The 111,635-nt window shown below is 74.3% G+C and carries 105 protein-coding genes and 3 pseudogenes (1 of these 108 only partly in view); 53 read left to right on the top strand and 55 right to left on the bottom strand.

All coding sequences use genetic code 11. The features are described from left to right. Both ACQFYA_RS01825 and ACQFYA_RS01820 read left to right on the top strand, forming a co-directional pair. Window positions 1-2,103, top strand: partial view of a hypothetical protein gene (locus ACQFYA_RS01825; protein ID WP_499120997.1) — the 3' portion only. 162 nt of this gene lie to the left of the window's left edge; the window shows 2,103 of its 2,265 coding nt (coding positions 163-2,265); the start codon falls outside the window, past its left edge; its stop codon occupies window positions 2,101-2,103. Continuing rightward, window positions 2,100-3,008, top strand: coding sequence for a hypothetical protein (locus ACQFYA_RS01820; protein ID WP_499120995.1), 909 nt, complete (start codon window positions 2,100-2,102; stop codon window positions 3,006-3,008). The genes ACQFYA_RS01825 and ACQFYA_RS01820 overlap by 4 nt, the downstream gene beginning before the upstream one ends. Here ACQFYA_RS01820 and ACQFYA_RS01815 read toward each other — a convergent pair. Continuing rightward, complete coding sequence (locus ACQFYA_RS01815; protein WP_499120993.1) at window positions 2,968-4,290, bottom strand: serine hydrolase domain-containing protein; 1,323 nt, start codon at window positions 4,288-4,290, stop codon at window positions 2,968-2,970. The two genes, ACQFYA_RS01820 and ACQFYA_RS01815, sit on opposite strands and share 41 nt — an antisense overlap. A 291-nt stretch (window positions 4,291-4,581) precedes the next feature. Beyond that, window positions 4,582-5,562: a hypothetical protein gene (locus tag ACQFYA_RS01810; RefSeq protein WP_499120990.1), complete on the bottom strand. Its 981-nt coding sequence runs from the start codon at window positions 5,560-5,562 to the stop codon at window positions 4,582-4,584. Between the two features lie 120 nt (window positions 5,563-5,682). On the opposite strand from ACQFYA_RS01810, the gene ACQFYA_RS01805 reads away from it, so the two are divergent. From ACQFYA_RS01805 to ACQFYA_RS01795, 3 genes are all read left to right on the top strand, one after another. Beyond that, window positions 5,683-6,954 carry an MFS transporter gene (locus tag ACQFYA_RS01805; RefSeq protein WP_499120988.1) on the top strand — a complete coding sequence of 424 codons (1,272 nt, stop codon included), beginning with the start codon at window positions 5,683-5,685 and terminating at the stop codon, window positions 6,952-6,954. 100 nt (window positions 6,955-7,054) lie between these two features. Continuing rightward, window positions 7,055-7,390 (top strand): hypothetical protein, encoded by a 336-nt coding sequence (locus tag ACQFYA_RS01800; protein ID WP_499120985.1) that lies wholly within the window; start codon window positions 7,055-7,057, stop codon window positions 7,388-7,390. 67 nt (window positions 7,391-7,457) lie between these two features. Further along, entirely contained in the window at window positions 7,458-7,853 is a 396-nt protein-coding gene (locus tag ACQFYA_RS01795; protein ID WP_499120982.1) for a YchJ family protein, read from the top strand. On the opposite strand, the gene ACQFYA_RS01790 is transcribed toward ACQFYA_RS01795, so the two are convergent. Then, on the bottom strand, window positions 7,838-8,371 hold the full coding sequence (locus ACQFYA_RS01790) for a hypothetical protein (RefSeq protein WP_499120981.1): 534 nt from the start codon (window positions 8,369-8,371) through the stop codon (window positions 7,838-7,840). The genes ACQFYA_RS01795 and ACQFYA_RS01790 overlap by 16 nt on opposite strands. Continuing rightward, the gene (locus tag ACQFYA_RS01785; protein WP_499120979.1) at window positions 8,362-8,895 is read right to left on the bottom strand and encodes an RNA polymerase sigma factor; all 534 of its coding nucleotides are present in this window, start codon (window positions 8,893-8,895) and stop codon (window positions 8,362-8,364) included. The genes ACQFYA_RS01790 and ACQFYA_RS01785 overlap by 10 nt, the downstream gene beginning before the upstream one ends. 136 nt (window positions 8,896-9,031) lie before the next feature. Here ACQFYA_RS01785 and ACQFYA_RS01780 point away from each other — a divergent pair, with 136 nt between their 5' ends. The 7 genes from ACQFYA_RS01780 (at window position 9,032) to ACQFYA_RS01750 (ending at window position 11,827) form a co-directional block, all read left to right on the top strand. Continuing rightward, window positions 9,032-9,484: an Asp23/Gls24 family envelope stress response protein gene (locus tag ACQFYA_RS01780; RefSeq protein WP_499120977.1), complete on the top strand. Its 453-nt coding sequence runs from the start codon at window positions 9,032-9,034 to the stop codon at window positions 9,482-9,484. Beyond that, window positions 9,481-9,882 (top strand): hypothetical protein, encoded by a 402-nt coding sequence (locus ACQFYA_RS01775; protein ID WP_499120975.1) that lies wholly within the window; start codon window positions 9,481-9,483, stop codon window positions 9,880-9,882. The genes ACQFYA_RS01780 and ACQFYA_RS01775 overlap by 4 nt, the downstream gene beginning before the upstream one ends. Beyond that, window positions 9,879-10,061 (top strand): DUF2273 domain-containing protein, encoded by a 183-nt coding sequence (locus ACQFYA_RS01770; RefSeq protein ID WP_499120973.1) that lies wholly within the window; start codon window positions 9,879-9,881, stop codon window positions 10,059-10,061. Before ACQFYA_RS01775 ends, ACQFYA_RS01770 begins: the two co-directional genes overlap by 4 nt. Continuing rightward, window positions 10,054-10,398, top strand: a complete 345-nt coding sequence (locus ACQFYA_RS01765) for an Asp23/Gls24 family envelope stress response protein (protein WP_499120971.1) — start codon at window positions 10,054-10,056, stop codon at window positions 10,396-10,398. Before ACQFYA_RS01770 ends, ACQFYA_RS01765 begins: the two co-directional genes overlap by 8 nt. Next, complete coding sequence (locus ACQFYA_RS01760; protein WP_499120970.1) at window positions 10,395-10,988, top strand: DUF6286 domain-containing protein; 594 nt, start codon at window positions 10,395-10,397, stop codon at window positions 10,986-10,988. Before ACQFYA_RS01765 ends, ACQFYA_RS01760 begins: the two co-directional genes overlap by 4 nt. Further along, window positions 10,985-11,575 carry a hypothetical protein gene (locus ACQFYA_RS01755; RefSeq protein WP_499120968.1) on the top strand — a complete coding sequence of 197 codons (591 nt, stop codon included), beginning with the start codon at window positions 10,985-10,987 and terminating at the stop codon, window positions 11,573-11,575. Before ACQFYA_RS01760 ends, ACQFYA_RS01755 begins: the two co-directional genes overlap by 4 nt. A gap of 78 nt (window positions 11,576-11,653) precedes the next feature. After that, window positions 11,654-11,827, top strand: coding sequence for a CsbD family protein (locus tag ACQFYA_RS01750; RefSeq protein ID WP_499120966.1), 174 nt, complete (start codon window positions 11,654-11,656; stop codon window positions 11,825-11,827). A gap of 63 nt (window positions 11,828-11,890) precedes the next feature. Here the strand turns inward: ACQFYA_RS01750 and ACQFYA_RS01745 are convergent, their stop codons facing one another. From ACQFYA_RS01745 to ACQFYA_RS01710, 8 genes are all read right to left on the bottom strand, one after another. Then, window positions 11,891-13,246 (bottom strand): nucleobase:cation symporter-2 family protein, encoded by a 1,356-nt coding sequence (locus ACQFYA_RS01745; protein ID WP_499120964.1) that lies wholly within the window; start codon window positions 13,244-13,246, stop codon window positions 11,891-11,893. Window positions 13,247-13,383: 137 nt separating this feature from the next. Next, complete coding sequence (locus ACQFYA_RS01740; protein ID WP_499120962.1) at window positions 13,384-15,381, bottom strand: beta-galactosidase; 1,998 nt, start codon at window positions 15,379-15,381, stop codon at window positions 13,384-13,386. 187 nt (window positions 15,382-15,568) lie between these two features. Continuing rightward, window positions 15,569-17,026, bottom strand: a complete 1,458-nt coding sequence (locus tag ACQFYA_RS01735; RefSeq protein ID WP_499120960.1) for an aldehyde dehydrogenase family protein — start codon at window positions 17,024-17,026, stop codon at window positions 15,569-15,571. Window positions 17,027-17,102: 76 nt separating this feature from the next. Then, window positions 17,103-17,885 (bottom strand): glycerophosphodiester phosphodiesterase, encoded by a 783-nt coding sequence (locus ACQFYA_RS01730; RefSeq protein WP_499120958.1) that lies wholly within the window; start codon window positions 17,883-17,885, stop codon window positions 17,103-17,105. Continuing rightward, a complete protein-coding gene (locus ACQFYA_RS01725; protein ID WP_499120955.1) occupies window positions 17,882-19,237 on the bottom strand; it encodes an ABC transporter substrate-binding protein in 1,356 nt (451 codons plus the stop codon). The genes ACQFYA_RS01730 and ACQFYA_RS01725 overlap by 4 nt, the downstream gene beginning before the upstream one ends. Before the next feature lie 56 nt (window positions 19,238-19,293). Continuing rightward, window positions 19,294-20,148, bottom strand: coding sequence for a carbohydrate ABC transporter permease (locus ACQFYA_RS01720; RefSeq protein WP_499120953.1), 855 nt, complete (start codon window positions 20,146-20,148; stop codon window positions 19,294-19,296). Beyond that, window positions 20,145-21,137, bottom strand: a complete 993-nt coding sequence (locus ACQFYA_RS01715) for a carbohydrate ABC transporter permease (protein ID WP_499120950.1) — start codon at window positions 21,135-21,137, stop codon at window positions 20,145-20,147. The genes ACQFYA_RS01720 and ACQFYA_RS01715 overlap by 4 nt, the downstream gene beginning before the upstream one ends. Before the next feature lie 144 nt (window positions 21,138-21,281). After that, complete coding sequence (locus ACQFYA_RS01710) at window positions 21,282-21,746, bottom strand: DUF2000 family protein (protein WP_499120947.1); 465 nt, start codon at window positions 21,744-21,746, stop codon at window positions 21,282-21,284. A gap of 48 nt (window positions 21,747-21,794) precedes the next feature. Between ACQFYA_RS01710 and ACQFYA_RS01705 the strand changes: the two genes are divergently transcribed. Further along, window positions 21,795-22,571, top strand: coding sequence for a helix-turn-helix transcriptional regulator (locus ACQFYA_RS01705; RefSeq protein ID WP_499120945.1), 777 nt, complete (start codon window positions 21,795-21,797; stop codon window positions 22,569-22,571). Here the strand turns inward: ACQFYA_RS01705 and ACQFYA_RS01700 are convergent. Beyond that, window positions 22,561-23,487 (bottom strand): oxygenase MpaB family protein, encoded by a 927-nt coding sequence (locus ACQFYA_RS01700; protein ID WP_499120943.1) that lies wholly within the window; start codon window positions 23,485-23,487, stop codon window positions 22,561-22,563. The two genes, ACQFYA_RS01705 and ACQFYA_RS01700, sit on opposite strands and share 11 nt — an antisense overlap. Window positions 23,488-23,750: 263 nt before the next feature. Between ACQFYA_RS01700 and ACQFYA_RS01695 the strand changes: the two genes are divergently transcribed. After that, entirely contained in the window at window positions 23,751-24,551 is an 801-nt protein-coding gene (locus tag ACQFYA_RS01695) for a hypothetical protein (RefSeq protein ID WP_499120941.1), read from the top strand. A gap of 85 nt (window positions 24,552-24,636) precedes the next feature. Here the strand turns inward: ACQFYA_RS01695 and ACQFYA_RS01690 are convergent, their stop codons facing one another. Beyond that, on the bottom strand, window positions 24,637-25,422 hold the full coding sequence (locus ACQFYA_RS01690) for a DUF4352 domain-containing protein (protein WP_499120938.1): 786 nt from the start codon (window positions 25,420-25,422) through the stop codon (window positions 24,637-24,639). Between the two features lie 190 nt (window positions 25,423-25,612). On the opposite strand from ACQFYA_RS01690, the gene ACQFYA_RS01685 reads away from it, so the two are divergent. From ACQFYA_RS01685 to ACQFYA_RS01670, 4 genes are all read left to right on the top strand, one after another. Continuing rightward, on the top strand, window positions 25,613-27,022 hold the full coding sequence (locus ACQFYA_RS01685; protein WP_499120936.1) for a sensor histidine kinase: 1,410 nt from the start codon (window positions 25,613-25,615) through the stop codon (window positions 27,020-27,022). Window positions 27,023-27,086: 64 nt separating this feature from the next. Then, complete coding sequence (locus ACQFYA_RS01680) at window positions 27,087-27,713, top strand: response regulator transcription factor (protein ID WP_499120933.1); 627 nt, start codon at window positions 27,087-27,089, stop codon at window positions 27,711-27,713. 171 nt (window positions 27,714-27,884) lie between these two features. Further along, window positions 27,885-28,721, top strand: coding sequence for an MBL fold metallo-hydrolase (locus tag ACQFYA_RS01675; protein WP_499120931.1), 837 nt, complete (start codon window positions 27,885-27,887; stop codon window positions 28,719-28,721). A 157-nt stretch (window positions 28,722-28,878) separates the two neighbouring features. After that, window positions 28,879-30,252: an APC family permease gene (locus tag ACQFYA_RS01670; protein WP_499120928.1), complete on the top strand. Its 1,374-nt coding sequence runs from the start codon at window positions 28,879-28,881 to the stop codon at window positions 30,250-30,252. A 62-nt stretch (window positions 30,253-30,314) separates the two neighbouring features. Here ACQFYA_RS01670 and ACQFYA_RS01665 read toward each other — a convergent pair. Further along, window positions 30,315-31,440, bottom strand: a pseudogene (locus tag ACQFYA_RS01665) (FAD-dependent oxidoreductase). 115 nt (window positions 31,441-31,555) lie between these two features. Between ACQFYA_RS01665 and ACQFYA_RS01660 the strand changes: the two are divergent. The 8 genes and pseudogenes from ACQFYA_RS01660 to kilB all read left to right on the top strand — a co-directional run bounded on the left by ACQFYA_RS01660 (window position 31,556) and on the right by kilB (window position 37,534). Next, on the top strand, window positions 31,556-31,858 hold the full coding sequence (locus ACQFYA_RS01660) for a putative quinol monooxygenase (protein ID WP_499120926.1): 303 nt from the start codon (window positions 31,556-31,558) through the stop codon (window positions 31,856-31,858). Window positions 31,859-31,862: 4 nt separating this feature from the next. Next, window positions 31,863-32,309 (top strand): annotated as a pseudogene (locus ACQFYA_RS01655) (FAD-dependent oxidoreductase); the annotation flags it as partial. A gap of 101 nt (window positions 32,310-32,410) precedes the next feature. Continuing rightward, the gene (locus ACQFYA_RS01650; RefSeq protein ID WP_499120924.1) at window positions 32,411-33,025 is read left to right on the top strand and encodes an FAD-dependent monooxygenase; all 615 of its coding nucleotides are present in this window, start codon (window positions 32,411-32,413) and stop codon (window positions 33,023-33,025) included. A 127-nt stretch (window positions 33,026-33,152) separates the two neighbouring features. Further along, the gene (locus tag ACQFYA_RS01645; RefSeq protein ID WP_499120922.1) at window positions 33,153-33,755 is read left to right on the top strand and encodes a DUF6318 family protein; all 603 of its coding nucleotides are present in this window, start codon (window positions 33,153-33,155) and stop codon (window positions 33,753-33,755) included. 61 nt (window positions 33,756-33,816) lie between these two features. Further along, window positions 33,817-34,728 carry a hypothetical protein gene (locus ACQFYA_RS01640; RefSeq protein ID WP_499120920.1) on the top strand — a complete coding sequence of 304 codons (912 nt, stop codon included), beginning with the start codon at window positions 33,817-33,819 and terminating at the stop codon, window positions 34,726-34,728. Between the two features lie 214 nt (window positions 34,729-34,942). Next, complete coding sequence (locus ACQFYA_RS01635) at window positions 34,943-36,391, top strand: pectate lyase family protein (RefSeq protein ID WP_499120918.1); 1,449 nt, start codon at window positions 34,943-34,945, stop codon at window positions 36,389-36,391. Window positions 36,392-36,492: 101 nt separating this feature from the next. Beyond that, window positions 36,493-36,906, top strand: a complete 414-nt coding sequence (locus ACQFYA_RS01630; protein WP_499120916.1) for an Hsp20/alpha crystallin family protein — start codon at window positions 36,493-36,495, stop codon at window positions 36,904-36,906. Window positions 36,907-37,021: 115 nt separating this feature from the next. Next, the gene (gene kilB / locus ACQFYA_RS01625) at window positions 37,022-37,534 is read left to right on the top strand and encodes a plasmid transfer protein KilB (RefSeq protein WP_499120914.1); all 513 of its coding nucleotides are present in this window, start codon (window positions 37,022-37,024) and stop codon (window positions 37,532-37,534) included. Here the strand turns inward: kilB and ACQFYA_RS01620 are convergent. Continuing rightward, window positions 37,510-37,839: a HepT-like ribonuclease domain-containing protein gene (locus ACQFYA_RS01620; protein ID WP_499120911.1), complete on the bottom strand. Its 330-nt coding sequence runs from the start codon at window positions 37,837-37,839 to the stop codon at window positions 37,510-37,512. The genes kilB and ACQFYA_RS01620 overlap by 25 nt on opposite strands. Then, window positions 37,836-38,384, bottom strand: coding sequence for a nucleotidyltransferase domain-containing protein (locus ACQFYA_RS01615; RefSeq protein WP_499120909.1), 549 nt, complete (start codon window positions 38,382-38,384; stop codon window positions 37,836-37,838). The genes ACQFYA_RS01620 and ACQFYA_RS01615 overlap by 4 nt, the downstream gene beginning before the upstream one ends. Before the next feature lie 107 nt (window positions 38,385-38,491). Between ACQFYA_RS01615 and ACQFYA_RS01610 the strand changes: the two genes are divergently transcribed. Next, on the top strand, window positions 38,492-39,727 hold the full coding sequence (locus tag ACQFYA_RS01610; protein WP_499120907.1) for an NAD(P)/FAD-dependent oxidoreductase: 1,236 nt from the start codon (window positions 38,492-38,494) through the stop codon (window positions 39,725-39,727). Between the two features lie 35 nt (window positions 39,728-39,762). Here ACQFYA_RS01610 and ACQFYA_RS01605 read toward each other — a convergent pair whose 3' ends face one another. The 5 genes from ACQFYA_RS01605 to ACQFYA_RS01585 all read right to left on the bottom strand — a co-directional run bounded on the left by ACQFYA_RS01605 (window position 39,763) and on the right by ACQFYA_RS01585 (window position 43,418). Beyond that, on the bottom strand, window positions 39,763-40,527 hold the full coding sequence (locus tag ACQFYA_RS01605) for an ABC transporter permease (protein WP_499120904.1): 765 nt from the start codon (window positions 40,525-40,527) through the stop codon (window positions 39,763-39,765). Next, window positions 40,527-41,327 carry an ABC transporter ATP-binding protein gene (locus tag ACQFYA_RS01600; protein ID WP_499120901.1) on the bottom strand — a complete coding sequence of 267 codons (801 nt, stop codon included), beginning with the start codon at window positions 41,325-41,327 and terminating at the stop codon, window positions 40,527-40,529. The genes ACQFYA_RS01605 and ACQFYA_RS01600 overlap by 1 nt, the downstream gene beginning before the upstream one ends. Before the next feature lie 29 nt (window positions 41,328-41,356). Continuing rightward, window positions 41,357-42,199: a DUF4097 family beta strand repeat-containing protein gene (locus ACQFYA_RS01595; RefSeq protein ID WP_499120899.1), complete on the bottom strand. Its 843-nt coding sequence runs from the start codon at window positions 42,197-42,199 to the stop codon at window positions 41,357-41,359. Between the two features lie 106 nt (window positions 42,200-42,305). Next, complete coding sequence (locus ACQFYA_RS01590) at window positions 42,306-42,827, bottom strand: histidine kinase (RefSeq protein WP_499120897.1); 522 nt, start codon at window positions 42,825-42,827, stop codon at window positions 42,306-42,308. Window positions 42,828-42,896: 69 nt separating this feature from the next. Further along, window positions 42,897-43,418 carry a hypothetical protein gene (locus tag ACQFYA_RS01585; RefSeq protein WP_499120894.1) on the bottom strand — a complete coding sequence of 174 codons (522 nt, stop codon included), beginning with the start codon at window positions 43,416-43,418 and terminating at the stop codon, window positions 42,897-42,899. A gap of 65 nt (window positions 43,419-43,483) precedes the next feature. Between ACQFYA_RS01585 and ACQFYA_RS01580 the strand changes: the two genes are divergently transcribed. After that, entirely contained in the window at window positions 43,484-44,254 is a 771-nt protein-coding gene (locus tag ACQFYA_RS01580; RefSeq protein ID WP_499120892.1) for a class I SAM-dependent methyltransferase, read from the top strand. 42 nt (window positions 44,255-44,296) lie between these two features. Here ACQFYA_RS01580 and ACQFYA_RS01575 read toward each other — a convergent pair whose 3' ends face one another. Then, entirely contained in the window at window positions 44,297-45,151 is an 855-nt protein-coding gene (locus ACQFYA_RS01575; RefSeq protein ID WP_499120890.1) for a VOC family protein, read from the bottom strand. Window positions 45,152-45,273: 122 nt separating this feature from the next. Between ACQFYA_RS01575 and ACQFYA_RS01570 the strand changes: the two genes are divergently transcribed. Next, complete coding sequence (locus ACQFYA_RS01570; RefSeq protein ID WP_499120887.1) at window positions 45,274-46,554, top strand: endonuclease/exonuclease/phosphatase family protein; 1,281 nt, start codon at window positions 45,274-45,276, stop codon at window positions 46,552-46,554. A gap of 317 nt (window positions 46,555-46,871) precedes the next feature. Further along, window positions 46,872-48,020 carry a ScyD/ScyE family protein gene (locus ACQFYA_RS01565; RefSeq protein ID WP_499120884.1) on the top strand — a complete coding sequence of 383 codons (1,149 nt, stop codon included), beginning with the start codon at window positions 46,872-46,874 and terminating at the stop codon, window positions 48,018-48,020. Between the two features lie 136 nt (window positions 48,021-48,156). Here ACQFYA_RS01565 and ACQFYA_RS01560 read toward each other — a convergent pair whose 3' ends face one another. Then, on the bottom strand, window positions 48,157-49,245 hold the full coding sequence (locus tag ACQFYA_RS01560; protein ID WP_499120882.1) for a Gfo/Idh/MocA family protein: 1,089 nt from the start codon (window positions 49,243-49,245) through the stop codon (window positions 48,157-48,159). Further along, window positions 49,242-50,396, bottom strand: a complete 1,155-nt coding sequence (locus tag ACQFYA_RS01555) for a Gfo/Idh/MocA family protein (RefSeq protein WP_499120880.1) — start codon at window positions 50,394-50,396, stop codon at window positions 49,242-49,244. Before ACQFYA_RS01555 ends, ACQFYA_RS01560 begins: the two co-directional genes overlap by 4 nt. A gap of 134 nt (window positions 50,397-50,530) precedes the next feature. On the opposite strand from ACQFYA_RS01555, the gene ACQFYA_RS01550 reads away from it, so the two are divergent. Beyond that, entirely contained in the window at window positions 50,531-51,595 is a 1,065-nt protein-coding gene (locus ACQFYA_RS01550) for a LacI family DNA-binding transcriptional regulator (RefSeq protein WP_499120878.1), read from the top strand. Beyond that, a complete protein-coding gene (locus tag ACQFYA_RS01545; RefSeq protein WP_499127401.1) occupies window positions 51,592-52,737 on the top strand; it encodes a threonine aldolase family protein in 1,146 nt (381 codons plus the stop codon). The genes ACQFYA_RS01550 and ACQFYA_RS01545 overlap by 4 nt, the downstream gene beginning before the upstream one ends. Before the next feature lie 25 nt (window positions 52,738-52,762). Here ACQFYA_RS01545 and ACQFYA_RS01540 read toward each other — a convergent pair whose 3' ends face one another. Then, a complete protein-coding gene (locus tag ACQFYA_RS01540) occupies window positions 52,763-54,082 on the bottom strand; it encodes an MFS transporter (protein WP_499120876.1) in 1,320 nt (439 codons plus the stop codon). A 134-nt stretch (window positions 54,083-54,216) separates the two neighbouring features. On the opposite strand from ACQFYA_RS01540, the gene ACQFYA_RS01535 reads away from it, so the two are divergent. From ACQFYA_RS01535 to ACQFYA_RS01520, 4 genes are all read left to right on the top strand, one after another. Further along, the gene (locus ACQFYA_RS01535) at window positions 54,217-55,113 is read left to right on the top strand and encodes a winged helix-turn-helix transcriptional regulator (protein ID WP_499120873.1); all 897 of its coding nucleotides are present in this window, start codon (window positions 54,217-54,219) and stop codon (window positions 55,111-55,113) included. 38 nt (window positions 55,114-55,151) lie between these two features. Further along, window positions 55,152-55,616, top strand: a complete 465-nt coding sequence (locus ACQFYA_RS01530; RefSeq protein ID WP_499120870.1) for an SRPBCC family protein — start codon at window positions 55,152-55,154, stop codon at window positions 55,614-55,616. Beyond that, window positions 55,613-56,893, top strand: a complete 1,281-nt coding sequence (locus ACQFYA_RS01525; RefSeq protein ID WP_499120867.1) for a glycoside hydrolase family 3 N-terminal domain-containing protein — start codon at window positions 55,613-55,615, stop codon at window positions 56,891-56,893. The genes ACQFYA_RS01530 and ACQFYA_RS01525 overlap by 4 nt, the downstream gene beginning before the upstream one ends. A 132-nt stretch (window positions 56,894-57,025) precedes the next feature. Beyond that, window positions 57,026-57,967: a CHAD domain-containing protein gene (locus tag ACQFYA_RS01520; protein WP_499120864.1), complete on the top strand. Its 942-nt coding sequence runs from the start codon at window positions 57,026-57,028 to the stop codon at window positions 57,965-57,967. A gap of 32 nt (window positions 57,968-57,999) precedes the next feature. Here ACQFYA_RS01520 and ACQFYA_RS01515 read toward each other — a convergent pair whose 3' ends face one another. From ACQFYA_RS01515 to ACQFYA_RS01505, 3 genes are all read right to left on the bottom strand, one after another. Beyond that, a complete protein-coding gene (locus tag ACQFYA_RS01515; protein WP_499120861.1) occupies window positions 58,000-58,296 on the bottom strand; it encodes a hypothetical protein in 297 nt (98 codons plus the stop codon). Further along, window positions 58,293-59,588: an inorganic phosphate transporter gene (locus ACQFYA_RS01510; protein ID WP_499120859.1), complete on the bottom strand. Its 1,296-nt coding sequence runs from the start codon at window positions 59,586-59,588 to the stop codon at window positions 58,293-58,295. Before ACQFYA_RS01510 ends, ACQFYA_RS01515 begins: the two co-directional genes overlap by 4 nt. A gap of 130 nt (window positions 59,589-59,718) precedes the next feature. Beyond that, on the bottom strand, window positions 59,719-60,495 hold the full coding sequence (locus ACQFYA_RS01505) for an NUDIX hydrolase (protein ID WP_499120856.1): 777 nt from the start codon (window positions 60,493-60,495) through the stop codon (window positions 59,719-59,721). A 106-nt stretch (window positions 60,496-60,601) separates the two neighbouring features. Between ACQFYA_RS01505 and ACQFYA_RS01500 the strand changes: the two genes are divergently transcribed. Together ACQFYA_RS01500 and ACQFYA_RS01495 are read left to right on the top strand one after the other, a co-directional pair. Next, on the top strand, window positions 60,602-61,633 hold the full coding sequence (locus ACQFYA_RS01500) for an SPFH domain-containing protein (protein WP_499120854.1): 1,032 nt from the start codon (window positions 60,602-60,604) through the stop codon (window positions 61,631-61,633). A 2-nt stretch (window positions 61,634-61,635) separates the two neighbouring features. Next, entirely contained in the window at window positions 61,636-62,559 is a 924-nt protein-coding gene (locus ACQFYA_RS01495; RefSeq protein ID WP_499120852.1) for a hypothetical protein, read from the top strand. Window positions 62,560-62,564: 5 nt separating this feature from the next. Here ACQFYA_RS01495 and ACQFYA_RS01490 read toward each other — a convergent pair whose 3' ends face one another. The 4 genes from ACQFYA_RS01490 to ACQFYA_RS01475 form a co-directional block, all read right to left on the bottom strand. Beyond that, complete coding sequence (locus ACQFYA_RS01490; protein ID WP_499120850.1) at window positions 62,565-63,560, bottom strand: NAD-dependent epimerase/dehydratase family protein; 996 nt, start codon at window positions 63,558-63,560, stop codon at window positions 62,565-62,567. After that, on the bottom strand, window positions 63,557-66,361 hold the full coding sequence (locus ACQFYA_RS01485) for an alpha/beta fold hydrolase (RefSeq protein WP_499120846.1): 2,805 nt from the start codon (window positions 66,359-66,361) through the stop codon (window positions 63,557-63,559). Before ACQFYA_RS01485 ends, ACQFYA_RS01490 begins: the two co-directional genes overlap by 4 nt. Then, entirely contained in the window at window positions 66,358-67,380 is a 1,023-nt protein-coding gene (locus tag ACQFYA_RS01480) for a 3-oxoacyl-ACP synthase III (protein WP_499120844.1), read from the bottom strand. Before ACQFYA_RS01480 ends, ACQFYA_RS01485 begins: the two co-directional genes overlap by 4 nt. Before the next feature lie 151 nt (window positions 67,381-67,531). Beyond that, window positions 67,532-69,730 (bottom strand): S9 family peptidase, encoded by a 2,199-nt coding sequence (locus ACQFYA_RS01475; RefSeq protein WP_499127399.1) that lies wholly within the window; start codon window positions 69,728-69,730, stop codon window positions 67,532-67,534. A gap of 371 nt (window positions 69,731-70,101) precedes the next feature. Here ACQFYA_RS01475 and ACQFYA_RS01470 point away from each other — a divergent pair, with 371 nt between their 5' ends. The 4 genes from ACQFYA_RS01470 to ACQFYA_RS01455 are packed head-to-tail and all read left to right on the top strand — an operon-like array spanning window position 70,102 to window position 74,374. Next, a complete protein-coding gene (locus tag ACQFYA_RS01470; protein WP_499120841.1) occupies window positions 70,102-71,586 on the top strand; it encodes a branched-chain amino acid ABC transporter permease in 1,485 nt (494 codons plus the stop codon). 13 nt (window positions 71,587-71,599) lie between these two features. Then, window positions 71,600-72,601 carry a branched-chain amino acid ABC transporter permease gene (locus ACQFYA_RS01465; protein ID WP_499120838.1) on the top strand — a complete coding sequence of 334 codons (1,002 nt, stop codon included), beginning with the start codon at window positions 71,600-71,602 and terminating at the stop codon, window positions 72,599-72,601. Beyond that, entirely contained in the window at window positions 72,591-73,598 is a 1,008-nt protein-coding gene (locus ACQFYA_RS01460; RefSeq protein ID WP_499120836.1) for an ABC transporter ATP-binding protein, read from the top strand. The genes ACQFYA_RS01465 and ACQFYA_RS01460 overlap by 11 nt, the downstream gene beginning before the upstream one ends. Continuing rightward, window positions 73,595-74,374 carry an ABC transporter ATP-binding protein gene (locus ACQFYA_RS01455; protein ID WP_499120833.1) on the top strand — a complete coding sequence of 260 codons (780 nt, stop codon included), beginning with the start codon at window positions 73,595-73,597 and terminating at the stop codon, window positions 74,372-74,374. Before ACQFYA_RS01460 ends, ACQFYA_RS01455 begins: the two co-directional genes overlap by 4 nt. 54 nt (window positions 74,375-74,428) lie before the next feature. Here ACQFYA_RS01455 and ACQFYA_RS01450 read toward each other — a convergent pair. The 5 genes and pseudogenes from ACQFYA_RS01450 to ACQFYA_RS01430 form a co-directional block, all read right to left on the bottom strand. Next, a pseudogene (locus tag ACQFYA_RS01450) lies at window positions 74,429-75,463 on the bottom strand (IS30 family transposase); the annotation flags it as partial. 33 nt (window positions 75,464-75,496) lie between these two features. Beyond that, window positions 75,497-76,668, bottom strand: a protein-coding gene (locus tag ACQFYA_RS01445; protein WP_499120832.1) for an IS3 family transposase whose coding sequence is annotated in 2 segments (ribosomal slippage) — window positions 75,497-76,387 and window positions 76,390-76,668 — 1,170 coding nt in all. Because the reading frame shifts where the segments join, the coding sequence is not laid out codon by codon here. Between the two features lie 514 nt (window positions 76,669-77,182). Next, window positions 77,183-78,145 (bottom strand): type IV toxin-antitoxin system AbiEi family antitoxin, encoded by a 963-nt coding sequence (locus tag ACQFYA_RS01440; protein ID WP_499120830.1) that lies wholly within the window; start codon window positions 78,143-78,145, stop codon window positions 77,183-77,185. A gap of 292 nt (window positions 78,146-78,437) precedes the next feature. Further along, window positions 78,438-79,724 carry an ABC transporter substrate-binding protein gene (locus ACQFYA_RS01435; RefSeq protein WP_499120828.1) on the bottom strand — a complete coding sequence of 429 codons (1,287 nt, stop codon included), beginning with the start codon at window positions 79,722-79,724 and terminating at the stop codon, window positions 78,438-78,440. A 240-nt stretch (window positions 79,725-79,964) separates the two neighbouring features. Further along, entirely contained in the window at window positions 79,965-80,819 is an 855-nt protein-coding gene (locus ACQFYA_RS01430) for an aldo/keto reductase (RefSeq protein WP_499120826.1), read from the bottom strand. Between the two features lie 315 nt (window positions 80,820-81,134). Between ACQFYA_RS01430 and cspE the strand changes: the two genes are divergently transcribed. Further along, on the top strand, window positions 81,135-81,338 hold the full coding sequence (cspE, locus tag ACQFYA_RS01425; protein WP_079576569.1) for a transcription antiterminator/RNA stability regulator CspE: 204 nt from the start codon (window positions 81,135-81,137) through the stop codon (window positions 81,336-81,338). Between the two features lie 131 nt (window positions 81,339-81,469). Beyond that, complete coding sequence (locus ACQFYA_RS01420; RefSeq protein WP_499120823.1) at window positions 81,470-82,255, top strand: hypothetical protein; 786 nt, start codon at window positions 81,470-81,472, stop codon at window positions 82,253-82,255. Here ACQFYA_RS01420 and ACQFYA_RS01415 read toward each other — a convergent pair. Next, complete coding sequence (locus ACQFYA_RS01415; RefSeq protein ID WP_499120820.1) at window positions 82,252-85,998, bottom strand: TM0106 family RecB-like putative nuclease; 3,747 nt, start codon at window positions 85,996-85,998, stop codon at window positions 82,252-82,254. The two genes, ACQFYA_RS01420 and ACQFYA_RS01415, sit on opposite strands and share 4 nt — an antisense overlap. Before the next feature lie 101 nt (window positions 85,999-86,099). On the opposite strand from ACQFYA_RS01415, the gene ACQFYA_RS01410 reads away from it, so the two are divergent. From ACQFYA_RS01410 to ACQFYA_RS01400, 3 genes are all read left to right on the top strand, one after another. Next, a complete protein-coding gene (locus ACQFYA_RS01410) occupies window positions 86,100-86,747 on the top strand; it encodes a GntR family transcriptional regulator (RefSeq protein WP_499120818.1) in 648 nt (215 codons plus the stop codon). Then, complete coding sequence (locus ACQFYA_RS01405; RefSeq protein ID WP_499120816.1) at window positions 86,747-87,955, top strand: MFS transporter; 1,209 nt, start codon at window positions 86,747-86,749, stop codon at window positions 87,953-87,955. Before ACQFYA_RS01410 ends, ACQFYA_RS01405 begins: the two co-directional genes overlap by 1 nt. Window positions 87,956-88,037: 82 nt before the next feature. Next, window positions 88,038-89,075 (top strand): excalibur calcium-binding domain-containing protein, encoded by a 1,038-nt coding sequence (locus ACQFYA_RS01400; RefSeq protein ID WP_499120813.1) that lies wholly within the window; start codon window positions 88,038-88,040, stop codon window positions 89,073-89,075. Between the two features lie 43 nt (window positions 89,076-89,118). Here ACQFYA_RS01400 and ACQFYA_RS01395 read toward each other — a convergent pair whose 3' ends face one another. Then, entirely contained in the window at window positions 89,119-89,901 is a 783-nt protein-coding gene (locus ACQFYA_RS01395; RefSeq protein WP_499120810.1) for a hypothetical protein, read from the bottom strand. After that, on the bottom strand, window positions 89,901-90,434 hold the full coding sequence (locus tag ACQFYA_RS01390; protein WP_499120808.1) for an RNA polymerase sigma factor: 534 nt from the start codon (window positions 90,432-90,434) through the stop codon (window positions 89,901-89,903). Before ACQFYA_RS01390 ends, ACQFYA_RS01395 begins: the two co-directional genes overlap by 1 nt. A 119-nt stretch (window positions 90,435-90,553) precedes the next feature. Here ACQFYA_RS01390 and ACQFYA_RS01385 point away from each other — a divergent pair, with 119 nt between their 5' ends. Next, a complete protein-coding gene (locus ACQFYA_RS01385) occupies window positions 90,554-91,306 on the top strand; it encodes a hypothetical protein (RefSeq protein WP_499120805.1) in 753 nt (250 codons plus the stop codon). A gap of 73 nt (window positions 91,307-91,379) precedes the next feature. Here the strand turns inward: ACQFYA_RS01385 and ACQFYA_RS01380 are convergent, their stop codons facing one another. Genes ACQFYA_RS01380 through ACQFYA_RS01370 form a run of 3 tightly spaced genes read right to left on the bottom strand, consistent with a single transcriptional unit; the run spans window position 91,380 to window position 94,118 of the window. After that, window positions 91,380-92,147, bottom strand: a complete 768-nt coding sequence (locus ACQFYA_RS01380) for an amino acid ABC transporter ATP-binding protein (RefSeq protein ID WP_499127397.1) — start codon at window positions 92,145-92,147, stop codon at window positions 91,380-91,382. Window positions 92,148-92,206: 59 nt separating this feature from the next. After that, a complete protein-coding gene (locus ACQFYA_RS01375) occupies window positions 92,207-93,181 on the bottom strand; it encodes an amino acid ABC transporter permease (RefSeq protein ID WP_499120803.1) in 975 nt (324 codons plus the stop codon). 4 nt (window positions 93,182-93,185) lie between these two features. Further along, window positions 93,186-94,118, bottom strand: coding sequence for an ABC transporter substrate-binding protein (locus tag ACQFYA_RS01370; RefSeq protein WP_499120800.1), 933 nt, complete (start codon window positions 94,116-94,118; stop codon window positions 93,186-93,188). Window positions 94,119-94,213: 95 nt separating this feature from the next. Here ACQFYA_RS01370 and ACQFYA_RS01365 point away from each other — a divergent pair, with 95 nt between their 5' ends. Together ACQFYA_RS01365 and ACQFYA_RS01360 are read left to right on the top strand one after the other, a co-directional pair. After that, the gene (locus ACQFYA_RS01365; RefSeq protein ID WP_499120799.1) at window positions 94,214-95,089 is read left to right on the top strand and encodes an EamA family transporter; all 876 of its coding nucleotides are present in this window, start codon (window positions 94,214-94,216) and stop codon (window positions 95,087-95,089) included. Between the two features lie 54 nt (window positions 95,090-95,143). Then, window positions 95,144-95,569: a hypothetical protein gene (locus ACQFYA_RS01360; protein WP_499120797.1), complete on the top strand. Its 426-nt coding sequence runs from the start codon at window positions 95,144-95,146 to the stop codon at window positions 95,567-95,569. A gap of 112 nt (window positions 95,570-95,681) precedes the next feature. On the opposite strand, the gene ACQFYA_RS01355 is transcribed toward ACQFYA_RS01360, so the two are convergent. The 7 genes from ACQFYA_RS01355 to ACQFYA_RS01325 all read right to left on the bottom strand — a co-directional run bounded on the left by ACQFYA_RS01355 (window position 95,682) and on the right by ACQFYA_RS01325 (window position 103,468). Beyond that, window positions 95,682-95,849, bottom strand: coding sequence for a methionine/alanine import family NSS transporter small subunit (locus ACQFYA_RS01355; RefSeq protein ID WP_499120794.1), 168 nt, complete (start codon window positions 95,847-95,849; stop codon window positions 95,682-95,684). Continuing rightward, complete coding sequence (locus tag ACQFYA_RS01350) at window positions 95,846-97,426, bottom strand: sodium-dependent transporter (protein ID WP_499120792.1); 1,581 nt, start codon at window positions 97,424-97,426, stop codon at window positions 95,846-95,848. Before ACQFYA_RS01350 ends, ACQFYA_RS01355 begins: the two co-directional genes overlap by 4 nt. Before the next feature lie 97 nt (window positions 97,427-97,523). Beyond that, window positions 97,524-98,804 carry an FAD-binding protein gene (locus ACQFYA_RS01345; protein WP_499120791.1) on the bottom strand — a complete coding sequence of 427 codons (1,281 nt, stop codon included), beginning with the start codon at window positions 98,802-98,804 and terminating at the stop codon, window positions 97,524-97,526. A gap of 205 nt (window positions 98,805-99,009) precedes the next feature. Then, the gene (locus ACQFYA_RS01340) at window positions 99,010-100,146 is read right to left on the bottom strand and encodes a winged helix DNA-binding domain-containing protein (RefSeq protein ID WP_499120788.1); all 1,137 of its coding nucleotides are present in this window, start codon (window positions 100,144-100,146) and stop codon (window positions 99,010-99,012) included. A gap of 4 nt (window positions 100,147-100,150) precedes the next feature. Further along, a complete protein-coding gene (locus ACQFYA_RS01335; RefSeq protein ID WP_499120786.1) occupies window positions 100,151-100,519 on the bottom strand; it encodes an STAS domain-containing protein in 369 nt (122 codons plus the stop codon). Window positions 100,520-100,616: 97 nt separating this feature from the next. Beyond that, window positions 100,617-101,201, bottom strand: a complete 585-nt coding sequence (locus ACQFYA_RS01330; RefSeq protein ID WP_499120784.1) for an aminoacyl-tRNA deacylase — start codon at window positions 101,199-101,201, stop codon at window positions 100,617-100,619. Next, the gene (locus ACQFYA_RS01325; protein ID WP_499120783.1) at window positions 101,198-103,468 is read right to left on the bottom strand and encodes a M15 family metallopeptidase; all 2,271 of its coding nucleotides are present in this window, start codon (window positions 103,466-103,468) and stop codon (window positions 101,198-101,200) included. The genes ACQFYA_RS01330 and ACQFYA_RS01325 overlap by 4 nt, the downstream gene beginning before the upstream one ends. 237 nt (window positions 103,469-103,705) lie before the next feature. On the opposite strand from ACQFYA_RS01325, the gene ACQFYA_RS01320 reads away from it, so the two are divergent. Beyond that, the gene (locus ACQFYA_RS01320) at window positions 103,706-104,488 is read left to right on the top strand and encodes a LamB/YcsF family protein (protein WP_499120781.1); all 783 of its coding nucleotides are present in this window, start codon (window positions 103,706-103,708) and stop codon (window positions 104,486-104,488) included. A 2-nt stretch (window positions 104,489-104,490) separates the two neighbouring features. After that, complete coding sequence (locus ACQFYA_RS01315) at window positions 104,491-106,146, top strand: 5-oxoprolinase subunit B/C family protein (RefSeq protein WP_499120779.1); 1,656 nt, start codon at window positions 104,491-104,493, stop codon at window positions 106,144-106,146. A gap of 19 nt (window positions 106,147-106,165) precedes the next feature. On the opposite strand, the gene ACQFYA_RS01310 is transcribed toward ACQFYA_RS01315, so the two are convergent. After that, window positions 106,166-106,897, bottom strand: coding sequence for a hypothetical protein (locus ACQFYA_RS01310; RefSeq protein WP_499120777.1), 732 nt, complete (start codon window positions 106,895-106,897; stop codon window positions 106,166-106,168). A 59-nt stretch (window positions 106,898-106,956) separates the two neighbouring features. Continuing rightward, the gene (locus ACQFYA_RS01305; protein ID WP_499120775.1) at window positions 106,957-107,673 is read right to left on the bottom strand and encodes a TetR/AcrR family transcriptional regulator C-terminal domain-containing protein; all 717 of its coding nucleotides are present in this window, start codon (window positions 107,671-107,673) and stop codon (window positions 106,957-106,959) included. A gap of 88 nt (window positions 107,674-107,761) precedes the next feature. Here ACQFYA_RS01305 and ACQFYA_RS01300 point away from each other — a divergent pair, with 88 nt between their 5' ends. After that, a complete protein-coding gene (locus ACQFYA_RS01300; protein WP_499120773.1) occupies window positions 107,762-108,943 on the top strand; it encodes an FAD-dependent monooxygenase in 1,182 nt (393 codons plus the stop codon). A gap of 25 nt (window positions 108,944-108,968) precedes the next feature. Here ACQFYA_RS01300 and ACQFYA_RS01295 read toward each other — a convergent pair whose 3' ends face one another. Both ACQFYA_RS01295 and ACQFYA_RS01290 read right to left on the bottom strand, forming a co-directional pair. Beyond that, entirely contained in the window at window positions 108,969-109,712 is a 744-nt protein-coding gene (locus ACQFYA_RS01295; RefSeq protein ID WP_499120771.1) for a class I SAM-dependent methyltransferase, read from the bottom strand. A gap of 129 nt (window positions 109,713-109,841) precedes the next feature. Next, window positions 109,842-111,314 (bottom strand): dicarboxylate/amino acid:cation symporter, encoded by a 1,473-nt coding sequence (locus tag ACQFYA_RS01290; protein WP_499120769.1) that lies wholly within the window; start codon window positions 111,312-111,314, stop codon window positions 109,842-109,844. Window positions 111,315-111,635: the final 321 nt, after the last annotated feature.

Raw genomic sequence — 111,635 nt, 5'->3', positions numbered from 1 at the left:
CAGGCCCGCGACCGGGTCACGACCCTGGCCGACGACGCCCGCGCGAGCGCCGGCATGCTCGACGCCGCGGCCGCCACGCTGCGTCGCCACGTCGGCGTCCTCGGGGACGCGCAGCTGGCGGCCGACCGGGCCCTCGCCGACCACGCCGAGGCGGTCGCCCGCGAGCGCCGCTGGCAGGTGGAGGCGGACGAGGCGCGTCGTTCCACGTGGAACGACGCGGCGCTGGGGACGGCGCTCGGCACGGCTGCGCTCGGCACAACCACTCACGGCGGCCTGACCGGCCGCCTGACCGGCGGACCGGGGCACGCGCACCTGCGGCTCGCGTCCGCCGAGCGCGAGGTCGCCGCAGCACGTGCGGACGCCCTCGCGGCGGAGGCCCGGTGGCGAGCGGCCCGCGACGCCAAGGCTGCGGGGTCGAGGCACGCGGCCGCGGCCCTGGCGTCGCTCGCCGACGTCCGGGCGGTCCGGGTCGCCACGGCGGCCGGGGTCGGCGCGGCGGGCCTGCAGGCGTCGGGCGCCGCCGCACGCCGTGCGGTCGCCCTGCTCCCGCGTGCGGCGTCCGCCGAGGACGCCGCGACGCGCCGGGCGGTGCGCGAGGACGTCCGTCGCACGCTGACCGAGCACGCCGACGACCCGGCGTTCTGGGCCGTCTTCTGGGACGCGACGACGCCCGCGCAGCTCGCTGCGGCCGTCGTCGCGCCCCCGGCGTCGCGGCTCGGCCCGGTCGCCGGGGTGTTCGAGGGTGCGACCGGAGGGACGATCGACGACGAGCTGGCGCGGGCCCTCGGGAACGGCGTACGCCTGTGGGCGGAGACCGCCACCCCGGCGGAGCAGCGGGAGCTCGGCCGGGGCGTCGTGGAGGACGTCGCGCGCACGGCGGGCTCGCCACTCAGCCCGGTGGGCGGGCCGGGGGCGGCGGCCGCCCTGCTGCCCGCGTCGCTCCCGGCACCCGTCCACGCCGGCGCCGCCGACGCGCTGGACGCGTGGTGGGGCGACCGCGCCTTCGGCGACGGCTCGCTCACCGCGATGGCTCCGGTGGTCGTCGCCGTCGCGGGCGGCCTCGCCGCGCACCGGACGCTGGCCTTCGACCGGCTGGCGCCCGCGGACGGGGGCCGGGTCGCGCGGTCGGCGGCGCACTGGCTCGGCACCGCGCCGCGCGACGGATGGCCGGACGGCGGTCGCGCCGTCGCGCGGGCGTTCGGCGCCGCCGTCGACACGGGGTCGACGTCCGCCGACCCCGCCGACCAGGCCCGCGCGGCGCTCCTCGTCTCGCACGCGACGCAGCAGCTGCCCGACGGGCTGCTCGCGTCGCCGGGGCTGGCGGAGGACGCCGCGCGGGACGTCGCGCTCGCCTACGAGCCGTACCTGCCGAGCATGGGCGACGCGGCCGTGGTGCAAGGTGTCGTCGGCACGCCGGCGCCTCCCCCGGGCGTCGACGAGGACCTGCCGTTCGTCCGGACGAGCGGCCTGCCGCAGCCCACGGTGCAGCCCGCGCTCGACGCGTTCGCGCTGCGCGACGTCATCGAGGCCACCTCGCGCACGCCGGCAGCCGCGGACGTCTGGCTCGGCGCCGCCGACCGGTACACCGAGTCGCTGGTCGTCCTCGCGACGTCCGACGCCCACGACGCCGGGACGTACCCGCGGGGGACGTTCATCAGCGAGGCGCTCCGCGACGTCGGAGCCGTCGCGGGGGCGATCCAGGCGCCCACGATCTCCGCGGCCCACGGCCAGGTGCAGACCCGGGAGGCGCTCCTCTCCCTGACGGGCCCCGGCCTCGGGGTCGCCTCGATCGGGCGGAGCATGGCGGAGTCCGCGGCGGTCACGGTCGGCAGCACGGCCCTCTCGTTCGTCTCGACGGACGCCCCTCTTGTCGAGGCGAACGCTCGGGTCCGCGCGACCGGCGACGAGCTGAACGCGCTGTACACCGCTCGCCTGCACGACTCGATCGTGGCGCACGACGTCGCGCACGGGGTGCCGGAGCACGAGGCCCTGCGCCGCATGGAGGACGGCGACCCGGACGACGGCGCGAACCTCACGGGCAACGACTTCCGGGAGACGTATGCCGTCATGTCCCAGACCCCCGACACGGAGGACCGACGATGAGCACCGCGACGAGGCGCGTCTTCGCCAACCCGAGCGTCACCCCGCCGCTGGTCTTCAGCCTCGTCGTGGCCGGGCTGTTCCTCTGGTACCACTGGGGGCGGGAGGCCTGGTCGGGCGTGTGGGGGCAGTGGCAGGTCGACCGCGCCCTGCACTGGGAGCCCGACCGGTGGGTGCCCGGCGTCGAGGACTTCCCCGGTCGGGATGCCACGGAGATCGCCGTCCAGCCCGCATGGCTGACCGAGACGAGCCAGGACCGCTGGACCCTGGCGCCGAGCGAGACGCCCGGCCTACGACCGCTGTTCGTCCAGGACGCCCGGTGGACGCGGAACGACCGCTGGTCGTCCTTCGAGGAGGGGGACGCCGCCCGGGGCCTGGTGCCGTTCCCGGTCGACGCGAGCTCCGGTCTCGAGGTGGACGGCGTCCAGGTCTACGCGTTCGTCGACACGCCCGCGGCCGGGTCGTACTCCGACGCCGAGGGCGCCCCCTGGGTCTGGAACCTCCTGGACGACGCCCTCGCGGCCCCGGCCGTCCTGGGCGAGGACTGGTCCCGGTACTACATCTGGGGCGAGGGCCGCGGGCGCGTCCTGTCCGCCGAGTACGTCGGCACGGAGCACTCCCGCGACGAGGTGTGGGAACGCCGGTCGACCACGCTGGGGGACGGCGAGCCCGGACGGTTCGGCGTCACGACCCACCAGCGCGGCGAGGACGGCGAGGAGTTCCGGACCACGACGCTGGCGACCGTCGCCGCCGGCGCCCTGGTGTCGGTGGGCGTCGTCGTGCCCGACGGCGTGCAGCCGCCGGCGGACCTGGAGCCGACGCTGCTGCTGGAGCGGCTGTCGGACGAGGTGCGGGCGGACCCGCCGGTCAGCAGGTCGCGAGCAGCGCGGGCACCAGGGCGGTCGTGAGGTCGGACGTGGTGCTCGTGAGGTCCCGGCCGGTCAGGGCCACCGTCACCTGGCGCCCCGCGTCCGGGGAGGTCAGCGTGATGCTGAGCGTGCCGTACGACGCGCCGTCGTGCCCGTACAGCCACGCGCCGTCCTGGCACGGGTCGGGCAGGCGGTAGACGCCGAGGCCGTAGTCGGGCAGCACGTCGCTGCCGACGGTGCGCGGCGTGAGCACCTTCGCCACGGTCTCGGGCTCCAGCAGGTCGCCCGTCACGAGCGCCTCGGTGAACCGCCCCAGGTCCGCCGTGGTGCTCGTGACGGCGCCCGCGGCGCCGAACCCGGTCGGGTCGAAACGCGTCAGCGAGTACCAGCCCGCGCCCTGGTCGCCGGTGTACGCGGCCTCCTGGAGGAACGGGCCGCGCTCGCCCGGCGCGTCGGGGTAGTCGGAGCGCCACATCCCGGCGGGCCGGAAGATGCGCTTCTCGAGCAGCCGCCCGACGCTGGACCCCGTGGCCTCCTCGAGCGCCAGGCCGAGGAGCACGTAGCCGGCGTTGGAGTAGGTGACGTCGGTGCCGGGCTCGAACAGCCAGGGCTGGTCGTCCATCGCGGCGAGGTGGTCGGCGACCGGGTACCTCTCGCCGAGCGCCTCGAAGAACTCGTCGAGGTCCGCGGGGTCGGCCATCCGGCTCGCGACCAGCGGCGACAGATGGTCCGGCAGCCCGGATCGGTGCGTGAGCAGGAGCTCGAGCGTGACGTCGTCCTCGTACTCGTCAGGGATCACCGCCGCGGCCTCGGGCACGGCGTCCACCACCGGGGTGTCGAGGGTCCACGTGCCCTTCTCGACCTCCTGCATGACGAGCGTCGAGACCATCATCTTGGTGTTGCTCGCCGCCCGGAAGCCGTCGTACGGGCGTGCCGGTGCGCGCTCGCCCCGCTCGCGCCTCCCGTCGGCCCCGCGCCAGTGCAGGCCGGGCGCGTCGACGCGGGCGACGACGCCGACGGGGACGCCCGCGACCGTGTCCTCGAGGGCCTGGTCGAGCCCCTTCCGGACCCCGCGCACGCCGTCGCCGGTCGTCTCGCTCGGCGCGGTGAACGTGTGTGCGCTCGCCCGCTGCTGCGCCTCGTCGACGGCGGCGGCGACGGCCCGGGACACGGCCTGCGAGTCCTCGTCCAGGGCGGGCGGGCTGGCGCCGGCGGGGGGCCGGGGTGCCACCGCCCCCGCAGGCGCGGCTCCGAGGGCGAGCGGCAGCGCGAGCGCTGCGGCGGTCGTGACGGTCAGGGTCGTGCGCATGCGGCGGCGCATGTGTCTCCTTGAGGTCGTCTGTGTCGGTCCCACCACCGTCGCAGGCCGGGAGCGCGGGCGGATCCGTCGGACGACGGAGATCTGGCTCCCCCTTCCCGCCGAGGTAGTCCAAGATCCCGCGAGGTAGTCCGAATCTCCGCGAGGTAGTTCAACGCACGGCGAGGTAGTCCCCGGACCCGACAGGCGGTGAACTACCTCGCGAGACCTCGAACTACCTCGCGGAGATTCGCACTACCTCGCGGGGATGCGAACTACCTCGCCGAGTTCAGGACTACCTCGCCGGGGTGTGAACTACCTCGCGGGTTCCTCGGCCACCTCGGCCAGGCGGGCGGCGGCCTCGTCGCGGCGGCGGGTGGCGTCGGCGAGGGTGCGCTCGGCGCGCTGCCGCGCGACGACGGCGCCGCGCAGCTCGGCGTCCACCGCCGCGGCCGCGTCGTCCAGCTCGGCGAGACGGCGTCGCGCGGCGTCGCGCTCGGCGTCGGTGCGGGCCGCCACTGCCTCGATGCGGCCCACCTCCGCGGCGGCCGAGCCGCCGGCGTCCCGTGCCGCGGCGACGTCGTCCTCCGCGTCGGCGAGCGCCTGCCGCGCCGCCTCGCGCGCCTCCTCCCGCGCGGCCTCGGCCTTCGCCCGGCCGGCGTCGTCCGCGCCCGACCTCGCCGACCGCCCGCGCCCCTTGCGCGCCGAGCCCGGCAGGTCGGGGACGGCGTGCAGATGCCGCGAGTGCTCGTCGTCGACGGGGGCGATGCCGAGCGCGTCGGGGACGGCGACGGCCGACGAGACGTCGGCGCGCCCGATGCCGGTGGCCTGCAGGGGCCCGACCAGCAGCCCGCTGCGCACGGCTCGTCCGGCGTCGGCGTCGATCATGGCGGCCGTGAGGGTCGCCTCGACCTGCGTGAGGACCGCGCCGGACACGGTCGCGCCGGCCCCGACGGCGAGCGCCCGCGCCCGCGTCGCGACCGCCGTGACGAGCTGCCGCCGCTGCCGGGTGAGCTCGCGCAGGCGCGGGCCGTCCAGGTCGTCCTGCGCGGCGCGGAACGCGGCGCCGAGCTCGACCACCTGCTCCACCTGGCCCGCCTCCGCCCGGGCCAGGAGGTTGACCACCCAGGCCGCCGTCGACGGCTTGCGCAGCCGCCTGACCCGGTCGGCGGCCTCCTCCTGGCCGTCGGCGCGGAGGGCGGCGGCCCGGGCGTCGCGCGCGGGGACGAACCCGGCCGGGTCGAGGGCGTAGAGATCGCCGGCGACCTCCGTCAGCACCTCGGGCAGCGTGGGCACCTTCCGAGAATCCGGAAGCCCGGGCGCGGGCGCAACCCCACCCGCCGAGTTGTCAGAGCCAGGTGCCGCCATACCGCGACGTGGCTCCGACAACTCGCACCTAGGATCGATTCGATCCCCATGACCGAGAACCTTCCCCCCACGCCTCCGCCCTCGACGGTGTCGCCGCCCACGCCGTCGACGCCGTCGAGGCCGCCCGTGGACGAGCGCCGCGCGACGATCATCCTGCTCGCGATGGCGCTGTCGACGTTCCTGTTCGTCACGGTCGAGTCGCTGCCGTCCGGGCTGCTCACACTCATGGCCCCCGACCTGGGTCGCTCGACGTCGCAGATCGGCCTGCTCGTCACCGGCTACGCGCTGGTGGTGCTGGTCACGACGGTGCCGCTGGCGCACCTGTCCCGGCGCGTGCCGCGACGCTGGATCCTGTCCGCGTGCGCCGGCGTGGCCTCGGTGGCCACGCTGTGGGCCGCCCTCGCCCCGAGCTACGAGCAGCTGTTCGTCGCGCGCCTGGTGACGGCGACGGCCCAGGCCCTGTTCTGGGCGGCGGTGGTCCCCGCGACGACCGGGCTGTTCCGGCCCGTGGTGCGCGGCAGGGCGATGGCGCGCCTCGCCCTCGGCAACTCGCTCGCCCCGGTGCTCGGCGTGCCGGCAGGCACGTGGCTCGGGGAGCACACGTCGTGGCGGTGGACGTTCGCCGCCGTCGCGGCGCTCTCGCTGGTCGTGACGTTCGTGGTGCTGGCCCTCTTCCCCACGATGGCGCCGTCCGAGGGCGGGGCGAGCCGCGCGCCGCACCCGAGCGCCCGCCGGTTCGGGTTCCAGATGGTCACGACCGGCCTCGTGCTGACCGGCGCGTTCGGCGTCATCACGTTCGTCACGCAGTACTTCATCGACGTCACCGGGTTCGCCCAGGCCGACATGGCCCGCCTGCTGCTCCTGCAGGGCGCGGCGGGGGTGGTGGGCACCATCGTCGTGGGCAGATTCATCGACGCCCGCCCCGTCGCGGTGCTGCTGGTGGCTCTCGGCGTGCTCACGCTCGCCCTCGTGTCCCTGTGGACGTTCGGCGGGAACCCCGTCGCGGCCGTGGCGTCGCTGGCGCTGTTCGGCTTCTCGTTCTCCTGCGTGCCGCCCGCCCTGTCGCACCGGGTCATGCTCGTGGCGCCCGGCTCGACCAACATGGGCGTGGCGATCTCGTCGTCGATGTTCAACGTCGGCATCGCCGCGGGGTCGGGGCTGGGCGCGGCGCTGGTCGCCGCCGTCGACGTCCGCGTGGTCCCGCTCGCGAGCGCCGTCGTCGTGCTGCTCGCTCTGCTCGTCGCCCTCGCCGAGGAGCGCTTCAGCCCGCCGCTCGCCGGCGCCTCCGAGGCCCGCCGCGGGCCGGACGTGACGCAATGATTCAATCATTGCGTCACGATCGGAGCCCGCGCCGATGCCCGCCATCTTCCGACCCCCCGCGACCGACCTCGAAGACCTCTCCGTCATCGAGGAGGTTCGCGTGCTTCGCGATTCCCTGGCAGGCGTCCTGCGAGTCCCCCGCCGGTGGCGCAGCGGACTGCGCCGGACGACCCAGGCCCGCGCGATCCAGGGCTCGAACACCATCGAGGGTTACACGGTCTCCGAGCAGGACGCGGTCGCAGCAGTCGACGACGAGCCGCCGCTGACGGCGGACCAGCGCACCTGGTCGGAGATCCTCGGCTACCGCCGGGGCCGCTACTACGTCGCCGCCGACATGCTCCGTGAGGTCGGGCGGGACATCCGCTCCGGACGAGAACCCCTTGCCGACCCGTACCCCTGGCTTCCCGGAGAGCTGCGCGCCCGCACCGGACGCTAGAGTCGCGCCGGCCCGCGCGCGGTTCGCCGACGCCAGTGCGCCGACACTATTCGCCGACAATAGGCTCGTGGACGACACCGACCGCTGCCCCTGCGGCTCTGGGGACACCTACGGCGCGTGCTGCGCCCCGCTGCACCGCGGCGAGCGGCCGGCGCCGACGGCCGAGGCGCTGATGCGCTCGCGCTACAGCGCGTTCGCCGTCGGCGACGCGGCCTACCTGCGGGCCACGTGGCACCCACGCACCCGGCCGACGTCGCTCGAGCTCGACGACGACCAGGTGTGGCGGCGGCTCGCCGTGCTGGCCACCCACGCGGGCGGACCGTTCGACGACGGCGGCGAGGTGGAGTTCGTCGCGCAGTACGTCCAGGCGGCCACGGGCGAGCGTGGCCGCCTGCACGAGGCGAGCCGGTTCGTGCGCGAGGGCGGGCGCTGGTTCTACGTCGACGGTCAGGTCTCGGGCTGACCAGCGCCGACCGGCCCGCCGGCGCCCGTGGACGGGTGCACGTCGGCGACGTGCAGGTCGACGGAGACCCGGTGCTGCTCGAAGTCCGTGCCGAGAGCGGCCGAGACGGCGTCCGCGGCCGCGGCACGCACGAGCTCGGCGGCATCGGCGATCCGGGTGCCGAACCGCACGCTCAGGATCACCGTGACCCCCTCCAGCTCGGGGGCGCCCCCTCCGTCGTCAGCGGGACCGATGAGGCACCGCACGTCCGTGACCCGCACCTCCCCGTCCGGGTCGTCGAGCGCCGCCCGCACCCGGTCGACGACCAGGCTGGTGGCCACCACGAACGGGCCGTCTCCGTGCCGGCCGACGACCTGCGCCGAGGGCCGCACGGTGCTCAGCACGCGAGCAAGGACCGACCGCCGCGCACGCACCCACCCGTCGTCGGTGAGCTCGCGCATGCCGGCCGCCGCGCGCGCGAGCAGGTCGTCCTGGGGGCCGCTGCTGCCCGGCTCCGCCGCCTCGCGGTTCATCGCCATGGCTCCAACCTCCTCCCGAGGTTCTGTCGGGCCCGGTGGACGGCGCCGCGCACGGCCCCGACCGTCGTCGCCTGAACGCGCGCGATCTCTGCGTACGACATTCTCTCCACCTCGGCCAGGATCCAGCAGGCCCGTTGCAGCGCAGGCAGGTCGGCCAGGGCCACCTCGAGGGCCTCGACGAGGTCACGTGCCTGGGCCGCCGAGACGGGGTCGCCCGCCCGGTCGGCGACCAGGTCCTCGGGCAGCTCGTCGGCGGGGTGCCGCGCGGCCTCGCGTACCCGTCGACGCACCGTGTTGGCGAGGATGCCGAAGAGCCAGGTCCGCACGGCGGACTCCTCCCGGAACCGACCGACGGACGTCCAGGCCGCGACGAGCGCGTCCTGCACGCAGTCCTCGGCGACGCCGTCGTCGCGCACCATCCGCCGGGCGTACCGGTACATCGCCGTGCCGTGCCGGAGGGCCAGCTCCCCGAACGCGTCCTTGTCACCCAGCCGGGCGCGGCGGACGAGCTCGCCGTCGTCCACCGGTGTGTGACGTAGGTCACTGCCGCCGGAGCGTGACGATGCGGGTTCGGCGGGCACTCACCCAGTGTCGGAAGAAAACGCGCCGGGCGCGCGGGGAACCTCCCGCCCGCCCGGGCGCCGAGCACGGAGGCAGGACATGGCCGAGACCGCGATCACGCAGGAGCACACGAGCAAGGGCGCGAAGAGCCCTCTGACCACGGAGAAGGGCACCACGACGATCGCCGACGGCGTCGTCAGCAAGATCGCCGGCATCGCTGCCCGCGACGTCACCGGCGTGCACGGGGTCGGCGGCGGCGCGGCCCGCGCGTTCGGCGCCATCCGGGAGCGCATCCCCGGCGGCACGACCAACTACGCGCAGGGCGTGAACGTCGAGGTGGGCGCGGCGGAGGCCGCCGTCGACGTCGAGATCGTCGCGGACTTCGGCGTCGCGATCGCCGACGTCGCCGAAGGCGTGCGCCGCAACGTGATCAGCTCCATCGAGCGCATGACGGGGCTCAAGGTCATCGAGGTCAACGTGAGCGTCAACGACGTCTGGCTCCCCGAGGACGACGACGCCGACGCCACCGAGCAGCCCTCGCGGGTGCAGTGAGCTCCCCGGGACCCGCCGACGACACGCGCCGCGTGCTCGCCGGGCGCGTGCGCGACGCCGTGCTCACCGTGCCCGGAGTGGCACGCCTCAGCGGCGGCGTCCTCGGGGAGGTCGCCACCTACCTGCCGGGCGACCGCATCGCGGGCGTGCGGTTCGACGACGACGACGTGCACGTGCACGTGGTCGTCACCGCGGCCGGTCTGCGCGACGTACCCGGTGTGGCCGGGGCGGTGCACGCCGCCACCCGGCAGGCTCTGGCGTCGTCGGCGCAGGAGGACGCTCCGACGGGCGGAGCGGAGCGAGCGCACGTCGTCGTGCACGTCGACGACGTCGAGGCCACCGGGGTCCCCGGTGGCGTGGAGGTCCCGACGACCGGGACGAGGAAGGACGGGTCATGAACAACCTCACCGCGATCGGGCTGGTGGCGGGCCTGCTGCTCGCGCTCGCCGTGACCACAGGCGGGTTCCTGGGCTTCCTCCTGGCGATCGTGCTGGGCGGGGTCGGCCTGGCTGTGGGCGCCCACCTGGACGGGAGGCTCGACCTGGGGGCCCTGCTCGGGGGACGGCGCCGTGGCTGACGAGGCCGACGTCCGTGTGGCGGGGCGCGTCACCGTCGCCGACCGGGTGGTGGTGAAGGTGGCGCAGCATGCCGCCGCCGGCGCCTCGACCCGCGTGCGCGGGGGCCTCTCCGGCCCCGACCTGCCGCAGGTCGAGGTCGAGCTCGCCGGACGCCGTGCTCGCGTCCGGGTGCGGGTCGCCTCGACATGGCCCGAACCCGCCGCTCAGGTGGCCGGTCGCGTGCGTGACGCCGTCCGGACGGAGCTCGGACGCCTGGCCGGCGTGGAGGTGGACGACCTCATGGTGACGGTGGCCGCGGTGCAGCCCCCCGCCGCGGAGGTCAGGAGGGTGAGATGACGACGCTGGAGAACGACACGGGCGCCACGACGGCTGACGCGGCGCGGGACCCCGTCCCCGCCGCACCGGCACACCGGTCCGGGGCGTCCGCACGGGCGGCCGCTGTCGTCCTCGCGACGCTGCTGGTCGCTGCGTCGGTGGTCGCAGGCCAGGAGGCCGCGGCGGCGCGTTCCGTCGGAGGGCTGTCGCCCGAGGACGGCTGGGTCCGGTCGGCCGCGGAGCGGCTGGACGGCACCGTCCTGGGCTCGACGGCGATCGGTGTCGGCGTGGCCGCTTGCCTGGTGGGCCTCCTGCTCCTGGTCGCGGCCTGGCGACGAGGCGTGCGCCCTGCCCGGCTGCGCGACGTTCCCGCCGTGGTCCTCCGTCCCGAGGACGTGGCGCGGCTGGCGTCGGCCGCCGCGGCCGATGTCGACGGCGTGCTCGGCGCGACGTCCACGGCGTCCCGGCGTTCCGTCGTCGTCCGTGTCCGCACGACCGGCGACGAGGGCGTGGCCCGCGAGGTCACCGAGGTGGTCGGGGCGTGCCTGGCGGTCCTGGACCCGGCGCCCCAGGTGCGCGTGCGCGCCACGACGAGCGAAGGTGCGGCATGAGGACGCGACGGCACGTGGTGGGCGTCGACCGGACGGTGCTGACCGTCGTCGGCACGGTACTGCTCCTGGGCGGCGCGGGTCTCGTCGCGCTCGCGGCCGGCTGGCTGAGCGACGTCGGCGGGCTGCCGGGCCCGGGCGCGGCAGCCGACCTGTCGCCCCTCGCGTCCGCGACGAGCGAGCCGTGGTGGGCCGGCGTGTGCGCCGGCGCGGCCGTGGTGCTCCTCGCGCTCGGCGTGTGGTGGCTCCTCGCGCACCGGCCGGGTGCCCGCACCGGGGAGCTCCCGCTCCCCGGGTCGCGGACCGGGAACCGGCTCCGGGTCGTTCCGGACGCGGTGACGCGCGGTGCCGCCGCAGCCCTCGAGGCCGACGCCCGGGTGCGCGCCGCAGCGCTGGTCCTGCGCGAGGAGCACGGCCGTCTCGTCCTCCACGGCCGTGTCCGCGTCGCGTCGCGCACCGACGTGGTGGAGGTGGGAGCCCTGGTCGACGACGTCGCCCGTCAGGTGGCCGACGTGCTGGGACGCGACCTGCAGGGCCGGGTGCACCTGGCCGTCGCCCGACGCGGCGGCGCGGCGCGGCGGGTCCTCTGACGCCCGCCGCTCGCGCGCTCGAAGACTCCCGGGGATCGTTCCTCGGGCAGACCGCAGAACGATCGGAAGGAGATCATCATGGGTGTCGGAGACAAGATGAAGCACGCCGCCGAGGACGCCGCCGGCAAGCTCAAGGAGGGTGCCGGGCGGGCGTCCGACGACGAGCAGCTCGAGGCGGAGGGGAAGGCCGACCAGTCCAGGGCCTCGCTGAAGAAGGCCGGGGAGCACGTCAAGGACGCCTTCAAGGACTGACGTGCCGCGACGGACGGGCCGCCGGCAGCTGCCGGCGGCCCGTCCGCGTTGCTCCCCGCCCGGTCAGGCGTCCGCGGTGGCCCGTGGGGCGACGGGGCGCACATCCTTCTCCCGCCCACCGCGGAGCTGGTCGCCGTTGAGGAGCAGGTTGAGCAGGATGGCGCTGATCGCGCCGGCGCTGATGCCGGAGTCGAAGATCAGCTGGAACCACGTGGGGAACTCGGCGTAGATCTCGGGCCGCACGGTCGGGAGCATCGCGACGCCGAGGGACACCGCGACCACCAGGATGTTCTTGCTGGTGAACGTCACCTTGGTGAGCGAGCGGATGCCGGAGGCCGCGACCATGCCGAACAGCGCGATCCCCGCGCCGCCCAGCACCGCGCTCGGCACGCCCTCGACCACGGCGCCCACCTTGGGCACGAGGCCGAGCACCACGAGGATGCCGCCCGCCATCGTCGCGACGAACCGCGACCCGACGCCCGTGAGGCTGACGAGCCCCACGTTCTGCGCGAACGCCGTGTACGGGAAGGTGTTGAACAGGCCGCCGAGCACGGTGGAGAGCCCGTCGGCGCGCAGCCCGTCGCCGAGGCGCTGCTTCGTCACCGGGCGGCCGGTGATCTCGCCGACGGCGATCATGTCGCCCGTCGTCTCGGTCATGATCACCAGGCCCACGACGAGCATGGACACCACGGCGGCGAGGGGGAACGTCGGGAGGCCGAAGTGGAACGGCGTCACGACGGCGAACCAGCCGGCCTCGCCCACGCCCGACCAGTCGACCTTGCCCATCGGCAGCGCGACGAGCGTGCCGAGGGCGAGCCCGAGCAGCACCGAGAGGCGTGCGAGCGCGGGCGGCGCGAACCGCTCGACCAGCACGATGAACAGCAGCGTCCCGGCGGCGAGCCCCAGGTCGGACGGGGTGGCCGACTCGCCGTTGTTCGTGATCCACCCCGCGGCGACGTCCATCAGGGAGACGCCGATGATGAGGATGACCGTGCCGGTGACGATCGGCGGGAAGAACCGGAGCAGCGCCGAGAAGAACGGCGCCACGACGATCATGAACAGCCCGCAGGCGATGGTCGCGCCGAAGACGGCGGTGATGTCGTACGTCGTGCCGATCGTGATCATCGGGCCGACGGCGGCGAACGTGACGCCCTGCATGAGCGGCAGGCGCACCCCGAACCGCCAGAACCCGAGGGACTGGATGATCGACGCGATGCCGGCCACGAACAGGTCGGCGCTGATGAGGAACGCCAGGTCCTGCGCGGAGTAGCCGAGGGCGCCGCCCACGATGAGCGGCACGGCCACCGCCCCCGCGTACATGGCGAGCACGTGCTGCAGCCCGAGCGGGAACAGCCGCGCGAACCGTGGCACCTGGTCGACCGGGTGCCTCTCGGTGGTGCTGGGTGATGCCTCGGACATCGGTCGTCCCCTTCCGTCACCGGGCGCCGTGGCGGCGCGTCGGGACGACGGTAGGGAGCGATGGTTTCCGTACGATCAAACAGAGTTTCCGGGAGGTGACATCTTCTCGGATGAACCCAGTTCACCCTGCCCCGGGATCAGGCGAGAGCCGCCGCGAGGACGACGACGTCGTGCGGCGCGAGCGGGAGCGTCCCGCCCGCCGCGACGGCCGAGACGTCCGCGGGGGTCGCGGCGAGGTCGTGCCGCGCCCCGGTCAGCAGGTCCGTGAGCGAAGTCGCGTCCCGCACGCGGTCCGGGCCCGTGGCGAGGGCGGCGGCGAGGTCGAGGGTCGCGGACCGGTCGCCGTGGTTGATCGCGACCAGGGCGTCGCCGCGCCACACGGCCTCGACGTCCACCTCCTGCCCGCCGTGCGGGACGCCCGCGCCGTCGAGCACCGCCCGCAGCACGGTGGCGAGGCCGGCGCCGGGGTCGCCGGTCAGGTCCGCCCCGACGTACCAGGCGCGGCCCGCGCGGTGGGCGTGCCGGGCGACGGCGACGGCGCCCGAAAGCGGGCCGTCGTCGTACGTGGCGAGCACCTCGGCGCCGTCGGAGCGGGTGCGCTCGCCCAGGGTCGACGCCGTGCCCGCACGCCCGCCGGACAGCGCCCCCGACCAGGCGATCGGGCTGCCGCCGTCGGGCAGCGGCACCCACTCCTCGGCGGACACGCCGAGCACGTGCCGCAGCAGCGCCGGCGAGCGCCCCTCGTGCAGGTGCGCGAGGCCGTCCGCGACGCCCCCGAACGGCCCCCACACGAGGTGGCCACCGCCCGCGACGTACGCGTCGAGGCGGTCCGCGGCGCCCTGCTCGAGGACGGCGAGGGCGGGGGCAAGCACGACGTCGTAGCCGTCGAGCGCGACGTCCTCCTGACCGGGGGCGACGACGTCCGCGACGACCCCCAGCCGCCACAGCGCGCGGTGCCAGGCCTGGAGGACCGCGAGCGGGTCGTGGCGCGCGGTGGGGAGCGCGACCTGGGTGGCGGCCCACCACGACGGCCAGTCCCACAGGAGCGCGACCCGGCTGTGCACGGGCCCGCCGACGACGCCGCGCAGCGCGCGCAGCTCGGCGCCGAGCCGGCGCACGCCCTCGTGCACCTCGGTGTCCGGGCCGGCGACCGGCAGCATCGCCGAGTGGAAGCGCTCGGGCCCGGAGCGCGCCTGCCGCCACTGGAAGAACAGGGCGCCGTCGCAGCCGTGCGCCGTCGCCTGCAGCACCTCGGCGCGCAGGCGCGCGGGCGACTTGGTGAGGTTGTGCTCGCGCCAGCTCACCGCGCTCGCCGCCTGCTCCATGCGCAGCCACGACGACCCGCCCGCGAGCCCGCGGGCCAGGTGGTTGACGAGCGCCGCGTCGGCGGGGGCGTCGGGGGACGCCGGGTCGGGGTACGCGTCGTCGGCGACGACGTCGAGGTCGGCGCGCCAGCCGTGCGGATCGATGCCGCCGAAGAAGCCCATGAGGTTGGTCGTGACGGGGCGGTCCGTGTCGTGCCGGCGGACGATCGCCTTCTGCGCGCGGTACAGGTCGAGGAGCAGGTCGGAGCCGAAGCGGCGGTAGTCGAGCTCCTGCGACGGGTTGCGGTGGTACGGCGCGACGCGGGGCGGCAGCACCTCGGCCCAGTGGCCGTACTCCTGCGACCAGACGGTCGTGGCCCAGGCCGCGTTGAGCGCGTCGAGCGTGCCGTACCGATTGCGCAGCCAGCCGCGGAACCGCTCGGCGCAGCGGGTGCACCAGCAGAACTGGCCGTACTCGTTGCCCGCGTGCCACATCCGGACGGCGGGGTGCCCGGCGTAGCGGGCGACGACCTGCTCGGCGATGCCCTCGGCCGCCGCCCGGTAGGCGTCGGACGACGGACAGAACTGGTTGCGGGACCCGTAGCCGAGGACGGTGCCGTCGGCGGTCCTGGGCAGCGTCCTCGGGTGGAGGTGGCCGAGCCACGGCGGCGGGGACGCGACGGGAGTGGCGAGGTCGACGGCGATCCCGGCCTCGTGCAGCAGGTCGAGCACCTCGTCCATCCAGGCGAAGCGGTACTCCCCCGGCCGCGGCTCGTAGTGCGACCAGCTGAAGACGCCCACGGTGACGAGGTTGACCCCCGCCCGCCGCATGAGGTCGACGTCCCCCGCCAGACCCCCGGGTCCCGCTGCTCAGGGTTGTAGTCCCCGCCGTACAGCATGCCCAGCTCGTCAGTGAGCCGGGCGAGGCCGGTCGTCATCCCGCGATCCCCCCGTTGGTCCGTCGAAGCGCTTCGGGCGCCGAGGCTAGCCGCTCCGCGGCGGCCTCCGGGCTCCCCGCTCAGAACGGGTAGCGCTGCACCCGCGACTGCACCGTCACCCACTGCGTCTCGGTGAACGCCTCGACGTTCGCCTCGTGCCCGCCGAACCGCGACCCCGTGCCCGACGCCTTCGTGCCGCCGAACGGCGCCGCCGCCTCGTCGTCCACCGTCTGGTCGTTGACGTGCACGACGCCCGCGTCGATGCGGTCCGCCAGCTCGTACCCGGCGAACGCGTCCGGCGTGAGCACCCCCACCGAGAGCCCGTACTCGGAGGAGTTCACGAGCTCGACCGCCTCGTCGACGGACGCGAACGGCAGCACGGGGGCGACGGGGCCGAAGATCTCCTCCGCCCACGCGCGGTGCCGCGGCGCGACGCCGGAGAGCACCGTGGGCTCGTAGCACAGCCCGTCGTACCGGCCGCCGGCCTCGAGCACCGCACCCTCGGCCACCGAGTCGGTGACGATGCCGTGCACCGTGTCGCGCTGGCGGGCGTCGATGAGGGGGCCGAGCGGCGTCCCCGTGGCCGGGTCGCCCACCGGGATCGCCCGCGCCTTGGCCGCGAGGGTCGCCACGTACTCGTCGTACAGGTCGGCGTGCACCAGGTGGCGGCCCGACGTCATGCAGATCTGCCCCTGGTGCAGGAACGACCCCCACGCGCCGGCGCTCGCCGCGGCCTCGACGTCGACGCCGGGCAGCACCACGAGGGCGTTGTTGCCGCCGAGCTCCAGGTGGGCCCGCTTGAGGAGCCGGCCGCACCGCTCCCCGATCGCCCGCCCGGCCGCCGTGGAGCCGGTGAACGAGATCATCGGGACGTCCGGGTGCTCGACGAGGGCGACGCCGGCCACCCTCCCGCCGGGCACCACCAACAGCACGCCCGGCGGCAGCCCCGCCTCCTCGAGCAGGGCGGCGAGGAACAGGCCGCCCGCGACGGCGGTGCGCGGGTCCGGCTTGAGCACGACGGCGTTGCCCAGCGCCAGGGCGGGCGCCACCGAGCGCATCGCGAGGATGCCGGGGAAGTTGAACGGCGCGATCACCCCGACCACGCCCACGGGGCGCCGGCGCGCCACCGACAGCCGCGGCTGCGCGGTGCGCAGGAGCTCGCCGTACGGCACCAGCGCGGTGCCGGCGGCGAGGTGCAGCTCCGCGGCGACGAGGCCGACCTCGAACGCCGCCTTCCCCTGCCCGGACCCGGCCTCCCGCACGAGCCAGCCGACGTACTCGTCGGAATGCTCGTCGAGCACGGCCGCGGCCCGGCGCAGCACGGCCGCGCGCTCCTCGGCGGGTCGCGCGGCCCAGTCCCGCTGCGCGGCCGTGGCGAGCTCCGTCGCGCGCAGCACGTCGGCCGCGCCCGCCGCCGCGACGCGGCCGATCGTCTCCCCGGTGGCCGGGTTGGTCACCTCCGCCGTGGCGCCGGTCGTGACCCAGCCCCCGAGGTACGCCCGCCCGTCCCAGCCGGAGGGGTCGAAGAACGCCGTCATCGCCATTCCTTTCGTCGCCGTCCTCGGACGCTAGCGCGTCCCCCGCCGCGCCGGGAGGGGTGGACGGCGACGGGGATCAGCTCCGGGGACCGCCCTCGAGACGTGCCGCCAGCCAGCCCGCGAGGCGGTCCGGCCGGTCGGTGATGATCTCGTCGACGCCGAGGGCGACGGCGGCGGCCCAGTGCTCGGGCTCGTCCAGCGTCCACACGGCGGTGGCGAGGCCAGCGTCGTGCAGGCGGGCGACAACGTCCGGGTCGTCCCGCAGCACCGTGCCCTGCGGGTTGCACATGACGACGCCGAGCTCGGCACAGCGCGCCACGAGGTCGTCGCGCGCCCCGGTGACGAGCAGGCCGCGGCGCAGCTCCGGGTCGGCGGCGCGCAGCGCCTCGACCGTCTCGGGCCAGAAGCTCTGCGCCACCGTCCGGTCGGCGAGGCCCGCCGCGCGCAGCGGCTCGGTGACCCGCCGCACCTCCTGCGGCGTCCACGCCCCCTTGACCTCCAGCAGCAGGTCGGTGCCCGGGCGGGCGCGCAGCAGGTCCACCACCTCGGCGAACGTCGGCACCCGCTGCCCCGCGTACGCGGGCGAGAACCACGACCCGGCGTCGAGCAGCCGCACCTCGCGCAGCTCCAGGTCGGCCAGCTTGCCGCTGCCGTTCGTCGTCGCGTCCACGGTGTCGTCGTGGATGACGACGACCTCGCCGTCCGCGGTGAGGCGCACGTCGATCTCCAGGGCGTCGGCCCCCGCGAGCGCCGCGCTCTCGAACGCGGCGAGCGTGTTCTGCGGCGCGACGACGCTGTTGCCGCGGTGCGCGACGACGCGTGGCCGGCGCGACCCGGCCGTCCCGCTCGCCCCCGTCACAGGTACGGCTCCACGTTCTCGGTGTACGCTGTCTCGATGCGCGGCGTGACGGCCTTGAACGCCGAGGCTGGATCGGCGTCCTCGATGACGATCTGCTCCAGCGCCTCGTTGAGCAGCGCGTCGGCGCCCGGCACGAAGACGCGCACGTCGTCCTGCACGCGCGCCTTGTCGGCGAGCTGGTCGACGGCCGTGCGGAACTGCGGCGTCTGCTCGTAGGTCTGCTTCATCGCGTCGCTCTCGACCGCGGACGTGCGCACCGGCATGTAGCCCGTGGCCTGCGAGAACGTGGCCGTGTTCTCGGTATTCGTGAGGAACTCGAGGAACATCGCGGCGGCGAGCTGCTCCTCCGGCGTCTTGGACGACGGGATGGCGAGCCCGGTGCCGCCGGTCGGCGTGCCGCCGCCCTTCGGCCCGTCCGGCAGGTAGGCCGTGCCGACCTCGAACGAGGCGGCGTCGAGCGCGCCCTTGAGCGAGCCCGTGGAGCCGATGGTCGAGGCGACGAGGCCGGACGAGAAGTCCGCCATCGCGTCGTCGGCCGAGAGCGTCGCCACGCCGGAGTCGTGGAACAGGTCGCGCACGAACTCGCCGCCCGCGATCGCCTCCGGGGTGTCGAGGGTGAGGTCGAAGCCGTCCGAGTAGGCGCCGTCCTGGCCCCAGATCATGTTCTCGAACCACCAGGCGCCCCACGACGGGCCGGTGGACAGGCCGAACGTCGAGCCGTCGTCCGGCACCTCCTGCTTCACCTTCGCGTCCCACTCGACCAGCTCGTCCCAGGTCTCGGGGCCGCGGTCGGGCAGGCCGGCCGCCTTCCACATGTCCTTGTTGTAGTAGAAGAGGGGCGTCGAGCGGGCGTACGGGACCGCCCAGTGCTGGTCGTCGTACTCGTAGTCCGCGTACAGTGCGGGCTGGAAGTCCTCCGCGTCGGCGTCGAGGTACTCCATGACGTCGTCGACCGGCATGATCTGGTCGTTGAGGTGGTAGCGGAACCACCACACGTCGGAGGCGATGACGAGGTCCGGCAGCTCGTCCGTCTGCGAGGCGGCCTGGAAGCGCTGCGCCACCTCGTCGTAGTCGGCGCCGGCGGTCACGAGGTCGACCTCGATGCCCGACTCGGCGGTGAACTCGTCGATGAGCTGCTGCTCGAGCTCCTGTGACTGGCCCGGGTGGTTGCTCCACCAGGTGATCTCCTTCGCAGGCTCCACCTGCGACCAGTCGACGGCCTCGGCCGACGCGTCGTCGGACGATCCGGTGGCGCCGACGCTCGGGCCGGCGCAGGCGGTGAGGGCGAGGGCCGAGACCGCGGCGAGCGCCGCGACGGCGGTCCGGGTGCGGCGGGCGGGACGGTGGGACACGCGTGCTCCTTGGTTCGGGTCGTTCGGTGGGGTGCGGGGAAGCGTGCGGGGCGTGCTCAACCCGTCACGGCGCCCGCGGTGAGGCCGGCGACGAGGCGTCGCTGGAGGATCAGGAAGACGAGCAGGATGGGCAGCGTCACGACGACCGTGGCGGCCAGCAGCACGCCCCAGTTCGACATGCCGTCCGTGTTCTGCAGCAGGGTGAGGCCCACGGGGAGGGTCATCGTGTCGACGTGGTCGACGACGAGGAACGGCCACAGGTAGTCGTTCCACTCCGTCACGACCGACACCAGCGCGACCGCCGCGAGCGTGGGCGTGCTCATCGGCACCACGAACCGCCACAGCCTGCGCCAGTGCCCCGCCCCGTCGAGCTCCGCGGCCTCGAGGATCGAGGCGGGCAGCGTGAGGAAGTGCTGCCGGAACAGGAAGGTGCCGAACGCGCTGGCCAGGCCCGGCACGAGGATCCCCTGGTAGGTGTTGAGCCAGCCGAGGCTCGCGACCAGCGTGTAGTTGGGGATGATCGTGATCTGCGGCGGGATCATCAGCGTCGCGATGACCAGCCCGAACACGAGCCGCTTGAACGGGAAGTCGAGGAACACCAGCGCGTACGCGCACGCCAGCCCGAGCGCGACCTTGAGGCCCGCGCCCACGACCGTCAGGCCGATGCTGTTGGCCAGCAGCCGCCCGAGCGGGACGGCGGAGGCCGCCTGCGCGTAGTTGTCGAGGCTCGGCGATCCCGGCAGCCACTGCAGCGGCACCTGGTACAGCTCCTCGGGCGTCTTGAGGCTCGCGAGGAGCAGCCACACGAGCGGCAGCCCGAGCACCACGGTCGCGAACGCCATCGTGAGGTAGCCGCCCAGCTGGGGCGACCGTCGTCGGGCGGGCGCCGGCATGGTCGCGGCGGCGCTCATGCGTAGTGCACCTTCCGCTGGACGTACCGCATCTGCACCGCGGTGACGGCCAGCAGAACGAGGAACAGGACGGTGGCGACGGCGGACGCATACCCCGCGCGGCCGTTGACGAAGCTCTCCTCGTAGACCGAGTACATGAGCGTCGTGGTGGAGCCCAGGGGCCCGCCCTGGGTCATCGCCTTGATGATGTCGAACGACTGCAGCGAGGCGAGCATCATCGTCACGAGCAGGAAGAACGTGGTCGGCGTGAGCAGCGGCAGCACGATCGAGCGCAGCGTGCGGGCCGACGACGCGCCGTCGAGCGCGGCGGCGTCGCGCAGGTCCTGGGGCACGGCCTGCAGGCCGGCCAGGTAGATGAGGGCGACGTACCCGAGGTTCTTCCACAGGTAGACGACGATCACCATGACCAGCGGCCACGGGCGGTCCGTGTACCAGGCGGGCGAGGCGAGGCCCACCCAGCCGAGCACCTCCTGGACCAGCCCGTAGCGCGGGTCGAACATGAACAGCCAGAGGATGCCCACCGCGAAGCCGCTCAGCACGTACGGCGCGAACGCGACGGTGCGGGCGACGCCGCGCGCCTTCAGCCGCCGGTCGAGCAGCAGCGCGAGGCCGAGGCCCAGCACCATCGCGCCGCCCACGGTCGCGACCGTGAAGACGAGCGTCGTGGTGACGATGCGGCCCGTGGTGGGGGCGGAGAACCACTCGACGTAGTTGCCGAGCCCCACGAAGCGGGCCGACGGGGAGCCGAGGTTCCACTGCAGGGTCGACAGGTACAGGCTCTGCAGCAGGGGTCGGTAGACGAAGACGAGGATCAGCAGCACGTTCGGCCCCGCCAGCAGCAGCGCCCACAGCAGGGCGGTCCGGCGGCGGCGCGCGCCGAGGCGGCTGCGCGTGCGGGTGGCGGGTGGTCGGCCGGCGGGCGGGCGGTCCGCCCGGGCCGACGGGGCGCCCGGGATCCCGGACGGCCGTGGGGTCACGACGGTGGTCACAGCCGCGACTCTAGGAACCGCTCCGTCCGATTTGCCCGGGTGCGCGGGGGCGCCGGCCAAGCGTTCCGGGAACGTTCATGCGGCGGCACCCGGGCGGCCATCCACTCCTCCCGGAGGCCACGCGGACGTCACCCGCCCGGGGCGTCAGGGATGCATGCGCGCACCCTTGACGATGCGGTCGACGGCGTTGCGCGGCCCGCGCACGCCGATGCCGACGAGGTCGAGCTGGTCGGCCGCGACGGCGGCGACGGCCGCCCGGTTGGCGGCGTCGTGACCGGTGGCGAACAGGTCCCGGGTGTACACGGCGACCGGGACGTCCCTGCTGCGCGCCCGCGACAGCGCGGTGGCGAGCGTCTCCGCGGGCGCCGTCAGCACGACGACGGGCTGACGCAGCATCGGCAGGTACTCGTTGCCGTCGCCGTCGCGGTACGGCTCCCCGGTGAGGTCGGGGGCGCTGGTCGCGACGCCGCTCATGAGGAACGCCGTGACGTTCAGCTCCTGCCACGGGAGCAGGTCGTCGCGCAGCACGACGGCGACCTTGGTGTCGAAGCGGACCGGGGCAGGACCTGTCTGGGCGGCGGGCTCGGTGGTGAGGGTGTTCTGAGGCACCGTCCCAGTGTTCGCGGGGCCCGCCGGGCGGTCTTGTACGTTTCTTGCATGACGGAGTCGGTGCGGGCGTGGCACCCCGACGTGCCGCTCGTGCGCGAGGTGCTGCACGCGACGTTCGAGCAGCACGCCTACCCCGCGCACACCCACGACGACTGGACCGTGCTGCTCGTCGACGACGGCGCGGTCGCGTACGAGCTCGACCGCGCCCCGCACGACGCCGTCCCGGCGTCCGTCACCCTGCTGCCGCCGCACGTGCCGCACGACGGCCGGTCCGCCGTCCGCGGACGGCCCTTCCGCAAGCGCGTGCTGTACCTCGACGAGTCCTGGCTGCCGCACGACGCCGCGGACGCCGCCGTCGCGCACCCCACGCTGACCGACCGGACGGCGCTGAGCACGCTGGCCTGCGTGCACGCCGCGCTGCGCTCGCCGTCCGACGCGATGGCGGCCGAGACCGGCGTCCTCGCGCTGCGCGAGGTCGTGCGCGCGCACCTGGGGGCCGCGCCCTCGGCCGCGCACGACACGCCGCTGGCCCGCCGCCTGCGCGAGCTGCTCGACGACCGCGTCACCGAGTCGTTCACCGTCGCCGAGGCGGCGCGGATCCTGGGCGCGCACCCGAGCCACCTGGTGCGCGCGTTCTCCCGGGCGTACGGCATCGCCCCGCACCGCTACGTCACGGGGCGTCGCGTGGACCGCGCCCGCCGGCTCCTGCTGCAGGGTCGCTCCCCCGCGGAGGCCGCCGCCGAGGCCGGGTTCCACGACCAGTCGCACCTGACCCGGCACTTCCGGCGCGTCCTCGGGACGACGCCGGGCGCGTTCACCGCGTAGGCGGCGCCTCAGCGGGGGCGCCCGCACGGGGGTAGTCGCGGGTGCGCTCGGAGGTGCCCATCCCCCACCGGACGGTGCGCGTCGCGAGCGCCCCGGCCGGGCCGCCGAGGGCGCGGCGGAGCCGGCCGCCGAGGCCGCGCTCGAGGTGCAGCGCGTCGCGGGCCCAGGGCGGGAGGGAGGAGACGGCGCCCGCCGCGAGCAGCCCGTACGGCGGGCGGGCCGGGAGCGGCAGCGGGGGTTCGCGCAGCAGGAAGCGCGCCGTGTCCAGTGCGGCCGTCGACGCCTCCAGCTCCGGGCGGTACGCATCGATCGTCTCGCGCAGGTCGGCCACGGTCTCCGGCACGACGACGGCGCCCAGCGCCCGCGCGACGCGCGCCACCTGCGCCACGTACTCGTCCGCCTCGCCGGCAGTGAGCGGCCGCTCCCCGAACCGCTGGTGAGCCGTGAGGAACGAGTCCGCCTCCGCCGCGTGCACCCAGGCGAGCAGGTGCGGGTCGCCCGCCCGGTAGGGGCGGCCGTCCGGCGCCTTGCCGCGCACCCGGTCGTGCACCGCCCGGACCCTGTCGATCATCGCCTGGGCGTCGTCGGCGGTGCCGAACGTCGTCGTCGCGAGGAACGTCGCCGTGCGCTCGAGCCGGCCCCACGGGTCGCCGCGGTAGCCCGAGTGCCCCGCCACCCCCGCCATCGCCAGCGGGTGCAACGACTGCAGCAGCAGCGCCCGCAGCCCGCCCACGAACATGGACGCGTCCGCGTGCACCCGCGCGATCGGGCTGTCCGGCGGGAACCAGCGCGGCCCCGGCGTCAGGTGGACCCGGTCTCGCGCCGCGTGCGCGTCCGGGCCCGCGACCTTCTCGAACAGCATCTCGCCCAGCCGGAGCCGGACCTGCTCCACCGGGTTCGTCGCCGTCGTCGTCATCTCGCCAGTATGGCGCGCTTCGTGGGCCGTGAACGGTCGGGCGGCACCCGGGCGTACTACCAGGCCTCGAGCCGGCCACAGGCCGGCAGGCCGAGAATTCACCCCCTGCTCTCGGGTGAATTCGTCCGCATATGTCGAACGTCGGGTGAAATGACGCCAGATTGTTGGAAAGCGGTTCCTTGCGTTGTTAATTTCTCGTCGCTCGCGTCACCCGTACGACGTCGAGCTCGTGTTCGACCTCGAGAAAAAGGACCTTGATCGCCATGCGGATCAACAAGATCGTCCCGATCGTCACCGCCACCGCCCTGGTCGGTGGCATCGCCGTCCTGGGCACCGCCAACGCGGCCTCCGCCGCCCGTCAGCTCGACGGCGGGGACGTGAAGAACAGCTCCCTCACCGGTGCCGACATCAGGAACGGCTCGCTCACCGGCTCCGACATCAAGAGCAGCTCGCTCACCGGCTCCGACATCAAGAACGGCTCCATCGGCTACGGCGAGCTCTCCGACTACGCGAAGTCGAAGCTCAAGGGCGCGACCGGCAAGACCGGTGCCACGGGCAAGACCGGTGCGACCGGCAAGACCGGGGCCACCGGCAAGACCGGTGCCACCGGCAAGAACGGCGTCGACGGCAAGGATGGCGCGAGCGCCTCCGTCGAGCAGCACGTGACGACCGACAAGCCCCAGACGATCGCGCACCTCGGCGGCAAGTTCGCCGAGCGCGCCACCGAGATCGACACCGTCGACCTGGCGGCCGGCACGTACCTCGTGAACACCTACGGCGCCTTCGACCGCCTGGACGACTCCCAGGCCTCCTCGCCGGTGCTGCAGCTCGCGGTGCGCGCCGAGGACGGCACGCAGTGGGGCCAGGACCTCGGCACCGCCTTCACGGGCGAGTTCCCGGAGTCCGGCGACCTGGAGCAGACCGCGTCGGCCACGCGGTACGTCACCGTCGCGGAGGACACCACGGTCACCGTCTACGCGTTCGGCTACAACGCGGACAAGTCCTCGACCGGTGAGGGCAACTACACCGTCGCCGCCGACGTGTCGTTCGTGAAGATCGGCTGACGCACCGAGCAGCGCAGGGCGTCCCTGCCCGTCGGCCGTCAGGGAGTACGGCGGACGGGCAGGGACGGTCAAGGCGTCGCGGGCGTCACTTCACCGCGACCTGCACACCGCCGGAGAACATCGAGTCGTGCAGCTCGAGGGTCGCCGGGGTGGCGTTCTTCGGGATGTCGAAGACGACGACCCCGTCCACCTTGTTGCCGGGGTTGATCTCGTTGAGGAACGAGTTGGACTCGTCGAGGTAGATGCCCGCCTCGGAGTCGGCCGAGTGCGTGCGCCCCTTCGTGTCGACGAGGTTCTGGCTGCTCCCGTCGAAGAGCTGGGCCTCGTCGCCGATGTTCTTCACCGTCATGTGGACGAGGACGAACTGGCCCTGCGCCTTCTCGTTGAGGAACTCGTCGCCGACCTGCTGCACGCCGTCCTCGAGCTCGGTCACCGTGAACTCGAACTTGCCGTCGCGAACCTTGTCGCCGACGGCGGGCAGCTTCTCGCTCTTCTCCTCCTTCTCGGTCGCCTCGGTCTTCTCCGCGTCGTCCGCCACCGCGTTCTCGGCGGCGTCCGAGCCGGCCTCGGCCTGCTGCGCCGTCGCCGCGTCGTCGTCCTGCGCGACGCCGGTGCCGCCGTCGTCGCCCCCGCCGCCCAGGTTGCTCGCGATGACGACGAGGACGACGGCCGCGCCCAGCCCGGTGAGCACCTTGTGGCGGGCGAACCAGCTCTTGCGCTTCTCCGGGGCCGGCGGCATCTGCGGCTGCGGCACCCAGCCCTGCGGCGCGCCGTAGGGCATCTGCTGACCGGGCTGGGGCGGGCCGTACGGAGGCTGCGCCGGCTGCTGGACGGGCTGCTGCGGGGTGGGGTCGGGCTGGGGCGTGGTCATGAGGACTCCTGGACGATGGCTGCCGCGGGGGCTGGGTGTCGATCGGAACGGCACGATCGTCGGCCGCGAGGCCACCCCGGCGGATCCCCTTCGCGGCTCGTCCGGGCGAGCCGAACGGTGGACCCGGATCACCCGACGTCGAGCCGATCGGGGGACGGCGGCCGCGCGACCGCCGCCGTACGCTGCCCGCATGTATCCGCCGCCGAACCCCGCCGACCCGTACGGCGCACCGCCGTCGGGCGCGCCCGGCGGCCCGACGCCCTACGACCCGACGCCGCACGGCCACGCCCCGTACAGCCCGGCCCCGTACGCGCCGCTGACCCCGCCGGCCTCGCCGACGCCCGCCGGGCCGACGCCCCGCCGCTCGCCCGCGCGCCGGTTCTGGAGCGTCGCGGGCACCATCGGCGCCATGGTCCTGGCGTGGTCCTGCGCGATGGTCGGGATCGCCTTCGCCACCCCGGTGGACGACCTCGGCGGCGGCGAGGTCGCCCTCGCGTTGCTGTGGTTCGTCGTCGCCCTGGGGGTGGGGGCCGCCATGTGGTGGCGGACGTCGCGCCCGGTCCTGGTGTGCCTCGCGACCGCCGCGGTCGGCGTCGTCGGGCCGCTGGGTGCCGTCGCGCCGCTCATCGCGCTCCCCTGGGTGATCGCCCGGACGGACCTGCGGCGCAGCCTGCTGTGCGGCGGCGCGACGGCGCTCGCCCTGCTCGTCACGTTCTGGCGCGACGCCACGAGCGAGCTCCAGGTGATCTTCTCCGTGGCGCTCGACAACGGCGCCACCTCGTACATGTCGCCCGTGGGGTACACGGTGCTCGGCGTGCTCGGGCTCGCCGTCTCCGTCGGCGCCGGGCTGCTGCGCCGGCTCCTGCGGGCCAACGCCGACGTCGACGTCGCCCGGCAGGAGGCCACGGTCGAGGCGCGGCGCGCCGACCACCTGCGGGCCGAGTCCGAGGCGCTGCGCACCGAGCTCACCCGTCAGGAGGAGCGCGACCTCATCGCGCGCGAGATGCACGACACCGTGGCGCACCAGCTGTCGCTCGTGTCCCTGGAGGCGGCGTCGCTGGAGGTGTCGTCCGACGACCCCGGCGTCGGGGAGGCCGCGCGGTCGATGCGGTCGTCCGCGCACCGCGCGCTCGAGGAGATGCGCACCCTCATCAGGTCCCTGCGCGACGGGGCCGAGGAGTACTCCGGCGCCGCGCCCTCCCTCGGCGACCTGGCCGAGCTGCTCGACGGCGCCCGCGGACGGGGCGTCGACGTCACCGCCACGGTGTTCGTCACCGACGCCGAGGCCGCCCCGCCCGTGCTGACCCGGGCCGTCTACCGCGTGGTGCAGGAGTCGCTGACCAACGCCGCCAAGCACGCGCCCGGCACTCGCGTGGACGTCTCCGTCCGCGCGCGCCCCGGTGCCGGGATGGACGTCGTCGTGCGCAACGGCGCCGCCGCCCCGGGCCTGCCCGCCGGCGTGCCCGGCGGGGGCTCCGGCATCCCCGGGATGCGCGAGCGGTGCGAGGCACTCGGCGGCTCGTTCGACGCCGGCCCGCTCGACGACGGCGGGTTCCAGGTGCGCGCGCACCTGCCGTGGGTCGTGACGCCGGACGCGTAGTCGGCCCGCGACCTGCGCCGCGGTTGTCCCCGTCCCTGGCTAGGGTCGCCGTGTGGTGAGGGTGATGATCGTCGACGACGACGCGATGGTGCGCGGGTTCCTGCGGACCATCCTGACCAAGAGCGGGCTCGAGGTGGTCGCGGAGGCGGCGGACGGCGACGAGGTCGTCCCCGCCGTGCAGGCGCATCACCCCGACGTCGTCCTCATGGACCTGCGGATGGAGCGGATGGACGGCGTCCGCGCCACCGCCGCCGTCGTCGCGCTGCCGTCCGCGCCCGCCGTCATCGCCATGACCTCGTTCGACACCGAGTCCGCCATCCTCGACGCCGTGCACGCCGGGGCCTCCGGGTTCCTGGCCAAGGACTCCGGGCCGGACGAGCTCGTCGCCGCCGTCCGATCCGTCGCGACCGGCGAGGGAGCCCTGTCGCCGCGGGCCGCGCGGGTCGTCATGGAGCAGGTCGGCGCCCGCCCTGCCGCGCGCGGGCAGCGCGACGCCCGCGAGGCGCTGGCGCAGCTCACCCCGCGGGAGCTGGAGATCGCGCGGCGCGTCGCCGAGGGGCTGTCCAACGCCGACATCGCGCAGCAGCTGTTCCTCGGCGAGGCCACCGTCAAGACGCACCTCACCCGCGCCACCTCACGCCTGGGCGTCAACCGCGTGCAGCTGGCCCTGCTGGTGGACCGAGCGCAGTGAGACGTCGGCCACTGCTCCCGTGGCGCCCGAGCAGCGATGAGTTCCGCCCTGCACGGCGGTCACGTCGTCACGCGGGACGTCCAGCAGGGTCGTCTCCGCGGCAACCAGACGGGAGACCCCGATGACGACCACGGTCGCGCCCACCCCGCACACGCGGCTCGAGGACACGCCGTGCTGACGCGGGTCGCTGACGGTGTGTGGGCGCACCAGAGCGAGCTGCTGCAGAACAACGCCGTCGTCGTGCAAGGCCGTCGCGGCGTGCTCCTCGTCGACCCCGGGCTCACGGGCGACGAGCTGACGTGCCTCGCGAACGACCTTCGCGACCTGGGCGAGCCGGTGGTGGCGGGCTTCGCGACGCACCCCGACTGGGACCACGTGCTCTGGCACGCCGCGCTCGGCGACGCGCCCCGGTACGGCACAGCCCGCTGCGCAGCCGATCTGCAGCACCTGCTGTCGGCCCCGGGCTGGAAGGCCCGCGTCGCCGAGGGGCTGCCGCCGGAGATCGCCGGGGACGTTCTGCTCGACGGGTTCGGCCTCGTCACCGGTCTCCCGGCCGGGACGAAGCGCATCCCGTGGGACGGTCCCCGCGTCCGGGTCGTCGAGCACCCGGCACACTCCCCCGGCCATGCGGCGCTGCTGATCGAGGAGCACCGCGTTCTCGCGGCCGGCGACATGCTCTCGGACGTCTTCGTCCCGATGCTCGACGACTTCGACGACACGAACGACCCGATCGGCGACTATCTGCGGGGGCTGGACCTGCTGGAGCAGGTGGCCGGCGACGTCGATGCCGTGGTTCCTGGCCACGGGGCGGTCGGCGGGGCTGACGAGCTGCGCGCACGGATCGCCCAGGACCGCGCGTACCTGGACGCCCTGCGGGACGGCAGAGTGCCGGACGACCCGAGGATCGGCCCGTCGGCCAGGCCCGGCTGGGAGTGGGTGAGCGACATCCACGAGGGGCAGGCCCAGAGCGTCGCCCGCCGGCGCGAGGCCGCCGGGACGCCGGAGTAGGCGCACCGCGGGGTGCAGCTCGCGCTGCTCGTCGAGCGGGCTGCGCAGTGCGGCGCGCCACGGTCGTCCTACGCTGGCAGCCAGTCCACGAGCTGCCGAGGAGCTGATTCCCGCGTCCACCGAGCCCCGCCCTGCGAAGAGTGTTCCCACAGCCGCTGTGCCGGAGGGACAGCTCCACCGGAGCCTGTCCCTGCGGCACCTCATCGTCTACGGCCTGCTGTTCATCGGCCCGACCGCGCCGATGGGCACCTTCGGCGTGCTGGACGCACGCAGCAACGGCGCGGTCGCACTCGTCTTCCTCGTCGCGACCGTGGCGATGTCGTTCACCGCCTGGTCGTACGCGCGCATGTCCGTCGCGGTCCCGAAGGCAGGGTCGGTCTCGGCCTACGCGACCGCGGGGCTGGGGCGGCAATCGGGTTTCATGGCCGGATGGATGATCGGTCTGGACTACCTGTTCATCCCGAGCCTGGCCGCGCTGTTCACCGGCATCGCCAGCCACGCCCTGTTCCCCTCCGTGCCGGTCTGGGTGTTCACGACGGCGGCGGTGCTGCTCATCACGGCCCTGAACCTCGGCGGGGTGAAGCTCGCGGCGACGGTGGGGTTCGTCGCCCTGGCCGTGGAGATCCTGGTGCTCGCCGTCTTCTGCGTCGGCGCCGTCGTCGTCCTGGTGCACGACGGCCCGGCCAGGCCGTGGCTGTCCCCGCTGACCGGGCTCGACGGGTTCACTCTCGTCGGCACGCTCGGCGCGGTCTCGGTGGCGGCCCTCGCGTTCCTGGGTTTCGACGCGATCGCCACGTTCGCCGAGGAGAGCACCGGGTCCCCGCGGCAGATCGGCCGGGCCCTGATCTTCTGCCTCGTCCTCGCCGGGGCCCTCTTCGTGCTCCAGACGTACCTGGGGGCGCTCCTGACGACGACGACCCCGACCGAGCTGGCCGCGAACCCCGACGAGCAGGGCACGATCTTCTACACCACGATCAGCGATCAGATGGGGTCGTGGCTCGGCACGACCGTCACGACGGCGCGGGCGATCGGCCCCGTGCTGTCCGCGCTCGTCGCGCAGGCCGCGGTGAGCCGCCTCATGTACGGGATGGCGCGCGACGGGCAGCTGCCGGCCCGGCTCGGGGCCGTGAGCCCCCGGACCGGCGTCCCCCGGCTCGCGATCCTGGTCTCGGCGGTCGCGACGCTCGTCATCGCCGTCGCGGCCGCGGTCAAGCCCGACGGCCTCGACCTGCTGTCCTCGATGGTCACGGTCGGCGCCCTGACCGCGTTCGTCTTCCTGCACGTCGCCGTGATCGGCTACTACGTGGTCGGACGGCGCACCGACCGCCGCGTCCTCCACACGGTCGTCCCCGTCGTCGGCCTGGCGATCGTCGTCACCGTGCTCGTCCTGGCCAGCCACCTCGCCCTGGAGGTCGCCGCCGGATGGCTCGTCCTCGGCCTGGTCATCATGCTCGTGCGCGGCAACCGCCGCCAGGACACGACGACGCACGCTCCGGGACCCGACCGGCAAGGGCCGGTCGGTCCCTCCTGAGGTGCTCGACGATCCCCGGACGCCCTCCGACGTCGCGGTCATGACGGACCTCTCGCGGGGTGCTACCCCCTGGACGACGACGGGCGCGGGTCGGAGGTCCGGAGGTACCGCGCGATCCGGTGGACGGCGTCGCGGCCGGCGCGGTTGGCGCCGACGGTGGAGGCGGACGGGCCGTAGCCGATGAGGTGCACGCGCGGCTCGCCGTCCACCTGCGTGCCGTCCATGCGGATGCCACCGCCCGCGGTGCGCAGGTGCAGCGGCCGCAGGTGGTCGAGGGCGGCGCGGAAGCCGGTGTTCCAGAGGATGACGTCGACGGGGACCAGCTCGCCGTCGGGCGTGACGACGCCGTCGGGCTCGATGCGGGTGAACATGGGCCGCCGGTCGAGCACGCCGCGCGCCTCCGCCGCGAGGAGCGACGGCGTCTTGATGAGGCCGGTGACGGACGACGCTCAGCGGCGGCAGCCCCTCGCGCACCCGGTCGGCGACCATCGCGACGGCCCGCGCCCCGTCCTGGGAGTCGAAGGAGTCGCGCCACACGGGCTCGCGTCGCGTGAACCAGAACGTCCGCGCCACGTGGGAGACCTCCTCGAGCAGCTGCACGGCGGAGATACCGCCCCCGACGACGGCGACGCGCTGCCCGGCGAAGTCCTCCGCGCGGACGTAGTCGGCGGTGTGCAGCTGGCGGCCACGGAACGTCTCCTGTCCCGGGTAGGCCGGCCAGAACGGCTTGGACCACGTGCCGGTCGCGTTGACGATCGCCCGGGCGGCCACGGTGCCGGTCCGGCCGGCGCCCTCCCACCGGACGAGCAGGTCGCCGCCGGGGCCGTCGTGCTCGTCGGCCCGCTCGACACGACGCACCCGGACCGGTCGAGCGACGGCCAGGCCCAGCTCGTGCTCGTAGTCGCCGAAGTAGGCGGGCAGCACGTCGACGCTCGCCGCCTCGGGCTCGACGGCCGGCTGCTCGATGCCGGGCAGGTCGTGGATGCCGTTCACGGTGCTCATCCGCAGCGAGCGCCACCGGTGCCGCCACGCTCCCCCGGGACCGCCCTCGGCGTCGAGCACGAGGGACGTGAGCTCGCCGGACGCCGGCCCGGTCGCGGGGACGAACCCCCGCCGCCGCAGGTGGTAGGCCGCGGACAGGCCGGCCTGACCGGCGCCGATCACGACGACGTCCGCCGCCCGCGGCATGGCCTCGATCGTCGTCACGTCTCGGGCAACGTGCTGCCCGCGAACGGGATTCCGGGACGGGGTGTGGCCCGGCCCACCGGGACGGTGTCCCCGCGCTGGGCTAGCGTCACGACCCATGACCTACGCCAACGTCGGCACCCTCGGCGCCACCCCCGGCAAGCGCGACGAGCTGGTCGCGCACCTCACGCAGCGCAGCACGGAGCTGGCGGACGCGGGGTGTCTGCTCTACGAGGTCGGCGTCAGCGACGACCACCCGGACACGGTGTTCGTCGCCGAGCTGTGGACGTCGGCCGAGGCGCACCGCGCGTCGTTGCAGCTCCCGAACGTGCAGGCATCCATCGCGGCGGCGCGGCCGCTGCTCTCGGGCGACTTCGGCGGCTTCGACTTCACCGTCGTCGGCTCGCCGCTGCGGGGCTGACGCGATGCCGGGGACCTCACGCACCGCCGTCGTGATCGGCGGCGGCATCGGCGGCCTGGCGTCGGGCGTGGCGCTGGCGCGCCGCGGGTGGGCGGTGACGGTCGTCGAGCGCGCGACGTCGCTGGACCCGGTGGGCGCGGGGATCGCCGTCGCGCCGAACGCGGTGCGGTCGCTCGACGCCCTGGGCGTCGGGGACGCGACGCGCGAGCTGGCGGCGCTGCAGGGCGAGATCGGGGTGCGTCGACCCGACGGGCGGTGGCTGCTGCGCGGCCGGGCGGAGGAGGCGACGTCGCTGTTCGGCGAGCGCACGCTGCTGCTGCACCGCGCCCAGCTGGTCGACCTCCTCGCGGGCGCGCTGCCGGACAGGTCGCTGCGGCTCGGCACGGCGGCGGTCGTCACCGACCCGGGCACGACGACGCGGCCGGCGCGCGTCGCGATGCCGGACGGCGACGTCGACGCGGACCTCGTGGTCGCGGCGGACGGCATAGGGTCGCCCACCCGCACGCGCTGGTGGGCGAGCGCACCGGGCCCGGTCGCGGGCGGGTCGACGGCGTGGCGGGTCGCCACCCCCCGCCGGTCCCGGGCGCCGTCGGCTCGGAGACGTGGGGGCGGGGGATCGTCGTGGGCGTCGCGCCGCTCGCCGACGGCCGGGTCTACGCGTACGTGTCGGTGGCCGACGCCGCGGGCGTCCCCGCCGACCTCGACGAGCTGCGCGCACGCCTCGCCGGCTGGCCCGACCCGATCCCCGCGCTGCTCGCGTCGGTCGACGACGGCACGGCGCTGCGGCACGAGCTGCGCCACCTGCCCGCTCCCCCGGCGTCCCTCGCGGCCGGGCGGGTCGCGCTCGTCGGCGACGCCGCCCACGCGATGTTGCCGAACCTCGGGCAGGGCGGGTGCCAGGCGCTCGAGGACGCCGTGGTGCTCGGTGCGCGCGTCCGCCCGCACGACGACGTGGCGGCGGCGCTGCAGCGCTGGTCGGCCGAGCGGCGTCCGCGGGTGGAGAAGGTGATGCGGATGTCGGCGCGGGTCGCCGGGCCGACCCTGTGGACGTCGGCGGCCGCCACTGCAGCCCGCGACGCCGGCATGCGCGCGCTCGGCCGGTGGACGGAGGCGCTCGGCGCCCGCGCACTGCGTCCGGTCATGAGCTGGCGTCCGCCGGAGTCCTGACCACCCGCTGAGCACGCGCTGCCGGGCCTCGACCTGCGGCGACACGGTTGTCCACAGACTCCCGGGCAACCATCTGACGGATTGCCCTACAGTGACCGCGACGTCACCGCCGACAGGGAGCCCCGTCATGACCCGCACCAGGGCCATCCTCGCCGCCACCTCCATCGCCGCTGCCGCCGCGCTCCTCGCCGCCGGCTGCGACGACGCCGCGCCCGCGACACCGTCGCCAGAGCCGACGGCCACCAGCGCGAGCACCGACGCCTCGGCGTCTCCATCCCCGAGCTCGACCGCCGTGGTCGTCGCACCCGAGCGGCCCAAGGAGATGGACGACGACGGCCCTGCCGGGGCCGAAGCCGCTGCGGTGTACTTCCTCGAGCTCGACGACTACATCATGAAGACCAACGACACCGCCGAATGGGAAGCGATGTCAGGAAAGGCCTGCGGCTTCTGTGACGACCGCCTTGACCAGGCGAGAACAATTGCCGATCGCGGCGACGTTTTTGAGGGTGGCAGCACTACAGTCAAAATTCTCCACACTTACGAGCAGGACGCCGCCACAGGTATCTGGCCGATCGACGTGGAGACGTCAGAGAAACCGTGGACGATCACCGACTCGAATGGCGAAGAGATAGCATCTCAGGCCGCGGTGGTTGCGAAGTCACGGGTTGAAGTAGCGCAGAAGTCGGGCGATTGGGTCATTGTCGGAGTCGTGAACGACAAGGAGCATTGACGTGACGCGGATCTCGACGGGCGTTTTCTTGGTGATCGCGCTCCTCGCAGGCTCTGCTGACGTGCCGGACTACGAGGGCAAGACGGACAATGATGCCGACAGTTTGACCGTCGAGAGTTCCAGTGACGCTTGGACCCAGACCGCCAATGGGCGCGAGCCCACGTCCGACGAGCCCCAGGACCGCTACGCCCGCACCGACGCGGTGACGTGCGCGACGCTGGGTGCCGAGCTGGATGCGCTCAGCGGGATCGTCACGGCGCAGGGCGCGTGCCCTGAGGGCAAGGACGTCGCTGAGATCACCAAGCCGTGCGACGACGGGGAGTTCGCCCTCGATGCCCTCTGGGTGCAGCGCGTGCAGGACGACGGCACGTACGGCGACCCGGAGCAGCTGTCGGACGACGAGTGCATCACGCCCGCGGACATCGCCGAGCAGGCGCGGCGCGAGTTCCGGTCGATGAAGATCTCTGCCCCGGTGGCGACGCTGCAGGGCAACCCGCCGATGGTGGTGAACGTGCACTACCCCGCCTACACCACCGCGACGCCGCAGGACCGCGGGGTGACGCTGCTGGGCGTGCCGGTCGTCATCCGCGCGGAGCCGGCCGAGTTCACGTGGAACTTCGACGACCCGTTCTCCCCGAGTGGCAGCACCCTCACCACCACGAGCCCCGGGGAGGCGTGGCAGGAGGGCGACCCGACGCCTGACGCCTCGTGGGTCGGGCACACGTACAGCCGGCTCGGCACGCCCGGCGCGGACGCGGGCACCGCCGTCGACGACCACGGCAACACGTACCGCGCCGGCGTCGCGGTCTCGCTCACCACCACCTGGCAGGGCCGCTTCCGCGTCCAGGGCACCAGCACCTGGACCGACATCCCCGGCACGATCTCGACGACGAGCACCACGGAGCCGACCACCGTCACCGAGGCCCGCACCCGCCTGGTCTGCGCCGACCTCGAGGGCGCCGGCACCTGCTGACCGCCGCCACAGGGCGGCAGCCCCGGCGACGGCACGTGCCGTTTCGGCGTGGGACGCGCGGCGCATGGCCGCGTCCGCAGGGTGGTTCCAGCGCACGACGCACGCTCGATGGTTAGGGTGCTGTCACCACCGTCTCGGTAACCGGTTTCTCGATGATGAGTTCCCGTCGCTGCGATGGATGGACCCCTTCCCGACGTCGCGAAAGGTCCACCCGATGCTCGTCCGCCGCAGGCTAGGCACCACTCTCGGTGCCCTCACCCTTGCCGCCGCTACCGCGGCCGGCGCCCTCACCGCCGCGCCCACCGCCACCGCGGGTCCCGACTCGCCCCCCGGCCGCACGTTCAGCACGACCGACGAGGCTCCGGGCTGGGCCTCGGAGAACGGCGGCACGGACGGCGGCGCCGGAGCCGACACCGAGTCGACGTACACGGTCAGCAACCGCCAGGAGCTGCTCGCCGCGCTCGACAACCGGGGCGACCGGGACGCGCCCAAGATCGTCTACGTCTCGGGCACCGTGCACGGCAACGAGGCCGACGACGGCACCCTGCTGGGCGAGCAGGACTTCGCGCCCGGCTACGACTTCACGAAGTTCCTCAGCTGCTTCGGCCTCGAAGGCTGGAGCGACGGGCTGCACGACTACTGCGGCGACCAGCGGCGACTGCGTGTCAACGGGAGCCGGGCGATGAAGTCGCAGACCGAACTGAAGATCCCGAGCAACACCACGATCGTGGGCCTCGGCGACGACGCCGGGTTCGACCAGGCCACCATCATGCTGCACCTGGCGCACAACGTGGTGATCCGCAACGTGACGGTCGAGGCTCCGGTCGACTACTTCACCTGGTGGGACCAGCCCGGCAGCACCTGGGACGCGCGGTTCGACGCCATGTCCGCTGTCACCTCGACCAACGTCTGGGTGGACCACGTCACCCTCACCGACGGCAAGCATCTCGACCGCGACGCCCCGCTCGGGCCCGACGGCGAGCCGGCGAACCGGCACGACGGCCTGTTCGACATCGAAGACGGCTCGGACTTCATCACCGTCAGCAACTCACTGATCACCAACCACGACAAGGCGATGATGCTGGCCTCCGGTGACGAGCACGGGGACAAGGAGCGCGGGCACCTGAACGTCAGTTACATGGGCAACTTCTTCGACGGCGTCGGGCAGCGCTCCCCGCGGGTCCGGTTCGGGCAGGTGCACGTGGTGAACAACTACTTTCTCGGCCGGGTCAACGACCCGGAGTCGCCGATGACCAGCGCGGCCGCCGTCGACGGTGGGTACGACTATTTCATCGGCCTCGGCTACGAGTCCCAGGTGTTCTCCGAGCGCAACTCGTTCGACTACACGGGACCGGGAGCGGACGCCACGGTCGCCGTGAGCGTGTGGAACGCGACCCGCTTCGCGGACGAGGGCTCGTGGTTCAAGCAGCGCCCCGTCGACCTGGAGTCGATCGCTGCGACGCAGTACGACGAGCGCGTCGCGGAGGCGGCCTCGACCGGCGAACCGCTGCCCGACTGGGCGACGGCCGGCTTCACGGCGACCGTGGACTGGGTGCCGCCGTACGCGTACGAGCCGCTCACCACGGCATCCGCGGTGGAACGACACGCGCGCACCGCGACCGGCGCTGGGACCCTCTCCGTCCCCACCCCGTCCACCCGCTGACCCGCGCGTCCGCGGGCGAGTCCGCCGTCGGCGAACCCGGAAATTGAGTCGGGGTGGCTCAAGTTGTACCCGTCAGCAGCACCCACCTGGAGGAGGACAGCATGACCACCACCCTGACCCGCACCCCGTTCGCCGACGCGTGGCTCCGCGACCTGTGGACCCCGCGCCTCGCGACCGAGGGCCCCGTGCCCGCCGCCGACGTGTACCGCGACGGCGAGGACCTCGTCGCCCGCCTCGACCTGCCGGGCATCGACCCGGCCGAGGACGTCACCGTCGAGGTCGAGGGCCGCAAGCTCGTCGTGCGCGGCGAGCGGAAGGACCAGCGCTCGGAGGAGTCCGAGGGCCGCCGCATCTCGGAGGTCCGCTTCGGCTCGTTCCGCCGCGTCGTCACGCTGCCGAAGGCCGTGGACGGCGACGCCGTCCGCGCTGCCTACGACGCGGGCGTCCTGACGGTCACCGTCGTCGGTGTCTTCACCGGCACGACGCCGCAGCGCATCGAGGTCACCACCGCCTGATCCACGGATCACGCACCGCTCGACGGCGCCCCGGTCGCACCCGCGACCGGGGCGCCGTCGTCGTGTCGACCATCAGGAGGCGCACAGAGGGCTTGACGTGCTATCTCCATGAACCATGGAAGCAGTCGCCGCCGCTGTAGCCGTCGTCGGAACCCTCCTCGGTGTCCTCTTTCAGCACCGGTTCCAAAGAAAGAGCGTCATCGAAGCGGGAGAGGTCGCCCGCCTGGAGAAGCTCCGACAGGAACGCCTGCTCGCCTGCGCCGAGTATGCGGGGGCGCTCGCCAGGTACAGGCGCGGACAGATCGACCGTTGGTACGCGCGATACCAGCACGACGATTCACCGGTTCCTGAGCACGACCACGAGGTACGCCGACAGCGAGACATCACTCAGCAGGCGTTGTTCCGCCTGCAGCTGCTCTCAGATTCCGATGAGATCGTCCAGCAGGCGGAGTCGCTCTTCGTCAGCATGAACGCCTTCAAGCCGGCCAGCTCGCGCCGCGAGGTCGAGGCGGTTCGCGATTCGACCCATGCACGAATCCGGGAGTTCGTCCGCGCGGCCGGACGCGACCTTGATCCGGCCGGGCCAGTCCGCGCGCACACCGATCAGTCCGGACGATCGATCAGGTGATCGAGCGCGGCCCAGAAGGCACCCAGATCGTTCTCTACCGTCGCCCTGACGATCTCACCGTCCACCGCCGTGTAGCCATGGACGATGCGGTTGCGGGTCGCCCAGACCGCTGGCCAGCCGTCCCCGAACGCCTCCGCACGGCCTCTCTCGCTCAGCCGCGACGCGCTGTCGATGGCGGCCGCTAGGCGAAGGCACACCGCGTCGACGGTCATCTGCGCGTCCCAGGATCCCTCTGCGACGTGACGCTGAAGCATCGCGAGGTGCTCCAACGATTCGCGCGCGAGCTGGGCGTCGGTGCGCTTCACAGAGGTATCGCGCGGACGGACTCCCGCACGGCGGGTCGCAGCGATCTCTCGGGAACGACGTCGACCGGGCGACCGAGGAGACCTTCCAGCTCGACCTCGAGCGCACCCAGCGCGAAGAGCCCGACACCGTCGTCGAGGTCGACAAGGAGGTCGACATCAGAGTTCGCGGCCGAGGTCCCCTCGGCGACCGACCCGAAGAGCCGCACCCGCCGGGCGCCGTGCCGCGCGGCAGCGGCGACGATGTCGTCCCGGTGGACCCGGAGCACCTCGTCGAGGGCAGACCTGCGCGCGGGCGCGCCGGCGGAACCGGCTGGCAGCTGGTCGGGTCCCGCTCGGTCGAGCAGCCTCTTGACCTCGGGCTGGCTCCGGCCGAGAGCGTCGGCGATCCGACGCTGGCTCCAGCCGAGGCCCTGCCCCTGCCGAGCGCCTCGTTCCAGGGTCGTCCGCGCCTCGAGGCGGAGTGCCGAGGCCCGGTCCGCCAAGGCGCCGAGATAGTCGGCGAAGGCCCTCTCGACGGCCGATCCGTCCGCGTCGTCCTGGGTCATCAGCACCTCCGATAGCAGATGCTATCGAAACGGTCGTCACACCGGTACCCCGCGTCTCGTCGTCACGGTGAGCAACCGAACGCGAGACGAACGACCGAGGAGACGAGATGTCGGACAGGACCGAGATCGTGGTGGTGGGCGGCGGGTACGCCGGTGTGATGGCGGCGAACCGGCTGACGAAGCGCGACGACGTGGCGGTGACGCTGGTCAACGCGCGACCGACGTTCGTGGAGCGGATCCGCCTGCACCAGCGGGTCGCCGGCTCGGACGACGCGGTCGTGGACTACCGGGAGGTGCTGGCCGCCGGCGTCCGGCTGGAGGTCGCCGAGGTGGACCGGATCGACGCCCCGGCCCGCCGGCTGGAGCTCGCCGACGGCCGCACGCTCGGCTACGACCACCTCGTGTACGCGGTCGGCAGCGCCAGCGCCGCGCCGACCGTGCCGGGGGCCGCGGAGCACGCCTTCCCGATCGCGAGCCTGGAGGAGGCGGACCGGCTCGCCCCGGCGCTGGCGGCCGCCGGGCCGGAGGCGCGGGTGGTCGTGGTGGGCGCCGGGCCGTCGGGCATCGAGACGGCGGCCGAGCTGGCGGAGCAGGGCCGTGAGGTGACACTGGTCGCCGGCGACGTCTTCGGCCCGTACCTGCACCCGAAGGGCCGGGCGGCGGTGGCCGACCGGCTGGTGCGGCTCGGCGTGACGATCCTCGAGGGGCCCGGCGCCACCGTGACGGCCGTGACGCCCGACGCCGTGCAGCTCGGCGGGTCGGACGGGCCCTCGGGCCGCCACGTCCCCAGCGACGTCACGATCTGGACCGTGGGGTTCCGCGCGGGCGGGCTGGCCACCCGCAGCGGCCTGAGCACCGACGCGGCGGGCCGGCTGCGCACCGACGAGACCCTGACCAGCGTGGACGACGACCGCATCGTGGCCGCCGGCGACGCGGCCGCGCCGTCGGACCTGCCGTTCCGGATGAGCTGCCAGGCGGCGGGCCAGCTCGGCGGGGTGGCGGCGGACACCGTCCTCGCGCGGCTCGCGGGCGCCGGTCCCGCGCCGCTCGCGGTCGGCTTCCTCGGCCAGTGCCTCAGCCTCGGCCGCGGCGCGGGGCTGTTCCAGTTCGCCGGGCGGGACGACGTCCCGGTGCGGGTGTTCCTCGGCGGCCGCCTGGGCGGCCGGCTCGGTGCGTGGCTCAAGGAGCTCGTGTGCTGGAGCACCGTGAAGCAGCTGACCTGGGAGGCGCGACGGCCCGGTTCGGTCACCTTCCCGTCCTTCGTCACCGACCCGCGTCGGCGCGAGGCCACCCGCCCGGAACGCGACGAGCGTGCTGACCTTCTCCTCGAAGAGACGGTGTGAGGAGAAAGTCAGCACGCTCGATTCGGCCGGGGTGATCAGCCGATCCTGCGCCGGTAGACGGCGATGGCGAAGCCGTAGGCGACCGCGAGGATGCCGACGAGCCAGGCCAGCGCGACCCAGATGTCGGTGCCGACGGGCTGCTCGGCGAACAGGGCCCGCACGGTGTCGACGATGGACGTCACCGGCTGGTGCTCGGCGAACCAGGCGACCGGCGCCGGCATCGTGTCCGTGGGCACGAACGCCGAGCTGATGAACGGCAGGAAGATCAGCGGGTAGCTGAACGCGCTCGCGCCGTCGACGGTCTTCGCCGACAGCCCGGCGATCACGGCGAGCCAGGTCATGGCGAGGGTGAACAGGACCAGGATCCCGCCCACCGCCAGCCAGGCGCCCACGGACGCCCCGGTGCGGAAACCCATGATCAGCGCGACGGCGATGACGATGGCGACGGAGACCATGTTCGCCACGACCGACGTGAGCACGTGCGCCCACAGGACGCTCGACCTCGCGATCGGCATGGACTGGAAGCGGTCCACGATGCCGCCCTGCATGTCGAGGAACAGCCGGTACGACGTGTACGCGACACCCGACGCGATGGTGATGAGCAGGATGCCGGGCAGCATGTAGTTGATGTACGACTCGCCGGAGCCGGTGTCGATGGCCCCGCCGAACACGTAGACGAACAGCAGCATCAGTGCGATCGGGGTCACCGCGGTGGAGATGATCGTGTCGGGGCTGCGGAGGATGTGGCGCAGCGACCGCCCGGTCAGGACGCGGGTGTCGCCGAGGACGGCGGTGGTCATCAGGATTCCTTTCCGGTGCTGCTCGGGCTTGCGGGGGTGGCGCCGACGAGGGTGAGGAAGACGTCCTCGAGGGACGGCTGCTTCTCGACGTACTCGACCTCGGCGGGCGGCAGGAGTGCCTTGAGCTCGGCGAGGGTGCCGTTCTGGATGATCGTGCCCTGGTGCAGGATCGCGATCCGGTCGGCGAGCTGCTCGGCCTCGTCGAGGTACTGCGTGGTGAGCAGCACGGTGGTGCCGCCCCGGGCGAGCTCCTTGACGGTCTGCCACACCTCGATCCGCGCCTGCGGGTCGAGGCCGGTGGTGGGCTCGTCGAGGAAGATGATCGGCGGGTTCCCGATGAGGCTCATCGCGATGTCGAGCCGACGCCGCATGCCGCCCGAGTACGTGCCCGCCCGGCGGCCGCCGGCCTCGGTGAGGGAGAACCGCGCGAGCAGGTCGTCGGCGATCTTCCCGGGCTCGGCCAGGTGCCGCAGCCGGGCGACGAGCACGAGGTTCTCGCGCCCGGTGAGCACCTCGTCGACGGCGGCGAACTGGCCGGTGAGGCTGATCGACTCGCGCACGTCGCCGGGCTTCGCGGCGACGTCGAACCCGTGCACGACGGCGGTGCCCGCGTCGGCCTTGAGCAGCGTCGACAGGATCCGCACGAGCGTGGTCTTGCCGGCGCCGTTCGAACCGAGCAGCGCGAAGATGCTCCCGCGGGCGACGTCGAGGTCGACGCCGCGCAGCACGTGCAGGTCGCCGAACGACTTCGTGATGCCCTGCACCCGGACGGCGGGCTCGGTGGACTGTTCCGTGGTCATTGCCGGTACTCCGTTTCCTTCAGGTGTGTTCACGGCCGGCGGACGACGACGTCGCCGAAGCCGGTGCTGGCGTGGATCTCTGCGGTGGCCTCGTCCGCGACCGGCCCCTCGGTGGGGGTCAGGTGGTTGCGGACCGAGCCGTGCTCCGACGCGACGTCGAGGTAGGCGGCGGTGCCCTCGGGCACGCCCACCTCGATCGAGCCGAAGGACGTGGTGAGGGTGGCGCTCCCGGACTCGAGCACGTCCACCCGGATGCCGGCGTGGGCCGACTTGGCGGTGACGGTGCCGCGGACGCGGCTCACCGCGATGTCGCCGTTCGCCCCGTGCACCTCGAGGGTGCCGGTGACGGAGCCGACGGTCGTGGTGCCGTTGGTGGCGCGGATCGTGCCGTCGCCGGCGAGCTCGCCGACGCGCACGGAGCCGGCGCTCACCTTGAGGTCCGCGGTGCCGTCGACGCGGCCGACGACGACGGACCCGGCGGAGACCTTGAGGTCCAGGCGCTCGACGTCGTCGAGCCGGGCCTCGCCGGCCGACAGCGTCATGTCGACGGCGCCGAGCGTGCCCTCGGCGTACACCGAGCCGGTCTTGCCGCGCAGCGCGGAGCCCGTGGGGAGCTCGACGGTGATGTCGGCCGTGCCGGACGCGAAGGGGAGCACGTACTGCTTCCACGACGAGGGGTAGCTGATCGTGATCGCGTCGCCGTCGCGGTCGACCCGCACGTCCTCGGCGGCGCGCACGCTGCCGGACTTCGACGGGTCGGAGGGGAGCACGGTGACGACGACGTCGTCACGGTCGCCGGCGACGACGTGCAGGGTGGCGAAGGGCACGTCCACGACGACCGGGACGGGCTGGGAGACGGGGAAAGTGGGCATGACAGGGCTCCATCGGTGGTGTCAGCGTGGTGTCAGGGGGGACGGCGGGTTCCGCCGGTCGAGCCTGTCGAGACCTGGTCTCGACGGGCTCGACCGGCGAGGCTGGTCAGCGCACCCAGCCGGTGACGCGGCCGGAGCCGCGCTGCTGCGGACGGGCCTGCGCGGCCGGGCGTCCGGTGGACTGCTCGAGCGCGGCGGCGACCGCGCGGACGAGCCACGTGTTGACGGAGAGGCCGTCGCGGGCGGCGGCGACCTCGACCTGGGACTTGAGGTGGTCGGGCAGGCGGAGCGTGGTGCGGGTGGTGGCGCCACCCTCGGCCTCCGGGGCGGGGGCGGGCGGAGCCTCGTCCGCGACCGGCACCGCGGCGGGCGTCTCCGCAGGCAGGCGGGGTGCGGTGACGACGAACTCGGGCGACCCGCCGCGGAGGCGGATGTCGACCGAGCCCGGGGCGAGCTCCGCGGAGATCTCCCCGGCCGCGTTCGACAGCGCCTCGAGCAGGACCAGGCGGGCCGCGGCGTCGAGCGGGGCGGTCAGGCGGCCGGCAAGCTCACGGGCCTCGTCCCCGCCGGCAGCGGCCGCGGTGGCGAGCTGGTGCTGGAGGTCGTCGACATATCTCGTGAGGTCCATGGCTTCACTATGACACCACCATGGTGTCAGTGCAAGGGGTTTGGTGTCACGAATGTCGTCGACGTGGTGTCACCGGGTGTGGAGCGTCTCCCGGAGGATGCGCACCGCCCTCGGCCCGACGCCGTGCATCGCGAGCAGCTCCGCGTCCGACCGGTCGCCGACGGCGGCGAGCGTCGTGAGGCCCGCACCGGCCAGGGCGCGCGTCGCGGGCCGCCCGATCGCGGCGGGCAGGTCCCCCACCTCCCCCGGCGCCGCGGCATCGGCCGATGCGACAGCCGCAGCGAGCCGCCTCGGCGCGCGGACGAACCACGCGCGTCGCACCCAGTGGTTCAGCTGCTGCCCGTCGAGGGCGGCCAGCGGTAGCCGCGCGCCGAGCACGAGGTCCCCCCGCGTCGACGGCTCCGCGCCCGGCACCTCGGCGAGCGCCGCGTCGACGTCCTCCGCGGCCAGGTGCAGGCGGACGACGCCGTCCTTCGTCACCGACGCGAAGCCCTTGCCTCGCACCGTGAACGCCACCGTGCCGACGCGCGTGCTCTCCGCCGTCTCCGGCCGTGCGAGGGCGGCCCGGCGGAGCTGCGCGACCGTCGTCATCCCGCCACCCTGCCACGCCACGCGACGGCACCTCGACGGGTCGCGCGGCGGATAGCGTGGGCGTCGTGAGCCAGCAACGCCCGGAGAACGCCCCGACGCTCGGCGTCCGACTCTTCGACGACGTGCGACCCGACGAGGCGGACCGCGCCTACCTGCCCGGCATGAGCAGCGCGTGGAAGATGCCCTGGTACGACGTGCAGAGCTGGTGGCGGCGCGCCGGCCGGCTGCACCGCCGCACCATCGAGCTGGCGGGCATCACCGCCGGGCAGCACGTGCTCGACGTCGGCTGCGGCACGGGCAACCTCGCCCTCACGGTGCTGCGGGCGGTGCCCGACGCCGCCGTGACCGGCCTCGACCCGGACGGCGGCGCCCTGCGCCGGGCCGCGCGCAAGGCGCGACGCCGGCGGGTCGGGCGGCGCGGGTCGCTCACGCTGGTGCGCGGGTTCGCCGACCGGCTGCCGGCGGCGGACGGGAGCGTCGACCACGTCCTGTCGTCGCTCGCCCTGCACCACGTGCCGATGGACGAGAAGCGACGGTTCGCGGCCGAGCTCGCGCGCGTGCTCCGCCCCGGCGGCCACGTCACGGTCGCGGACCTCGACGCGCCCGGCCACGGTGGCGGGCACGCTGGCGGACACGGCGGCGGGCACGGCGATCACCACGGTGCGCACGGCGGCCACGGGAACCACGAGATCGGCGCGAACCAGCACCGTGCGGACAACGCCGACGGAGGCATCCAGCGCCTGCTGACCGACGCGGGCCTGGAGGACGCGCGCGAGGTGGGGCGGGACACGTTCATGGACACGCCCGTGATGTGGGTGCGGGCACGCCGGCCCTGACCCGGTCGACCCGGTCGACCCGGTCGACCCGGTCGACCCGGCTCAGCCGCCCTGCCGGGGCGCGAACTGCGAGAGCACGATCCGCGCGCCGAACGGGTCGCGCACGGTGACGGCGCGCACCCAGTCGTTGTCGTCGGTGGTCTCCACCGTGCCGCCGGCGCGCGTCGCGGCCTCCGCCGACGCGTCGCGGTCCGCGACGGCGAACGCGATCGACCAGTGCGCGGGCCCGTCCGTCGGCTCGATCCCGGCGACGGCGTCGGCGAACCCGGGCGGGGTGAAGCCGGCCTGGCGCTCGTAGATGTCCGGGTCCGAGGTGGCGGCCAGGTGGTCGCCGTACCCGGGCACGCGGGCCATGCCGACGGCGAGCTCCGGGTCGACCTCCCAGCCGAGCAGCGGTCCGTAGAACGCGAGCGCGGCGTCGCGGTCGGGCGTCACCAGGTCGCTGAAGTTCCACGTCCCCGGCGCGTTGACCACCTGGGCGCCCAGCCGCGTGCCCGCCTGCCACAGCCGACCGGGGGCACCTTGCGGGTCGCGGAAGCGCACCATCGTGCCGGCCACCGCCCCCGGCGGGCCGACGGGCTCGGGCGGCGTCACGACCTGCCCGCCCAGCGCGGCGACCTGCGCGGCCGCTGCCGCGGCGTCGTCGACGGCGAGGTAGGTGTTCCACGACGTCCCGTCCGCGGCGGGCGCGGCGGGGTCCGGCGTGGCGAGGGCGGCGACCGCGGTGGCGTCCGTCCCGTCGACCGACGCCACGACGTAGCGGCCCGGCGCGGCGGGCGGCAGCTTCTCGGTGAACGACCAGCCGAACAGCGCGCCGTAGAAGGCGATCGCCGCGTCGACGTCGGGCACCTCCAGGTCGATCCAGCTCGGGACCCCGTGGGGGTAGGTGTGCGCCATGGGCCCACCCTGCGCCCCGCCACCGACAGGCGCCCGGCGGGCCGGACCTCGACACCGGCCGTTCATCCACAGGTCGCCCCGAACCCCTTCCCAGCGGGCTCCCCGCTCCCTACCGTGACGACATGAACCCTCGCCGTCGTGCCGTCCGCCGCCCGTCCGTCGCCGTCGCGACCGCCCTCGCCGTCGGGGCGAGCCTGGTCGTGACGCCGCTCGCCGCGAGCGCCCACGGCGGGGGCCACGGGCACGGCGGCGGGCACGGCGGTGGGCACGGCCACGAGCGGACGCTGCGCGTCGCGACGTACAACCTGTCGCTGAACCGCGCGACGGAGGGCGAGCTGACGCAGGACCTGTCCACCGGCGACGACGCCCAGGCGCGCACCGTCGCGGAGGTCATCCAGCGCGCGGACCCGGACGTCGTCCTGCTCAACGAGTTCGACTACGACGACGCCCATGCGAGCGTCGACCTCTTCCGCGACAACTACCTCGAGGTGCCCCAGGGCGGCGCCGACCCGGTGCGCTACCGCTACGCGTACACCGCGCCGTCGAACACCGGGGTGGCCAGCGGCTTCGACCTGAACAACGACGGCACGGTGGGCGGTGGCGACGACGCGTTCGGCTTCGGCGAGTTCGAGGGCCAGTACGGCATGGTCGTGCTCTCGAAGTACCCGATCGACACCCGGAACGTCCGCACGTTCCAGGACTTCCTGTGGAAGGACATGCCGGGCGCGCTGCTGCCGGACGACCCTGCCACCCCCGAGCCGGGCGACTGGTTCACGCCGGAGGAGCTCGACGTCGTGCGGCTGTCGAGCAAGTCGCACTGGGACGTGCCGGTGCGCGTGGGCCGCGAGACGGTGCACGTGCTGGCCGCGCACCCGACGCCGCCCACCTTCGACGGCCCGGAGGACCGCAACGGCCGCCGCAACCACGACGAGATCCGGTTCTGGGCCGACTACGTGACCCCGGGCCACGCCTCGCGGTACGTGTACGACGACGCCGGGCGTCGCGGCGGCCTGAAGCCGGGCGAGCGGTTCGTGATCCTCGGCGACCAGAACGCCGACCCGCTCGACGGCGACTCGGTGGACGCCGCGATCGACCAGCTCCTCGACCACCCGCGCATCACGGACCCGCGCCCGACGTCGGACGGCGGGGTCGAGGCGGCGACGCTGCAGGGCGGCGCCAACGCGGCGCACCTGGGCGACCCGGCCCTCGACACGGCGGACTTCGCGGACACCGCGCCGGGCAACCTGCGGGCCGACTACGTGCTGCCGTCGAAGGGGCAGCGGGTGCGCGACGCCGGCGTGTTCTGGCCGGCGCAGGCCGACCCGCTGTCGCGGCTCACGGGCGTGTACCCGTTCCCGTCGAGCGACCACCGCCTCGTCTGGGTGGACCTCGCGACCCGCTGACCGTCGCCCGCGACGACCGTCGCAGGCCGCTGACCTGGGCATCCATCCAGATTTCTCACCCGCTCCGACCCGGCCCGCGTGTGGCGACCGCCCCGCGACCGGGTGCAGTGTGGTGAGTGCTGTGCTCACCGCCGAGCGTGACGTGCTCACCGAGGGCAGCCGAACCGTCCGGCACGGAGCCGGTCGCCACGCACCGCCTCCCCCGGCGCGCGCCACCGTCGACGTCCTCGTCGGCCCGCACTTCCCTCGAGCCCGGCCCGTTCGCCACGCCCTTCCGGGCGCGCCGTCTCAGGAGCCGGGCGGCACCTGGAGCACCCATGAGACGCGTCACCACCGCGGTGGCCGCAGCAACGACGGCGTTGCTGCTCGCCGCGAGCCCCGCTTTCGCCCACGGCGACAAGCCCACCCCGAAGCCCCCGACCGTCACCGACGTGGCGACCGGCCTCGTCAGCCCCCTCAGCACCGCGGTCGGCGCCAGGGGCACCTCCTACGTCACGCAGAACTTCGCCGGCATGCTCACCGAGGTGGACCGGCGCGGCCGCACGTCCACGGTGTACCAGTCCGCGAACGGTGAGGAGGTCGGCGGCGTGTCCTACCGCGACCGGAAGCTCACCTTCACCGAGACCCTCATCGACCCGATGGCGGGCCCGGTGGCGTCCAGCATCAAGACCCTCCGCCTGGACAGGTGGGGCAACCCGACCGGGCAGGCACGCACCCTCGCCAACCTCCGGGCGTACGAGAACCGGACGAACCCGGACGGCAACGTCACCTACGGCCTGCGGTACGCCCCGAAGTCGTGCCTGGACCAGTTCCCGGCGGACATGCCGGCGAAGTACACGGGCATCCAGGACTCGCACCCGTACGCCACCACGACCAAGCACGGCACCACGTACGTGGCGGACGCCGGCATGAACGCGATCGTCTCGGTGAGCGAGCGCGGCAAGGTCCGCACGGTGGCGGTGCTGCCTGCGCAGCCCACCCGTGTCACCGCCGCGGCCGCCGCCGCGGCAGGGCTCCCCGACTGCGCGGTCGGCCGGACGTACTGGTTCGAGCCCGTGCCCACGGACGTCGAGGTGGGCCCGCGCGGCCAGCTCTACGTGACCACCCTGCCGGGCGGGCCGGAGGACCCGAGCCTCGGAGCGCGGGGGGCCGTCTACACGGTGAACCCGTGGTGGGGCTCGACGCGTCAGCTCGCCAAGGGCTTCGCGGGCGCCACCAACCTCGCCGTCTCGCCACAGGGCGACGTCTACGTCGCCGAGATGTTCGGCGGCGAGATCTCGAAGGTGCGGCACGGCAGCGGTCGCACCGTCCTCGAGATCGCCGCACCGGGCGCCGTCGAGTGGTCCGGCAAGGGCCTGCTCGCCACGGCGAACGCCTTCGACCCGACGGCCGGGCCGACGGACCCGCCGCAGGGCCGGCTCGTCAGCATCGACCTGCACGCGAAGCACCACCACGGGCATCGCTGACGCCCGCAGCAACGCTGGTTGAGCCTGTCGGCATCCCGCTGGTTGAGCCTGTCGATACCTGGTGTCGACAGGCTCAACCAGCGGTTCGGCCTGTCGAGACCCTTGCGGGGTCTCGACAGGCTCGACCGACGAGTCGTCAGGGCGTGAGCACCCGCGCCTGCCGTTGGGCGAGGACGCTGAGCTCGGCGGCCTTGAACGCGTGCTCCTGCGTCATCGCGTTCTCGGTGCGCTCCAGGCAGTCGAGGATGAGCTGCCCGAAGTACGGGAACCCGACCTGGCCGTTCGCGACCAGGTGGTGCTCGCCCTTGCCGTCCACGAGGAACACGTGGCCGCCGCCCTCGCCGGTGCCGACGTTCACGTACTTGCGCAGCTCGATGTACCCGTCCGTGCCGAGGATGACGGTGCGGCCGTCGCCCCACGTGCTCAGGCCGTCCGGCGTGAACCAGTCCACGCGCAGGTACCCGGTGGAACCGTTGTCCATGACGATGCCGGCCTCGCCGAAGTCGTCCAGCTCCGGGTGGTCCGGGTGGTGGTAGTTCGCGATCGCGGCGTGGCTGATCTCCGCGTCCTTGGCGCCCGCGTAGTGCAGCATCTGGTCGAAGTTGTGGCTCCCGATGTCGCACAGGATGCCGCCGTACTTCTCCTTCTCGAAGAACCAGTCGGGGCGGCGGGTGCCGAGCCGGTGCGGGCCCAGCCCGATCACCTGCAGCACGCGGCCGATCGCGCCGCGGTCGATGAGCTGCTCGGCCAGCACCGCGGCCTCGACGTGGATGCGCTCGGAGTAGTACACGGCGTACTTCTGGCCCGTGCGGTCCGTCGCCTCGCGGGCGGCGGCGAGCTGCTCGAGCGACGTCAGCGGCGCCTTGTCGGTGAAGTAGTCCTTGCCGGACTCCATGACCCGCAGGCCGAGCGGGGCACGCTCGGAGGTCACCGCGGCGCCCGCGACGAGGCGCACCTCGTCGTCGTCCAGGATCTCGGCCTCGCTGCGCGCGACCCGCACGTCGGGGAACTTCTTGCGCATCGTCTCGACCTTGGCCGGGTCCGGGTCGTACACCCACTTGAGCGTGCCGCCCGCGCCCGCCAGGCCCTCGCACATGCCGAACACGTGGCCGTGGTCGAGGCTGGTCGCGGCGAAGACGAACTCGCCCTGCTCCACCACGGGGGCGGGCACCGGCTCCGGCGCGTACGCGGCGCCGCTCGCGCCGCCGGTCGGGTTCGCGCTCATGCCTTCGCCCCCACCGTGATCTCGCCGGGCAGCTCGCCCACGGACGCCGTCTTGGAGAAGAAGTGCGGCGCCCGCTCCACGAGGGTGCCGGTGCGGTAGAAGGGGTCGTCAGGGCTCAGCGGCAGGTCCACGGTGCGGCGCTCGACGCCGGCCTCGTAGATCGCGGTCACCAGCTCGATGGCGCGGCGGCCGTCCTCGCCGTCCACGGCGGGACGACGGCGCTCGCGCACGGCGTCGAGCATGTCGCTGATCTGGCCCGCGTGGCCCGTGTGCTCCAGCGGGCGGTGCGCCGCGGCGACGGCCTCGATCGCGGCGACCCGCTCGGGGTCGCCCTCCTTGCTCGGGAAGCCGGCGGGGTTCGCCGTCTCGGCCACGACCTTCCACGGCTGCGAGACGCGCGCGTCGCGTCCCTGCACCACGATGGCCTGCTCCTCGCCGTGGCTCACGACCGAGGCGGTGACCTCGGCCAGCGCCCGGTCGTACTGCAGCACGCTCACGGACAGGTCCTCGACCTCGGCGTTCTCGTGCGCCGCGTTGGTGAGCACCGACGTGACCGCCTTCGGCGAGCCGAGCATCCACAGCGTCATGTCCAGGTGGTGGATGGCGTGGTTGAGCGTGCAGCCGCCGCCCTCGCTCTCCCAGGTGCCGCGCCACCACAGGTCGTAGTACTCGGTGCCGCGCCACCACGCCGAGCTGACCTGGGCGTGCGTGACGGGGCCGGCGAGGCCCGAGTCCAGCACCTCCTTGAGGGTGGCGATGTCGTCGCGGAAGCGGTTCTGCGCGACGACCGACAGCAGCCGCCCGTTCGCCTTCGCGGCCGCGATCATCGCGTCGCACTCCTCGAGGGAGGGCGCCATCGGCTTCTCGACGAGCACGTCGACGCCGGCCTCGAGGGCCGCGATCGTGAGGGAGGCGTGGGTGGACGGCGGCGTCGCGACGCTGACGAGGTCGAGGCGCTCGGCGGCGAGCATGGCGGCGGCGTCGTCGTAGACGCGCGCGCCCTCGAGCCCGAGCTCGGCGCGCAGGGCCTCGGCCCGGCCGGGGGCGGGGTCGCACAGCGCGACGATCTCGCACTCCTCGCCGAAGCGCTGGTATCCGTCGATGTGCGCCCGGGCGATCCCGCCCGTGCCGACGATCCCGATGGTGAGCATGGTTCCTCCGGTGGAACGACACTGGGTGACTGGCATGATACGTATCATGTGAACGATCACCCAGCGTGGTCGCGACCCGCGGACATGTCAAGCGGACGAGTCGGGCGAACGAGCCGGAGGGCAATACTGTGGCGGTGCCGAACCCACCCACCAGCCGCGACGTCGCGCGCCTCGCCGGGGTGTCCCAGGCGACCGTGTCCTACGCCCTCACCGGGCGCGGCACGATCTCGGCCGCCACCCGCGAGCGCGTGCTGCAGGTCGCGGAGTCGATCGGCTACCGCCCCAACCTCGCCGCGCGGTCCATGCGCACGCGGCGGTCCGGCCGGCTCGGCGTGATCACGGGGCCGACGCTCGACAACCACCTGCGCCTGCTCACCGGCGCGGCCGAGGTGGCCGAGGCGGCCGGCTACGTCATGGAGACCCACGGCATCGACGGCACCGTCGAGGAGCGCACCGACCGCGTGCTCGACCTCGCGGCGAGCCGCCAGTACGAGGGGATCCTCACGCTCGTGCCCGTGCTGCCCGCGGCGCTGTCCGAGCCGTCCGGCACGGGGCCCGCGGACGCCGCGACGCCGGTCGTGGCCGAGGCGGCGTTCGACGGGCAGATGCGCACGCTGGGCGACCTCGCCGACGCGAGCACCGTCGAGGTGTTCGTCGCGACGCTCGTCGCCGCCGGGTTCCGCCGGTTCGTGCACGTCGCCGGCCCGGAGCAGTACGCCTCCGCCCGCGCCCGGCGCGACGTGTACCTGGCGTCGGTCGCGCGGGCGGCCCGGGACGCCGCGACGCCCGACGTCGTCTCCCTCGGCGTCCTCGGCGGCACGTGGTCCGGGGACGCCGCCCGCCGCGCGGTCGCCGAGATCCCCGCCGACGCGCGACCGGTGGCCGTGATCGCCGGGAACGACTTCCTCGCCGCGGGCGTGCTGCGCGGCGCCGCGGACCGCGGCTGGTCGGTGCCCGGCGACCTCGTGGTGACGGGCTGGGACGACGCCGAGATGGGCGCGTACATGACCCCGTCGCTCACCACGGTGGCCGTCGACTTCCCGGAGGCCGGCCGCACCGCCATGCGCCGGCTGGTCGCCGCCGTGCGCGGCGAGCCGCGCCCCGGCCCCGGCAGGCCGATCCACCGGATCGTGTGGCGGGAGTCCACGGGCGACCTGCCCGGCTCCCCGGGGTCCACCCCGGCGGCGCCCGTACCCTGAGGCCCGTGACCGACCCCCGCACCCCGCTCCCGCCGTTCGCCTCCGACAACTACGCGCCAGCGCACCCGGACGTCCTCGCCGCCGTCGTCGCGGCCAACGACGGGTACGCCGTGGCCTACGGCGACGACCCGTGGACGGCCCGCCTCGACGCCCGCGTGCGCGAGGTGTTCGGCGCCGGGGCGCTGGCGTTCCCGGTGCTCAACGGCACGGGCGCCAACGTCGTGTCGCTCACCGCGCTCTCCCCGCGCTGGGGCGGAGTCGTCGTCTCCGACGTCGCGCACGTGAACACCGACGAGAACGGCGCGCCGGAGCGGGTCGGCGGCCTCAAGCTGCTCGCCTGCCCGTCGGTGGACGGCCGGATCACGCCCGACGACGTCTCCCGGTGGGCCGGGCAGCGCGACGACGTGCACCGCGCGCACCCGGCGGTGCTCTCGCTGACGCAGTCGACGGAGCTGGGCACGGTGTACGCGCTCGAGGACCTGCGCGCGCTGACGCATGTCGCGCACGACCTGGGGATGGCGGTGCACGTGGACGGCTCCCGCCTGGCGAACGCGGCGGCGTCCCTCGGCTGCTCCCTGCGCGCCCTGACCACCGACGCCGGGGTCGACGTCGTCTCCCTCGGCGCCGCGAAGAACGGCGGCATGCTCGGCGAGGCCGTCCTCGTGCTCGGGCCCGAGGACGCCCCGGACGACGCGACGGCCCGCGCCCGCGCGGCGGCGTCCGCCGCGGTCCCGTTCCTGCGCAAGGCGTCGATGCAGCTCGCGTCCAAGACGCGGTTCGTCTCCGCACAGCTCCTCGCCCTGCTCGGCGAGCCGTCCGCGTCGGCCGAGCCCGTCGAGACCTCGTTGTGGCACCGCAACGCCGCGCACGCGAACGCGATGGCGGCGCGGCTGCGCGCGGGGCTCGAGACGCTGCCGGGGTCCGACGGCGTCCGCGTCACGCGCCCCACCGAGGCGAACGCCGTCTTCGCGACGCTCCCCCGGGCGGCCGCCGACCGGCTGCGCGCCGTCGCCCGCTTCTACGACTGGGCCGCCGGCGAGGAGCCCGACCGCGTGGAGGTGCGGCTCATGTGCGCCTGGGACACGGCGCCGGGGTCCGTCGACGCGTTCGTCGCCGCCGCGGCCGACGCGCTCGGCAGCTGAGAACGCCGGTTGAGCCTGTCGAAACCTAGCCCCGGGTCTCGACAGGCTCGACCGACGAGCCCCGGGTCTCGACAGGCTCGACCGACGAACCCCGCGTCTCGACCGACGAACCCGGCGCCGCGTCGTAGTCCTCGAGGTCCCGCAGCCGCCGCACGGGGCTGAGGCCCACGACGACGGGCCCGAGCAGCAGGACGAACGCGGAGCCGAGCAGCACGGCCCGGCTGCCCACGTGCGCGGCGAGCACGCCGGCCGCGAGCGAGCCGATCGGGATCATGCTCCACGACACGAACCGCACGGTGGCCATCACGCGGGACAGCAGGGCGGGCGGGCTGGCCACCTGCCGGTAGGTGCGCGTCACGACGCTCCCCGGCACCACGGACGCGCCGAACACGAGCGTGCCGACGGCGAAGCAGAGCCACCCGAGGCCGCCGGCGCCGAGCGGGATCAGCAGCGCCCCGGCGAACCCGAACAGCCCGTCGAGCAGCAGCACGCGGGCGGAGCCGAACCGCCGGACGAGCCAGGGCGTGGCCGCCGCCGCGATCAGCGAGCCCACGCCGTCGGCGGCGAGCAGCACGCCCACCATGGCGGGCGGGGCGTCGAGGTCGCGGACGAGGTAGAGGGCGAACAGGCCGGCCTGCACGCCGCACACGAGGTTGACGGCGCACGCCCACCAGGTGGCGGGCGCCATCACCGGGTGGCGCACCACGAACCGCCAGCCCTCGGCGATCATCGCGCCCATCCCGGGCCGGGTCTCGCCGTCCCCGGGCGCGGGCTCGCGCCGCTCGGGCAGCCGCCGCAGCAGCAGCGCGGACACGACGTAGGAGACCGCGTCGACCAGCAGCGCCGGCACGGCGCCCACGGCCTGCACCAGCAGGCCCGCGACCGAGGGCCCGCCGAGCTGGGTGGCGGCCTGGGTCCCGGAGACGAGGCTGTTGCGGCTGGTCAGCTCGTGCTGCGGCACCACGGTGGGCAGGAAGGTCGTGTTGGCGGTGAAGAAGAACACCTCGGCCACGTTGACCGCGAGCGCCGCCAGCACGAGGTGGACCAGCGAGAGCTCGCCCAGCCACCACACGAGCGGCACGGCGAGGATCGTGACCGCGCGCACCAGGTCCGCCGCGACCTGCGTCGCGCGCAGCGGCAGCCGGTGCACGATCGCGCCGGCGGGCAGGCCGAGCACCACCCAGGCGAGGTACGACGACGCGGCCAGCACGCCCGTCTCGACCGGGCCGGCGTCCAGCACGGTCACCGCCGTCAGCGGCAGCGCGACGGTCGTGACGGCGGTGCCGACGCCGCTCGTGGTGCTCGCGGCCCAGTAGGTCCAGAACGGCCGTGCACTCGTGGCCACGGGCCACCTCCTCGTCGCGGGGCGCGCCCCGGGAACAGGCGGGGCGTCGCCGTCGTTAGTCAGTTCCAGATTGGAACTCTATACGACGCCGTGCCCCTGGACGTCCGACCGGGACCGGCGGGAGGATGACCCCCATGCGCCGAGACGACCTTGCCGACAGCGACTGTGGCATCGCCCAGGCCCTCGGCGTCGTCGGCGACTGGCAGAGCCTGCTGATCGTGCGCGAGGCCGCAGCGGGCGTCACGCGGTTCGAGGGCTTCGACCGCGAGCTCGGCCTCTCCCGCCGCGCCCTCACCGAGCGGCTCGGCTCCCTCGTGGAGCACGGCGTGCTGGAGAAGGTGCCGTACTCCGCGCGTCCGCCCCGCCATGACTACCGGCTCACCGCGCGCGGCGAGGGGCTGCTCCCGGTGCTGCTGGCGCTGCAGGAGTGGGGCACGCGGTTCGTCCTGGGCGACGGCACCCTGAGCGGCGCCCTCGGCGACGGCGACCTCGCGCGGGCGCGCGCCCTCGAGGGCACCCGCGTGCCCGACGTCGCGCTGACCGCCCACGACGGCTCCACCGTGCGGCTCGTCGACCCGGACCGCTGGACGGCGCTGTTCTTCTTCCCCGGCGCGTACGCGCCCGGCACCCACGGGTACCCGCCGCGCTGGGGCGACGTGCCCGGCACCGCCGGCTGCACGCTCGAGTGCGTCACCTACGGGCGCCGCCACGCCGACCTCGACGCGGCCGGTGCGCGGGTGCTCGGCGTGAGCACGCAGCACCCCGAGCAGCAGGCGGCCTTCGCGGCGCACGCCGAGCTGCCGTACCTGCTGGCGTCGGACCAGGACGGCCTCGCCGCGTCCGCGCTGCGGCTGCCCGTGTTCCGGGCCGGTGGCGCGGACCGGCTCAAGCGCGTCACGCTGCTGGTGGACGACGAGGGCGTCGTCCGGCACGTGCAGGCCCCGGTGACCGACCCGGCGCAGTCGGTCGACGACGCGCTCGGCCTCGTGCGCGACCTGCGTGCCGGGACACCGGCCGGAGCTCCGCGCTAGGGTCGGGACGAACCGGAGCCGGCGGAAGGAACCTCACGATGACCAGCCCCACCACCCCCTCCCGTCACCGATTCCCGCACGTCGCCGAGGCGTCGATCCACGTGAACCAGCCGCCCGCGCGGGTCTGGGCCGAGCTCATGCACCCCGGCGCGCGGTGGATGCTGGGCGCGAACATCGAGACGGACTTCCAGCCGGGCAGCCCCGTCACCTTCGAGGGGCACTTCTTCGGCCGCCAGTTCGCCGACAAGGGCGTGGTGATCGCCGTCGACCGCCCCCGCCTGCTGCACTTCACCCACTTCTCGCCGCTCGCCGAGCTCGCGGACATCCCGGACAACTACCACGAGATCCGCATCACGCTCGAACCGGACGAGACGGGTACGGTGGTGGCCGTGAGGCAGGAGAACATCGACACGGCCCAGCACGCGACCAGCTCACAGGCGCACTGGCAGGACGCGCTCGCGACCCTCGCCCACCGCGACGGCGCCCCTGCCCGTCGCGCGTGACCCGCCCCCGCCGGTCGAGGCTGTCGAGACCCGGCCTCGCGATCACGCTCGCCGGGGCCGCCGTCCTCGCCGGGTGCTCCGGCGCCGGCACCGAGCCCTCGCCGGGCCCGGCCTCGTCCGCCGCGCAGAGCTCGCCCGCACCGTCGGCCACGGCGACCACGCCGTCCGCCACGCCGTCCGCCACGCCGTCCGCATCGTCGTCAGCATCGTCGGCGCCCTCGACCTCGACGAGCCCGGAGACCCCCGACGACGTGCTCGCCGGCTGGTCGCTGGAGCAGAAGGTGGGCCAGCTGCTCATGGTCGGGGTGTCGGTGACCGACCCGGCCGCCGTGAGCGCCGCCGCCGTGCGCGAGGAGCACGTCGGCAACGTCTTCCTGCACGGCCGCAGCCAGGCCGGGGTGGACGCGACGCGCGACCTCGTGGACGAGTACACCGGCCTGGTCTCGCGCCGCTCGACGCACGGCACGCCGCTCCTCGTGGCGACCGACCAGGAGGGCGGCATGGTCCAGGTGCTACGCGGGCCCGGCTTCTCCGACGTCCCGGCGGCCACCGAGCAGGCCACCTGGAAGGCGAGCACCCTGCAGGAGCGGGCCCGCGGCTGGGGCGACGAGCTCGCCGACGCCGGCGTCAACCTCAACCTGGCGCCCGTCATGGACCTGGTCGACGAGGACGACGCCGCGCAGAACCCGCCCATCGGCGCCTTCGACCGGAGCTACGGCTTCACTCCCCGGTCCGTGGTGCGCTCCGCGAACGCGTTCAGCGCCGGGCAGCGCGCGGCCGGGGTCGAGCCGGTGATCAAGCACTTCCCTGGCCTCGGGCGCGTCACCGCCAACACGGACACCGACGACCACGTGACCGACGACGTCACCACGCGCGACGACGCGTCGGTGCGCGTCTTCGCCCGCGGCATCGACGCGGGCGCGCGATTCGTGATGATGTCCACCGCCGTCTATGCGCAGATCGACCCCGGCGCACCCGCCGCCTTCTCCCCCGTCGTCGTGGGCGACCTGCTGCGCGGCGACCTGGGCTTCGACGGCGTCGTCATGACCGACGACCTGTCCGCCGCCGCCCAGGTGCAGGGCCGGTCGCCGGGCGAGCGCGCCGTCGACGCCGTGGACGCCGGCGTCGACCTCGTGCTCGCCTCCGCCGACCCGACCGTGGCCCCCGCGATGGCTGACGCCCTGGTCGCGAAGGCCCGCCAGGACCCGGCCTTCGCCAAGAAGGTCGACGCCTCCGCCCGGCGAGTACTGGCGGCCAAGGCCGACCTCCCGAGGTAGTCCAGAACGCGCCGAGGTAGTCCAGAACGCGCCGAGGTAGTGGTCTGGTCCACTTCCTCGGCGCACCGTGAACTACCTCGGCGGTCTCCGCCCCCGCCCGGCGGAGCCCGGCGCGGCGGGCGAGGATCGAGCATGGCCCGCACGGCCGGTGACGTGCTCACCGTCGCGATCCGCACCCAGGCGGAGGCGATCCTGCGCGGCCACGACGACGTCCGGACCTCCGCGCGCGCGGGCGGCGACGCGCCCGACGCCGTGCACGACGCCCGCGTCGCGGTGCGGCGCCTGCGGGCCACGCTGCGGGCCTTCGCGCCGTGGGTGGCGACGGAGGACGGCACGCTCGACGCGCTCACGTGGTGGGTGCGCACCCTCGGGGCCGCGCGCGACGCCGAGGTGCAGCGCGACGGCCTCGCGGCGCTCGGTCGCGAGCTCGCGACCGCGACGCCCGACGTGCGGGCGGGGCTCGTGCTGCTCGACGGCGCACTCCGGGCGGCCCACGCGGAGGCCCGGGCGGCGGTGACGACGGCGCTCGCCTCCGCCCGCTGCCGCGACCTCACCGCGCGGCTGGACTCGCTCGCCGCCACGCCGCCGCTCGCCCAGGGCGCCGGGGAGGATGCCGCGGCGGCGCTGCGTCCGGGCGTCGAGCACGAGCTCGGGCGGGTCCGGAGCCGCACCGGCCCGGTGGCGTCGTGGGCGGGTCCCGGCAGCGGCGAGCCGCGCCCGGCGCCCGACGTCGTGCACCGGCTGCGCAAGGCCGCCCGGCGGGCCCGCTACGCGGCCGAGGTGCTCGCGGGCTCCGGGGACCGCGCCACCGACCGCTGGGCGGGCGACGCCGTCGCGCACCACCACGACCTGCAGGACCTGCTCGGCACCGTGCACGACGCCGACGTGCTCCGCGCGACCCTCGCCGGACTGTCCGGGCCGCGCACCGCCGCGGCCGTCGACGCGTGCGCCCGGGCCGCCGGCGAGCCGGCCGATCAGGCCCTCGCGGAGGCGGCCCGCCTCGCGCGCCGAGCTCCCGTCGAGGCCGTGCCCACCCTTCGAGAACGCGATCGCTCGCGTCATCCGTCCGGATGACGCGAGCGATCGCATGCTGGGAGGCGGGTCGGTCAGTGCCCGCCGGAGACCAGGAAGACCAGGCCGAAGGCGATGGCCCCCACCACGACGCCCATGCAGGCGACGGCACCCGCGAGGCGGGCCGGGCTGGGGCGGGTGATGGCGATGGCGCGCGCCGGGCGGCCGTCGGCGGGTCCGCCGGCGTCGGGCGCCGTGGTGCCCTGCGCGTCCGGGGAGGTCGTGCCGGCCAGCAGCCGCAGGCCGAGCGCGAACAGCGCGGGGATCCCGGCGCCGATGATCAGCCCGGCCACGAGGACCTGGCCGAGGGCGCCCCACTCGATGACGTTCATGCGTCCACCTTCCGGTTCGCCGGGGCGTGGTGCGGGGGTGCGCCGACGGTGCCCACGGCGCCGACGGCGGGCCCGACGGACGACGCGGTCGCGAGGGCGGGCACGGGCCCGACGCGCTCGCCGCCCGCCTCGCCCGTGGTGGCGGCGACGGCCTCGAGGGACGCGCCCTTCTCCTCGTCCCAGGCCTCGTTCACGTTGGTGTGGTCCACCGGCTTGCGGCGCGACACGAGCCAGATGGCCGTCGAGACGACTACGAGCAGCGCGAAGACGGCGATCGTGCCGGCGGTGCCGCCGATCGCCGACTCCAGCCAGTGGCACAGCGCGCCGACGAGGCCGGCGGCGGGGAGGGTGACCATCCAGGCCACGAACATGCGGCCGGCCACGCTCCAGCGCACCTTGGCGCCCGGCATGCCGACGCCCGAGCCGAGCACGGAGCCGGTCGCGACGTGGGTCGTCGACAGCGAGAAGCCGAAGTGGCTGGACAGCAGGATGACGGCGGCCGACGACGTCTCCGCGGCCATGCCCTGGCGGGTGTCGATCTCGACGAGGCCCTTGCCGAGGGTGCGGATGACGCGCCAGCCGCCCAGGTAGGTGCCGAGCGCCATGGCGAGGGCGCAGCTGAGGATGACCCAGAACGGGACGTTCGAGTCGGCCGGCACGGCGCCGCCCGCGATGAGCGCGAGCAGAATGATGCCCATCGACTTCTGCGCGTCGTTGGTGCCGTGCGCCAACGAGACCAGCGACGCGGAGCCGATCTGGCCCCAGCGGAAGCCGCGGTTCGTGACGTCCTGCGGCACGCCGCGGGTCAGCCGGGCCACGAGCCACGTGCCGAGGCCGGCCACCGCGATGGCGACCACGGGCGCGATGAGGGCGGGCACCAGCACCTTGGAGATGACGCCCGACCACAGCACGCCGGACGTGCCGACGGCGGCGAGCACGGCGCCCACCATGCCGCCCACGAGGGCGTGCGAGGAGCTGGACGGGATGCCGAGCAGCCAGGTGATGAGGTTCCAGACGATCCCGCCGACGAGCCCGGCGAGGACGACGGGGAGCGTGATCACTCCGGCGTCGACGATGCCCTTGGCGATCGTGGCGGCGACGGCGAGCGACAGGAACGCGCCGACGAGGTTGAGGACGGCGGACAGCGCGACGGCCGTCCGGGGCTTGAGGGCTCGGGTGGCGATGGAGGTGGCCATCGCGTTGCCCGTGTCGTGGAACCCGTTGGTGAAGTCGAAAGCGAGGGCCGTCACGACGACGAGCGCGAGCAGAAGCGTCTCGGTCACGGCACCCATCGTGGAGGGTGATCCTGAGGGAATTCGACCGTCGGTGGGCCGTTCGGTGAACTGTTCCGGGACTGTTCACCTGGTGTTCATCTGACGGCGGCGTGTCGTCCGCGCGCGTCGCGCGCGACCGGCCGCCGGGTCAGGACCCGGGCCGCAGGAGGGGCGGGTTGAGCACGGCCGGGACGCTCGCCGGCCCGTCGTCGCGCCCGTCGTCGCGCTCGTCGGCGAACCCGGCCTCGCGCGCCGCCCGGTAGAGCGTCGCGGGGCGGCCCGCCCCGCCCGAGGTGGCGCGGCCGGTCTCCTCGAGGAGGCCCGGCGTGCCGGTGGCCTTGCGCGAGAAGTTGCGCGGGTCGAGACGCACGCCCCACACCGCCTCGTACACGCGCCGGAGCTCCGCGACCGTGAACTCCGGGCCGCAGAACGCGGTGGCGAGCGGCGAGTACTCGAGCTTGGACCGGGCGCGCTCGACGCCGTCGGCCAGGATCCGGGCGTGGTCGAAGGCGAGCGTCGCCCCGTCCAGCACCTCCGCCACGGGCCGCCAGGCCACGCCCCCCGCGTCCGAACCGGCCTGCACCACGCCGAACTCGGGCGCGAGCAGCAGGTGCGCCACGGACAGGACCGGCCCGCGCGGGTCGCGGCCGAGCGGCCCGTACGTCCCGAGCTGCTCCAGGTGCCCGGGCGGGGCGACACCGGCCTCCTCCGCGAGCTCGCGCGTCGCGGCGGCCGCCAGCCCCTCGCCCGGCAGCACGAACCCGCCGGGCAGGGCGGGCACCCCGCGGAACGGCTCGACCCCGCGCTCGACGAGGAGCACCTGCAGCGCGTCGTCGCGCACGGTGAGCGCGACGACGTCCACGGTCACCGGCAGCAGGGCTGCATCCGGGGGCACGCCGACGCCGGCCTTCGTCGTTCCGTCCATGCGGCCACCCTACCCGCTTGATGTCAGATTGACGAGAACTCCGGGCGGTGGTTATCGTCATCCCGACATCAATTAATCGTCATTGTGACGAGAAAGAGAGGGCGTCATGGCCACCATCCACAGCTACCCCTGGACCCGGCACTTCCTCGGCAGCCCGACGGGGCACGTCGTGCACCTGCGGCGCGGCCGCGTCGCGCACCAGGGCGTCGGGCAGGCGTTCTGGTTCCGGCCCACCACCTCGGTGCTCAGCGAGGTGCCCGTGGACGACCAGGAGCTGCCCGTCTTCTTCCACGCCGTCACGACCGACCACCAGGACGTCACCGTCCAGGCCAACGTCACGTACCGCTTCGCCGACCCCGTGACCGCGTCGCAGCGGCTCGACTTCGCCGTCGACCCCCACCACGGCACCACCAGCACCGAGGGGCGCGACCAGGTCACCACCATCGTCGGGCAGCTCGCGCAGAGCCACGCCGCCGACGTCCTCGCCGCGATGACGCTCGCCGAGGCGATGACCGCCGGCGTGCCCCGCGTCCGCGCCCTCCTCACCGAGGCGCTGCCCGCCGACCCCCGGCTCGTCGCGACCGGCATCGCCGTCGTCGGCGTCCAGGTCCTCGCCGTCCGGCCCGAGAAGGACGTCGAGCGCGCGCTCCAGACGCCCGCCCGCGAGCAGGTGCAGGCGGAGGCCGACCGCGCCACGTACGAGCGCCGGGCCCTCGCCGTCGAGCGGGAGCGCGCCATCGCGGAGAACGAGCTCGCGAGCAAGATCGAGCTCGCCACCCGCCGCGAGCGCCTCGTCGCGCAGGACGGCGCCAACGCGCGCCGGGAGGCCGAGGAGCAGGCGGCGGCCGCGATGGTCGAGGCCCGGTCGCGCGCCGAGCGCTCGCGCCTGGACACCGACGCGCGGGCCGAGCAGGTCCGCACCGTCGGCGAGGCGGAGGCCGCGGCCGAGCGCGCCCGCATGGCCGCCTACGCCGAGGCCGGCCAGGGCACGCTGCTGGCCCTCGCGCTGCGCGACGCCGCCGGGTCGCTGCCCGCCGTGCAGCACCTCACCATCACCCCCGACCTGCTCACCGGGGTGCTCGGCAGCCTGGTGCAGGGCCCGAGGGGCGGCGCTCCCGCCGGCGGAGAGGCGGCCTGACCGTGCTGCGCCGACGGGCGGTCGTCGTGCACCGCCGCACCGAGCTCGACGAGCTGCTGGACCGGCACGGCACCCGCGGGCAGGCCGAGTTCTTCCTGCGCACCCGCGGGCGCACCCTCGCCGAGGTGCAGGAGCGGCACGACACGCTCGCCGCCGCCCGCGACGCCGTCGTGGCCGCCCTCCCCGCCGGGTGGGCGAGGGCGGACGTGGAGCGCGCCGACCTGTCGCGGTTCCTCGTGGCGCCGGAGGACGTCGTGGTGGTCGTCGGCCAGGACGGGCTCGTGGCGAACGTCGCGAAGTACCTGCACGGCCAGCCGGTGCTGGGCGTCGACCCCGAGCCGGGCACCAACCCCGGGGTGCTCGTGCGGCATCCCGTCGCCGCCGCGGCGCGCCTGCTCGCCGGGCTGGACGGTCCGGTGCCACGCGGCGCGGCCGCGCCCGACCGGGCGGCGCTGCTGCCGGTCGACGCGCTCACCACCGTGCGCGCCGACCTCGACGACGGCCAGCACCTCACCGCCCTCAACGAGGTCTTCGTCGGCCACCCCGGCCACCAGAGCGCGCGCTACGCGCTGCGGTGCGCGGCGGGCGAGGAACGGCAGTCGTCGTCCGGGCTGCTGGTGGCGACCGGCACGGGGGCCACGGGCTGGTGGGCGTCGCTCGCGCACGACCGCGGCGGGCGGAGGGCGCCCGGGCGGTCGGAGGACCGCCTCGGCTGGTTCGTCCGCGAGGCGTGGCCGTCCCCCGGCACGGGCACGACGCTCACCGAGGGCACCGTGGAGCGCGGCGACGAGGTGGCGCTCACCGTCGCGTCCGACCGGCTGGTCGTCTTCGGCGACGGCATGGAGGACGACCGTCTCGTCGCCACCTGGGGCCAGACCGTCACGGTGCGGGCCGGCGCGGAGCCGCTGCGGCTCGTGCGGCCGTGACCCCTCTACGGCGCGGTTCCCCCGTAGTGCGCGGCGAGCCGGCGCATCCCCTCGTCGACGCTCACCGCCGGCGTCCAGCGCAGGTCGCGCCGCGTGGCGCGCTGGTCGAACCAGTGCGCGGTGGACAGCTGCTCGGCCAGGAAGCGGGTCATCGGCGGCTCGTCGGCGCCGGGCCGCACCCGCCACACGGCCTCGACGAGGCCCCCGGCCGACCGGGCCAGCCCGGCGGGCACGCGCCACGCCGGCGGCCGCACCCCGGCGGCGCGGCAGATGCCGGACAGCAGGTCCGCGACGGTGCGCGGCTCCCCGTTGGTCAGCACGTACGCGCGGCCGCCGACGGCGTCGGGCGCCCCGTCGAGCCGGTCGAGGGCGGCGCGGATGCCGTCGGCGGCGTTGTCCACGTAGAGCGTGTCGATGAGCGCGGCACCGTGCCCGAGCAGCGGCAGCCGCCCGTGGGCGGCGCGGTCGACGACGCGCTCGACGAGCTGGGTGTCGCCCGGCCCCCAGACGAGGTGCGGGCGGACGGCGACGACGCGCGGCCCGCCGCCGGCCCCGTCCCGGCCGAGGGCGAGCACCTCGGCGGCCGCCTTGGTCCGGGCGTAGTCGCCGCGGGCGCGCTCCGGGTCGGCGGGGGTGGCCGGGACGCCGACCAGCGAGGTGCCCAGGTGGGCGACGGACGGGGACGACACCTGGACGAACCGCCGCACGCCCGCGCGCTCGGCCGCGTCGAGCAGCGTCCGCGTACCGCGCACGTTCACCTCCCGGAACTCCGACGCGTCCCCGGCGAGGGACACCTTGGCCGCGAGGTGCACCACGGCCTCGACGCCGTCGACGGCGCGCGCGACGGCGTCCGGGTCCGTCACGGAGCCCAGGACGTCGTGCGCCCCGGCGACGCCGGACGGCCGGCGCTGCAGGGTGCGCACGTCGTCGCCGCGGGCCGCGAGCGCGCGGGCCACCGCGCCGCCGAGCAGCCCGGACGCGCCGGTCACGAGGACCGTCACGGCGCCCCCACCCGGCCGCCGGTGAGCACCCGGTCGGCCCAGGTCGCGAGCCGGGCGCGGTCGATCTTGGAGTTGTGCCGCACGTCCGTCGGCATGCGCGGCACCACGAGCACCGCCGCGAGCGGCACCGGCGACGCGGCCCGGGCGGCGGCGGCGAGCGCATCGGGCGCGAGCCCGGGGCGGCGCGCGCCGGCCACGGTCTCGACGACCGCTACCGGCTGGTGCACGCCCGCCGGCCCGACGCCGACCACCGCGGCACGACGCACCTGCGGCACGCGCTCCACGTGCTGCTCCGGCCCGACCGGCGCCAGGGGCCCGTCGGCCGTGCGGAGCACGTGCGCGAGGCGGCCCTCGATCCACAGCCGCCCCCGGTCGTCGAGGTGCCCGACGTCTCCCGTGCGGTGCCAGCGGCCCGGCGGGGTGTCGCGCTCCGCCGCCAGGTCGGTGAGCCACAGCCGGTCGTAGCGCTCCTTGAGGTGACCGGCGCGCACGAGGACCTCGCCCAGGACGCCGGGGGCGGCGGAGGGCTCGCCGGTCGCGGCGCCGTCGTCGTCGAGCGCGCTGACGAGCACCTCGCCGCCGCCGACGGGCCGGCCCACGCAGACGCCGTCGTCGGGCGCCGCGGCGGCGTCGCGGATGCCGTCGAGCGTGATGTCGGTGACGAGCAGGCACTCCGTCATCCCGTACGGCGTGTGCGCGGCGGCGGCCGGCATGAGCTCCGCCGCCGAGCCGAGCAGCTCCGCGGAGATCGGCGCCCCCGTCGAGAGGACCGTGCGCACCTGGCCGAGAGCGGCTCGGTCCGCGTCGTCCAGCGCGTCCGCCGTCGCCACGACGTTGAGGATCGCCGCCGGGGACAGGAAGACGATCCGCGCCTCGGAGGCCTGCACCGCGTCGGCGACGGCCCACGCCGTGAGGGTGCGCGGGGACGACACGTCCATGCGGGGCGTCACCGACCGGGTGCCGAGGGCCGGCCCCAGCAGCGCGAACGGCGCGAAGCCCGTGACCAGCCCCGTCTCGGGGCCGACGTCGAAGTGGGCCGCGAGCACGTCGCGCAGCGCTGAGAGCCGGGCGTGCGAGTAGACGACGCCCTTGGCCGGCCCCGTGGACCCGGAGGTGAACAGCACCGCGGCCTCGTCCTGCGGCCCCGGCTCGGGCGGCAGCGCGCGCCCCTCGCCCGCGCGGGCGACGTCGACGAGCTCGTGCGTCACCCCGAGCGCCCGGCGCACCGCCGGGGCGAGCGGGTCGGCGGAGATCCGCACCCCCGGCCAGCCGAGCGCCCGCGCGGCGGTCAGCCCCTTGGTCTGCGCGACGACGAACCTCGGCCACGCCCCGCGCTCGGCCCGGGTGAGCCCGCGCACGCCCAGCCCGGCGTCGGCCACCACGACCACCGCGCCGATCCGCAGGCACGCGTACACGAGGGCGGTCAGCGTCGGCCCGGGCTCGACCAGCAGCGACACACGGTCGCCCCGCCGCACACCGATCCCGTGCAGCCCCGCCGCGATACGCCGCACCTGCCGGTGCAGCGCCCGCCAGCTCACGGTCAGCGGACGGCCGTCCGCGCCGTCGGTGGTCATGTCCAGCACGGCCGGACCCGGGTCGTCCGCCCTGTCGTCCAACCCCGCCCACAGCGGCACGAACGGTCCTCCGCCGGTCGACACCGGACCGCTGGTTGAGCCTGTCGAAACCCTCCTCGTGGTCTCGACAGGCTCGACCGACGGAGCGCCCGTCGACACCGGACCGCTGGTTGAGCCCGTCGAAACCCGATCCGTGGTCTCGACAGGCTCGACCGACGGAGCGCCTGTCGAAACCCGATCGGTGGTCTCGACCGACGAGGCAGACAGCGACCCGAGCCACCCGAGCACCGCCGGGGTCCAGTCCGCGTCCTCCGCCACGAGGTGCCCCGCGTCGGCGAACCGGTGCACGTGCGCGTGCGGCAGCCGGTGGACGAGGTCGTCGAGGTAGCGGTCGGAGAACACCGGGTCGTGCGGGCCCCACAGCAGCACGGCGGGCACCTTGAGGTCGGCGACGCCCGCGGCGACGCGCGCCAGCTCGGGCGCGCTCGGGTGCCGGTCGTCCACCGGGATGTCGGCGACGAAGCCCTCGACGCCGTCGCGCTCGGCGGCGGTGAGGTACGGCAGGCGGTACGCCTGCGCGACGTCGTTCGCCAGCCGCGGGCGGGCCAGCGCGAGCGTGGTCTCGAGGAAGGCGCGGGTGGTGCGCGTCCCCAGCCGGTGCACGGGCCCCGCCAGGGCGAGGCGCAGCGGCGCGGGGACGGGCGCGTCCTCGGGCTGGTGCACGGCGGTGTTGAGCAGCGCGACGCCCGCGAGCTGGTCGGGGTGGTCCACGGCCCAGCCGAGCGAGACGACGCCGCCCCAGTCGTGGCCGAGCGTCACGACCGGCCCCGTCAGGCCAAGCGCGTCCGTGAAGGCGCCGAGGTCGGCGACCCGGCGGGCCAGCGGGCGGTGCTCGCCCGTCCGGCCGGAGAGGCCCATCTCGAGCTGGTCGACGGCGACGACGCGCCATGCGGGGCGGCCGTGGGCCGCGGCGTCGACCGCGTCCGTGACGAGCCGCCGCCACAGGTACGACCAGGTGGGGTTGCCGTGCACCGCGAGCACGGTGCCCGCGGGCTCGGCGCCGGGACCGAGCCGGGCCGCGAGCTCGGGCCCGTTGTCGAGGTAGTGCCACGACCCGCCGCGCGCGTCCGTCAGCACGTGGCTGTAGCGGGGGTCGAGCCCGGGCAGGCCCGGGGGGACGGTGTCGGCGGGGCGGACGCTCGTCGTGCCGGTGGTCGAGCCCCTCACCAGGCGAGCTCCAGCATCGCGGTGTTGATACCCGATCCGACGCCCATGAGCAGCACCCGGTCCCCCGCGGCGAGCGAGTCCTGCTGCTCGACCAGCGTGATCGGCACCGACGCCGGGCCCACGTTGCCCAGCCGCTCGTACGTCGTCGGGACCTTGGACCGGTCCAGGCCCACGGACTCGACGATCGCGTCGGTGTGCACGCGCGACACCTGGTGCGTCACGTACCGGTCCATGGACGACCAGTCCCAGTCGGCGACGGCGTCCTTCCAGGCGTCCACGACGAGCTCCAGCCCGCCGTCGAGCAGCGCCTTCGCGTCCGTGAACATGCCCTCCGTGCTGCCCACGCACAGGTCGTGGAAGCGGGTCGCGGCGCGCGTGACGCCGCCGAGCACGCGGTGCCCCCGCGGGTGCTCGTCCGCGCGGCCCAGCACCGCGGCCGCCGAGCCGGAGCCGAGGGTGAGCGAGGCGAACTCCTGCATGAAGTCGTCGCGGCTGCGGTCCTCGCGCAGGAGCCGCTCGATGGTGCGGTCGTGGATCACGTCGGCGTCCTCGCCGTCCACGACCACCGCGTAGCGGACCTGGCCGGACTCGATCATCCCGGCGGCGAGGCTCATGCCGTTGATGAACCCCAGGCAGGCGTTGGCCACGTCGAAGTTGACCGCCGACGACGGCAGCCCCAGCCCGTGGTGCAGCCGCACCGCGACCGACGGCTCGAGGTGCCGGCGCGTGACGGACGTGTTGATCAGCAGGCCGACGTCGGCGGCCTCGACGCCCGCGGCCCGGAGGGCCTCGTGCCCCGCGGCGACCGTCGCGTCGTCCACGTCCTCGTCCGCGGTCCAGGCGCGGCGCTCGCGGACCCCGGCCACGCGTTGCAGCAGCGTGGTGGGCAGCCGCAGGCGCCGCAGCGCCGGGGCGAGCCGCTTCTGCACCTCGGCGGACGTCCGCACGCCGGAGGGGAGGCGGCTGGTCACCGACAGCAGCGAGACGTTGGCGAACCTGGTGGTGGCGTTCCCTGACACACGAGCTCCAGACGACCGGTCGTGCATGGGGAGCACGGTGCCGGCTCAGCGACGAGTAGGCGGGGCCGCGCGACCCCGGCCCCGCGACGTTACGACGTCCGAGGCGTGCTTGCCGTTCCAACGGCACGATGTGGGATCGGCCACCCTGAGTTCACCCCGCCGTGGCGGAGGCCCCGAGCACGTCGAGGGTCCACGCGTGCTCGAAGGCGATCTCCTCCCACCGTGCGTACCGCCCGGAGACGCCGCCGTGCCCGGCGGACATCTCGATCTTGAGCAGCGCAGGAGCCCCCGCGGCCCGCAGGCGCGCCACCCACTTCGCCGGCTCGACGTACAGCACACGGGTGTCGTGCAGCGACGTGGTGGCCAGCACCCGCGGGTAGACGGACGCGTCGTCGGGCACGTTCTCGTAGGGGGTGTACGCCTTCATGCGGGCGTACACCTCGGGGTCGTGCAGCGGGTCGCCCCACTCGTCCCACTCGACCACCGTGAGCGGCAGCGACGGGTCGAGCATGGAGGTCAGGGCGTCGACGAACGGCACGCCCGCGAGCACGCCGGCGAACAGCCCGGGCGCCAGGTTGAGCGCCGCGCCCACGGTGAGGCCGCCGGCGCTCCCGCCGTCGGCGACCATGCGCTCGGGCGCCGTCCAGCCCGTCTCCACCAGGTGCCGCCCGCACGCGACGAAGTCGGTGAAGGTGTGCTCCTTGGCCGCGAGCTTGCCGTCGTCGTACCAGTGCCGGCCGAGCTCGCCGCCGCCGCGGACGTGCGCGACGGCGAAGACGACGCCGCGGTCCAGCAGGCTGAGGCGCGGCACGGAGAAGTAGGGGTCGATGCTCGTCTCGTACGCCCCGTACCCGTACAGCAGCAGCGGCGCGGGCTCGGCGCGCGTGCCGGAGCCGTCGAGGGTCACCGCGTCGCGCCGCCACACCAGGCTGATGGGCACCCGCGTGCCGTCCTCGGCGACGGCCCACTCCCGGTGCTGCACGTAGTCGGCGGGGTCGTAGCCGCCCAGCACGGGCTGCTGCTTGCGCACGTGCCGCTCGCCCGTGGCGAGGTCCACGTCCACCACGGTGGCCGGCGTGACGAACGACGTGTGCTGCACCCGCAGCAGCGGCTGCTCCCAGTCCGGGTTGGCGTCGAGGGCCACGGAGAACAGCGGCTCGTCGACGTCGATCTCGCGCGCCGTCCACGGCCGGTCCGCCGTCGTGCGGGCGTTCTGGGCCAGGTCGACGACGGCGACGCGCGGCAGCGCCTCGCGCCGCAGGCTCAGCACCACGTGCCGGGCGAACGCGTCCACGCCGTCGAGCCGCACGTCCGGGTCGTGCGGGACGACGACCCGCGCCGCCGCGGGGTCGAGGGGGCCGGCGTCGGGCGCGGGGACGTCCGTCACGACGAGCTCGAAGTTCTCCGCGCCGTCGTTGTGCAGCACCAGCAGGGCGTCCCGCCCGGCGGCGCCGTCGGTGGTGGTGGTGCTGTCGGTGGTGGTGCCGGCGGGAGCCGGGAGCACCGCGTGCTCCACCGTGTACTCGACGCCGTCGCGCCGCGGCCACACGAGCCGGAGGTCGCCGGTCGGGTCGTCCGCCTCGAGGACGTGCGCCTCGCTCGTCGTCTTCGACCCCAGCTCGACCACCAGGTAGCGGCGCGAGCGGGTGAGGCCCACGCCCACCCAGAACCGCTCGTCGGGCTCCTCCAGGACCAGCACGTCGTCCGTGGCCGGGGTGCCGACCTCGTGCCGCCAGACCCGGTACGGGCGCCACGCGTCGTCGACCGTCGGGTAGAAGACGTACCGGCCGTCCGGGGTGAGCACGGCGCCGGGGAACGTGTCCTCCACGACGTCGGGCAGGTCCTCGCCGGTCGTCAGGTCGCGCACGCGCAGCGTGAACCGCTCGTCGCCGGTGGTGTCGACGGCGTACGCGAGCCGCGCGCCGTCCTCGGACACGTCGAAGGAGCCGAGCGAGAAGAAGTCGTGGCCGTCCGCGGCGGCGTTCTGGTCGAGCAGCACCTGCTCGCCGGCCGGCACGGTCCCCGCGTCGATCTGCGGCGGCGCCCACTCCCCCGCCGCGGGCACGCGCGCGTGGACCGGGTACTGCCGCCCCTCCTCGGTGCGCGTGTAGTACCAGGAGCCGCCCGTCCGCACCGGCACCGACAGGTCCGTCTCGAGGGTGCGCGCCTTGATCTCGTCGAACACCGACTGCCGCAGCGGCGCCAGGTGCGCCAGCTGCGCCTGCGTCCACGCGTTCTCCGCGGTCAGGTGCGCCAGGACCTCGGGCGACTCCTTGTCGCGCAGCCACTCGTAGTCGTCGACGACGTCGTCGCCGTGGTGCGACCGCACCGTCGGGCGGCGCTCCGCCACCGGCGCCTCCGTGGGCGCCTCGGCGTGGGCTCCCGGCGGGGCCGCTGCGGGGTCGAGGGCGGGATCGAGGGCGGGATCGAGGGCAGGGTCGGCGGAGGGCGTCAGGTCGTCGGGCACGCGGCCAGCCTAGGTGTGGTGCCCCGGCCGGGTTCCACCCGCGTGATGCACGACTGTGACCTGGATCTGTCATGTGGGTCACATTTTCGTGGCTACACTCGCGGCACGCTCGCGAAACCCTGCGGATACATGGGCCCTTTAGTGTCCCTGCATCGACGGGGTGAGCGGGTGGAACCCCGGGCTCGCCCGGGGAACGACACGACCTACGGAGGACCCGGCCGATGACGACGGACCGACCCACCAGGGGGGTCGTGATGCGCCGCACCGTGGTAGCGCTCGCGATCGCCCTCGCACCAGCGGTGTTCGCCACGCCACCAGCGCAGGCGACCCCCGGTGCCGACACCGCGGCGCACACCCTCGCCGCCGCACCAGCCGCAGGAACGATGACGGCCGCGTCCGACGTGGCCACCGACTGTCAGCCCGAGGCCGGCACCGCGTGCGTCGCGGTCCTCGTGCTGAACGACGCGAACGACCGCATCGCGGACGCCGAGGTGACCATCACCGGGCCGGGCGACTTCAGCGCCACCGTCACGACGACCGCGGACGCCGTCACCTCGGTGGCCGTGCCCGAGGTCGGCGCGTACACCGTCACGCTCGACCCGGCCTCGCTCCCCGCCGACGAGCAGCTGCCCGAGGGCGCGCCCACCGAGCTGCAGGTCACCGCGCAGACCGGCGGCACCGGACGAGCGGCGTTCCGCGTGGGCGGGGAGGCGGCCGCGCCGAGCCCCACCAGCGAGGCCACCAGCGCCGCGCCCGGCGGCGACGACGGCACCGGGACCGACGCCGGCACGGGCACCACCACCACCGACGAGGGGGTGGGGACGGCGCCGGAGGGCGACGCGTCCGCGCAGGCCTTCTCCTGGGCCCAGGTGTGGCAGCAGTTCGGCTCCGGCATCCGCTTCGGGCTGCTCCTGGCGCTCGCGTCGATCGGGCTCAACCTGATCTTCGGCACCACGGGGCTGTCGAACTTCGCGCACGGCGAGCAGTTCGCGCTCGGCGCCGCGCTCGGCTTCATCGCCATCAACCAGTGGGGGATGTCGATCTGGCTCGGCGGGCTGGTGACCATCGCGATCTGCGCGCTCTCCGGCCTCGCGCAGGACGCCGCCATCTGGCGCCCGCTGCGGCGCCGGGGCACCCCGGTCATGCAGATGATGATCGTGACCATCGGCCTGTCGATCGCGCTGCAGTACGTCATCCAGCTCCTCATCGGAGGCGGGTCCGAGCGCATCCTCTCGAGCAACCCGCGGCCCCTGACGCTGGCCGGGATCACGCTCAGCACGACGTCGTGGATCTCGATGGCGGTCGCGCTGGTCTGCCTGGTCGGGTTCGCCCTGTTCCTCACCCGCACCCGCCTGGGCCGCGCCACCCGCGCCGTGTCGGACAACCCGGCGCTCGCCTCCGCCACCGGCATCGACCCCGACAAGGTGATCCGCATCGTCTGGATCCTCGCCACCGGGTTCGCGGCGCTCGCCGGGCTCATGTGGGGCATCTCGTACGGGTCGTTCAACTGGCAGCTCGGCGTGCAGCTCCTGCTGCTGATGTTCGCCGCCGTGACCCTCGGCGGGCTCGGCACCGCGTTCGGCGCCCTGGTCGGGTCGATCCTCATCGGCCTCGTCGTCGAGCTGTCCAACCTCGTGATCCAGAGCGACCTGCGGTACGCGTCGGCGCTCGTGATCCTCATCCTCGTGCTCCTGATCAGGCCGCAGGGCATCCTGGGCCGCCGCGAGCGGATCGGCTGAAGGGAGACCGACCATGGACGAGTTCTACAGAATCCTCACCCAGTCGCTCGCCGAGCTCATCGCCCCGACGACGGCGGCGTACGCCATCGCGGCGATCGGCCTCAACCTGCACTTCGGGTACACGGGCCTGCTCAACATGGGCCAGGCCGGCTTCATGCTGCTCGGCGCGTACGGCTTCGGCATCGCGACCATCGCCGGCGCCCCGTTCTTCCTCGCGCTCCTGGTCGCGCTCGCCGCCGGCCTGCTGTTCGCGCTGGTGCTCGGCATCCCGACCCTGCAGCTGCGGGGCGACTACCTCGCGATCGTGACCATCTCCGCCGCCGAGATCATCCGGTGGATCGGCCGGTCCACCTGGCTGCAGGAGTGGACCGGCGGCGCCTCCGGCCTGCAGGGCCGCGACTTCAAGGGCACGTTCCAGGACCTGTCGCCGCTGCCCGACGGCCGCACCGTCATCGGGCCGCTCGAGTACATCAACACCGGCTCCGACTCCTGGTGGACGCGGATCTTCGCCTGGGCCGTCGTGGCCCTCGTGCTGGTCTTCGTCTGGCTCATCACCCGCAGCCCCTGGGGCCGCGTCCTCAAGGGCATCCGCGAGGACGAGGACGCCGTGCGCGCGCTGGGCAAGAACGTGTACTCGTACAAGCTGCAGTCGCTGGTGCTGGGCGGCATGCTCGGTGCCCTCGGCGGCGTCGTCTACGTGCTGCCGCTGACCATCGCGCCCGACGCGATGGGGCGCACGATGACGTTCTTCACCTGGACCGTCCTGCTGCTCGGCGGCGCAGCCACCGTCTTCGGGCCCGTGCTCGGCGCGATGGTCTTCTTCGGCGCCTACATGCTCATGCGCACCGGGATGCGCGCCCTCGCGGAGAACACCGGGGTGGGCGACATCATCACCACCACCAACGTGGAGCAGATCGGCGGCATGCTGGTAGGAGTCACGCTGATGCTCCTCGTGATCTTCCGACCGCAGGGCATCCTCGGGAACAAGAAGGAGCTGGCCTTCAATGTCCGCTGACATGTCCGCCCACCCGTCCACCGACGAGCCCGGCGCCTCCCCCGAGCCCGAGTCCGTCGTCGACGCGGCGGCGGCCGCCGCCGCCGCGCCCACCTCCGAGGCCGCCGCCGAGGCGCTCGACGACCTCGCCCTCGTCGAACCCGTCGTCGGCTCCTCGAAGCCCGACGCGATCCTCGTGGCCGACGACGTCGTGCGGAGGTTCGGCGGCATGACGGCCGTCGACGTCAAGCATCTCGAGGTGCAGCGCGGCGCCATCACCGCGCTGATCGGCCCCAACGGGGCCGGCAAGACGACGTTCTTCAACCTCCTCACCGGCTTCGACACCCCGCAGAGCGGCACCTGGAGCTTCGAGGGCCGGTCCCTGCAGGGCAAGAGCGGCGCCCGGGTCGCCAAGGCCGGGATGGTGCGCACCTTCCAGCTCACCAAGGCGCTGTCGCGCCTCACGGTGCTGCAGAACATGCTGCTCGCCGAGCCGAAGAACCCCGGCGAGCGGTTCTGGCTGTCGTGGCTGCCGTTCACCTGGCAGGCGCAGGAGAAGGCCGCCACCGAGAAGGCGATGGAGATCCTCGCCCGGTTCAAGCTCGACACCAAGGCGAGCGACTACGCCGGGTCGCTGTCCGGCGGGCAGCGCAAGCTGCTCGAGATGGCCCGGGCGCTGATGACGAACCCCACGATGATCATGCTCGACGAGCCGATGGCGGGCGTGAACCCCGCCCTGGTGCAGTCGCTGCTGGGGCACGTGCAGGCGCTGCGCGACGAGGGCATGACGGTGCTCTTCGTGGAGCATGACATGCACGCCGTGCGGCACATCTCCGACTGGGTGGTGGTCATGGCCGAGGGACGGATCGTCGCCGAGGGGCCGCCCGCGACGGTGATGCACGACCAGGCCGTCGTCGACGCCTACCTGGGAGCCCACCACGACACCGACCTCGGGGACGACTCCCTGCTCGACCCCGAGATCCTGGCCCGGCTCGAGGCCGAGGAGGAGAAGCGATGAGCGACACCGCGATCCTGCCCGGGGAGGCCGCGACCGGCGCCCCGAAGGACAAGGAGCTGCTGCTGCGGGCCGACAACCTCGTGGCCGGCTACATCCCGGGGGTGAACATCCTCGACGGCTGCTCGATCGAGGTCGCCAAGGGCGAGCTCGTCGGCATCATCGGGCCCAACGGCGCCGGCAAGTCCACCCTGCTCAAGGCCCTGTTCGGGCTCGTGAAGGTCTACTCCGGCACGGTGACGCTCGAGGGCCAGGACATCACCGGCATGAAGGCGAACTCGCTCGTGGCCCGCGGTGTCGGGTTCGTGCCGCAGACGAACAACGTCTTCCCGTCGCTGTCCGTCGAGGAGAACATGCGCATGGGCGTCTACCTGCGCCCGAAGGTCTTCGAGGAGCGGTGGTCGTTCATCGGCGACCTGTTCCCCGTGCTGCACGACCGGCGCAGCCAGCGGGCGGGCGCCATGTCGGGCGGCGAGCGTCAGATGGTCGCGATGGCCCGCGCGCTCATGATGAACCCGTCCGTGCTCCTGCTCGACGAGCCGTCCGCCGGCCTGTCCCCCGTCCGCCAGGACGAGACGTTCCTGCGCACCCGCATGATCAACAAGGCCGGCGTGTCCGTCGTCATGGTGGAGCAGAACGCGCGCCGCTGCCTGCAGATCTGCGACCGCGGCTACGTGCTCGACCAGGGCAAGGACGCGTACACCGGCACGGGCCGCGAGCTCCAGGCCGACCCGAAGGTCATCTCCCTGTACCTCGGCACCCTCGCCGAGGAGCCGTGACCCGCCCGCCGAGGTAGTCCGGCGGTCTCAACCGGTCATCGCAACACCGGTTGGTCAGGTGGTCGAGATTAGCTCGGCGAGTCTCTCGGCGGGAGTGGCCCAGTCGAGGGTTTGTCGGGGTCGGGTGTTGAGGGCTTCGGCGACGTCGTCGAGGTCGGTGGCGGGGTGGACCGATAGGTCGGTGCCCTTGGGGTAGTACTGACGCAGCAGCCCGTTGGTGTTCTCGTTCGTGCCGCGCTGCCAGGGCGAGTGCGGGTCGCAGAAGTACAGGTCGACCGGGTCGGTGAACCCGATGTCGTGACCGAGGTTGGGCGTCATCTCCCGGCCCTGGTCCCAGGTCAGGGTGCGGCGTAGGTGCTCGGGCAGGTCCCGGATCTTGGTGCGCATCGCTTCGGCGACCTGCTCGGCGGCGTACCCGTGGGGCAGGTGCAGCAGCAGCACGAACCGGGTGGAGCGTTCGACCAGCGTCCCGATCGCGGACTTGTTCGCGGTGCCGATGATCAGGTCGCCCTCCCAGTGTCCGGGCACGGCCCGGTCGGCGATCTCGGCGGGGCGTTCGCTGATCAGGACCTCGGGCGGCACGACGCGGCGTCCTTGCTGGTTCGCGCGGGCCTGCGCCCGGGGGCGGCGCCGCCCCCGGCCGGTCCGCAGCGCGGTGTGCAACTCTTTGCGCAGTCCGCCGCGGCCCTGGACGTAGAGCGATTGGTAGATCGTCTCGTGGCTGACCCGCATGGACTCATCATCGGGGAAGTCGACCTTGAGCCGGTTCGCGATCTGCTGCGGGCTCCATACCCGGGACCGTCCGCTGTCGGGGCGCACCCGCCCGTCCAGCCGCGCCTCGATATACGCAGCGAGCCGCGGGTCGCCCACGATCTTGCGCTGGCCGTGCTTGGGACGGGCCGCGGCCCGATCACGATCAGCCTGGGCGATCGAGGGCACGTACCGCCCGTCAGACGCCCGCCGGCCGCGATGACGCAGCTCGCGACTGATCGTCGAGACCGACCGCCCCAACCAGCGTCCGATCTGGCGACACGATCTGCCCTCGGCATGCAGCAGACCGATCTGCTCACGCTCGGCGAACGACAAGAACGGATCTGCTGCACGAATAGGTGACAGCGGTTGTCAGGCGGCGAGTGCGACCTGAGTGGTCATGATGGCTTCGTACTCGATGGGGGTCAATCGTCCGAGGCGCTGCTGGCGGCGGCGTCGGTGGTAGGTGCGTTCGATCCAGGTGATGATCCGGATGCGCAGCTGCTCGCGGGTCGTCCATAGACGCCGGTCCAGGACGTTCTTCTGCAGCAGCGAGAAGAAGGACTCCATGGCCGCGTTGTCGCCTGCGGAGGCGACCTGCCCCATGGAGCCGACCAGGCCGTGACGACGCAGCGCGGCGAGGAATTTCCTGCTTCGAAACTGACTGCCTCTATCGCTGTGCACGATGCAGCCGGCCACGTCGGCGCCGTCAACCCGGCGCCTGGCGACGGCGTTCTCGAGCGCCTGGACGGCCAGCCTCGACTTCATGCGGTCGCTGATGGAGTAGCCGACGATCCGGTTCGAGTACACGTCCTTGATCGCGCACAGGTAGACCTTGCCCTCGGTCGTCGGGTGCTCGGTGATGTCCGTCAACCACAAGGCGTTGGGCTCACTGGCAGTGAAGTCCCGCTGGACGAGGTCGTCGTGCGCCGGAGGGCCGGGCTTCTTGCCGTTCTTCGAGCGCTTCTTGCCGAACACCGACCACCAACGCCCGTCCCGCACGAGTCGCCACATCGTGCGGTCACACGCGATGTGGCCGGCGTCTCGGGCCTCGTCGGCCAGCAGCCGATACCCGTACTCAGGGTCATCGCGGTGGGCGTCGAACAGCGCGTTCGCGAGGTGCGCCTGCTCGAGCTCCCGGGCCGTCACAGGTGCGGCGAGCCACCGGTAGTAGGGCTGGCGGGCGAGCTTGAGGACCCGGCACGTCACCGCGACGGGGACACCGTCAGCAGCAAGTTCACGGACGAGCGGGTAGGTCATTTTCCCGGCAGGTGCGCCTGGGCGAAGTACGCCGCCGCCCGGCGCAGGACCTCGTTCTCCTGCTCCAGCAGCCGCACACGCTTGCGGGCTTCGCGCAGCTCGGTCGACTCGTCCTTCGTCACGCCAGGCTTGGCGCCGTCCTCGACGTCAGCTTGGTGCAGCCAGTTGCGCAGGCACGACTCGGAGATGCCGAAGTCCTTCGCGACCTGCTTTATCGGGGTCTCGCCCTGGCGCGCGATCGCCACGACGTCGTCGCGGAACTCCTTGGGATGGGGTCTGGGCACGGGACACATCCTTCCAGCAGCGCCCGCAGGCACCACAGGTCAGGTGTCACCTATTCGTGCAGCAGACCCAACCGCCCCGTGGGCGCGCGAAGATCCGCATCAGGCACCCCGCCAGCCTGCGCGATCCAGTCCTGCGCCGTGCGCGCAGACACGCCCGCCACCGCGGCAGCCACGCCCACATCCCCGACATCCAGGAACGACCGCCAAAACACCCGCCGCCATGCCCGCGGCACCGCAACACCACCACGCACCACCAGAAACACCCCTCACGTCGAGGTGTTGCGATGATCGGTTGAGACCGCCTCCGGACCTCGCCGAGGTAGTTCACTTCTCCGCGAGGTAGTTCAGCCCCCCGCGAGGTAGTTCAGCCCCCCGCGAGGTAGTTCAGCCCCCCCGCGAGGTAGTTCGGCTCCCCGCGAGGTAGTTCGGCGGGACGACGCAGGACGACGGCGACCGCTCGGCCGAGCGGTCGCCGTCGTCGTCGTCGTGCGCGCGAAAGGGAATCGGACTGGCGTCAGGCGATCAGCCCCAGCAGGGCGCGACGCCGCCCGGCACGGTAGGCGGCGCGTAGTCGCTGCTCCAGCGCGATCGGGTCGTCGAGCTCCTCCCAGCGCACTCGCACGACGATCCACCCGGCGGCCTCGAGCGCCTGCTGCCTCGCTGCCTCGGCACGACGGACGGTCTCCGGGTCGCCCCGCTCGTCGCCGGAGTACTTGACGTCTCCGTCGAACTCGACGGCGACGCGCACGCCCTCCCACCCCAGGTCGACGAAGTACGTGCCGCGCGCCGTCTCCACCTCGATCTGGCAGTCCGCTCGGGGGAGGCCGGCGTCGGCCGCCACCAGTCTCGTCACGGTCTCGCCCGGCGATCCGGACCGCGGGTCGCACAGGTCGAGGATCTGCCGCGCCTGCACGACCCCGCGCTTCCCGCGCGACGCGGTCATGATCCGTGAGACCTCCGCCGGCTCGGCACCGAGACGGAACAGCGAGTCGCACGCCACCAGGGCACCGTCGCGCGGGAGGGTGCGGATGCAGTCGACCAGGGTGCGCGAGAGGGAAGTCACCGGCACGCCGAGCACCACTGCCCGGTCCTGCGCCGGCATCGGCGTGTGGTGCCGCCGGACGTGCGGCTCGACCTCCTCGTCGACGTGCGGGTTCCACTCGCGCGTCAGGTGCACGAGCTCCGGCGTCCGGTACGTCCACGCCCCGTGCAGCATGGCGGCCGCCTCGTGGCTGAACCAGAGCGGGGCGTCGGTGCCCTCGATGAGTCCACGAACGCCCGCCAGGATGACGCCCTCGTGCGACCGCGCGGGAGCGCCGGCGTCGTCGCCCCGGGCGAGCTCGAAGGCCTCCGGCACGATCGGCGGGTGGGCGGCGTCGGCGGTCCACATGCTCCGCAACGGGGAACCCGGGGCGTGCATCGCGTCGAGGATCCCGGTGATGCGTCGGATCGCCGGGACGTGGTCGGCCTCTCTCATGGGTTCGACCTTCGGTCCTCGGGCGCCAGCGATCGCGGAGAGCTCGGGCACCTGTGGACAGAGCGCACCCGTGCGCAGGCTCGGGCGCCCCGAAACCCGGAGCCCCGTCCTCGAACTACCTCGCCGGAATCTGAACTACCTCGCCGGAATCTGAACTACCTCGCGCCCGATCGAACTACCTCGCGGAGATTCGGACTACCTCGGCGGACGACGACGGCCCGGACGCTCGGGTGAGCGTCCGGGCCGTCGTCCCGTGCCGTCGGGCAGGAGCTGGGCCCCGACCGGTGGGAGATCAGTCCGTGGTGCCCTCGATCTCCTTGGTGAAGGTGTACGTGTTGTCGGCCCCGTACTCGTAGATGCCGATGAAGGCCGACGACGGGTCGTTGGCGTCGTTCAGCGGCCCGATGCCGGACTTGCCGACGTACTTGATCTCGTCGCCCGCGTCGAGCGCCTTCACACCGTCCTCGAACGAGGTGACCTCCGTGGCGCCGTCCTCGGCGCCGGAGACGGCCTTGATGTTCTTCGAGATCGTCTCGCCGTCGGTGGCCCCGCCCTTCACCGCGGCCAGCGCGGCGAGAACGGTCGCGTCGTACGACTCGGCCGAGTACGAGAAGTCCTCGAGCTCGCCGTCCTCGTTCTCCGAGTACCAGGCCTTGAGGTCGTCGCGGAACGCGTCGTCGGCCTGTGCGCCCGGCAGGGTGCCCTTGACGCCCTTGAGGGTGCCCTTGTCGAACTTGTCGCCGTAGTTGGACAGGTTGCCGTCCACGAAGTAGGTGGACCCGTCGAAGTCCCAGCCCTGCGCGACGAGCTCGTTGACGATCGCGACCGTCTCCTCGAAGGCGACGATCGAGATCGCGTCCGGCTTCTGCGCGAGCAGGTCGGTCACCTGGGCGCCGAAGTTCGTCTCGCCCGGGGCGAACTCGTTGCCCTGGCCGTTGCCGCCGTAGACGACCTCGCAGCCGCCCGCGGTGACCGTGTCCTCGATGACGTCGCGCAGGCCCGTGCCGTACGCCTCGTTCTGCACGAGGAACCCGATCTTGCAGTGGCCGTCGTCGAGGATGAGCGACCCGTGCGCCGCGCCCTGCACCGTGTCCGGCGGGGCGGTGCGGGCGAAGTAGTCGCCGTAGCCGGAGAGGTCCGCGGCGGTGTTCGCGGGCGAGATCTGCATGATGCCCGCCTCCTCGAACTGGTCGACCACGCCGAGGGTCACGGCGGAGGACGCGGCACCGATCACGGCCGAGACGCCCTTGCCGATGAGGTCGGTGGCCGTGCCGCTCGCGACGGACAGGTCGGTGCTGTCGCCCGAGTCGCCCGGCTCCACGGTGACGTCCTCGCCGAGGACGCCGCCCGCGGCGTTGATGTCCGAGACCGCGAGGCCGACGCCCGCGATCTCCGGCGGGCCGAGGAAGGCGAGCGTGCCGGTGACCGGGAGGATCGTGCCGATCTTCAGGGGCTCGGTGGAGCCACCCCCCTCACTGCTCTCGTCTCCTCCGCCGTCGGAGGAGGCGCACGCCGTGAGGCCAAGGCTGAGGACCGCCGCGAGGGCCAGGCCCTTGGCGGCTGTACTGCGTCGGATCATGCTGTTCCCCTTTTGGAGGTAGGACATTCGCGGCTCAACACCGCATTCAGTGCCGCTGAACGTAGCGAGACTGTATGTCGCGTACGTGTCGCGCGGGTCACTCGCAACAGATCGTGACGAACCTGTTATCTGCGTCACACTCGCCCGCGGCAACCGGTGCCGGAGACGACGACGGCGGCCGGCACGGTGCGTTCCGGGGCGGCCGCCGTGCGGGCGGGGCGGTGCGTCGGGGCGCTCGCGTCAGTCGCGGAACTGCGTGAACGAGGCCGTGGCCGGGTCGGCCCCGGTCCGCCCCTCGACGCCGGACTCCAGGGCGTCGATCGACGCCACCTGCTCGGGCGACAGCTCGAAGGAGAAGAGGTCGAGGTTCGAGGCCTGGCGCTCGGCCGACATCGACTTGGGGATCACGACCCGGCCCTGCTGGAGGGCCCAGCGCAGCACGGCCTGGGCCGGGGTGACCCCCAGCTCCGCAGCCGCCGCGACGACGGCGGGCGCGTCGAGGTCCGCGCCGCGTCCGAGCGGGGAGTACGCCTCGACGGCGATGCCCAGCTCGCGGCAGCGTTGCTGCACGGCGACCTGCTGGAACGTGGGGTGCACCTCCATCTGGTTCACGGCCGGCACGACGTCGGTCTCCGCGACGAGCCGGTCGAGGTGCTCCACCAGGAAGTTCGACACGCCGATCGCCCGCACGGCGCCCTCCGCGAGCAGCTTCTCGAACGCGCGCCACGTCTCGACGTACAGGTCGCGGCCCGGGACCGGCCAGTGCACGAGGTACAGGTCCACCTGGTCGACGCCGAGCGCCCGGCGGGAGTCCTCGAAGGCCCGCAGCGCCTGCTCGAAGCCCTGGTCGCCGTTGCGCAGCTTCGTGGTGACGAACACCTGCTCGCGCGGCAGGCCGGACGCCCGCAGCGCGGCACCCACGCCGGCCTCGTTGTAGTAGGCGGCGGCCGTGTCGACGTGCCGGTAGCCGAGCTCGAGGGCCTGCTCGACGTTCTTCTGGGTGCCGTCGTCGGGCACCTGGAAGACGCCGAGCCCCACCTGGGGGATCTGGACGCCGTCGGACAGGGGCAGGGAGGGGACGGGAGTGGTGGTCATGACTCCATGTGTACCGACCCACCCCGCCCGCGCGCCCGCGGTTCCGTCCGCCCGGCCCACCAGGGCGTCGACCCGTGTGCTCATCCTGTGGACAGGCTGGGCGAGAACACTGGTGCCCATGCTCGCCCTCGCGTACCGTTGTGCCCGTTGCAGTGCCTCGCTCGTACCGGACGGTCCCCCGTCTGCGCCACGGCGGTCGCGTCGTCAGGACTGACGCGGCCACCCGGCGGACCTTGGTTTCAAGAGTTGACGACGATTCACCGTGATGCGCGATCTCGACGGTCGAGGTCGTCGACACCTCTTGAAGGAGTAAGCATGGCCACCGGAACCGTGAAGTGGTTCAACAGCGAGAAGGGCTACGGCTTCATCGCCCCCGAGGACGGCTCGGCTGACGTGTTCGTCCACTTCTCTGCCATCCAGTCGCAGGGCTACCGGTCCCTCGACGAGGAGCAGCGCGTCGAGTTCGACGTGACGCAGGGCCCGAAGGGCCCGCAGGCGGAGAACGTCCGCCCGCTCTGATCTCGCCTCCCGGTCGGCTGACGCCGGCCGCGTGAGTCGCACGGCCCGTACCCCGCTCGTCGGGGTGCGGGCCGTCGTCGTTCCCGCCGTCGGCGCGGGAACGACGCCCGGTCCGTCGGCGTTGACCCTGCATGGGACTCCTCGACCGACTCCTCGGCAGAACCCGCGACGAGCGCTCGTACCACGGCGTGCCCGGGCGGCCCGACTACGGACGGACCCACGCCGGTGAGGCGCCGGGCAAGCACGGCTACGCCCCGCACCCCGACGAGCAGCCCGCCGACCGCCCCGTCCCGGGCGCGGCGGCGGCCCAGCGCGACCCGGACGAGGTGGCGGTCGAGCGGTACCGCTACCTGCTGCGCACCGCGCCGCCGGACGCCGTCGAGCAGGCGCACGCCGAGGCGTTCGCGCGCCTCACGCCCGAGCAGCGCCGCCGCGTGCTGGACGAGCTCGGGTCCGGGCTCCCGGCGTCCGAGCGCGCGACGACCGACGACCCGCAGTCCCTCGCCCGCATGGCCACCCGCGCGGAGATGCGCAACCCCGGCACGCTGGAGCAGTCGTTCCGCGGACAGGGCGGCGCCGGCGCGCGCGGCCCGGGCTTCGGGTCGATGGTCGGGGGAAGCATGCTGGGCACCGTGGCGGGTGTCGTGATCGGCTCCGCCGTGGCCAACGCCCTCTTCGGCCCCGCCTTCGGCGACCCGTCGCAGGACTTCGCGGGCGACGCCGGCGCAGAGGGCGGCGACGCCGGTGCGGACACGGGCGACGCCGGCGGAGACACCGGCGGCGACGCGGGCTCCGCGGACGCCGGGTACACCGAGGCGGCGGGGGCCGACCCGGGGTACGACGGCGGCGGCGACGCGGGCGGCGGGTTCGGCGACTTCGGTGGCGACTTCGGCGGCGGCGACTTCGGCGGGTTCTAGACCGCCCGCTCGCACAGCCCGAGGAAGGCGCCGAGCCGGCCCAGCCCCTCGGGGCTGTGCGGCAGGTAGTCGGTCAGCTCCGGCGAGCGCACCACGATGGCGCACCACTGCCCGCGCGAGACGGCCACGTTGATCCGGTGCCGCGAGAGCAGGAAGCCCGTGCCCCGCGGCACGTCGAGCGGGGACGACGCGGCGAGCGTGACGATCGCGACGGGCGCCTCCGTGCCCTGGAACCGGTCGACGGTGCCCACGCGGACGTCGGCGAACCCGGCGGCGTCGAGCGCGCGGCGCACCGCCCACACCTGCGCGTTGTAGGCGGCGAGCACGACGACGTCCCGCGGCTCCAGGGGGCGCTCCGGCCGGCCGGCGCCGGCGGTCCAGCCACGCCCGACGACGCCGGTCACCTGCCGCACCACCTCCTGCGCCTCCTCGGGCGACGCGACGCTGCGGCCGGCGTGCTCGACGGGCACGTGGTGCACGCCGGGGGCGACGCCGTCGAGCCGCCGCGCGGCCGCCGTGTCGTGGGCGCGCAACCGTCCCTCGTACGCGAGCTGGGACACCGCCTCGCACAGCGCGGGGTGCATCCGCCACGACCGCGCGAGGAAGTAGCCGAGGCCGGGCGGCAGCACGTCGCGGCCGTCGGCGAGCCAGCCGAGGGCGGACACGTCCACGGGCTCGGGGTGCCGACCCCGGCTGACCTGCGGCAGCTGCTGCGGGTCGCCGAGCAGCAGCAGCCGCCGCGCCGACCTCGCCACGGCGATCGTGGCGGCGAGGGAGAACTGCCCTGCCTCGTCGACGACCAGCAGGTCCAGGCCCTCGTCGGGCCACCGCTCCCCGTGCGCGAAGTCCCACGCCGTGCCACCGACCACGCACGGGCCGCGCCGGGCGAACTCGGCCAGGTCCTCGCCCGGCAGCTCCGTACAGACCGCCGTGGGCGACCCACCGTCGGCCTGCCGCTTCTTGGCGACCCGCTCCGCGGGGACGCCCGCCGTCTCGACGACAGCGCGCAGCATGTTCTCGACGGCGGCGTGCGACTGCGCGACGACGCCCACCCGCCAGCCCTCCGCGACCAGCGCGGCGATCACGCGCGAGCCCACGTGCGTCTTGCCGGTGCCGGGCGGACCCTGCACGGCGAGGTAGGAACGGTCGAGGTCGCGCGTCGCGGCGAGCACCGCCGCGGTGAAGTCGTCGTCGACGACGTCGGGCAGCGGACCGCCCCCGGCCAGGCGCGGGGTCCGGCGGCGCAGCAGGTCGGCGGCCGGCCCGTCGGGCAGCGACCGGTCGGCGTCCCAGCCGGCCAGGGCGCGGCGCGCCACGTTCTCGAGCGCCTGCTCCTGCGGGTCGGCGCGCGGCCCGATGGAGGGGGTGAGCGCCATCGGCAGCGCGTCGAACGGCTCGACGCCCACCCGCACCTGCTCCCGCAGCACCAGCACGTCCCGCTCGCCCGACTCCGTCGCCCGGCGCGCGGCGTCCACGACGGCGGCCCGGCCGTGGAAGCCGCGCACCGCGTTCGCGGGCACGGTCACCGCGGCGGGCGCGGGGGCGTCGTAGAGCACGAACGGCTCGGCCCCGACCACCAGCTCCGACCCCTCGGGCAGCCGACCGACCAGCTCCAGCACACGCGCCGGCGCGCGCCGCCCGTCCTCGAGCGCCCAGTCCCGGACCACCGTCGCGCGTTCCACGTGAAACGTGTTCCGACGTCCCTGCCACTCGTCCGTCGGCAGCTCGAGCCGGGAGTAGTGCTCGTGCCAGAACGGCTTGCTCTCGCGCCGCCAGTACCCGAGCGCGGCGCCGACCAGCGCCAGCGCCTCGGCCTCGTCGTCGCGGGCGCCACGGTCCTCACCGACGCGGTCGCGCACCTCCGCCTCCAGCGCCAGCCGGCGCTCGCGCGCCTCGCGGGCCGCCGCCTGGCGAGGGGTCTCCTCGGCGGCGGGCGTGGTCTCGACAGGCTCGACCGGCGAGACCCGCGGCATGGTCTCGACAGGCTCGACCGACGCCTCCGCCGGTTGAGCCTGTCGAAACCCCGCGTCGACCGACGAGGCGCGCGCGTCGACGACGCCCGCGGCGCCGCGCAGCCAGTCGAGCAGCCGCAGGGTGGAGACGCAGTCGTAGCGGTTGTAGTCGGCGATGCCGCGCAGGAGCCCGTCCGCCTCCTGGGTGCGGCCGGCGTCGCGCAGCGCCGTGTACTCGGCGTAGGCGACGACGGACGCCGCGGCCGTGGTGACGTCGCCGGAGCGCAGCTCGTCGCCCATGTAGAGCGGCTCGAGCTTCTTGATCGACTTCGACCGGTCGGAGATCCGCAGCGACGACCGCACGACGGCGTAGAGGTCCACCAGCACGCCGTCGCGCAGCAGCTGGTCCACCTCCTCCTCGTACACGCCGTGCCGGGCGGCGATGGACAGCAGGTGCACGCGCTCGTACGACGCGTAGTGGTAGACGTGCAGGTCCGGGTACCGGCGCCGGCGCTCGGTGAGGTAGTCCACGAAGTCGACGAGCGCCTGTCGCTCCTGCGCCAGGTCGTGCGCCCAGAACGCGCGGAACGGCGGCGCCTCCCCCTCGGCGCCGGGCCGCTCGACCAGGCCGAAGAGGTAGTCGATCCCCGTCTGCTGACCCCACTGCTCGCCCTGCGGGTCGGACCACAGCGGGTCGCCCTCGAAGTCGAAGAAGACGTCGCCCGGGCTGGGCGGCGGCAGCCGGCGCACGGCTGAGGTGTCGGGCAGCGACCAGCGGATGACGGCGGGCTCGCCGTGGTCGTCGTAGGCCACCTCGCCGTCGCCGCCGCTCGTGCCGAGCTGGAGCCGCGCCTGGTCGCGCACCCGCTCGAAGCTGCGGGCCGGCATGCCCTCGGGCGGCTGCTCGGCCTCGGCGAGCGCGTCGATCGTCGTGATGCCGCCCGCGACGAGCCGCGCCCGCTGCGCCTCGTACACGCCGCCGACCAGCAGCACGTCGCGGTGCGCGGCGACCTGCTCCGTGCACGCCTCGCACCGCCCGCAGGCGGTGAAGCGCTCGTCGCCCCACGCGAGCGGGCCGTCGTCGGCGCGGTGCGCGGCCACGACGTCGCGCAGCCGCGCCCGGCGCTGCTGCAGCACGGGCAGCAGCTCGGCGAGCCGGTGGGAGCTGGTGACGCGGGTGCCGAGCACCAGGTGCACGGCGTCGGTCGGGTCGACGCGCGCGGCCGCGAGCTGGTCGGCGTACGCGGCGAGCTGCAGCAGGGCCGTCACCTTGGCCCGGCGCGCGAGCTTGGTGTCGAGCACCGCGTAGCGCGGCAGCGCGGCGGCCACGTGCTCCCCCGGGCGGCCCGGTCGGACCTCCGGGTCGCCGAGCGGGTCGCGCAGCAGGAAGTCGGCCCGGCCGTGGAACTCGCCGTCGAAGAACGAGGCCTGGGCGACGACGTCCGCCCCCGCCTCGACGGCGGCCAGCGTGGCGCCGTGCGCGGCCTCGAGCGCCTCCCGCGTGAGCCGCGCGGCGGGCTTCACCTCGGCCACGCCGCCCGTGGCCCCGGCGGCGGCGCGGCCGAAGCGGGCCACGTACTCGTCCAGCACCCTGCGCTCGTGCGCGTCCCCGAGCGCCGCCGTCCGCGCGAGCATCGCGTCGGCCTCCCGCTCCCGGCGCGGCGCGCGGCCGAGCAGCTCGTCCAGGCGGCGCAGCAGGCGGAACTCGCACCCGGCGGCCACGACGAGGTCGCTCGCGGAGTGCACCACCGTGGGCTCCGAGGCGGGGCGGGCGGCGTCGAGGAGGAACATGTCCCCGGTCTACCAGCGGCGACCGACACCGAGGCGGGGGAGCCGGCGACGACGCGGGAGCCACCTTGCATGCAAGTTGGATGCAACCTAGGGTGCCGCGGGTGACCTCCTCCCCCACGGCGTCGCTCAGCGCGGCCGAGCGCGCCTACCAGCACACCAAGGCGAAGATCCTCTCGGGGGAGGTTCCCGGCGGCCGGCTCCTGTCCGAGGGCGACGTCGCGGCGGAGCTCGGCATCAGCCGCACCCCGGTGCACGAGGCCTTCCTGCGCCTCGACGCCGAGCGGCTGCTCGCCGTCGCGCCCCGCCGGGGGGCCGCGGTCCTGCCCATGGCGCCGGACGAGGCGCGCGACGTGCTCGAGATGCGCGAGGCCATCGAGCTCTCCACCGCCCGCCGCGCGCTGGCGCACGGCTCCCCCGCGCCCGCCGTCCTCGACGCGCTGCGGGCCAACGTCGCGACGCAGCGCAAGGCCGCCGCGGACGGCGAGGTCGACGCGTTCGTCCGCGCCGACGGGGAGTTCCACGCCCTGCTCGTGGCGGCGTCGCGCAACCAGACCGCCGTCCAGCTCTACGACCTGCTGCGCGACAAGCAGCACCGGCTGCGCGCCCAGCTGCTGCACGTCGGGCCGGAGATGGTCGCCACCTCGCTCACCGACCACGAGGAGATGCTCGCCGCCGTCGAGCGCGGCGACGCCGACGCCCTCTGCGACGTCGTGCACGAGCACGTCCGCCGGCACCGGGGGATCCTCTGATGCCGGGCGCCGCGACCGGCCTGCGCGGGTGGAAGGGCGTGTTCGGCACGCTGTTCGTGTGCTCGTGGGCCGGCAACCAGTTCAGCCCCGTGCTGCTCATGTACGAAGACGTGCACGGCTACGGCGACGCCACCGTCAACGCGTTCCTCGGCGTGTACGTGCTCGGGCTGGCGCCCGCGCTGCTCGTCGCGGGTGCGCTGTCGGACCGGCACGGCCGGCGCCCGGTGATGTTCGTCGCCGTCGTGTCCGCGATGGCGGCCAGCGCCGTGCTCGCGTTCGGCGCGCTCGGCCCGGTGCCGATCTACGTCGGCCGCCTCCTGTCCGGGATCACGGTCGGCACGGCGATGGCCGTCGGCACGAGCTGGCTCAAGGAGCTGTCCCAGACGCCGTTCGACCGGTCCGCCGACGCCGGCTCGGGCGCCCGGCGCGCGTCGCTCGCGTTCACCCTCGGCTCCGGCCTGGGCGCGCTCGTGGCGGGCGGCCTGGCGCAGTGGGGCCCCTGGCCCGAGGAGCTGCCGTACCTGGTGCACCTCGTCGTGACCGCGCCGTTCCTCCTCCTCGTGCGTCGGGTGCAGGAGACCAGCACCACGGGCGGGGTGGACGGCCCGTGGTGGGCGCAGCTGCGCGTGCCGACGGCCGCGCACCGCCGGTTCCGGCGCGTCGTGCTCGTCGTCGCGCCGTGGATCTTCGCCGTCGCCGCCCTCACCTACGGCTACGCGCCGGTGCTGCTGCGCGAGCAGGCCGGTGACCTCGGGGTGGCGTACGCGACGCTGCTCACCGTCGTCGCGCTGGGCGTGGCCGCCGTCGTGCAGCCCGCCGCCAAGCGGCTCGACGCCGTCGACAGCGCCCGCGGGCTCACCGTGGCCGCCGCCGTGCTGACCGTCGCGGTGGCGTGCGTCGGGCTGGTCGTGACGTCCGGGTCGCTGTGGTGGGGCGTCGGCGCCGCCGTGGTGGGCGGCGCGGGCATGGGCGTCGGCCTGTCGTCCGGGCTGCTCGAGGTGCAGCGCATCGCGGGCCGGCGCGACCTCGCCGGCCTGACGGGCGTGTTCTACGCCGTCGCCTACGCCGGGTTCCTGGCGCCGGCGGTGATGGCCGCGATCACGCCGCCGTTCACGACGGCGCAGCTCTTCACCGTCCTCGTCGCGCTCGGCGTCGTCTCGACCGTCGTCGTCCTGGCGCACTACCGCAAGCACCTCCCGCAGTCCTGAGGGGCGGTCGCGGGCGACCCGGCATGGACCCGGACCTGGGGTTTCCGCCATAGTGGTGGCCGCTCGACGACGGAGGAGTGTCATGGCTGTGCGTTTCAACCCGCCCCCGGGGTGGCAGGTGCCCCCGGGATTCCGGCCCGGGGCCGGGTGGGTCCCCGACCCCGCGTGGCCGCCCGCACCCCAGGGCTGGGACTACTGGGTGGACGACGCCGCGCCCGCCCGGCCGTCGTCGCGCCCCGAGTCGCCGGCGGAGGCGACCACCGTGATGGCGCCCGTCCCCGCGGTCGCGCCCGCGGCGGCCGCGGCGCCCACCCTCACCGCGATGCCGCCGATGCCGCCGATGCCTCCCGCGCCGCCGGCACCGCCCGCCCCGACCGTCACCACGACGTACGGCGCGCCCGTCGCGACCGTCGTCGCACCGCCGCCCCCGCCGCCCGGCGTCCCGGCGAGCGGGCGCCTCGCGGGCGGCGGCGACGAGCACGGCGCGGTGTCGACGGTCTCGGCGGCGCTGCGCACCGTCGGCGACAAGTTCCGCGCCGGCGGCGAGCGCCGGGCCGCGCGCCGGGCGTCCCAGGAGGCCGCCGCGGCGGCCGAGCCCCCGCGCACGCGTCCCCCGTCGCGCGGCGGGCGGGGCGGGCGCCCGTCGAACCTGCTCGTCGCGGGCGTGGCCGTCGCCTGCCTCGCGATGGGCTGCATCCTCGGTGTCACCGTGTCGATGATGCGCAGCTCCGACGCCGCGCAGGCCCTCGTCGACGCCGACCGCACCATGGCCGCGGCCGAGCAGGTCAAGGCCGACGCCCAGCAGGCGCAGGAGGACCTGGACGAGCAGAAGGCCGACGTCCAGAAGCGCGAGGACGCCCTCAAGGACCGGGAAAAGGCGGCCGAGGCGCAGGAGGCCGAGCTCGCCAACCAGAAGAAGGCGTTCCAGGACCAGCAGACCCAGACCCAGCAGCAGCAACAACAGCAGGCGCAGCAGCCGCCGCAGGACGCCGCCTGGTTCTACTGGGACTGCAACGCCGCCCGCGACGCCGGCGCCGCGCCGATCCAGAACGGCCAGCCCGCTTACCGCGCCGCGCTCGACGCCAACGGCAACGGCATCGCCTGCGAGGACGGGGAGTAGGCGACCGGACGAACTTCCCCGGGCTGCTCCGGGCTACTCCGGGCTACTTCCCGGCGACCTCGAACGGGGCGGTCGTGCCGTCGGTGAACGTGACCTCCGCGGTGTCGCGCAGCGACGCCTCGCCGGGCGCCCAGACGGCCCACCACCCGTCGTGGACGGTGGCCTGGACGCGCTCGCCGGAGGTGAGGGTGAGGTCGACGGCAACGACCTCGGACCCGGCCCGCCCGTAGGCGGAGGTGAGCGCACCGTCGCCGGTCGCGCCCGCGGACCAGGACGCGGTGCCGGACTGAAGCGTGGTGACGTCGCGCGGGCCCGGGTCGACGGGACCGGCGGGTAGCACCGTGTCCCCGGACACGACGTCGCTCGCGCCGGACGCCTGCCTCGTGACCAGGCACTCCCCGACGGCGCCGTCCCCCGAGAGCAGCACGTACGTGTACTCCCCGCGCTCCTCCGCGAGCACGGGGCTGATGGGCACGTCCTCCACCTTCGGCCCGTCGGGGCCGTCGGTGATCGTGTGGGCGCTCGTGTCGCACGGCGCCGCGCGATCGATCGTCTCGGCGTCGGAGAGCACGGTGGGCACGGCGGTCCAGCCCGCGAAGGCGGGCGGCGCGCCCGGCGACGTCACCGTCACGACGACGGCCACCGCCACGACCGCCGCGGCCGCGGCGCCCGCCAGGACGGCGGTGCGCGTGCGGCGCCGGATCGGGGTGGCCCGCCGGGAGGTGTCGAGGATGGCAGCCAGGGCGTCGTCGTCGGCACGGCCGGGCGACCGGAGGTCGCGGGCCGGGTCGAGCTCGGCGAGCTCGAGCATCATCGGGGACTTCATCACGCCTCCTGGAGCTTCTGGAGCACCGAGGCCGTCTCGGACGGCAGACCGGAGTAGGCCAGCAGCCGCTTGCGGGCCCGTGTCAGGCGGACGGAGAAGGTGGAGGGGCGGACCCCGAGGACGCGCGCGCCCTCCACGGCGGTGAGCCCGTCCCAGGCGACCAGCGCGATCACCTCGCGGTCGGCGTCGGAGAGCATCTCCCACGCGCGACGCAGGTCGGCCCGGTCGGCCGCCAGGTCGTCGGGGCCCTCCTTGCTCGGCTCGGGCTCCCGCTCGAGCCGGACGCCCAGCGCCCGCCAGCGCCCGTGGGTGCGCAGGTGGGTGGCGAGCACGTTCCGCGCGACGCCGAGCAGCCACGGCTTCGGGTTGTCCGGGACGTCGTCCAGCCGGCGCCATGCGACCAGGAACGTCTCGGAGACGACGTCGTCCACGAGGGCGGGCTGGACCCGGCGCGCCACGAACCTCGTGACCGCCTCGTGCTGGTCCACCCACATCTGCGTCAGCAGCGCGCGGGCGTCGACGTCGTCCACCATGAAAGCCTTCCGTCCTCACACAGGAGTTGCCGGCAACCCCCCGAGTGCTACACGGTAGTCATCGCAAGGGTCCGACGACGAGGTCGGCGCCTCGCGCCGGAGCCCACCCGAGGAGTGACATGAGCCGAGGCAGGAACGTCCGCACGAACGTCGCCGCAGGTCTGGGCGCCACCGCGCTCGCGCTGGGGCTCGTTCTCGGCGCCGCGACCGGCTCGCAGGCCGTGACCGCCGACGCGTCGACCAGCGAGAACGTGACCGGCGAGAACGTGAGCGGCGTGCCCGCGCCCGGCAGCCCCGCGAGCGAGTGGAAGGCCTGGTCCGCGCGGGAGCGCGCGGACGCCGAGGCCACCGACTGGAAGGCCGACGCCGCGGCGCGCGGCTGCGTGCTGAAGGACGTGACGATCTCCGAGGAGGTCGACGCCGCGTACAACCGCGCGATGGGCGCCCCCGCGGACCTCGTCACCCACCGCGTGGACCTGCTGGAGAACTGCGGCGACGCCCCGGCGGCCACCAAGGCGGCCGGCGCGGCGGGCGCCACGACGCTCAGCCTGCCCTCCGGGAACCAGTGCGCGACGACGTCCGGCCCGGGCACCATGTGCCTCACGACGAGCAGCGGTCGCGTCTACGCGTCGTGGCAGTACCGCGGGTCGGGCTCGGTGAGCGGCTTCATGCGGGTCTACCGGGTCTCGTCGGGAGCCGACGGCTGCCCCACCGGCACCACCTGGCTCACCGGGGGCAGCAGCACCTGGGACAGCGGCGACACCCGCACCATCTCCAAGACGCGCACGACGGCCGGCGGCTACTCCGCGCACATCTGGAAGAAGGTCACCCTCGGCCACACCGACTGGGGCGGCGCCTGCGCGACCCTCTGATCGCCGTCATCGCCGGTTGAGCCTGTCGAAACCCACGGAGCCGGGTGTCGACAGGCTCAACCCGCAAGGCTCGTCAGAGCACGTGCGCCAGGAAGTCCCGCAGCCGGGGCTCGGAGGGGTTGTCGAGCACGTCGGCGGGACGGCCCTCTTCGACGATCGCGCCGTCGTCCATGAAGACGACGTGGTCGGCGACCTCGCGGGCGAACCCGATCTCGTGCGTCACGACGATCATCGTCATGCCGGAGCGCGCCAGGTCCTGCATGACGGCGAGCACCTCGCCCACGAGCTCGGGGTCGAGCGCGGAGGTGGGCTCGTCGAAGAGCATGAGCTCGGGGTCCATCGCGAGCGCCCGCGCGATCGCGACGCGCTGCTGCTGCCCGCCGGAGAGCTGCGCGGGGTAGTACTGCACCCGCTCGCCGAGCCCGACCCGGTCGAGCAGCTCCAGGGCGCGCTCCCGGGCCGCGGCCCGGGACAGCCCGCGCACGTGCACGGGCGCCTCCATGACGTTCTCCAGCGCCGTCTTGTGCGGGAACAGGTGGAAGCGCTGGAAGACCATGCCGATGCGGGAGCGCTGCTTGGCGATCACCTTGGGGTGCAGGCGGCGCAGCACGCCCTTCTCGTCGCGGCGGTAGCCCATGAGGTCGCCGTCCACGTGGATGGACCCGGCGGTGATCTCCTCGAGCTCGTTGACGCAGCGCAGCAGCGTGGACTTGCCGGAGCCCGACGGCCCCAGCACCACGGTGACGGAGCCGCGCGCGACGTCGAGGTCGACGCCCTTGAGCACGTGCACGGCGTCGTGGCCGCGGCCGAACACCTTGTGCACGTCGCGCACCTGGACCATCGCGCCCGCGGCGGGCGTGGTCTCGACCGGCTCGGCCGGCTCGACCGGCGAAGGGCCGTTCATGGGGTCACCTCCAGGAAGGGGTCGTCCTTGGTGGTCCCCGACGCGCCGATCAGGTCCTGCTTGCGGGGCTTGCGCCCCCGGCCGCCGCGCGGGCCGCGTCCGCCGCCGGTGCGGCCGCCGTCGAACCCGCGGCCGTAGTACCGCTCCAGGTAGTGCTGGCCGACCATGAGGACCGACGTGATGAGCAGGTACCAGAGCGCGGCCACGATGAGCAGCGGGATCGGCTGGAAGATCCGGTTGCCGATCGCGTTGGTGGCGTACGTGAGCTCGAGCGTGAACGGCACCGCGAGGACCAGCGAGGTCGTCTTGAGCATGGAGATGGTCTCGTTGCCGGTGGGCGGCACGATGACGCGCATCGCCTGCGGCAGCACGATGCGGCGCAGGATCTTGCCGTCCTTCATGCCGAGGGCCTTGGCGGCCTCCGTCTGGCCCGGGTCCACCGACGACAGGCCGGCGCGCACGATCTCGGCGAGGTACGCGGACTCGTTGAGCGCGAGGCCGAGCAGCGCCGCCCAGAACGCCGTGATGACGTCCTGGGTGGTGAACGTGAAGAACTCCGGGCCGAACGGGACGCCGAGGCTCAGGCGGGGGTACAGCACCGACAGCAGGCCCCAGAACACGAGCTGCGTGTAGATCGGGGTGCCGCGGAAGAACCAGATCCAGAACCACGACACCGCGCGCATCACGGGGTTGTCGCTGCGCCGCATCACCGCCAGCAGCACCGCCAGCACGATGGCGAGCGCCATCGAGCCGAAGGTGAGGACGAGCGTCCAGCCGACGCCCCGCACGACGACGACGTCGCGCAGGTACAGCCAGACGGTGTCCCACCGGAAGTTCGGGTTGGTGACGAGCGCGTTGACGGCCATCGCCACGAGGACGAGGACGATCGCGGCCGACACCCACCGCCCCGGCCGGGGCACCGGCCGGGCGTGCAGGGGCTCCGGCAGCTGGCCGGACGGTCGATCAACCATGTGGTCAGCCTGCCGGGTTCAGCTCTGCGGTGTCGAGCACGGCCGCGCCGGAGCCCCAGGTGTCCGCGACCTGGGCGAGCACGCCGTCGTCCATGAGCTTCTGCAGGCCGGCCTGCACGGCGTCCGCGAGCTCGGTGTCGTCCTTCGCGACGACGACGCCGTAGGGCGCGGCGTCGGTGATGTCGCCGAGCTCCTCGACCGTGCCGCCCGTCTGCTCGACGGCATAGGCGATGATCGGCGAGTCGGCGTACATCGCCTGCAGCTTGCCGCCCGCGAGGTTGGTCGTGACGTCGGACTGGGAGTCGTAGGGCAGCACGTCGACGGCGTCCTTGCCCCCGTCGGTGCAGGCCTTGCTGATCGTCGCGAGCTCGTCCTGCTGGATGGTGCCCGTCTGCACGCCCACGGTCACGCCGCACAGGTCGTCGGGCGAGACGCCGTCCGGGTTGCCCTTCGCCACCGCGAACTGCGAGCCCGCCGAGAAGTAGCTGACCATGTTGACCGTCTTCAGCCGCTCGGGCGTGACGGAGAACGCGGACATGCCCGCCTCGTACTTGCTGCCGATCGCCGGGATGATCGAGTCGAAGCCCGCGTTCTGCACGTCGAGCTCCAGCCCCATCGTCTTCGCGAGGGCGGTGGCGATGTCGATGTCGAGGCCCACCGGGGTGGTCCCGTCCGCGTCGACGAACTCCACCGGCGCGTACTCGAGGTTGGAGCCGATCGTCAGCGTGCCGTCCTCGGCCACGGCGGCGGGGACCTTCGCGGCGACCGCGTCGTCCTTCTGGACGGCGTCGAGGTCGACGGCGGCCGGCGAGGACTCGCCGGCGGACGCGGCCGGCGACGAGCCGAGGTCCTGCGAGGCCGTGGTGCAGCCGGTGAGGGCGAGGGCGGCGACGGCCGAGGTGACGACGGTCGCCACGAGGGCGGGGCGGGTACGCATGGTGGGCTCCGAGGATCGTGCGAGGGGTCGATGCATGAGTATGCAGCCCGAGGAATTAATCTCCAAACCGCCTGGTGACCGGTACGGTCGTCCGAGTGTCCCCCGCATCGCTCGCGCTCGTGCTCACGGCGGCCGTCCTGCACGCGGTGTGGAACGTCGCCGCCAAGCGGGTGGACGGCGACTCGCGCGTGTTCGTCTGGCTCTACGGCACGGCGTCGGCGGTGCTGTGGCTCCCCGTCGGCCTGGTGGTCCTCGCGCGCGACGGCTGGCCGGACCTGGGCACCCTGGTCGGCGCCGCGGCCGTCTCCGGCGTCCTGCACAACCTGTACGGCGTCGCCCTCAACACCGGGTACGCCCGCGCCGACCTCGGGATCGTCTACCCCACGGCGCGGGGCGCCGGCCCGCTGCTCACCATGGCCGTCGCGCTCCTCGCGCTCGGCGAGCACGCCGACCCGGTCCACGTGGTCGGCGGCCTCGTCGTCGTCGCGGGCGTGGCGGTGGTGGCGAGCTCGGGCGCCACCGGCGTCGACGCGTCCCGCGGCCTCGTCGGCGTCCGCTGGGGGCTCGCCACCGGCGCGGCCATCGCCGCCTACACGCTGTGGGACGGCCACGCCGTCACGACGCTCGGCCTCGACCCTGTCGCCTATTTCGCGTTCAACGCGGTGTGGCAGTCGCTCACGCTGGCGCCGATCCTGCGGGACCGCGGACGACGCACGGAGGCGGCCCGCATGACCCGGCGGCACCTGAAGGAGATCGCGCTCGTCGCCGTCCTCTCGCCGCTGGGCTACATCCTCGTGCTCGTCGCGATGCAGACCTCCCCGGTCGCGCTGGTCGCGCCGGCCCGCGAGTCGAGCATCGTCATCGGCACCCTCCTCGCGTGGTGGCTCTTCAAGGAGCCGCGGCCGGCGGTGAAGATCCTCGGGTCGCTGATCGTCATGGGCGGGATCGCCCTCCTGGCCGTCCCGGCCTGACGCCGCTGAACCGTCCGACGTGCCGGTCCGGACCTGCGTCCCTATGCTCCGAGAATGATCAAGTTCCTGCTCCGGACGGCGATCTTCCTGCTGGCGGCGGCGGTGGGTGTGCTCCTCACCGCCTGGATCTTCGCGGCGTTCGACCTGGAGACGTTCTCCATCAACTGGTCCGAGCCGCTCGGCTTCATCCTCGCCATCGTCATCTTCGCGCTGGCGCAGGCGATCCTGTCCCCGTTCTTCGCCAAGATCGCGCGGAACAACGCGCCGATGCTCACCGGTGCCGTCGGCCTCGTGTCGACGTTCGTCGCGCTGATCGTCGCGGTGCTCTTCACCGACGGGCTCGACGTCGGCGGCTGGGCCGGGTGGGTCATCGGCCCCGTCGTCGTGTGGCTGCTGGGCATGATCGCGGCGTTCCTCCTGCCGTTCTGGCTGCTCAAGGAGGGCGTCGAGAAGGTCAGGGAGAACAACGCGGACGACTGAACCGCCGAGATAGAGAAGCTGGATCCGCGAGATAGAGAGGGGACGGCCCGACCTGATTCGGGCCGTCCCCTCTCTATCTCGCGGATCCAGCTTCTCTATCTCGGCGCGCGGATCAGGTGTCGCGCTCGGTGATGGCGTCGTCCTCGCGGTGGTCGTCCTCGGCGCCCGGCGGGAAGTCCGCCCGCTCCGAGCGGGCGCGCAGGGCGACGATGCTGACGACCAGGCCGCCCCAGACGATCAGGAGGGACAGGACCATGAGGGCGACCGCGGAGCCGGTCATCGCGAGGCCTCCTTCGTCGCGGCGGCCACCGGCGGGTACGGGGGCCACGGGGTGAACGTGTCCGGGCTGCGCGTCCAGCGCGTCGCCGTCAGGACGACGGCGCCGACGACGAGGACGACGATCGTGCCCCAGCCGGCGTACAGCAGGTAGGTCTCGTCGTACGCCTCGTACGGCGTCTGGATCAGGTCGACGATCCGCGAGACCAGCATGTAGGCGAGGACGGCCGGCACGATCGCGCCGACGCAGACGTACCACCAGCGGCCCACCTGGAACGTGGAGACCGCGTTCAGGTGGTACCTCAGCTCGGGGCTGGCGCGCAGCAGCCAGACCAGGAAGACGCACATGAGCACCGCGGACGCGACGATGCCGATCTGGTTCGACCAGTTGTCGATCGTGTCGAGGGCGATGAGGCCCGTCGTCGTCGAGAAGCCGACCACCGACAGCACCGCCGCGACGATGCCGATCCACAGCACGGCCTGGCGGCGGGTCAGGCCGAACTTCTCCTGGAACGACGCGGAGACCACCTGCAGGATGGAGATCAGCGACGTGAACCCGGCCATCGCCAGCGACCCGAAGAACAGCGCGCCGAACAGCGGGCCCGCCGGCATCTGCGACACCACGGCGGGGAAGGTCACGAAGGACAGGATCGGGCCCGTGATCCCCTCGAGGTCCGCCACCGCGACGCCCTGCTCGTTCGCGAGGAAGCCGAGGGCGGCGAACACGCCGATGCCCGCGAGCATCTCGAAGCCCGAGTTGGAGAACGCCACCACGAGGCCCGGCGACGTGAGGTTGGCGCGGCGCTTCCGGTACGACGAGTAGGTGATCATGATGCCGAACGCCACGGAGAGCGAGAAGAAGATCTGCCCGTAGGCGGCGATCCACACGTTCAGGTCGCTCAGCGCGCCCCAGTCGGGGGTGAAGAGGGCGTTGAGGCCGTCGACCGCGCCGTCCAGGAAGACGGACCGCACGACGAGCACCGCGAACGCGACCACCAGCAGCGGCAGGAAGATCACGTTGGCCCTCTCGATGCCCTTGGCCACGCCGCCCGCGAGGACGGCGATGGCCGCGACCCACACGAGGACCAGCGGGATCAGCACGGCCGGCACGAAGTCGAGGCTGAACCAGGGCCCGCCGTTCGCGGTGTCGGACAGGTGCAGGTAGTCGCCGGTGAAGAACGCCGCCGTGTCGTCGCCCCACCGCAGGTCGAACGAGTAGACGAAGAAGCTCAGCGCCCACCCGATGATCGCGGCGTAGTAGATCGCGATGACGAAGCAGATCATCACCTGGAACCAGCCCAGGCCTTCGAGCCACCGCTTCACGCGGCGGAACGCGGTGGGCGGCCCGCCGCGGAAGCGGTGGCCCAGCGCGTAGTCGAGGAAGAGGATCGGGATGCCCGCGGTCAGCAGCGCGATCACGTAGGGCACCAGGAAGGCGCCACCGCCGTTCTCGTACGCGACGCCGGGGAAACGCCAGATGTTGCCGAGCCCCACCGCGGAGCCGATCGCGGACAGGATGAACCCCAGCTGCCCGCTGAACTGTTCCCTCGGGGGATGGGTGTCTGTGGATGTTGCGCTCACAGGCGTCGAACCTCCATGGTCAGCCGCGCCGCGTCAAACCTGTCTCAGCGATGCTGCCTCAGGACGGTCCGGCGCGCAGGACGAGGCGTGTCACCCGTCAGCCGGCGAGCAGCCGGCCCACCAGGCCGCCGTGCAGCCGCCCGTCGGGGTCGAAGCGCCCGGCGAGCGCCCGGAAGTCGTCGAACCGCGGGAACAGCGCCGCGGTGTCCCGCGGGTCGAGCGTGCTGACCTTGCCCCAGTGCGGGCGCGCCCCGAGCGGTACCAGCGCCTCCTCGACGGCGGGCAGCACGGCCCGGACGTCCGCCTCGCGCGGCAGCCACGTGAAGTGGAACCCCACCGAGGGCTCGTCGAACGGGCTGAGCCACAGGTCGTCGGCGGCGACGGTGCGGATCTCGCTCGTCTGCAGCAGCGGCGCGACCTTCGGCCCGAGCGCGCGCATCGCCTCGATCGCGACGGCCACGTTCCGGCGCGGCAGCAGGTACTCGGACTGCACCTCGTCGCCGGCCGACGGCGTGAACTCGAGCCGGAAGTGGCTCAGCCGTTCGTGCCACGGCCCCGGCACGCCCAGCTGCTCGGTGCACGCCGACGGGTCGACGCCCGGCAGCGGGTGCACCGCGGCGTCCGACCAGCGCAGGAAGTCGGGCGCCAGGCCGCGCACGGCGGGCCGGTCCGGACGGGACAGGGACTTGAACCACACGTGCCGCACCGCCGGCTCGTCCCAGCTCGTGAAGGCGCTGACCGAGTAGGCGGCGGACGTGATGGCGTCGAAGCTCGCCAGGTAGGTGTCCCACGGCACGTCGGCCGCCACGTCCTGGCGCACCTCGTACGCCGGGACGGTGCGCAGCTCGACGCGCGTCACGACGCCCAGCGCGCCCAGGGACACCACGGTGCCCGGGAAGACGTCCGGGTCGTCCGCGCGCGTGATGCGGCGCAGCTCGCCGCCGGGCGTCATGATCTCCAGGCCCTCGACGGCGCTCGCGAGGCTCTGGTTCGTGTCGCCCGAGCCGTGCGTGGCGGTCGCGACCGCGCCGGCCACGGAGATGTGCGGCAGGGAGGCCAGGTTGCCCAGCGCCCGGCCGGTCGCGTGCAGCGCGCGCGACACCTCGCCGTAGCGCAGGCCCGCGTTCACCGACACCACCTCGCCCTCGGCACCGCCGGCGTCCGGCGTCACCGGCTCCACGGCGGGGCGGCCGTCGTCGAGCGCGTCCACCTGCACGTGGACGCCGTCGGTGTCCGCGACGTCGTTGAAGGAGTGGCGCGACCCGAGCGCGCGCACCTGCCCGCCGCTCGTGAGGACGTCCGCGAGCTCCTCGAGCGACGCGGGGCGCACGACGGAGCGTGCGGAGTACGTGAAGTTCCCGGCCCAGTTGCGATGCACGGGTCCACCCTGCCACCCCTCGGGCGTCGCCCGTCGACAGGCCCGTCGGTCGAGAGGCCCGTCGGTCGAGCTTGTCGAGACCAGGGGTCGACAGGCTCACCAGCGGGCCGGGTTTCGACAGGCTCAACCAGCGGTGGGGTTTCGACAGGCTCACCAGCGGGCCGGGTTTCGACAGGCTCAACCAGCGGACCGGGTGTCGACAGGCTCAGCCGGCGAGGTACGTGCCGAGGTCGGCGACGGCGGCGTCCAGCGCTGCCTGCTCGCGCGGCGACGGGTCGCGCAGCCACTGCACGTCGACGCCCTGCCCGGTGCCCGAGGGCCAGCGCCAGCGGCCCACGACGACGCCGTCCACCGCCACCGAGTGCACGTACGCCCCGGCACGGTCCTGCGGCGGCAGGGTCGGGTCCAGCACCACGGGGCGGGTCTCGCGGTAGGACATGAGCAGCTCGTCGTAGGCCTGCAGCAGGTCCACGACGGGTGGGTCGCCGTCCTCGCCGGGGCCGCCGTCGAGCCAACGCTCGGCGGTGGCGGCGGTGGCCACCAGCGTCAGCCCCTCGAGGTCGCCGCCGCCCGGCACCTGGACGACGTCGCCGGCGTCGGTCAGCGCGGCGAGCGCGGGCCTGAGGTCGCCGGCCGTGAGCCCGCTCCACTGGCGCAGGTCGTTCGTCGTCGCGAAGGCGCGACCCGGGAGGTAGCGGCGCCACAGCTCCACGACGGCGGCCCCGGGGTCGAACCGCTCACCCAGCGGGCCGTACCCGGCGGGGACGCGCTCGTCGAACGCCGCGTACGACTGGTGCTGCAGCTCCTTGCCCGCAGGCGGCGGCCCGCTGATCACGAGGCGCTGCAGCTCCGCGTGCATGAGCATCTGCGTGAACGCGAGCCCGGGCGCGTCGGGGTCGAGTACTCCACGGGCGACCAGATCGGCCTTGATCTGCGCGCGGGTGCGCGGCCCGTCCGCGACGGCGGCCGCGACCGCGTCCGTCCCGGGCCCCAGGTCGCCGAGCGCCCACGAGCGCTCCGTGGACGCCATCTGCCGCGCGATGCGCGGCGCCGTGAGCTCGAGCAGCCAGCGCGCGTCGCGCGGCCGCACGAGGTGCCACGTCGGGCGCAGCACGTGGGTGCGCAGCACCTCCCCCGCGGCGAGGGCGGCGTTCGCGGCCGCCCGGCCCGGGCGGGCGGGCGGCGCCACGCGCCGGGACGCGCCCCACAGGGCGGGCTGCAGCTCCTGGCCCTGCACGGCGAGCAGGTCGCCGACGACGGCGGGCAGGTCGGGCAGGCGCGGGTCGCGCAGTCCCGTGGCGGCGAGGCGCGCGGCCCGGACGACGCGGGAGCCCGGCGTCACCCGGTCAGCCGACCCGCGTGGCCGGCTCGGCCTCCGCCAGGGGGATGCGCCCGCCCATGCCGACCATGTCGAGCACCTCGGCGACCGCCTCGGACGGTTGGTACAGGCTCACGGGCGTGCCCGTCTCCTGGCCCAGCATGTACACCTGAAGGATGAACGCGACCCCGGAGGAGTCGATGAACGTGACGTCCCGGGTGTCCAGGACGATGGGGTGCGAGGCGCCCCGGGCCGCGAGCGCCGCCATCGCGTCGCTCGCCGCCTCGCGCAGCGCCGCGTCGACCTCGCCCCACAGGGTGAGGACGGTCGCCTCGTCGGTGGTCCGGGACGCGATCCCGGAGCTCGGGCCGGGGTCGCTGCTGCTGTCGATGTCCATGAGGTCGTGATGCTCCCGTGCGTGGGTGCGGGCTGGGGACGCCGTCTGCGTCCTCTTCTCTCCGTACAGCGGACGGCCCGCGTCGAGTGTTCCCCCGTCAGGCGGATTCGTCCAGCATCCGACCATACTGGCGGGTCGTGCCCGGCCGGGCCGCCGGCGGGCGGGTGGAGCCCGCCGGTCCAGGGTCGTCCAGGTCGGTCACGTCCGCGACCCGGGCGTCGAGGGCGCGCACGAGGTCCGCGCCGTCCACCGTCGCGGACACGCCGTGCCCGCCGCCCCCGACGGACACCGCGCCCGCCTCGGGGACCCGCGCGTCCGCCACCACCGGCCAGGCGGTGAGCGACCCGAACGGGGTGATCGTGCCGCGCTCGTACCCGGTGACGTCGCGCGCCACCTCGCGGTCCGGCATCGACAGCCGGGACACGCCCAGCTCCGCGCGCAGCCGCGGCCACGCGATCGTGCGGTCGCCCGGCACGAGGACGAACAGGTAGTCGTCGTCGGCCCGGCGCACCACGAGGGTCTTGATCACCTGCGACGGCGTGACGCCGCGGGCGGCGGCCGCTTCCGCGAGCGAACCCACCGGGCCGTGCCGGACGATCTCGAACGCGATGCCCGAGGACTCCAGCGCCTCGCGCGTGCGCCTCTCGCCCGGGGTCTCGGCGGGAGGGGGGTCGGTCGTCACCCCGCGTCCTCGGGGTCGGTGGCCTTCTCGTCGGCCTTCTTCCCGTCGCCGGAGCCGTCGCCGGTGCCGTCGCCGGTGCCGGGACCGGTCGAGACGAAGATCGTCACGGTGGACCCCGCGGCCAGGCTCGTCCCGGCGCCGGGGTCCGTCGCCAGGACGACGCCCGCCGGCACCTCGTCGCTGGTCTCCTCGGACACCGTCCAGTCGAGCCCGCTGTCCGCCAGGATCTGCTGGGCGGCCTCGAGGTCGTCGCCGACGTCCGGCACCTCGACCTGCTCCGGGCCGCTCGAGACGACGAGGGTGACGGCCGAGCCGGCCTCCACGCTCGTCCCGGCGCCGGGGTCCGTCGCCAGGACGACGCCCGCCGGCACCTCGCTGCTGGCCTGCTCGACCACCTCCGGGTCGAGCCCGGCGTCCTTCACGACCTGCTGCGCGGCGCCCTCGTCCGTGCCGACGACGTCCGGCACCTCGACCTCGACCTGCTCCGGCGGGCCGCTCGAGACGACGAGGGCGACCGTCGACCCCTGGGCCACCTTCGTGCCCGCGCCCGTGGTGCGCAGGACCTGGTCCTTGGGCTTGGTGCTGTCCTGCACCGTCGTCGACACCTTGAGGCCGAGACCCTGGAGCTTCTTCGTCGCCGAGGCAAGGTCCCGGCCGGTGACGTCCGGCACGGTGACCTTCGCCTTCGCGGGCGTCTCCGGCTCGGGGCGGTCGGGCTTGTCTGGCGTGCCGCCGCCCGTGCCGGGATTCGTGCCCTGGTCCTTGCCCGTGCCCTTGCCGTCGTCGCCCTTGTCCTTGCCCGCCTTGCCCGACGTCGACGTCTCGCCCGACGTCGACGTCTTGCCGTCCTTCGCCGTGCCGCTCTTGCCGGCGCTCTTGCCGTCGCCCTTGCCGGTGCGCTCCGCCACCGCGGCAGGCCCGGCGCCGCCGCCGCTCGCACCGCCGGAGGCGGCGACGTCCGTCGCCTTCCAGGCGCGGTCCGGGATGGGGCCCGCGGCGAAGAACTCGAAGTGCCACGGCTCCGGCTTCGCGCCGGTCAGCCGCGCCCAGGACGGGTTGTCCCACCCGTAGTCCGGCGCGTGCACGCGCATCCACACGTACTCGGCGGACGTGCCGCCGGAGATCGGGGTCGACAGGTCGACGGCCAGGCCCCACCCGTGGTTCGAGGTCCCCGGCGTCGCCGCGAGGTAGCCCTTCGTGGCCTTGAGCCGCACCTGCACGTCGAGCGGGCGGTAGGAGTCGGTCATCGGGATCGGGACCCCGAACTCCTTCTCGTACTCCGCGCTGAGGGCCGTGAGCTGCTCGGCCGCGTCGCAGCGCAGCATGTGGCCCGGGGCGAACTCGAGCGGGCACAGCGCCGACGCCGGGATGCGGCCGTTGGCATAGCCCGCCGTGCTCCTGCCGTAGCGGTCGACCACCTCGAGCAGGCTCGCGGTCAGCGTGGCGCGCGCGGCGACCGTCCCGGCCGTCCCGGCCGTCCCGGCCGGCAGGATGCCCGCCTCGAGGGTGGTGGTCGCCGGGTCGAGCAGGGTGGCCAGGCGCGTCGCGGCGACCACGACGTCGTCGAACGTCACCGGCTCGGCGTCGTGCCCGTCGTCGTGCCCGTCCTCGTGCCCGTCCTCGGGCTCTGCGCCGTCCTCCGGCTCCGGGGAGTCCGCCAGGCCCGCGGACACCACGCCGTCGTCCGTCGCCTCCGCCCCGGGGTCGGTCGCAGGGTCGGTCACGACCCGGTGCGCGACGGGCTGGACGTCCGCCTCGTCGACGGGCTCGGTCTCGTCGGCGGGCGCCGGGGCGACCGGGGCGGGCGCCTCGTAGCCGGCGGCGGCGAACGGCCGGTCGGCCGACGCGGCGGCCTCCTGCGCGAGATAGGTGCTCAGCAGCATGCCGAGCTCGGCGGCGGCCTGGTCCACCTCGGGCGTCACCGTCCGCCCGGCGTCCTTCGCGGCGAGCTCCGCGCGCTCGAGGACGCCGAGCACCTCGCGGACGGTCGTCGGGCCGCCCGAGGTCGACGTGCCCACGACACCCACGGTGACGCCCTCGCCGGCGGGGCTGCCGGCACCCACCACGGGGGTGTCCTGGTCGGCGGCGGAGTCGAACCCGGCGGCGTTCCACGGGAGGCCGGCGACGGGTGCCAGGAGGAAACCTCCGGCGAGGACGCACGACGCGGTCGCGGTCGCGAGCACCCGCAGTGCCCGTGCACCGCGCCGGGACGTCCGCTCCGCGGCGTCCCCGGGCGCACCCGGGTCGCTGTCCTTCGGAGACCTCACGACGACGAACCTCCCCCATCGGCACTGCTCAGGCGCTCGGATCCTGCCACACCCAGGGTTCGTCGTGTGACACGGGCGACAGGACCGTTCCTTCAGGGTGCGCCACGCGCCGTGCTCCTGCCACCCCTGTGGCCAAGAGTTCACACGGCGCTCATCCGCACCACATCACGGGAGCCCTCCGGCGAGGTCGTGAAACGGGCCGCCCGCCGGGGCGCCGTCCGGGGCAGACTGAACGGCATGACCACGGTCGACCTCAACAGCGACCTCGGCGAGGGCTTCGGGCGCTGGACCCTGGGCGACGACGAGGCGATGCTCGACGTCGTGTCGTCGGCCAACGTGGCGTGCGGCTTCCACGCCGGCGACCCCGCGTCGATCCGGCGCACGGTGCGCCTCGCCGCCGCGCGCGGCGTGGCCGTCGGGGCGCACGTCGGGTACCGCGACCTGGCGGGGTTCGGCCGCCGGAACATCGACGTGCCGTCCGTCGAGCTCCAGGCGGACGTGGTCTACCAGGTCGGCGCGCTGCAGGCGCTGGCCGCCGCCGAGGGCGCGCGCGTCACGTACGTGAAGCCCCACGGCGCGCTCTACAACACCGCGGCGGTGGACGAGCGCGTGGCCGCCGACGTCGCGGCCGCGGTCGCCGCCGTCGACCCGTCGCTCGTGCTGCTCGGCCTGCCCGGCACCCGGTCCCTCGCGGCGGCCGAGGCCGCGGGCCTGCCCACCGCCGCCGAGGCGTTCGCCGACCGCGCCTACACGGCCGCCGGCACGCTCGTCCCCCGCCGCGAGCCGGGCGCCGTCCTGCACGACCCCGAGGTCGTCGCCCGCCGCATGGTGCGGCTCGTCACCGAGGGCGTCGTCGAGGCCGTGGACGGCACGGACGTGGCGGTGCGCGCCGACTCCGTGTGCGTGCACGGCGACTCCCCCGGCGCCGTCGCGATGGCCCGCCGGGTGCGCGCGGCCCTCGACGCCGCGGGGGTCGCGCTCGCGGCGTTCGCGCCCGCGCCGGCGGCCCCGGGGCGCTGACTGTGCGCGTCCGCCCCGCCCGCGACGACGCCCTGCTCGTCGAGGTGGACGACCTCGCGCAGGCCCTGGCGCTGCACGCCGCCCTGCGCGACGACCCGCCGGCCGGCGTCGGGCAGACCGTGCCGGGCGCCCGCACGCTGCTCGTCCCGTTCGACCCGTGGCGGCGGTCCGCGAACCGGCTCGCTGCCGAGCTGGTCGAGCGCGCGGCGGCCGGCGGCGGCCGTCCGCGGCCGGACGGCGGGCGGCTCGTGGAGATCCCCACCGTGTATGACGGCGAGGACCTCACGGACGTCGCGCGCCTGCTCGGGTGCAGCCCGGAGGAGGTGGTGCGGCGGCACACGGGCGCGGCGTGGGTGGTGGGGTTCGTCGGCTTCGCGCCGGGGTTCGCGTACCTGACCGGGGACGACGCGACGCTCGTCGTGCCGCGGCGGGAGACGCCCCGCACGCGCGTGCCCGCCGGCTCGGTGGCGCTCGCGGGGCCGTACTCCGGCGTGTACCCGCGCGCCAGCCCGGGCGGGTGGCAGCTCGTCGGGCGCACCGACGTCGTCACGTGGGACCCCGACCGCGACCCGCCCGCCCCGTGGGCGCCGGGCGACCGCGTGCGGTTCAGCGCCGTGCGGGAGTCGGTGCGCGGGTCCGAGCCGGAGCCCGGGCGGCGGCGCGCGGCCGATCACCGCGGCCGCCCCGGGCCGGCGCTCGAGGTCGTGGCGCCCGGGCTGCAGGCGCTGGTGCAGGACCTCGGCCGCGGGGGGCTCGCGCACCTCGGCGTCTCGGCCTCGGGGGCCGCCGACCCGCGCAGCCTGCGCACCGCGAACCGGGCGGTGGGCAACCCGCCCGGGGCCGCCGCCGTCGAGGCCGCGGGCGGCGGGCTGCGGGTGCGCGCCCGCGGGGACGTCGTCGTGGCGCTGGCCGGCGCGGACGCGCACGCCGTCGTGCGGCGGGACGACGACCCCGACGCCGAGCGCCGCGCCCCGTTCGCCCACCCGTTCCGGCTGCGCGACGGCGAGGAGCTCGAGCTGGCCGCGCCCGTGCGCGGCCGGCGGACCTATCTGGCCGTGCGCGGCGGCGTCGACGTGCCGAGCGTCCTCGGCTCGCGCTCGACCGACGCCCTCGCCCACCTCGGCCCGCCGCCCCTCGCGCCGGGGACCGCCCTCCCCGTCACGCCTTCCAGCACGGGATCCCTCGCGGGAACCCCTCCGACGGCGCGAGGGATCGCGTGCTCGAAGGCTGGGGCCGTGGCGGTGGACGACGTCGGGGCGCCGGACCCCGCCGCGCTCCCCGCGCCCGGCGAGCTCACGACGCTCCCTGTCGTGCTCGGCCCGCACGACGACTGGTTCACCCCCGCCGCGGTCGCCGTCCTGCACGACCAGGCGTGGCGGGTGACCGACAGGTCCGACCGCGTGGGCCTGCGGCTCGACGGCGACCGCCCGCTGGACCGCACGCCGTCGGCCCGTGGGCGCGAGCTGCCCAGCGAGGGCTGCGTGACGGGCGCGCTGCAGGTGCCGCCCGACGGGCTGCCGGTGCTGTTCGGCGTCGACCACCCGCTCACGGGCGGGTATCCGGTGATCGGCGCGGTGGCGTCGTCGCACGCGTGGCTGCTCGGGCAGCTGCCGCCGGGTGCGCTGGTACGGTTCGCGCCGTCGAGGCCCGCCGGGTGAGCCCGCGCGCCCCGGCCCGTCAGAGGCGCAGCAGGTCGCGGGCGAGCGACTCGCGCAGCCCCGCGGGCGGGTCCACGTAGCCCTCGTCGCGCAGAGCGTCCGGGAACCCTCCGGCGGCGAAGGCGGTGTTGAGGTCGTCCACGAACCACAGCTCCGGGCCCACCCGCCCGTCGACGGCCTCGCCCGGGAGCAGGATCCCGTAGGGGGCGTCGCCGCTGATGTTGGCCTTGTGCAGGGCGTCGGGGGCGAAGTCGAGCTGGAAGCCCTCGACCGGCTCCGGGTCGTCGCGCCAGCGCCGCCACTCGGTGGCGTAGTACTCCCGTGCCCTGCCGCCGTGGGCGGAGTGCTCGAACTCGACGACCAGCGGGTCGGCCAGCACGCTCTCCGGCCAGCGGGGGAGGTTGCCGACGAGCCACACGTCGCCCACGAACCGGATCCAGGCCGCGACCGTCATCGGGAAGGGCGCCAGCTCGGCCTCCGCCCAGTCGGCGAGGTCGTCGGCGTCGGGGCCGGGCGGGAGGTACGCCGGCCGCGGCGTGGCCTCGTCGTCGTTGTGGGCGGCGGCGAAGCCCTCGGCCTCGAGCCGCTCGACGACGAGCTCGATGTTCCGGCGCGCCCGGAGGGCCATCTCGCGGGCGACGGCGAGCGCGTCCTCGCGGTGCGGCGGGTCGAAGACCCGCAGCCCCAGCGCGCGCAGGTCGCGCCATACCTCGTCCTGCTCGCCGGCCCGGTATCGCGTCACATGGCTCACCACGGCGCCATCCTGGCAGAGCGGACGAACTGGGCGACAGCCTGGCGTTGCCCGCGGGGTCAGCCGCGCTCGGCCACGAGCGCCGCGATGCCGGCGACCACCCGCTCGACGCCGAACCGCAGCGCGTCGTCGCGGCCGGACGGGTCCGCGAACGCCGCCGTGGTCAGCGGGAACTCGTCGGCGCGCTCCGCCAGGACCGGCGCGAGGCGCGCTGCCAGATCTCGTTCCGGCGAGGCGCCGCGGGGCTGCTGGCGCACGGTCGACATCACGTGCCCCACGAGCAGGACGAGCGCGTCGAGCTTCTCCGCGCTGGTGAGCGGGAGGTCCGCGACGGCGGCCAGGCCGGCCTCGTACCAGGCGAGCTCCCCGGGCCCGGGGACGTGCGGGCGCTGGACGAGCTCGACGCACCACGGGTGGTCGAGGGCGCGCGCGTGGACGCGGTCGGCCCACCGGGTCAGCGCGGCCCGCCAGTCCGAGCGGGCGCCGGACGGCGGCTCCCCGAGCGCCAGGTCGAGCATGAGGGCGTCGAGCTCGACGCGGCCGGGCACGTAGCGGTAGAGCGCCATCTTGGTGGTGCCGAGGCGCGCGGCGACGCTCTGCATCGTGACGGCGTCGAGGCCCTGCGTGTCGGCGATCGCCACCCCGGCCGCGGCGACCCCCTCGATGCTGAAGCGGGGCTTCGGCCCGCGTCGTGCCGACGCCGCGCGACGCCACAGCAGCGCGACGACGTCGTCGGTGGCGGGCCTCGCCGTGGTGTCGGGCTCCGGTGCGCTCATCGGTCCTGCCTCGATCGGGAATTTATTGCGTCCATCGTACGCGGTACTTTACTGTGTCCGGGAGACACAATTCATGAAGGAGCGCACCATGACCGCCACGAAGGTCCTCATCTCCGGCGCGAGCATCGCCGGGCCGGCGCTCGCCCGCTGGCTCGGACGCAACGGCTTCGACGTCACCGTCGTCGAGAAGGCGCCCGTGCCCCGGCCCGGCGGGCAGGCCGTCGACCTCAAGGGCCGCACGCACCGGGAGGTCCTGACCCGCATGGGGATCCTCGACGACGTGCACGCCCGGCAGACCGCCCGGACCGACTGGCGCATGGTCGACGCCGACGACCGCGTGCGCGCCGTGATCCCCGGCGAGTTCATCGGCGGCGACGTCGAGATCCTGCGCGGCGACCTCGCCGCCGTCCTGCGGGAGCACAGCGCCGCCGACGCGCAGTACGTGCTCGGCGACGAGATCGTCGCGATGACCGGGACGACGGACGGGGTGCAGGTCGCCTTCGCGCGGCGGCCGAGCGAGCGCTTCGACCTCGTGGTCGGGGCGGACGGCGTCCACTCCGCTGTGCGGCGGCTCGCGTTCGGCCCCGAGGAGCGGTTCGTCGAGAACCTCGGGCACTACTACGCGGTCGCCGGGGCCGCGGCGCCGCTCGACGGCCTCGAGACGCGGCTGCCGGACGGGCGCGGCGTCGCCTACGGGTACACCGTGCCCGGCCGGCTGGCGCTGCTCGGCGGGCAGAAGGCGCCGAGCCTGTTCGTCTTCCGCGCGCCCGCCCCGGACTACGACCGGCACGACGTCGCGTCCCAGCGCGCCTTCCTCGAGACGGCGTTCGAGGGCGTCGGGTGGCGCGTCCCCGCGGCCCTCGACGCCGCCCGCCTGGCCGACGACTTCTACCTGGACGCGCTGGCTCGCACCCGCATGACGTCGTTCACCCGGGGCCGGGTGGCGCTGGTCGGCGACGCCGGGCACGCGAACACGCTCGGCGGGTTCGGCACCGGGCTCGCGCTCGTCGCCGCCTACGTCCTGGCGGGCGAGCTGGTCGCCGCCCGCGGGGACCACGCGGCCGCGTTCGCCGCGTACGACCGCCGGATGCGCAAGCCCACCAAGGTCGCCCGGTCGGGGAACGCCGGCCCGTTCCTGGCGCCCTCGTCCTCGGCCCGCATCCGGCTGCGGGACCTGACCTTCACCTCGCGGTGGGCGTACCGCTCCATGCTGTGGATGACCGACACCTTCGCGACCGACGACAGGATCCCGGCCTACGCGATGCGGTGAGGGGTGCCGAGGGGCGCCGGCGTCCTCAGGCCCGGCGCGCCAGCAGGCTGAACCCGTGGGGGAGCCGCCCGTCCCAGGCGGCCGCGGTGGTGCCGCCGGGCCGCCAGAACGGGTCGGGGTGCTCCTCGAGGTGCTCGAGGTCGAACCCCGCCCGCCGGCACGCCATGACGATCTCCGCGAGCGTGTGCTGGCGCTCCACCGCGCCGTGCGCGGGGAACGAGTCGTTGACGTGCGACCGCTCGAAGTAGCCGCGGTCGGGGCGCACGCGGATCTCGTCGGGGTCCCACGCCCACAGCGGCACCAGCGGGTGCGCCTCGTACACGTAGAACCACCCGCCCGGCCGCAGCAGCCGGCGCATCTCGGCGAAGAAGGCCGGCAGGTCGGGCACCCAGATGAGCGCCCCCTTGCCGGTGTAGACGAGGTCGGCGCACGCCTCGTCGAGCCCGCTGTCCGGCAGCACGGCCCGCGTGTACCGGCAGGGCAGCCCGAGGTCGTCCGCGCGGCGTTGCGCGCTCGCCAGCGACGGCTCGCTGTAGTCCAGCCCGTGCACGGAGCGCGCGCCCAGGCGCGCCAGGGCGATGTCGTCGAGCCCGTGGCCGCTCATCGGGTGCACGACGTCGGCGCCCCGGACGATCGGGCCCAGCGCCTCGACCTCCGCGGCGAGCAGCTCGACGGTGCGGGCCTCCTCGAGAAGCTCGTCGTACTCGTCGGTGTACTTGCGCGACGCGATCGCCCACGCGGCGCGCGTCTCGTCCCCGGTGACGTCCATGCCGGCACCCTGGCACGGGCGGCGGGCACGACCCAAGGATTTCCCGGCGCCCGCCGCCGGCCGGGGACGACGCAGGCCCGGCGGGGATGCTCCCGCCGGGCCTGCGTCGTCGTGCGTCGTCGTGCGCCGTCAGGCGCGCGAACCGGCCTCCGCCAGCTCGCGGTCGCCGTGCGTCGCGTCGCCCTCGGCGACGTCCGCCGGCTGCGCGGCGTCGTCCTGCGCGGCGTCGTCCTCGTCGAACAGGTGCTCCGACGAGGCGGAGCGGAACCGCTCGAGGTCGAGGATGCCCTCGCGCTTGGCGACGATCGTCGGGACGAGCGTCTGGCCGGCCACGTTCACCGCGGTGCGGCCCATGTCGAGGATCGGGTCGACGGCGAGCAGCAGGCCCACGCCCGCGAGCGGCAGCCCGAGAGTGGACAGCGTGAGGGTCAGCATGACCATCGCGCCGGTGAGGCCCGCGGTCGCGGCCGAGCCCACGACGGACACGAACGCGATGAGCAGGTAGTCCGTGAGGGACAGGTCGATGCCGAAGATCTGCGCCACGAAGATCGCGGAGATCGCCGGGTAGATCGAGGCGCAGCCGTCCATCTTCGTCGTCGAGCCCAGCGGCACCGCGAACGACGCGTACTCGCTCGGCACGCCGAGGTTGCGCTCGGTGACGCGCTGCGTCACGGGCATCGTGCCCACCGACGAGCGGGACACGAACGCGAGCTGGATCGCCGGCCACGCGCCCCGGAACCAGGAGAGCACGCCGAGGCCGTTGGCCTTGAGCAGCACCGGGTACACGACGAACAGCACGAGGGCGAGACCCACGTAGATCGCCACGGAGAACGACGCGAGCGAGCGCAGCGACTCCCAGCCGTAGGTGGCGACGGCGTTGCCGATGAGGCCCATCGTGCCGAGCGGCGCCAGGCGGATGATCCACCACAGCACCTTCTGCACGATGGCGAGCGCCGACTGGTTGAACGCGAGGAACGGCTCGGCCTTGGCGCCGGACTTGAGCGCCGCGATGCCGATGACGAGCGCGACCACGAGGATCTGCAGCACGTTGAAGCTGATGCCGGTCTCGGCGGTGAACGCGCCGTCGGCGCCGGCCTCGACCGAGGTGTCGGCGCCGAGGCCGAGCACGTTGGTCGGGATGAGGCCGTTGAGGAAGTCCATCCAGGTGCCGGTGCTCGACGGCTCGGCGCCGTCGGCCACGGACAGCGTCGTGTTGTGGCCGGGCTGGAACAGCAGGCCCAGGCCGATGCCGATCGCCACCGCGACGGCGGAGGTGATCGCGAACCACAGCAGCGTCTGGCCGGCCAGGCGGGCCGCGTTGGTGACGGTGCGCAGGTTGGCGATGGACGCGACGATCGCGGTGAAGATCAGCGGCGGCACGATCGCCTTGAGCAGGGTGACGAAGGACGACCCGATGGTGTCGAGCGTCGTCGTCAGGCCGTTGGGCGTCTCGCCATCGGCCTGCGGGCCCAGGGACAGCGCGAGCCAGCCGAGCAGCACGCCCAGGCCGAGGCCCAGCAGGATCTGGACCGAGAAGGACGGGAAGCGAAGCCCCTTGCGGGCGCGGGGCTGCGCGCCGGGGACCTTGGTTGCGGAGGACAAGAACGGACCTTTCGCCAGGGGCGCCACGAGGTGGCCCCGGGGTGCAGAGCGGGGGCGGGCAGACGTCGGGGTCGACGCCGGCGGGTCAGCGAGGGGTCAGCGACACAGCGCGCTGGCGACGCGACGGAAGTCGACGTCGAGGCGCACGGTGAGGTGGGTCCTCACGGGGACGCTGACAGCCACAGGAGCTCCATGCACGGATCGGGGATCGAATGATCGAGATGATCGATGGCGGGTATCGAACCCACGAATCCAGGACCTTAACAGCGGGCCCGCCCGACACCCAAGGCGTGTGAGCGACCTCATGGTGGCCGTACCGTC

The sequence above is a fragment of the Promicromonospora sp. Marseille-Q5078 genome (assembly GCF_050315395.1).
Taxonomy (GTDB): domain Bacteria; phylum Actinomycetota; class Actinomycetes; order Actinomycetales; family Cellulomonadaceae; genus Isoptericola.
The sequence above is the reverse complement of the archived record's forward strand: the minus strand, read 5'-3'. Positions and strand labels throughout refer to the sequence as shown.

Excerpts from the sequence above, each read along its gene's own strand:
- ACQFYA_RS01820 (WP_499120995.1), top strand. The coding sequence starts at position 2,100 with ATGAGCACCGCGACGAGGCGCGTCTTCGCCAACCCGAGCGTCACCCCG.
- ACQFYA_RS01815 (WP_499120993.1), bottom strand. The coding sequence starts at position 4,290 with ATGCGCCGCCGCATGCGCACGACCCTGACCGTCACGACCGCCGCAGCG.
- ACQFYA_RS01805 (WP_499120988.1), top strand. The coding sequence starts at position 5,683 with ATGACCGAGAACCTTCCCCCCACGCCTCCGCCCTCGACGGTGTCGCCG.
- ACQFYA_RS01790 (WP_499120981.1), bottom strand. The coding sequence starts at position 8,371 with ATGGCGATGAACCGCGAGGCGGCGGAGCCGGGCAGCAGCGGCCCCCAG.
- ACQFYA_RS01780 (WP_499120977.1), top strand. The coding sequence starts at position 9,032 with ATGGCCGAGACCGCGATCACGCAGGAGCACACGAGCAAGGGCGCGAAG.
- ACQFYA_RS01770 (WP_499120973.1), top strand. The coding sequence starts at position 9,879 with ATGAACAACCTCACCGCGATCGGGCTGGTGGCGGGCCTGCTGCTCGCG.
- ACQFYA_RS01760 (WP_499120970.1), top strand. The coding sequence starts at position 10,395 with ATGACGACGCTGGAGAACGACACGGGCGCCACGACGGCTGACGCGGCG.
- ACQFYA_RS01755 (WP_499120968.1), top strand. The coding sequence starts at position 10,985 with ATGAGGACGCGACGGCACGTGGTGGGCGTCGACCGGACGGTGCTGACC.
- ACQFYA_RS01750 (WP_499120966.1), top strand. The coding sequence starts at position 11,654 with ATGGGTGTCGGAGACAAGATGAAGCACGCCGCCGAGGACGCCGCCGGC.
- ACQFYA_RS01745 (WP_499120964.1), bottom strand. The coding sequence starts at position 13,246 with ATGTCCGAGGCATCACCCAGCACCACCGAGAGGCACCCGGTCGACCAG.
- ACQFYA_RS01740 (WP_499120962.1), bottom strand. The coding sequence starts at position 15,381 with ATGCGGCGGGCGGGGGTCAACCTCGTCACCGTGGGCGTCTTCAGCTGG.
- ACQFYA_RS01735 (WP_499120960.1), bottom strand. The coding sequence starts at position 17,026 with ATGACGGCGTTCTTCGACCCCTCCGGCTGGGACGGGCGGGCGTACCTC.
- ACQFYA_RS01720 (WP_499120953.1), bottom strand. The coding sequence starts at position 20,148 with ATGAGCGCCGCCGCGACCATGCCGGCGCCCGCCCGACGACGGTCGCCC.
- ACQFYA_RS01705 (WP_499120945.1), top strand. The coding sequence starts at position 21,795 with ATGACGGAGTCGGTGCGGGCGTGGCACCCCGACGTGCCGCTCGTGCGC.
- ACQFYA_RS01700 (WP_499120943.1), bottom strand. The coding sequence starts at position 23,487 with ATGACGACGACGGCGACGAACCCGGTGGAGCAGGTCCGGCTCCGGCTG.
- ACQFYA_RS01695 (WP_499120941.1), top strand. The coding sequence starts at position 23,751 with ATGCGGATCAACAAGATCGTCCCGATCGTCACCGCCACCGCCCTGGTC.
- ACQFYA_RS01690 (WP_499120938.1), bottom strand. The coding sequence starts at position 25,422 with ATGACCACGCCCCAGCCCGACCCCACCCCGCAGCAGCCCGTCCAGCAG.
- ACQFYA_RS01685 (WP_499120936.1), top strand. The coding sequence starts at position 25,613 with ATGTATCCGCCGCCGAACCCCGCCGACCCGTACGGCGCACCGCCGTCG.
- ACQFYA_RS01680 (WP_499120933.1), top strand. The coding sequence starts at position 27,087 with ATGATCGTCGACGACGACGCGATGGTGCGCGGGTTCCTGCGGACCATC.
- ACQFYA_RS01660 (WP_499120926.1), top strand. The coding sequence starts at position 31,556 with ATGACCTACGCCAACGTCGGCACCCTCGGCGCCACCCCCGGCAAGCGC.
- ACQFYA_RS01645 (WP_499120922.1), top strand. The coding sequence starts at position 33,153 with ATGACCCGCACCAGGGCCATCCTCGCCGCCACCTCCATCGCCGCTGCC.
- ACQFYA_RS01635 (WP_499120918.1), top strand. The coding sequence starts at position 34,943 with ATGCTCGTCCGCCGCAGGCTAGGCACCACTCTCGGTGCCCTCACCCTT.
- ACQFYA_RS01630 (WP_499120916.1), top strand. The coding sequence starts at position 36,493 with ATGACCACCACCCTGACCCGCACCCCGTTCGCCGACGCGTGGCTCCGC.
- kilB (WP_499120914.1), top strand. The coding sequence starts at position 37,022 with ATGGAAGCAGTCGCCGCCGCTGTAGCCGTCGTCGGAACCCTCCTCGGT.
- ACQFYA_RS01615 (WP_499120909.1), bottom strand. The coding sequence starts at position 38,384 with ATGACCCAGGACGACGCGGACGGATCGGCCGTCGAGAGGGCCTTCGCC.
- ACQFYA_RS01610 (WP_499120907.1), top strand. The coding sequence starts at position 38,492 with ATGTCGGACAGGACCGAGATCGTGGTGGTGGGCGGCGGGTACGCCGGT.
- ACQFYA_RS01605 (WP_499120904.1), bottom strand. The coding sequence starts at position 40,527 with ATGACCACCGCCGTCCTCGGCGACACCCGCGTCCTGACCGGGCGGTCG.
- ACQFYA_RS01600 (WP_499120901.1), bottom strand. The coding sequence starts at position 41,327 with ATGACCACGGAACAGTCCACCGAGCCCGCCGTCCGGGTGCAGGGCATC.
- ACQFYA_RS01595 (WP_499120899.1), bottom strand. The coding sequence starts at position 42,199 with ATGCCCACTTTCCCCGTCTCCCAGCCCGTCCCGGTCGTCGTGGACGTG.
- ACQFYA_RS01590 (WP_499120897.1), bottom strand. The coding sequence starts at position 42,827 with ATGGACCTCACGAGATATGTCGACGACCTCCAGCACCAGCTCGCCACC.
- ACQFYA_RS01585 (WP_499120894.1), bottom strand. The coding sequence starts at position 43,418 with ATGACGACGGTCGCGCAGCTCCGCCGGGCCGCCCTCGCACGGCCGGAG.
- ACQFYA_RS01575 (WP_499120890.1), bottom strand. The coding sequence starts at position 45,151 with ATGGCGCACACCTACCCCCACGGGGTCCCGAGCTGGATCGACCTGGAG.
- ACQFYA_RS01570 (WP_499120887.1), top strand. The coding sequence starts at position 45,274 with ATGAACCCTCGCCGTCGTGCCGTCCGCCGCCCGTCCGTCGCCGTCGCG.
- ACQFYA_RS01565 (WP_499120884.1), top strand. The coding sequence starts at position 46,872 with ATGAGACGCGTCACCACCGCGGTGGCCGCAGCAACGACGGCGTTGCTG.
- ACQFYA_RS01560 (WP_499120882.1), bottom strand. The coding sequence starts at position 49,245 with ATGAGCGCGAACCCGACCGGCGGCGCGAGCGGCGCCGCGTACGCGCCG.
- ACQFYA_RS01555 (WP_499120880.1), bottom strand. The coding sequence starts at position 50,396 with ATGCTCACCATCGGGATCGTCGGCACGGGCGGGATCGCCCGGGCGCAC.
- ACQFYA_RS01535 (WP_499120873.1), top strand. The coding sequence starts at position 54,217 with ATGCGCCGAGACGACCTTGCCGACAGCGACTGTGGCATCGCCCAGGCC.
- ACQFYA_RS01530 (WP_499120870.1), top strand. The coding sequence starts at position 55,152 with ATGACCAGCCCCACCACCCCCTCCCGTCACCGATTCCCGCACGTCGCC.
- ACQFYA_RS01520 (WP_499120864.1), top strand. The coding sequence starts at position 57,026 with ATGGCCCGCACGGCCGGTGACGTGCTCACCGTCGCGATCCGCACCCAG.
- ACQFYA_RS01515 (WP_499120861.1), bottom strand. The coding sequence starts at position 58,296 with ATGAACGTCATCGAGTGGGGCGCCCTCGGCCAGGTCCTCGTGGCCGGG.
- ACQFYA_RS01510 (WP_499120859.1), bottom strand. The coding sequence starts at position 59,588 with ATGGGTGCCGTGACCGAGACGCTTCTGCTCGCGCTCGTCGTCGTGACG.
- ACQFYA_RS01505 (WP_499120856.1), bottom strand. The coding sequence starts at position 60,495 with ATGGACGGAACGACGAAGGCCGGCGTCGGCGTGCCCCCGGATGCAGCC.
- ACQFYA_RS01500 (WP_499120854.1), top strand. The coding sequence starts at position 60,602 with ATGGCCACCATCCACAGCTACCCCTGGACCCGGCACTTCCTCGGCAGC.
- ACQFYA_RS01470 (WP_499120841.1), top strand. The coding sequence starts at position 70,102 with ATGCGCCGCACCGTGGTAGCGCTCGCGATCGCCCTCGCACCAGCGGTG.
- ACQFYA_RS01465 (WP_499120838.1), top strand. The coding sequence starts at position 71,600 with ATGGACGAGTTCTACAGAATCCTCACCCAGTCGCTCGCCGAGCTCATC.
- ACQFYA_RS01460 (WP_499120836.1), top strand. The coding sequence starts at position 72,591 with ATGTCCGCTGACATGTCCGCCCACCCGTCCACCGACGAGCCCGGCGCC.
- ACQFYA_RS01455 (WP_499120833.1), top strand. The coding sequence starts at position 73,595 with ATGAGCGACACCGCGATCCTGCCCGGGGAGGCCGCGACCGGCGCCCCG.
- ACQFYA_RS01440 (WP_499120830.1), bottom strand. The coding sequence starts at position 78,145 with ATGAGAGAGGCCGACCACGTCCCGGCGATCCGACGCATCACCGGGATC.
- ACQFYA_RS01435 (WP_499120828.1), bottom strand. The coding sequence starts at position 79,724 with ATGATCCGACGCAGTACAGCCGCCAAGGGCCTGGCCCTCGCGGCGGTC.
- ACQFYA_RS01430 (WP_499120826.1), bottom strand. The coding sequence starts at position 80,819 with ATGACCACCACTCCCGTCCCCTCCCTGCCCCTGTCCGACGGCGTCCAG.
- cspE (WP_079576569.1), top strand. The coding sequence starts at position 81,135 with ATGGCCACCGGAACCGTGAAGTGGTTCAACAGCGAGAAGGGCTACGGC.
- ACQFYA_RS01420 (WP_499120823.1), top strand. The coding sequence starts at position 81,470 with ATGGGACTCCTCGACCGACTCCTCGGCAGAACCCGCGACGAGCGCTCG.
- ACQFYA_RS01415 (WP_499120820.1), bottom strand. The coding sequence starts at position 85,998 with ATGTTCCTCCTCGACGCCGCCCGCCCCGCCTCGGAGCCCACGGTGGTG.
- ACQFYA_RS01405 (WP_499120816.1), top strand. The coding sequence starts at position 86,747 with ATGCCGGGCGCCGCGACCGGCCTGCGCGGGTGGAAGGGCGTGTTCGGC.
- ACQFYA_RS01400 (WP_499120813.1), top strand. The coding sequence starts at position 88,038 with ATGGCTGTGCGTTTCAACCCGCCCCCGGGGTGGCAGGTGCCCCCGGGA.
- ACQFYA_RS01395 (WP_499120810.1), bottom strand. The coding sequence starts at position 89,901 with ATGAAGTCCCCGATGATGCTCGAGCTCGCCGAGCTCGACCCGGCCCGC.
- ACQFYA_RS01390 (WP_499120808.1), bottom strand. The coding sequence starts at position 90,434 with ATGGTGGACGACGTCGACGCCCGCGCGCTGCTGACGCAGATGTGGGTG.
- ACQFYA_RS01385 (WP_499120805.1), top strand. The coding sequence starts at position 90,554 with ATGAGCCGAGGCAGGAACGTCCGCACGAACGTCGCCGCAGGTCTGGGC.
- ACQFYA_RS01380 (WP_499127397.1), bottom strand. The coding sequence starts at position 92,147 with ATGGTCCAGGTGCGCGACGTGCACAAGGTGTTCGGCCGCGGCCACGAC.
- ACQFYA_RS01375 (WP_499120803.1), bottom strand. The coding sequence starts at position 93,181 with ATGGTTGATCGACCGTCCGGCCAGCTGCCGGAGCCCCTGCACGCCCGG.
- ACQFYA_RS01370 (WP_499120800.1), bottom strand. The coding sequence starts at position 94,118 with ATGCGTACCCGCCCCGCCCTCGTGGCGACCGTCGTCACCTCGGCCGTC.
- ACQFYA_RS01360 (WP_499120797.1), top strand. The coding sequence starts at position 95,144 with ATGATCAAGTTCCTGCTCCGGACGGCGATCTTCCTGCTGGCGGCGGCG.
- ACQFYA_RS01355 (WP_499120794.1), bottom strand. The coding sequence starts at position 95,849 with ATGACCGGCTCCGCGGTCGCCCTCATGGTCCTGTCCCTCCTGATCGTC.
- ACQFYA_RS01335 (WP_499120786.1), bottom strand. The coding sequence starts at position 100,519 with ATGGACATCGACAGCAGCAGCGACCCCGGCCCGAGCTCCGGGATCGCG.
- ACQFYA_RS01320 (WP_499120781.1), top strand. The coding sequence starts at position 103,706 with ATGACCACGGTCGACCTCAACAGCGACCTCGGCGAGGGCTTCGGGCGC.
- ACQFYA_RS01305 (WP_499120775.1), bottom strand. The coding sequence starts at position 107,673 with ATGAGCGCACCGGAGCCCGACACCACGGCGAGGCCCGCCACCGACGAC.
- ACQFYA_RS01300 (WP_499120773.1), top strand. The coding sequence starts at position 107,762 with ATGACCGCCACGAAGGTCCTCATCTCCGGCGCGAGCATCGCCGGGCCG.
- ACQFYA_RS01295 (WP_499120771.1), bottom strand. The coding sequence starts at position 109,712 with ATGGACGTCACCGGGGACGAGACGCGCGCCGCGTGGGCGATCGCGTCG.